This window comes from Arthrobacter sp. HS15c, assembly GCF_040812005.1.
GTDB lineage: Bacteria > Actinomycetota > Actinomycetes > Actinomycetales > Micrococcaceae > Arthrobacter.
This window is the reverse complement of record NZ_JBFOHM010000004.1, coordinates 114046-229388: the sequence shown is the minus strand read 5'-3', so window position 1 is coordinate 229388 and position 115343 is coordinate 114046. Positions and strand designations below refer to the sequence as shown.

At 67.1% G+C, this 115343-nt stretch carries 83 protein-coding genes and 1 tRNA gene (2 of these 84 only partly in view); 58 read left to right on the top strand and 26 right to left on the bottom strand.

Annotation, left to right across the window (positions count from 1 at the left end):
• From ABV518_RS07975 to ABV518_RS07965, 3 genes are all read right to left on the bottom strand, one after another.
• Window positions 1–905, bottom strand: the 5' portion of a protein-coding gene (locus tag ABV518_RS07975; RefSeq protein WP_367766347.1) for an alpha/beta hydrolase family protein. 220 nt of this gene lie to the left of the window's left edge; only the first 905 of its 1125 coding nucleotides appear in the window; it begins with the start codon at window positions 903–905; its stop codon lies off the left edge, out of view.
• A gap of 41 nt (window positions 906–946) precedes the next feature.
• Window positions 947–1780, bottom strand: coding sequence for an alpha/beta fold hydrolase (locus tag ABV518_RS07970; RefSeq protein ID WP_367766346.1), 834 nt, complete (start codon window positions 1778–1780; stop codon window positions 947–949).
• An 88-nt stretch (window positions 1781–1868) separates the two neighbouring features.
• Complete coding sequence (locus tag ABV518_RS07965; RefSeq protein WP_367766345.1) at window positions 1869–2537, bottom strand: TetR/AcrR family transcriptional regulator; 669 nt, start codon at window positions 2535–2537, stop codon at window positions 1869–1871.
• 223 nt (window positions 2538–2760) lie between these two features.
• Between ABV518_RS07965 and ABV518_RS07960 the strand changes: the two genes are divergently transcribed.
• From ABV518_RS07960 to atzF, 5 genes are all read left to right on the top strand, one after another.
• A complete protein-coding gene (locus ABV518_RS07960) occupies window positions 2761–4263 on the top strand; it encodes an amino acid permease (protein ID WP_367766344.1) in 1503 nt (500 codons plus the stop codon).
• Window positions 4264–4338: 75 nt separating this feature from the next.
• A complete protein-coding gene (locus ABV518_RS07955; protein WP_367766343.1) occupies window positions 4339–5223 on the top strand; it encodes an urea amidolyase associated protein UAAP1 in 885 nt (294 codons plus the stop codon).
• On the top strand, window positions 5220–5897 hold the full coding sequence (locus ABV518_RS07950; RefSeq protein ID WP_367766342.1) for an urea amidolyase associated protein UAAP2: 678 nt from the start codon (window positions 5220–5222) through the stop codon (window positions 5895–5897). Before ABV518_RS07955 ends, ABV518_RS07950 begins: the two co-directional genes overlap by 4 nt.
• On the top strand, window positions 5894–9640 hold the full coding sequence (uca, locus tag ABV518_RS07945) for an urea carboxylase (protein ID WP_367766341.1): 3747 nt from the start codon (window positions 5894–5896) through the stop codon (window positions 9638–9640). The genes ABV518_RS07950 and uca overlap by 4 nt, the downstream gene beginning before the upstream one ends.
• The gene (gene atzF, locus ABV518_RS07940; RefSeq protein ID WP_367766339.1) at window positions 9637–11481 is read left to right on the top strand and encodes an allophanate hydrolase; all 1845 of its coding nucleotides are present in this window, start codon (window positions 9637–9639) and stop codon (window positions 11479–11481) included. Before uca ends, atzF begins: the two co-directional genes overlap by 4 nt.
• Here the strand turns inward: atzF and ABV518_RS07935 are convergent.
• The gene (locus ABV518_RS07935) at window positions 11478–12332 is read right to left on the bottom strand and encodes an alpha/beta fold hydrolase (RefSeq protein WP_367766338.1); all 855 of its coding nucleotides are present in this window, start codon (window positions 12330–12332) and stop codon (window positions 11478–11480) included. The two genes, atzF and ABV518_RS07935, sit on opposite strands and share 4 nt — an antisense overlap.
• Before the next feature lie 98 nt (window positions 12333–12430).
• Between ABV518_RS07935 and lysS the strand changes: the two genes are divergently transcribed.
• From lysS to ABV518_RS07880, 11 genes are all read left to right on the top strand, one after another.
• A complete protein-coding gene (gene lysS, locus ABV518_RS07930) occupies window positions 12431–13963 on the top strand; it encodes a lysine--tRNA ligase (RefSeq protein WP_367766337.1) in 1533 nt (510 codons plus the stop codon).
• A gap of 2 nt (window positions 13964–13965) precedes the next feature.
• Window positions 13966–14145, top strand: coding sequence for a hypothetical protein (locus ABV518_RS07925; RefSeq protein WP_367766336.1), 180 nt, complete (start codon window positions 13966–13968; stop codon window positions 14143–14145).
• Between the two features lie 132 nt (window positions 14146–14277).
• Window positions 14278–14607 (top strand): Lsr2 family protein, encoded by a 330-nt coding sequence (locus ABV518_RS07920; RefSeq protein ID WP_131132354.1) that lies wholly within the window; start codon window positions 14278–14280, stop codon window positions 14605–14607.
• A 405-nt stretch (window positions 14608–15012) separates the two neighbouring features.
• Window positions 15013–17505, top strand: a complete 2493-nt coding sequence (locus ABV518_RS07915; protein ID WP_367766335.1) for an ATP-dependent Clp protease ATP-binding subunit — start codon at window positions 15013–15015, stop codon at window positions 17503–17505.
• Window positions 17506–17900: 395 nt separating this feature from the next.
• Window positions 17901–20030 carry a prolyl oligopeptidase family serine peptidase gene (locus ABV518_RS07910; protein ID WP_367766333.1) on the top strand — a complete coding sequence of 710 codons (2130 nt, stop codon included), beginning with the start codon at window positions 17901–17903 and terminating at the stop codon, window positions 20028–20030.
• 502 nt (window positions 20031–20532) lie between these two features.
• Complete coding sequence (locus tag ABV518_RS07905) at window positions 20533–21042, top strand: amino-acid N-acetyltransferase (RefSeq protein ID WP_367766332.1); 510 nt, start codon at window positions 20533–20535, stop codon at window positions 21040–21042.
• Window positions 21043–21354: 312 nt separating this feature from the next.
• The gene (gene dhaK, locus ABV518_RS07900) at window positions 21355–22356 is read left to right on the top strand and encodes a dihydroxyacetone kinase subunit DhaK (RefSeq protein WP_367766331.1); all 1002 of its coding nucleotides are present in this window, start codon (window positions 21355–21357) and stop codon (window positions 22354–22356) included.
• Between the two features lie 2 nt (window positions 22357–22358).
• On the top strand, window positions 22359–22991 hold the full coding sequence (gene dhaL, locus ABV518_RS07895; RefSeq protein WP_131132359.1) for a dihydroxyacetone kinase subunit DhaL: 633 nt from the start codon (window positions 22359–22361) through the stop codon (window positions 22989–22991).
• On the top strand, window positions 22988–23686 hold the full coding sequence (gene dhaM / locus ABV518_RS07890) for a dihydroxyacetone kinase phosphoryl donor subunit DhaM (protein ID WP_367766330.1): 699 nt from the start codon (window positions 22988–22990) through the stop codon (window positions 23684–23686). The genes dhaL and dhaM overlap by 4 nt, the downstream gene beginning before the upstream one ends.
• A 79-nt stretch (window positions 23687–23765) precedes the next feature.
• The gene (locus tag ABV518_RS07885) at window positions 23766–23942 is read left to right on the top strand and encodes a hypothetical protein (protein ID WP_367766329.1); all 177 of its coding nucleotides are present in this window, start codon (window positions 23766–23768) and stop codon (window positions 23940–23942) included.
• 106 nt (window positions 23943–24048) lie between these two features.
• A complete protein-coding gene (locus ABV518_RS07880) occupies window positions 24049–24330 on the top strand; it encodes a hypothetical protein (RefSeq protein WP_367766328.1) in 282 nt (93 codons plus the stop codon).
• Window positions 24331–24337: 7 nt separating this feature from the next.
• Here ABV518_RS07880 and ABV518_RS07875 read toward each other — a convergent pair whose 3' ends face one another.
• From ABV518_RS07875 to ABV518_RS07860, 4 genes are all read right to left on the bottom strand, one after another.
• Complete coding sequence (locus tag ABV518_RS07875) at window positions 24338–24829, bottom strand: hypothetical protein (RefSeq protein ID WP_367766327.1); 492 nt, start codon at window positions 24827–24829, stop codon at window positions 24338–24340.
• Between the two features lie 37 nt (window positions 24830–24866).
• Window positions 24867–25298, bottom strand: a complete 432-nt coding sequence (locus ABV518_RS07870; protein WP_367766326.1) for a DUF3592 domain-containing protein — start codon at window positions 25296–25298, stop codon at window positions 24867–24869.
• Window positions 25299–25301: 3 nt separating this feature from the next.
• Entirely contained in the window at window positions 25302–25733 is a 432-nt protein-coding gene (locus ABV518_RS07865; protein ID WP_367766325.1) for a DUF3592 domain-containing protein, read from the bottom strand.
• A gap of 66 nt (window positions 25734–25799) precedes the next feature.
• Entirely contained in the window at window positions 25800–26897 is a 1098-nt protein-coding gene (locus tag ABV518_RS07860) for an A/G-specific adenine glycosylase (protein ID WP_367766324.1), read from the bottom strand.
• 64 nt (window positions 26898–26961) lie between these two features.
• Here ABV518_RS07860 and ABV518_RS07855 point away from each other — a divergent pair, with 64 nt between their 5' ends.
• Window positions 26962–27636, top strand: a complete 675-nt coding sequence (locus tag ABV518_RS07855; RefSeq protein ID WP_367766323.1) for a hypothetical protein — start codon at window positions 26962–26964, stop codon at window positions 27634–27636.
• Between the two features lie 129 nt (window positions 27637–27765).
• On the opposite strand, the gene disA is transcribed toward ABV518_RS07855, so the two are convergent.
• Window positions 27766–28842: a DNA integrity scanning diadenylate cyclase DisA gene (gene disA, locus ABV518_RS07850; RefSeq protein WP_131132367.1), complete on the bottom strand. Its 1077-nt coding sequence runs from the start codon at window positions 28840–28842 to the stop codon at window positions 27766–27768.
• A 253-nt stretch (window positions 28843–29095) separates the two neighbouring features.
• Window positions 29096–29638, bottom strand: a complete 543-nt coding sequence (locus tag ABV518_RS07845) for a TOPRIM nucleotidyl transferase/hydrolase domain-containing protein (RefSeq protein ID WP_367766321.1) — start codon at window positions 29636–29638, stop codon at window positions 29096–29098.
• Window positions 29639–29784: 146 nt separating this feature from the next.
• On the opposite strand from ABV518_RS07845, the gene ABV518_RS07840 reads away from it, so the two are divergent.
• Window positions 29785–30141 carry a hypothetical protein gene (locus tag ABV518_RS07840; RefSeq protein WP_367766320.1) on the top strand — a complete coding sequence of 119 codons (357 nt, stop codon included), beginning with the start codon at window positions 29785–29787 and terminating at the stop codon, window positions 30139–30141.
• A gap of 40 nt (window positions 30142–30181) precedes the next feature.
• Here ABV518_RS07840 and ABV518_RS07835 read toward each other — a convergent pair whose 3' ends face one another.
• Entirely contained in the window at window positions 30182–30409 is a 228-nt protein-coding gene (locus ABV518_RS07835; protein ID WP_367766319.1) for a hypothetical protein, read from the bottom strand.
• Between the two features lie 188 nt (window positions 30410–30597).
• Between ABV518_RS07835 and ABV518_RS07830 the strand changes: the two genes are divergently transcribed.
• Window positions 30598–32211, top strand: coding sequence for a peptide chain release factor 3 (locus ABV518_RS07830; protein WP_367766318.1), 1614 nt, complete (start codon window positions 30598–30600; stop codon window positions 32209–32211).
• A gap of 6 nt (window positions 32212–32217) precedes the next feature.
• Window positions 32218–33447: a beta-ketoacyl synthase gene (locus tag ABV518_RS07825; protein WP_367766317.1), complete on the top strand. Its 1230-nt coding sequence runs from the start codon at window positions 32218–32220 to the stop codon at window positions 33445–33447.
• Between the two features lie 36 nt (window positions 33448–33483).
• On the opposite strand, the gene ABV518_RS07820 is transcribed toward ABV518_RS07825, so the two are convergent.
• Together ABV518_RS07820 and radA are read right to left on the bottom strand one after the other, a co-directional pair.
• Window positions 33484–35157, bottom strand: a complete 1674-nt coding sequence (locus ABV518_RS07820; RefSeq protein WP_367766316.1) for a sensor histidine kinase — start codon at window positions 35155–35157, stop codon at window positions 33484–33486.
• Between the two features lie 104 nt (window positions 35158–35261).
• Window positions 35262–36635 carry a DNA repair protein RadA gene (radA, locus tag ABV518_RS07815; RefSeq protein ID WP_131134860.1) on the bottom strand — a complete coding sequence of 458 codons (1374 nt, stop codon included), beginning with the start codon at window positions 36633–36635 and terminating at the stop codon, window positions 35262–35264.
• Between the two features lie 186 nt (window positions 36636–36821).
• Here radA and ABV518_RS07810 point away from each other — a divergent pair, with 186 nt between their 5' ends.
• Genes ABV518_RS07810 through ABV518_RS07785 form a run of 6 tightly spaced genes read left to right on the top strand, consistent with a single transcriptional unit; the run spans window position 36822 to window position 43637 of the window.
• Window positions 36822–38138, top strand: coding sequence for an ABC transporter substrate-binding protein (locus ABV518_RS07810; RefSeq protein ID WP_367766315.1), 1317 nt, complete (start codon window positions 36822–36824; stop codon window positions 38136–38138).
• A 58-nt stretch (window positions 38139–38196) separates the two neighbouring features.
• The gene (locus ABV518_RS07805) at window positions 38197–39210 is read left to right on the top strand and encodes a carbohydrate ABC transporter permease (RefSeq protein ID WP_367766314.1); all 1014 of its coding nucleotides are present in this window, start codon (window positions 38197–38199) and stop codon (window positions 39208–39210) included.
• The gene (locus ABV518_RS07800; protein ID WP_367766313.1) at window positions 39207–40139 is read left to right on the top strand and encodes a carbohydrate ABC transporter permease; all 933 of its coding nucleotides are present in this window, start codon (window positions 39207–39209) and stop codon (window positions 40137–40139) included. Before ABV518_RS07805 ends, ABV518_RS07800 begins: the two co-directional genes overlap by 4 nt.
• A complete protein-coding gene (locus ABV518_RS07795) occupies window positions 40139–41581 on the top strand; it encodes a GH1 family beta-glucosidase (RefSeq protein WP_367766312.1) in 1443 nt (480 codons plus the stop codon). The genes ABV518_RS07800 and ABV518_RS07795 overlap by 1 nt, the downstream gene beginning before the upstream one ends.
• Window positions 41582–41629: 48 nt before the next feature.
• Window positions 41630–42649 carry a LacI family DNA-binding transcriptional regulator gene (locus ABV518_RS07790; RefSeq protein ID WP_367766311.1) on the top strand — a complete coding sequence of 340 codons (1020 nt, stop codon included), beginning with the start codon at window positions 41630–41632 and terminating at the stop codon, window positions 42647–42649.
• Complete coding sequence (locus ABV518_RS07785) at window positions 42633–43637, top strand: Gfo/Idh/MocA family protein (protein WP_367766309.1); 1005 nt, start codon at window positions 42633–42635, stop codon at window positions 43635–43637. Before ABV518_RS07790 ends, ABV518_RS07785 begins: the two co-directional genes overlap by 17 nt.
• A gap of 28 nt (window positions 43638–43665) precedes the next feature.
• Here ABV518_RS07785 and ABV518_RS07780 read toward each other — a convergent pair whose 3' ends face one another.
• Window positions 43666–44793, bottom strand: coding sequence for an aromatic acid exporter family protein (locus ABV518_RS07780; protein WP_367766307.1), 1128 nt, complete (start codon window positions 44791–44793; stop codon window positions 43666–43668).
• Window positions 44794–45026: 233 nt separating this feature from the next.
• On the opposite strand from ABV518_RS07780, the gene pstS reads away from it, so the two are divergent.
• The 4 genes from pstS to pstB all read left to right on the top strand — a co-directional run bounded on the left by pstS (window position 45027) and on the right by pstB (window position 49127).
• Window positions 45027–46148, top strand: coding sequence for a phosphate ABC transporter substrate-binding protein PstS (gene pstS, locus ABV518_RS07775; RefSeq protein ID WP_367766306.1), 1122 nt, complete (start codon window positions 45027–45029; stop codon window positions 46146–46148).
• A 111-nt stretch (window positions 46149–46259) separates the two neighbouring features.
• A complete protein-coding gene (gene pstC, locus ABV518_RS07770; RefSeq protein WP_131134853.1) occupies window positions 46260–47192 on the top strand; it encodes a phosphate ABC transporter permease subunit PstC in 933 nt (310 codons plus the stop codon).
• Complete coding sequence (gene pstA, locus ABV518_RS07765; RefSeq protein ID WP_367766305.1) at window positions 47193–48302, top strand: phosphate ABC transporter permease PstA; 1110 nt, start codon at window positions 47193–47195, stop codon at window positions 48300–48302. It abuts the gene before it with no gap.
• Window positions 48303–48347: 45 nt separating this feature from the next.
• Complete coding sequence (gene pstB, locus ABV518_RS07760; RefSeq protein WP_131134851.1) at window positions 48348–49127, top strand: phosphate ABC transporter ATP-binding protein PstB; 780 nt, start codon at window positions 48348–48350, stop codon at window positions 49125–49127.
• Window positions 49128–49279: 152 nt separating this feature from the next.
• Here pstB and ABV518_RS07755 read toward each other — a convergent pair whose 3' ends face one another.
• The 3 genes from ABV518_RS07755 to ABV518_RS07745 all read right to left on the bottom strand — a co-directional run bounded on the left by ABV518_RS07755 (window position 49280) and on the right by ABV518_RS07745 (window position 51842).
• Window positions 49280–50296, bottom strand: a complete 1017-nt coding sequence (locus ABV518_RS07755; RefSeq protein WP_367766304.1) for an anion permease — start codon at window positions 50294–50296, stop codon at window positions 49280–49282.
• 1 nt (window position 50297) lies between these two features.
• On the bottom strand, window positions 50298–50915 hold the full coding sequence (locus tag ABV518_RS07750) for a DUF47 domain-containing protein (RefSeq protein ID WP_131134849.1): 618 nt from the start codon (window positions 50913–50915) through the stop codon (window positions 50298–50300).
• Window positions 50916–51182: 267 nt separating this feature from the next.
• Entirely contained in the window at window positions 51183–51842 is a 660-nt protein-coding gene (locus ABV518_RS07745; RefSeq protein WP_131134848.1) for a hypothetical protein, read from the bottom strand.
• Window positions 51843–52051: 209 nt separating this feature from the next.
• Here ABV518_RS07745 and ABV518_RS07740 point away from each other — a divergent pair.
• A tRNA-Lys gene (locus ABV518_RS07740) sits at window positions 52052–52124 on the top strand.
• A 78-nt stretch (window positions 52125–52202) separates the two neighbouring features.
• Here the strand turns inward: ABV518_RS07740 and ABV518_RS07735 are convergent.
• On the bottom strand, window positions 52203–52412 hold the full coding sequence (locus ABV518_RS07735; protein WP_367766303.1) for a DUF4287 domain-containing protein: 210 nt from the start codon (window positions 52410–52412) through the stop codon (window positions 52203–52205).
• 52 nt (window positions 52413–52464) lie between these two features.
• On the opposite strand from ABV518_RS07735, the gene ABV518_RS07730 reads away from it, so the two are divergent.
• The 5 genes from ABV518_RS07730 (at window position 52465) to ABV518_RS07710 (ending at window position 86958) form a co-directional block, all read left to right on the top strand.
• On the top strand, window positions 52465–53487 hold the full coding sequence (locus ABV518_RS07730) for a LacI family DNA-binding transcriptional regulator (protein ID WP_367766302.1): 1023 nt from the start codon (window positions 52465–52467) through the stop codon (window positions 53485–53487).
• A gap of 115 nt (window positions 53488–53602) precedes the next feature.
• Window positions 53603–55357, top strand: coding sequence for a ribulokinase (gene araB, locus ABV518_RS07725; RefSeq protein ID WP_367766300.1), 1755 nt, complete (start codon window positions 53603–53605; stop codon window positions 55355–55357).
• Window positions 55354–56058, top strand: a complete 705-nt coding sequence (locus ABV518_RS07720) for an L-ribulose-5-phosphate 4-epimerase (protein WP_367766299.1) — start codon at window positions 55354–55356, stop codon at window positions 56056–56058. The genes araB and ABV518_RS07720 overlap by 4 nt, the downstream gene beginning before the upstream one ends.
• A 72-nt stretch (window positions 56059–56130) precedes the next feature.
• On the top strand, window positions 56131–57651 hold the full coding sequence (araA, locus tag ABV518_RS07715; protein WP_367766298.1) for an L-arabinose isomerase: 1521 nt from the start codon (window positions 56131–56133) through the stop codon (window positions 57649–57651).
• Window positions 57652–58023: 372 nt separating this feature from the next.
• Complete coding sequence (locus ABV518_RS07710) at window positions 58024–86958, top strand: carbohydrate-binding protein (protein WP_367766297.1); 28935 nt, start codon at window positions 58024–58026, stop codon at window positions 86956–86958.
• 10 nt (window positions 86959–86968) lie between these two features.
• On the opposite strand, the gene ABV518_RS07705 is transcribed toward ABV518_RS07710, so the two are convergent.
• Window positions 86969–87766: a GAF and ANTAR domain-containing protein gene (locus tag ABV518_RS07705; RefSeq protein WP_367766296.1), complete on the bottom strand. Its 798-nt coding sequence runs from the start codon at window positions 87764–87766 to the stop codon at window positions 86969–86971.
• A gap of 591 nt (window positions 87767–88357) precedes the next feature.
• On the opposite strand from ABV518_RS07705, the gene ABV518_RS07700 reads away from it, so the two are divergent.
• The 9 genes from ABV518_RS07700 to ABV518_RS07660 all read left to right on the top strand — a co-directional run bounded on the left by ABV518_RS07700 (window position 88358) and on the right by ABV518_RS07660 (window position 98066).
• Window positions 88358–89884 carry an alpha-N-arabinofuranosidase gene (locus tag ABV518_RS07700; RefSeq protein WP_367766295.1) on the top strand — a complete coding sequence of 509 codons (1527 nt, stop codon included), beginning with the start codon at window positions 88358–88360 and terminating at the stop codon, window positions 89882–89884.
• A gap of 73 nt (window positions 89885–89957) precedes the next feature.
• Window positions 89958–90533: an HhH-GPD-type base excision DNA repair protein gene (locus ABV518_RS07695; RefSeq protein WP_367766294.1), complete on the top strand. Its 576-nt coding sequence runs from the start codon at window positions 89958–89960 to the stop codon at window positions 90531–90533.
• A 105-nt stretch (window positions 90534–90638) separates the two neighbouring features.
• Window positions 90639–91643, top strand: a complete 1005-nt coding sequence (locus ABV518_RS07690; RefSeq protein ID WP_367766293.1) for a LacI family DNA-binding transcriptional regulator — start codon at window positions 90639–90641, stop codon at window positions 91641–91643.
• A 155-nt stretch (window positions 91644–91798) separates the two neighbouring features.
• Window positions 91799–92674: a carbon-nitrogen hydrolase family protein gene (locus ABV518_RS07685; RefSeq protein ID WP_367766292.1), complete on the top strand. Its 876-nt coding sequence runs from the start codon at window positions 91799–91801 to the stop codon at window positions 92672–92674.
• Between the two features lie 129 nt (window positions 92675–92803).
• A complete protein-coding gene (hisD, locus tag ABV518_RS07680) occupies window positions 92804–94081 on the top strand; it encodes a histidinol dehydrogenase (RefSeq protein WP_367766291.1) in 1278 nt (425 codons plus the stop codon).
• Window positions 94082–94159: 78 nt separating this feature from the next.
• Complete coding sequence (locus tag ABV518_RS07675) at window positions 94160–95476, top strand: ABC transporter substrate-binding protein (protein ID WP_367766290.1); 1317 nt, start codon at window positions 94160–94162, stop codon at window positions 95474–95476.
• 93 nt (window positions 95477–95569) lie between these two features.
• Window positions 95570–96442 (top strand): carbohydrate ABC transporter permease, encoded by an 873-nt coding sequence (locus ABV518_RS07670; RefSeq protein ID WP_367766288.1) that lies wholly within the window; start codon window positions 95570–95572, stop codon window positions 96440–96442.
• Window positions 96439–97326, top strand: a complete 888-nt coding sequence (locus tag ABV518_RS07665; protein ID WP_367766287.1) for a carbohydrate ABC transporter permease — start codon at window positions 96439–96441, stop codon at window positions 97324–97326. Before ABV518_RS07670 ends, ABV518_RS07665 begins: the two co-directional genes overlap by 4 nt.
• Before the next feature lie 17 nt (window positions 97327–97343).
• Complete coding sequence (locus ABV518_RS07660) at window positions 97344–98066, top strand: alpha/beta fold hydrolase (protein ID WP_367766286.1); 723 nt, start codon at window positions 97344–97346, stop codon at window positions 98064–98066.
• 75 nt (window positions 98067–98141) lie between these two features.
• Here ABV518_RS07660 and ABV518_RS07655 read toward each other — a convergent pair whose 3' ends face one another.
• Genes ABV518_RS07655 through hisD (ABV518_RS07645) form a run of 3 tightly spaced genes read right to left on the bottom strand, consistent with a single transcriptional unit; the run spans window position 98142 to window position 100995 of the window.
• Complete coding sequence (locus tag ABV518_RS07655; protein WP_367766285.1) at window positions 98142–98906, bottom strand: HpcH/HpaI aldolase/citrate lyase family protein; 765 nt, start codon at window positions 98904–98906, stop codon at window positions 98142–98144.
• On the bottom strand, window positions 98903–99661 hold the full coding sequence (locus ABV518_RS07650; protein ID WP_367766284.1) for an SDR family NAD(P)-dependent oxidoreductase: 759 nt from the start codon (window positions 99659–99661) through the stop codon (window positions 98903–98905). Before ABV518_RS07650 ends, ABV518_RS07655 begins: the two co-directional genes overlap by 4 nt.
• Window positions 99658–100995, bottom strand: a complete 1338-nt coding sequence (gene hisD, locus ABV518_RS07645) for a histidinol dehydrogenase (protein WP_367766283.1) — start codon at window positions 100993–100995, stop codon at window positions 99658–99660. Before hisD (ABV518_RS07645) ends, ABV518_RS07650 begins: the two co-directional genes overlap by 4 nt.
• A gap of 121 nt (window positions 100996–101116) precedes the next feature.
• Between hisD (ABV518_RS07645) and ABV518_RS07640 the strand changes: the two genes are divergently transcribed.
• The 4 genes from ABV518_RS07640 (at window position 101117) to ABV518_RS07625 (ending at window position 104807) form a co-directional block, all read left to right on the top strand.
• Window positions 101117–102112: a LacI family DNA-binding transcriptional regulator gene (locus tag ABV518_RS07640; protein WP_367766282.1), complete on the top strand. Its 996-nt coding sequence runs from the start codon at window positions 101117–101119 to the stop codon at window positions 102110–102112.
• 110 nt (window positions 102113–102222) lie between these two features.
• The gene (locus ABV518_RS07635) at window positions 102223–103203 is read left to right on the top strand and encodes an ester cyclase (protein ID WP_367766281.1); all 981 of its coding nucleotides are present in this window, start codon (window positions 102223–102225) and stop codon (window positions 103201–103203) included.
• Between the two features lie 41 nt (window positions 103204–103244).
• Complete coding sequence (locus ABV518_RS07630) at window positions 103245–104420, top strand: cupin domain-containing protein (protein ID WP_367766280.1); 1176 nt, start codon at window positions 103245–103247, stop codon at window positions 104418–104420.
• 141 nt (window positions 104421–104561) lie between these two features.
• Window positions 104562–104807: a hypothetical protein gene (locus ABV518_RS07625; RefSeq protein ID WP_367766279.1), complete on the top strand. Its 246-nt coding sequence runs from the start codon at window positions 104562–104564 to the stop codon at window positions 104805–104807.
• Here ABV518_RS07625 and ABV518_RS07620 read toward each other — a convergent pair.
• The 4 genes from ABV518_RS07620 to ABV518_RS07605 all read right to left on the bottom strand — a co-directional run bounded on the left by ABV518_RS07620 (window position 104801) and on the right by ABV518_RS07605 (window position 108223).
• On the bottom strand, window positions 104801–105085 hold the full coding sequence (locus ABV518_RS07620; protein WP_367766278.1) for a hypothetical protein: 285 nt from the start codon (window positions 105083–105085) through the stop codon (window positions 104801–104803). The two genes, ABV518_RS07625 and ABV518_RS07620, sit on opposite strands and share 7 nt — an antisense overlap.
• Window positions 105086–105231: 146 nt before the next feature.
• Window positions 105232–106323: a Gfo/Idh/MocA family protein gene (locus tag ABV518_RS07615; RefSeq protein ID WP_367766277.1), complete on the bottom strand. Its 1092-nt coding sequence runs from the start codon at window positions 106321–106323 to the stop codon at window positions 105232–105234.
• A complete protein-coding gene (locus ABV518_RS07610) occupies window positions 106308–107006 on the bottom strand; it encodes a ThuA domain-containing protein (RefSeq protein WP_367766276.1) in 699 nt (232 codons plus the stop codon). The genes ABV518_RS07615 and ABV518_RS07610 overlap by 16 nt, the downstream gene beginning before the upstream one ends.
• Window positions 107003–108223 carry a Gfo/Idh/MocA family protein gene (locus ABV518_RS07605; protein ID WP_367766275.1) on the bottom strand — a complete coding sequence of 407 codons (1221 nt, stop codon included), beginning with the start codon at window positions 108221–108223 and terminating at the stop codon, window positions 107003–107005. The genes ABV518_RS07610 and ABV518_RS07605 overlap by 4 nt, the downstream gene beginning before the upstream one ends.
• A gap of 175 nt (window positions 108224–108398) precedes the next feature.
• Here ABV518_RS07605 and ABV518_RS07600 point away from each other — a divergent pair, with 175 nt between their 5' ends.
• The 9 genes from ABV518_RS07600 to ABV518_RS07560 form a co-directional block, all read left to right on the top strand.
• Window positions 108399–109439, top strand: coding sequence for a LacI family DNA-binding transcriptional regulator (locus ABV518_RS07600; RefSeq protein ID WP_367766274.1), 1041 nt, complete (start codon window positions 108399–108401; stop codon window positions 109437–109439).
• Between the two features lie 126 nt (window positions 109440–109565).
• Entirely contained in the window at window positions 109566–110081 is a 516-nt protein-coding gene (locus tag ABV518_RS07595; protein WP_367766272.1) for a sulfurtransferase, read from the top strand.
• A 190-nt stretch (window positions 110082–110271) separates the two neighbouring features.
• Window positions 110272–110574 carry an urease subunit gamma gene (locus ABV518_RS07590; protein ID WP_367766271.1) on the top strand — a complete coding sequence of 101 codons (303 nt, stop codon included), beginning with the start codon at window positions 110272–110274 and terminating at the stop codon, window positions 110572–110574.
• Window positions 110575–110583: 9 nt separating this feature from the next.
• Window positions 110584–110940, top strand: a complete 357-nt coding sequence (locus tag ABV518_RS07585; RefSeq protein ID WP_367766270.1) for an urease subunit beta — start codon at window positions 110584–110586, stop codon at window positions 110938–110940.
• Window positions 110937–112667 carry an urease subunit alpha gene (gene ureC, locus ABV518_RS07580; protein ID WP_367766269.1) on the top strand — a complete coding sequence of 577 codons (1731 nt, stop codon included), beginning with the start codon at window positions 110937–110939 and terminating at the stop codon, window positions 112665–112667. Before ABV518_RS07585 ends, ureC begins: the two co-directional genes overlap by 4 nt.
• Window positions 112668–112686: 19 nt before the next feature.
• On the top strand, window positions 112687–113172 hold the full coding sequence (gene ureE, locus ABV518_RS07575) for an urease accessory protein UreE (RefSeq protein WP_367766268.1): 486 nt from the start codon (window positions 112687–112689) through the stop codon (window positions 113170–113172).
• Between the two features lie 204 nt (window positions 113173–113376).
• On the top strand, window positions 113377–114045 hold the full coding sequence (locus ABV518_RS07570; protein WP_367766267.1) for an urease accessory protein UreF: 669 nt from the start codon (window positions 113377–113379) through the stop codon (window positions 114043–114045).
• A gap of 12 nt (window positions 114046–114057) precedes the next feature.
• Complete coding sequence (gene ureG / locus ABV518_RS07565) at window positions 114058–114675, top strand: urease accessory protein UreG (RefSeq protein ID WP_367766266.1); 618 nt, start codon at window positions 114058–114060, stop codon at window positions 114673–114675.
• 149 nt (window positions 114676–114824) lie between these two features.
• On the top strand, window positions 114825–115343 hold the 5' portion of the coding sequence (locus ABV518_RS07560) for an urease accessory protein UreD (RefSeq protein ID WP_367766575.1). Its footprint extends 315 nt past the window's final position; the window shows 519 of its 834 coding nt (coding positions 1–519); its start codon is at window positions 114825–114827; its stop codon lies beyond the right edge, outside the window.

Below are 115343 nucleotides of genomic sequence, written 5' to 3'. Positions count from 1 at the left end.
TCCAAAGCCCGGAGGTCCAATGGCTGATGCAGGCCGACCAGCCGGTGCAGGGGACCGCCAAGCACCCGCGACGCTCCGATTGCCAAGGCGGCGGGCAGTCGCGCAGCTGCTGAGTTGGCCAACAGCGTCCGGTGCCAGTCCAGGACGGGCGCGGTCAGCACGAGGCCAGAGATCAGATCCCGGTGTTCGGATGTGTGCGCTGCGGCCAGCGCCATGGTGGCACCCAGAGACCAGCCCGACAGGATGACCGACGTAGCACCCCGCCCTGCAACGAAGGCCAGGGCTGCCTCAACATCGGCCTGCTCGCTGGCCCCGAGGTGGTGTTTGCCGTCCGGCGTCGGGGGAGCGTCACCGTCTCCGCGAAAGGAGATGAGCAGTTGGCTGAGCCCCCGCCGATGGAAGAACGGTGCTGTGCGAAGACCGGTGGTCCGCCGGCCGCCGAGGCCGTGGATATGGATAACCCACGAACCCTGATCGGTGCCGGGGATCAGCCATGCCGGTGCCGGTCCCGGGAGGGTGACGTCCTCGAAAGGAAGGCCGGCCGCTTCAGGGTCCGGGTAGACATAACCTGACCAGTAGCCCCTGGTGCCCGGCGTGAGCCGGCCGCTGTCGACGGCCTCCACGCGCCGGGTGACCGTGCCGGCCTTCCGGTCCCTGGATACCACGGGACCGATCCGGGCATGACCGGTGCGTTTGCCCCAGTAGAGGCTGAAGACGCCTGGAGACGCCGTGTCCCGATCAGCCACGAGGGTCACGGTGCCGTCACCGGCAGCCGTAACCCTGATCCGTTCAGGACGTTGCTCCACCGGGGTGACCAGGGTCCTGGCAATGTGAAAGGGAACCCAGCCCGCGAGGGCGGCTGCCGCAACTGCCGCTGCCGCGCTGAAGAGCGTCCGGTTGTCCACACCGACACTCTAGTGGCCCGCCGCGCGGCGGAGGCCGGGGGTCAGCCGGCGAAGAAGTCGCTGAGTTCGGTAATGAGCTTGTCCGGGGCGCGGAGCACGCCGTCGTGGCCGGAGCCCTGCAGGATGGTGTAGCTGGAGCCGGACAGGACATCGTGGATCTGGCCGCACGCCACCCCGAAGTACGCCGGGCTCTTTTCGCCCACCACGATCAGGGTTTCCAGGGGCAGTTCCAGGAACGGTTCGGCCGGCATGTCCGCGGCGATGATCGCCTTGATTTCCCGGACGCCGGTGCGCATCAGTTCGCGCATCTGCTTGCCCACATGCGTGCCGGCGGTTAGCTTGTTGGCGATGGTGAGCATGGACAGCGGCATCCGCGAGAATGCGCCGCCGGTTTCCAGGCCCTTGGTCAGCACGGCCAGGGCGCGGTCGTCGTCTCCGGCGGCGGTGGCACGTTCGTATTCGGCCGTCCAGTCGGCCTTGACACTGTGGTTGACGGAGACGGCGGGGTCATAGACTGCCAGCCGTTCCACGGGAAGCGTGCGGGCCGCGTGCAGGGCCACGGCGCCACCGAAGCTGTGGCCGAAGACGTCGGTGCTGGACGTGTGCTTCATCACCGCGTCGAGGTCCCGGATGTCCGCGTCAAGGGTGTAATCCTCGGCCTGGGGCGAGGAAGAACCGCGGCCGCGGCGGTTGAACGTGTGCACCGGGCGGCCCAGGGCTGCGCTGAGTTTCTGCGCAAACTTGGTGTAGTCGGCCGCAGTCACCATGGAGGCCGGCACCACCACCACGCCGGAGCCTGCGGACGCGAGTTCCGCGCCCGTGGAGAAGAGCTCGAGTGTGCCGCCGTCGGGGGTCTTGATGTTCTCGCGCGTCATGTTCCGAGCCTAGCCGAGCAACCTGCATGCAGGCACCATGGACGTTGCCCTCCATGGAGACAGAAGCCGCAGCGGGCGCACGGATTGTTCAGCCCAGGCGTGCGATGAGCGCAGTGCTCTGGCCCCGGATGGCTGGCAGTTCATTGCCCAGCCCGCACAGGATGAGCCCGGCATCGGCCGCCTGAAGCGGAGAATCGGATGTTGCCATTCCGTCAGCCCGCAGGTTGACCAGGGATTCGACGAGGCGGAACGCAAGATCGCCCGGGTTCCCCGAAGCTGCGGCAGGGCCGGCAGGGGCCAGGAGGGCGCCCAGTTCCCCGTACAGGTTGCGCAGTTCCTGCCGGTCCGCCAGGAACCGTGCGAACCTGCCGCCGCGGGCTTCGGGCAGGTGGTACAGGACTCCGAGGTTCCAGCGGGAGCTGCACAGTTGCGTGCCGTCATAAAGGGCGACGGCGTGAAGCCGGCTTCCCGGAGTTCCCTCACTGTGGGGCAGTGCAGCAACCACGCGGGCAAACGCCAGCCCGGCCAGCACGGTGCCCTCAAGCAGGTCCTCCAGGATGTCGTTCTTGGTCTTGAAGTGGTGGTAAAGCGAGGACTGCCTGATCCCCACGGCGTCGGCAATGGACCGGGTGGAGGTGTTGGCGAAGCCGTGCGTCGTGAAAAGCTCGGCCGCCGCATCCAGGATTTCGTCCCGGGCAGTTGCTCCTGGCCTGGAGGGCTGTTGGCTGCGGGGGCGTCCCGGTCCGGCTGAAGTCACGGCATCATTCTTGCACCCAGACGGGCAAGCCTTCGCCGCCCGGTCCGTAGGTGAGGATCCGGAAATACAGCAGAAACAAGATGTCTATGCGCCTTTTACAGAGGCGAAACTCGTTGGGGACATCGCACTGGAAAACTATCAATTGACCGGTATTCCGCAGCAGCTTTCGGCCGAGTGCTGCAGAACCGGCGGCCCCCCGCCATTCCAGCCCCTGGAGAATCCGATGACCTCAACCATTGCTCCCGCCGTCCACGCGGACGACGCGGATCTGACGTCCCTTGGCTACGAACCCACCCTCCACCGGAAACTCGGCCGCTACGCTTCCTTTGCTGCCGGCTTTTCGTTCGTCTCGATCCTGACCACCATCTTCCAGCTGTTCGCCTTCGGCTACTCCTTCGCGGGTCCGGCCTTCTTCTGGACCTGGCCGGTGGTCCTGGTGGGCCAGCTCCTCGTGGCCCTGAACTTTGCCGAACTGGCAGCCCGCTACCCGTTGTCCGGAGCCGTGTACCAGTGGGCCCGCCGCGTCGGGGGAGAGGGCGTGGGCTGGTTCGCCGGCTGGTTCATGGCCATTGCCCAGGTGGTGACCGCCGCAGCCGCCGCAATCGCCCTGCAGGTGGTGCTGCCCCAGCTCTGGGACGGCTTCCAGATTGTTGGCGGCGACCCCGCGCTCAACACCGTCAGCGGTGCCGCCAACGCCGTCATCCTCGGAGCAGTGCTCCTGGTGGCCACCACCATCATCAACTCACTCGGCGTGAAGCTCATGGCCCACGTAAACTCAGTGGGCGTCACCTGCGAGATCGTGGGCGTCGCGGCCGTTATCCTCGCCCTCATCAGCGCGGCCCAGCGCGGACCTGAGGTCGTCGCGGATACCACGGTGCTTCAGGGCTCGGACCTCGGCGCCGTGGGAGCCTTCCTTGTCTCCGGCCTGATGGCTGCCTACGTCATGGTGGGCTTCAACTCCGCCGGCGAGCTCTCGGAAGAAACCAAGGACCCGCGCCGCACGGCTCCGCGCACCATCCTCTCAGCCCTGCTCATTTCCGGCATCGGCGGGGCCCTGATGATCATCACCGCCCTGATGGCCGCACCCAGCCTCGACGACGGTCGCCTCGCCACGGAGGGCCTGCCCTACGTCCTCACCGCCGTCCTGGGCACGTTCTGGGGCAAGGTCCTCCTGGTGGACGTAGCCATCGCTATCTTCGTCTGCACCCTGGCCATCCAGACCGCCGGTTCCCGGCTGGTGTTTTCCATGGCACGCGACGGCAAGCTGCCCGCATCCGCCCTGCTCTCCTCGGTCCACCCCACCCGCGGCACCCCCATGTGGCCGTCGATCGCCATCGGTGCCCTGGCCGTCGGCGTCCTTGCCATCAACGTTGGCAACGCGGCCCTGTTCACCACCCTCTGCAGCGTCTGCATCGTCATGGTCTACATCGCCTACCTCCTGGTCACCGTGCCGCAGCTCCTCAACAGGCTCCGCGGAGACTGGAACCGGGTGGGGCAGGCGCTGCCGGAAGGACTGTTCTCCCTGGGACGCTGGGGGCTCCCGGTAAATATCCTCGCCGTTCTCTATGGGGCCCTGATGGTGGTCAACCTCGCTTGGCCCAGGCCCGAGGTTTACGACCCATCCGGCGAAAACGGAATCCTCCTTTATTCAGCGCCTCTGATGGTCGCCGTGGTCCTGCTCCTAGGAGTGTGGGTCCGACGGCGGAACCTGGCTTCGGAGGCCTGAAGCGCCGGCGCTTCACACAGGCTTCCGGAACAACCACGCGCAACAAACCACGCTTCAGAACAACACGGGATTGACATGACACAAGTAACCGAAAGCCCGGCAGCAGCCGGCACCGCCACCACGGCAGGCGCCCGCGCCCACGCCAGGGAGCAGCACGGCAGGACCGTTGACACCATGCGGCACGTGCCCGCGACCGCCGCCCCCGAACGCCTGACTGCCGGCCTCACCGAGGACGCCGCCGCCGCGCTCACTTGGGCCGAATCCCTGGCCTTCGGCCGCTACACCACCATGACACTGGCCCGCGGCACCAGGATCAGGCTCACGGACACCTCCGGCGACGCCTGCGTGCACGCCCTCCTCTACCGCGCGGGGGCACTGCACGAACGGCTCAACATCGCGGACACTGTCAAGGTCCCTTGGCAGGCCTATCCCTCCACGGGCCACCCGCTGCTTTCCGACGCCGGCCGCCTGATGGCCACGATCGTCACCGATACATCCTCCTGCCACGACGCTCTGACGGGTGCCACCACCCTGGAGGGAAACACGGCACGGTACGGTGCGGGAACTGCCCACAGTGCGTCCCCTGCCGCCCGGGAACTGCTCACCCTCGGAGCACTGAAGAGCGGGCTGGGAACCCGCGACGTGGCACCGTCGTTGACCCTCTTCAAGGGCATCAACGTGGACCCCGCCGGCAGCATCACCTTCACCGGCAGTGCGGGGGCGGACGCCGCCGTCGAACTTCTCCTCCAGCTGGACACCGTGCTGGTCCTTGCCAATACCGCCCATCCGCTGGACCCGCGCCCGGACTTCACCGGCACCGCCGTGGACATCGTGGCCTGGCAGGCGCCGCAGGATCTGGCAGCACTGGAATCCGGTGCACTCACCGGACCCTTGGCTCCCGAACACCTGCAGGCACTGCACAACACCGAACACGATCTGACCGCAAGGAACGCCCGATGAACACCGCAACCTATACCCCGTCCGCAGCAGGCGCCCGCGACGTTGCCCTGGCACCCGGCGAGGTGGTCCTCGACGAGCTCGTTGAGGCGCGCGGCCGCTGGTCCGCCGTCGTTTCCGCCGGCGACGTGCTGACCATCGTGGACCTCAACGGCAACCAGGCCGTGGACTGCCTGCTGTATGCCGCAGCCGACACCGCCGTGCGGTACTCCGCCGCCGTCACCATCGCCCGGCAGCAGTCGATCGTCCTCACCACAGGCTCGGTCCTGCGGGCGGATACTGGAACGCCCCTGATGACGGTTGTTGCTGACGAGGTGGGCGTGCACGACACCATCGGCGGCGCCTGCTCGCAGGAGTCCAATACGCTCCGCTACGGGCAGCACACGCGTGAACAGCATGCCTGCGTGGAGAACTTCCTGATCGAGGGCTCGCGCTGGGGGCTCGGGAAGAGGGACCTGGTGTCCAACATCAACTGGTTCATGAACGTGCCCGTGGACCCGGATGGTGCCCTGGGAATCGTGGACGGGCTGTCCGCCGCCGGAAAGCGGGTGGCGCTGCAGGCCGAGGTGGACACCCTGGTGCTCGTATCCAACTGTCCTCAGGTCAACAACCCGTGCAACGGCTTTGACCCCACCCCCGTCCGCATGATCGTCACCCGGCCGGAGGCTGCACTGTGAACTCTTTCGACACCCTCCTGGTTGCAAACCGCGGCGAAATTGCCTGCCGCATCATCGAATCCGCGAAGAAGCTGGGACTCCGGACCGTTGCCGTGTTCTCCGAGGCGGACCGGGGCGCCAAGCATGTCCGGCTGGCAGACGAAGCACTGCTCCTGGGGGCGGCGCCTGCCAAGGAGTCCTACCTCCGCGTGGACGCGCTGATCAACGCCGCCAAGTCCACCGGAGCCGGCGCCATCCACCCCGGCTACGGCTTCCTGTCCGAGGACGCAGCGTTCGCCGAAGCCGTGGAAGCGGCCGGGCTCGTCTTTGTGGGCCCGACCCCCGAGCAGCTGCGCATCTTCGGCACCAAGCACACCGCGCGCGACGCCGCCCGGGCCGCCGGGGTGCCGATGATCGCCGGTTCCGGGCTGCTGGAGGATGTGTACGACGCCGTCGCGGCCAGCACCGCCATTGGCTTCCCCCTGATGCTCAAGGCCACCGGCGGTGGCGGCGGCATCGGCATGACGGTCTGCCGCACCGCGGACGAACTCGTGGAAAGCTTCCCCCGAGTGGCCCGCCTCGCGGGCGCCAGTTTTGGCACGGCCGGCGTCTTCGCCGAACGGTATGTCGAAAACGCCCGGCACATCGAGGTCCAGGTCTTCGGCGATGGCGAGGGGCGGGTTGTCAGCCTGGGCGACAGGGACTGCTCGCTGCAGCGCCGCCACCAGAAAGTCCTCGAAGAGGCACCCGCCCCGGACCTGCCGGAAGGGCTGCGGGAAGAACTCCACCGCAGCTCCCGCGCCCTCTGCGCTTCCCTCAATTACCGCTCCGCCGGCACAGTTGAATTCGTCTACGACTCCACCCGCAAAGAGGCGTCCTTCCTCGAAGTCAACGCCCGCCTGCAGGTGGAGCACCCCGTCACCGAGGCCGTCACCGGCGTGGACCTGGTGGAATGGATGCTCCGCCTGGCCCAGGGCGGCAGCGAAGCCCAAACGGTCCTTGGCGGAGTGCCGGACAGCCTGCCTGTGACTGGCCACGCCGTGGAAGCCCGCGTCTACGCCGAGGACCCTGCCCGCGGCTTCCAGCCCAGCGCCGGCACCGTCACGAACGCCGTTTACCCTGGGGCAGAAGAAGCGAGGGTGGATGCCTGGGCGGAAACAGGCACGGAAGTTTCCACCAACTACGATCCGCTCCTGGGCAAGATCATCACCTCCGGCGCGGGCCGCACCGAAGCCTTTGACCGGCTCGCCGCAGCCCTGGAAAACACACGGATCGACGGCATCGAAACGAACCTGGGAATGCTCCGCGCCGCCACCGCCCTGGACGTGGTCCGCCGGGTCCAACATTCCACCAGCACCCTGGACAATGTGGGCGACCCCGAACCGCGAATCTCCGTGGACCGTCCCGGCCTGCAGACCAGCGTCCAGGACTGGCCCGGCCGGACCGGACTGTGGCAGATCGGCGTTCCACCCAGCGGTCCCATGGACGATCTGTCCTTCCGGCTTGGAAACACCGCGCTGGGCAACGCCGAAGGCGCTCCCGGCCTGGAATTCACCATGACCGGTCCAAGCCTGACCTTCACCCACCCCACCACCGTCTGCGTCACCGGCGCGGAGGCAACGGTGACTGTCGACGGGGCGGAGGTGCCCTCCTGGGCGCCGGTGACGGTTCCGGCGGGAGGAACGCTCGACGTCGGCACCGCGGCGGGGCACGGGCTCCGCGGGTACATCCTTTTCCAGGGCGGCCTGGACATTCCGGAGTACCTCGGCAGCGCCTCCACGTTCACGCTGGGCCAGTTCGGCGGGCACGCCGGACGGGTCCTGCGCGCCGGCGACGTACTCCGCGCTGTAGAGCCCGCCGCCGGTGCAGTCACAGCAGAGGTCCCGCTGGACAGCCGGCCAGCGCTGGTCTCCACCTGGGAGCTGGCCGTGATGGAAGGTCCGCACGGTGCTCCGGAGTTCTTCCAGCGCGAAGACATCGAAGAGCTGTATGCCTCAGAATATGAGGTCCACTTCAATTCCGCCCGCACCGGCGTCCGGCTGACCGGCCCCAAGCCGCGCTGGGCCCGGACCGACGGCGGCGAGGCCGGCCTGCACCCGTCCAACATCCACGACACCGCGTACTCGGTTGGTGCCCTGGACTTCACCGGCGATACCCCGATCCTGCTCGGCCCCGATGGCCCCAGCCTGGGCGGGTTCGTCTGCCCGGTCACCGTGGTAACTGCCGACCGCTGGAAGCTCGGCCAGCTTCGGCCGGGGGACAAGGTCCGGTTCGTTCCCGTCCGGGCCGGCCAGGCGCCGTCGGCCAAGGATTTAGGACCCGGCCGGCAGCTGATCCTGCCCGGCGACGCCGGTTGGTCCGGGGACATGGCGAAGGTAACCGCCGCCGGAATCACCGCAGCGGCCTCCGCCCCCGCCGTCAGCATCTCGCGCGGGGATGGCGACGACGGCGTGCTGGGCCGGGTGCCGGAAGGTACCGGCCGGCCGGCGGTCACTTACCGCCGCTCGGGTGACGACAACCTGCTCGTGGAGTACGGCGAAATGGTCCTGGACCTTGGGCTCCGCGCACGGGTACACGCCCTGCACCAGCACCTCGAACAGCTCCGCGTGCCGGGCATCGTGGACCTCACCCCGGGCATCCGCTCCCTGCAGGTCAAGGTTGATCCCTCGGTCCTGTCCACCAAGCGCTTGTTGGACCTTGTCCAGGAAATTGAGGCGGCACTGCCGGCGAGTTCCGAGCTGGTGGTCCCCAGCCGCACCGTCCGGCTGCCACTGTCCTGGGACGACCCCGCCACCCGCGAGGCAATCGAACGCTACATGGCCGGTGTCCGCGACGACGCCCCCTGGTGCCCATGGAACATCGAATTCATCCGGCGCATCAACGGGCTGGACTCTGTCAACGACGTGTTTGACACCGTCTTCAACGCCGAATACCTGGTCCTGGGACTGGGCGACGTCTACCTCGGCGCCCCGGTCGCCACCCCGCTGGATCCGCGCCACCGCCTGGTCACCACCAAATACAACCCCGCCCGCACCTGGACACCCGAGAACGCGGTGGGCATCGGCGGCGCGTACATGTGCATTTACGGCATGGAAGGCCCGGGCGGCTACCAGTTCGTTGGCCGCACCACCCAGGTCTGGTCGCGCTACGCGGACTCCGCCCCGTTCGAACCGGGTTCGCCGTGGCTGCTGCGCTTCTTCGACCGGATCTCCTGGTACCCGGTCAGCCCGGAGGAACTCCTGGACCTGCGGGCGGACATGGCCGCCGGCCGCGGCCGCGGCGTGGAGATCGACGACGGCACGTTCTCGCTGGCCGGGCACGAGGTGTTCCTCGAAGAGAACCGGGAGTCCATCGCGGCATTCCGAGAGAAGCAGGGTGCGGCGTTCGCCGTGGAGCGGCAGGCGTGGGCCGACGCCGGCGAGTTCGACCGTGCCGACGCGCTCGCCGCCGTCATCTCACCGGTGGCCGACGAGGTGACCGTTCCGGACGGCGGTTCCCTCGTGGCCGCCCCGTTCGCAGCGAGCGTCTGGAAGGTGGACGTGAAGCCAGGCGACCGGGTGGTGCAGGGCCAGCCGCTGGTCTCGCTGGAGGCGATGAAGATGGAGACCGTCCTGGAAGCACCCTGCGACGGCGTGGTGCTGCAGGTCCTGCCGGCCGCCGGTTCGCAGGTGGTAGCGGGAGAAGCAGTGGTGGTCCTCGGAAGCGCCGATGCCGGCCTCCGGTCCGCCACCGAACCACACGAACTGGAAGAGGCAGCAGTATGAACACCGTAATCACCGGCGCGGCGGGCACCCGGGTCCGGCTGGCGCTGGCCGCCCTGGAAACAGTGGACCGTCCGGAAATCTGGATCACCCTCCGCGGTGCTGATGACCTGCTGGCCGAAGCAGCCGCCATTGACGCAGCAGTGGTCGGCGGCGCCGAGCTGCCGCTGGCCGGGCTCCTGCTGGCCGTCAAGAACAACGTTGACGTCGCAGGAATCCCCACGACCGCGGCGTGCCCCGGTTTTGCCTACCTGCCCGAGAAGGATGCAGAACCGGTGGCCCGCCTCCGCGCCGCCGGCGCCCTGGTGCTGGGCGCCACCAACCTGGACCAGTTCGCCACCGGCCTGGTGGGTACGCGAAGCCCGTACGGCGCGGTCCGGGATTCCCGCCGCCCGGACTACATCTCCGGCGGCTCCAGTTCCGGTTCCGCGGTAGCTGTGGCACTCGGCCTGGCGGACATCGCCATCGGGACGGATACGGCAGGATCGGGACGGGTGCCAGCCGGATTGCAAGGCATCGTGGGCATCAAACCTACCCTGGACGTTGTGTCCACCGCCGGTGTGGTGCCAGCCTGCCGATCTTGGGACGCCGTCACCATCTTCGCCCGCCACCTGTCAACGGCTGAACTTGCCATAGGCGCGATGGCGGGAGGGGCCCGGGCCTGGCCGGCGGACATCCGGCTGGCGGCGCCGGAGAAACCGCGGGTTGCGTACCCGGCACGCCTGCCGGCTCTGCCTGAACCCTGGGCTGCAGAGTTCCACCGGAGTATCGGCCGCCTGCGGGAGCTGGGCGTGGAGGCGGAAGCCATCGACTTCGATGCCTTCCTTGACGCTGCCCGGCTGCTGTATGACGGTGGTCTGGTGGCCGAGCGCTACGCTGCCGTCGGCGAATTCATTGAAGCAGCCGACGGCGGCGCTGGCGCCCGGGCGGGCATCGACCCCACGGTGGAGGGCATCATCCGGGCGGCGGGCAAGGTGCCTGCCCACCAGTACGTCTCGGACACCGCGAAGCTGGAAGCACTGAAGCAGAAGGCGATGGCGCAGTTCGAAGGGTTTGACGCCCTCCTGGTCCCCACCGCCCCGTTCCATCCCACCCTTGCTGAGGTGGCCGCAGACCCGGTGGGAGTGAACTCGATGATGGGTACCTACACGAACTTCTGCAACCTGTTCGACCTGTGCGCCGTTGCCGTTCCTTCCGGCGAGGTGGACGGCGCCCAGTTCGGTCTGACCGTAGTGGGGCGGACGTTCGACGACGCCGTCGCCGCGGACATCGCCCGGCTCGTGGAGGCAACCCCGGACTTGCCGGTACTCTTCGCCGGGGGCGCGGCACCGGCAGCCGCGAACGAAACAGTCCACCCGCCGTCGTCCGTTCCCTGGCCAGTGGCTGCAGGCGCAGCCGCTGTGCCGCTGGTGGTGGTCGGCGCCCACCGCAAGGGACAGCCGCTGGCTCCGCAACTCGAGGCGCTCGGTGCCGCCTGGGCCGGCCCCGTGCGCACCGCGGCCCGCTACCGGATGGTGTCCCTGGGCACCGTGCCGCCGAAGCCCGGGGTGTACCGTGCGGAGGACGGCGGAGCCGAGCTTGTGGGTGAACGGTGGCTCGTCTCCGAAGCCGGGCTGGGGGCGTTCCTGGCTGCCCTGCCCGAACCCATGCTGCTCGGCTCGATGGAACTGGCTGACGGTTCCAGGGCTGTGGGGTTCGCCTGCGATGCAGTGGCGGCCGCGCAGGGGGAGGACATTACGCGCTACGGCGACTGGCTGGCAGCCCAGGACCACGTGACTCGACCCAAGAGCCTGTGGCATGCCCTGGGAGATGCCGCGTTGGCAGGGTTCAGCCGCGGAGCTTAGCCCTTGAAGTACTCAGAGATATCCGTCACAAGCTCCTTGACGGCCGCAGGTATGGAGCCGTGGAAACCCTTGGGGGACAGCTCGAACGTGCTTCCGGGCACTGAGGCGTGCAGCCGCTCGGCCGTAGCTTTGTAGTAGCTCGGGCTCTTCCCGCCAGCCATGAAATGGGTGTTCGGGGGCAGCACGCTGAAGTCCCTGGCATGGTCCGGCTCGTTGTACGCGGCCCGCAGCTCACCCACACCGCTGGGCATCACCTGCCGGAACATCCGGTTCACCTTGGTCCGGGACATCAGGGCCATCAACCCTGCAAGTACCGGCTCGGGAATCCTGGCCATCGCACTGCCGGGGTTCGTGGCCTTCTTCATGTGCGCCAGCGCGTGGCCCACCCTGCCGTTGTTTACGGCGTCTTCGAATCCGTCCAGCCATTCGGTGTCGATGCTGCCGTCGATGTTCACGGCGGCGTCGTACACGCACAGCTTGTCCGGAACGTAGCCGGTCCCGGTGAACTCCTGCACGGCGTTCAACGCGACGGAGCCGCCCAGGCTGTGGCCCAGGATGTTGCGGGCCCCGGTCGTGTCCAGGACCGTGCGGAGGTCGGAGATTTCGGTGGCCATGGAGTAGTCCGCCGGCTGTTCGCTGGACTTGCCGCGGCCCCGGCGGTCGTACACGTCCACCGCCCAGCCGTCGCCCAGGCCCTTCGCCAGCGCCTGGGAAAACGGGCGGTAGATCAGGGCGGTGAGGAAGGCGCCGCCGATCAGCACCACGCGGCGCTCTCCCGGCGCATCCTCGGTGCCGTAGCTGGACAAAGCCAGCCGGCCGCCGTCGTGCGTTGGCACTACCTGTTCTTTCACCCTCCCCATCCTAGGGCGGGGGCACCGGCGCCCGGGCGGCAAAGCCGGCAGGACGGCCGCGAAGCCGGTACGCCGAACTCCCGGTAAACTTGGGGATTGTGACTTCCCAAAACACCCCCGCCCCCAAGAATGCCCCAGAGCCCCTCGACGCCAGCGAACAGATGCGCATCCGCATGGAAAAGCGCGCCAAGCTGATCGAGCGCGGCAGCCAGGCATACCCGGTGGGTGTTGAGCGCACGCACTCCCTCACCGAGATCCGCGAAAAGTACGCGCACCTCGAAGCCGACGACACCACCGGCGACGTTGTGGGCGTCACCGGCCGCGTGGTTTTTGTGCGCAACACCGGCAAGCTTTGCTTCGCCACGCTGCAGGAAGGCGGCGTTGACGGCAAGGGCACCCGGCTCCAGGCCATGCTCAGCCTCGCCAACGTGGGCGAAGAAGCGCTCGCCGACTGGAAGGCCCTGGTGGACCTGGGCGACCACGTGTTCATCAAGGGCGAGGTGATTTCCTCCCGCCGCGGCGAGCTGTCCGTGATGGCCGACTCCTGGTCCATGGCCTCCAAGGCGCTCCGCCCGCTGCCCGTCCTGCACGCGGAACTGAACGAGGAAACCCGCGTCCGCCAGCGGTACGTTGACCTGATGGTGCGCGACGAAGCCCGCGAAATGGTCTACACCCGCGCCGCGATCACCCGGTCCATCCGCGAGAGCCTGCACCGTCACAGCTACGTTGAGGTGGAAACGCCCATTCTGCAGCTGGTGCACGGCGGTGCCCTGGCCCGACCGTTCGAGACGCACATGAACGCGTTCGACCAGAAGATGACGCTGCGGATCGCCACCGAGCTTTATCTCAAGCGCGCCGTGGTGGGCGGCATCGACCGCGTCTACGACATGGGCCGGGTCTTCCGCAACGAAGGCGTGGACTCCACCCACAGCCCGGAATTCACCACGCTCGAGTGCTACGAGGCCTGGGCGGACCAGTTCGTCATGGCGCAGCGCATCAAGGAAATCATCCTCGACGCCGCCGATGCGGTGGGTGCCGGCCGCACCCTCCAGACCGAGGCCGGCGAGATCAATCTCGACGGCGAATGGGCCTGGGTCTCTGTCTACCCCGGACTGTCCGACGCCGTTGGCCAGGACGTCACGCCCGACACTTCGCTGGAGGTGCTGCGCGAAATCGCCGAAAAGCACGAGGTCAAGGTGGACCCGAAATGGGACGCCGAGAAACTGGCCGTGGAGCTGTTCGGAGAAATTGTGGAGCCCACGCTCCTGAACCCCACGTTTGTGTACGACTACCCGCCGTCCGCGCAGCCGCTGGCCCGTCCGCACCGCGAAGACGGCCGCCTGATCGAGGCCTGGGATCTCATCATCGGAGGCATGGAGCGCGGTACGGCCTTCTCCGAACTGATCGACCCCGTCATCCAGCGCGAGCGGCTCACCGAGCAGTCCCGGCACGCGGCCGCCGGCGACGTCGAGGCCATGCAGCTGGACGAGGACTTCCTCCGGGCCCTCGAATACGGTGCGCCGCCCATGGGCGGCATTGGCCTGGGCATCGACCGGCTGGTCATGCTGTTCACCGGTGCCGGCATCCGCGAAACCATCCTTTTTCCGCTCCTGAAGCCCGAAGGCCACTGAACATGGAATACGTAGCCGTACTCCTGCCGTCGCTTGTAGTGGGCCTGCTTTTCTGGTTCGCCATGAAATCGATCTTTAATGCTGATAAGTCCGAACGCCAGGCCGAAGCGCGCGCCCAAGCTGAGGCAGAAGCGCGTTCCGCTGCACCTTTGAACGGACCGGACCCGGAAACTAATAAATAAAACGAAAGTATTTTATGTGGATATCCACATGGAACCATTTGCCGCTTTGACGCGTTGCCATTAAGAGGGCCATACTTTTTACAGGAACATCCTGCTTTTCTGACAACCCGAACCTTCCCAAGAGGACTATTAATGGCACAGAAAGTAAACATCATCCTCGTAGATGATCTGGATGGGGGATCCGCGGACGAGAATGTCCGTTTTGGCCTCGATGGGGTCAGCTACGAAATTGATCTGTCCTCGGCCAACGCGGCCGAGCTCCGTTCGTCCCTGGAGCGGTTTATTGCCGCAGGGCGCAAGACATCCGCCGGCCGGGCCACCCGCGCCAAAGCGGTCGTAGGTGCCCGCAGCAATGACTCTGCCCAAATCCGCCAGTGGGCGCGGGACAACGGCTACACGGTAAACAGCCGGGGTCGAATTCAGGCTGAAATCCAGGAAGCCTACCAAAAGGCAAATTCCTGATATCGGCCCCTCGACGGCGTAATAGGCCCTGTCTTCACCCTCGGGTGGAGGCAGGGTTTTTTGCTGCCAATAGAAGAATGTGCAAGGGTCGCGCGCGTAGCCCCAGAAAAGCCGTTGCTGCCAGTCCGGGACCCCCGCTCGAATTAGCCCTCCCGAATCGACGCGTGGCGGAAGGCTTGAATGTCTGGAAAAGCGCGTCCCGGCGGTTTACGGCAATCCTTGGAGCTTTGTTCCTTGCCTTAGCCGCACCACTTGGTGCAACCGATGCCTGGGCATCCTGGCCTGAAGGGAAGCCGGCAGAGGATATTCCCGCACCGGTCCCGGTTTCCCCTGTGGCGAACACGCTCCACAAGACTGGGTCGGCCACGTAGCATCAAAGTACGTCGTAGCTAGGAGTGTGGCGAAATGTTTGAGCGATTTACGGACCGTGCCCGTCGCGTAGTTGTGCTTGCCCAAGAAGAGGCACGCATGCTGAACCACAATTACATTGGTACCGAACACATCCTCTTGGGTCTGATCCATGAAGGTGAGGGCGTTGCCGCCAAGGCTCTTGAGTCCTTGAGCATTTCGCTCGACGGCGTGCGCGAGCAGGTGCAGGAGATTATCGGCCAGGGCCAGCAGGCCCCGTCCGGCCACATCCCCTTCACCCCCCGCGCCAAGAAGGTGCTGGAGCTCTCCCTGAGGGAAGCCCTGCAGCTGGGCCATAACTACATCGGCACGGAGCACATCCTGCTGGGACTCATCCGCGAGGGTGAGGGTGTTGCTGCCCAGGTGCTGGTGAAGCTCGGCGCAGACCTCAACCGCGTCCGCCAGCAGGTCATCCAGCTTCTCTCCGGCTACCAGGGCAAGGAAACCACCGGCTCTGGCGTCGGTGCCGGCCAGCCCGAAGGCACGCCTGCCGGTTCCGTGGTCCTGGACCAGTTCGGCCGCAACCTGACCCAGGCTGCCCGCGAGAACAAGCTGGACCCGGTCATTGGACGCGAATCCGAAATGGAACGCGTCATGCAGGTTCTGTCGCGCCGCACCAAGAACAACCCTGTCCTGATCGGCGAGCCCGGCGTCGGCAAGACCGCCGTCGTCGAAGGCCTCGCCCAGGCGATCGTCCGCGGCGACGTCCCGGAAACCATCAAGGACAAGCAGCTGTACACCCTGGACCTCGGGTCCCTGGTGGCAGGCTCGCGGTACCGCGGTGACTTCGAAGAGCGCCTCAAGAAGGTCCTCAAGGAGATCCGCACCCGCGGCGACATCATCCTCTTCATTGACGAGATCCACACCCTCGTCGGTGCCGGCGCCGCCGAAGGTGCCATCGATGCCGCGTCCATCCTGAAGCCCATGCTGGCCCGCGGTGAACTGCAGACCATCGGTGCCACCACGCTGGACGAGTACCGCAAGCACATCGAGAAGGACGCCGCCCTGGAGCGCCGCTTCCAGCCGATCCAGGTCAAGGAGCCCTCCGTTGCGCACGCAATCGAGATCCTCAAGGGCCTGCGTGACCGCTACGAGGCGCACCACCGCGTCACCATCACCGACGGCGCCCTCGCCTCGGCCGCCAGCCTCTCCGAGCGCTACATCTCGGACCGCTTCCTGCCGGACAAGGCCATCGACCTGATCGACGAGGCCGGCGCCCGGCTGCGCATCCGCCGGATGACCGCCCCGCCGGAGCTGAAGGCCATGGACGAGCGGATCGCCAAGCTCAAGATGGAGAAGGAGTCCGCGATTGACGCGCAGGACTTCGAAGGTGCTGCCGCGCTCCGCGACAAGGAGCAGAAGCTCATTACCGAGCGCTCCGAGAAGGAACGCCACTGGAAGACCGGCGGCATGGACGACATCTCCGAGGTGGATGAGGATCTCATCGCCGAGGTGCTGGCCAACTCCACGGGCATCCCGGTCTTCAAGCTGACCGAGGAAGAGTCCTCACGCCTGCTGAAGATGGAAGACGAACTGCACAAGCGCGTGGTGGGCCAAAACGAGGCCATCAAGGCCCTGTCCCAGGCAATCCGCCGCACCCGAGCAGGGCTCAAGGACCCCAAGCGGCCCGGCGGCTCGTTCATCTTCGCCGGCCCCACCGGCGTCGGCAAGACCGAGCTGGCCAAGGCGCTGGCGGAGTTCCTGTTCGGTGAAGAGGACGCCCTCATCACGCTGGACATGTCCGAGTACTCCGAGAAGCACACGGTGTCGCGCCTCTTCGGTGCTCCTCCGGGCTACGTCGGCTACGAGGAAGGCGGACAGCTGACCGAGAAGGTCCGCCGCCGTCCGTTCTCCGTGGTCCTGTTCGACGAAGTTGAAAAGGCCCACGCGGACCTCTTCAACTCGCTGCTGCAGATCCTGGAAGACGGCCGCCTGACCGACTCCCAGGGCCGTGTGGTGGACTTCAAGAACACCGTGATCATCATGACCACCAACCTCGGCACCCGGGACATCTCCAAGAGCGTTGCCACCGGTTTCCAGTCCGGCACCGACACCCAGACCGGCTACAACCGGATGCGTGCCCGCGTGACGGAGGAGCTCAAGCAGCACTTCCGCCCGGAGTTCCTGAACCGTGTGGATGACGTTGTGGTGTTCCCGCAGCTGACGCAGGACGAGATCATCGAGATCGTGGACCTGTTCGTTGGCCGGCTGGAGAAGCGCCTCAAGGACAAGGACATGGGCATCGAGCTCACGCCCAAGGCCAAGGTGCTCCTGGCCACCCGCGGCTACGATCCCGCCATGGGTGCCCGGCCGCTGCGCCGCACCATCCAGCGCGAGATCGAGGACCAGCTCTCCGAGAAGATCCTCTTCGGCGAAATCCACGCCGGCGACATCGTTGTGGTGGATGTGGACGGCGACGGAGACGAAGCCAAGTTCACCTTCGCCGGCAACGCCAAGCCGCGCATCCCGGAAATCGCTCCGAGCGCCTAAGCACCAAAGCAAAGGCCCCGCCGGCTCCCGAAACGGAGCAGGCGGGGCCTTTCGCTTTGCCCTTCTGTCTAGCCAGGGTGCTGTACGACCTTGGCTGGGGCGCTCCGGTACCGGCGCCATTTGCCGCTTGCTGCTCCTTCGTCGCTCTGACGCAAGCTACACAAATGCCCCCGGCACCCTCGCTTCGCTGAAGGTGCGCCGGCCCCAGGCGGCGGCGGTCAGGCATTTGTGTAGGCGCCGTCAAAGCGAGGAACGAGCAGGCGCCGGCAAATGTCTCGGCCGACGGCGCCCAGCCAACCACGGGCGCTGGCTTGGGGGAGCGACATGGGTGCTGCGCCGGTCGTCGTCGGGCGTGGAGGTTTGTGGTGCGGGGCACAGTCGGGTTGAATCGGGGCATGGCAACTGAGAACCCGGCGATCCCGGGCGAGCAACCTGAAACCCCTTTCCACGACCTTGACCATTACCTGTCCATCCCGCGCGTCAGCGGCCTGTCCCTGAGTCCGGACGGCCGCAGGCTGGTCACCACCGTGTCCACCCTCAACGGCAAAGGCACCGAATTCGCCACCGCCCTCTGGGAGCTTGATCCGTCCGGGGAACGGCACGCCCGGCGCATCACCCGCAGCGCCAAGGGCGAGGCCGGAGCCGCCTTCGCGGCCAACGCCGACGTCTACTTCACGTCGGCACGCCCGGATCCGGACAGCCCGGAGGGTGATCCGGTCAGCGCACTCTGGCTCCTGCCGGCCGACGGCGGTGAGGCCCGTGTTGTCCTCTCGCGTCCCGGCGGCGTTGGCGCCGTCATGGCCGCCCGGAACGCGGATGCCACCTTCGTCACGGCCGAACTCCTGACCGGCTCAACCGACGAGGAAAACGACGCCGAGCGCCGCAAATCCCGCAAGGACAATAAAGTTTCCGCCATCCTGCACAGCGAATACCCGGTCCGCTACTGGGACGCCGACCTGGGGCCGGGGCAGCCGCGGATCTTCGCCGTCGAAGCCGGCGAGGAGAAGGAACCCGGCAAACCGGCCACCGTTGATGCGGCACCGCCGCTACGGCTCCGCAACCTCACCCCCGACGCAGGCCCGCGGCTCCGCGAGGCCGAAACGGTGGTCAGCCCGGACGGCCGGACCATCTACACGAGCTACACCAAGCCCCTGGCCAAGGCTGACAGCCGCTCAGTGCTGGTGGCCGTGGATGTGGCCACCGCGAGCCAGAAGGTGCTCCTGGACGAGGTGGGCATGAGCTACTTCCCGGGGCCGGTCAGCCCGGACGGGAACACCATCGTGGTGCTCAGCGAGAGCGACACCACCCCGCACGAGGCGCCGCAGGTCAAACTGCACCTGCTGGACGTTTCGGGTAAGGCGGACGGTCCCGCCGGCAACAACGGCCTCACCCCGCTGGTGCCTGACTGGGACCGCTGGGCCAAACCGGCGGCATGGCTGCCGGACGGTTCGGGCCTCCTCGTCACCGCGGACGACGACGGCGCGTCGCCCGTTTTCCGGATCAGCGTTCCGGCGTCTGCGGCTGAAGTGAGCGTCACCCGGGTGACGCAGGACGCCTCGGCGTACACCGACGTCGTGGTTTCCCCTGAAGGCCGCAGCGCCTACGCTCTGCGCAGTTCCTACGAATTCCCGCCCGAGGCCGTCCGGATCGACCTGGAAACAGGCGAGACAACCAGGCTGCCCGCTCCGGCGGAGCGGCCAAGCTACCCCGGCAGGCTGGAACGGCTGGCAGCAACTGCGCCGGACGGCACCCGCGTGCCCGCCTACCTGGCACTGCCCGACGGCGCGTCGGCTGAATCGCCCGCGCCCATGCTGCTGTGGATCCACGGCGGCCCGCTGGGATCATGGAATGCCTGGACCTGGCGCTGGAATCCCTGGCTTCTCACGGCGAAGGGGTACGCGGTGCTGCTGCCCGATCCGGCGCTGTCCACCGGCTACGGCCAAGCACACATCCAGCGGGGCTGGGGCGAATGGGGCAAGGCCCCGTTCACGGACCTGATGGCCGTCACCGATACTGCCGTGGCGCGTCCGGACATCGAAGAGACCCGGACAGCCGCCATGGGCGGGTCCTTTGGCGGCTACATGGCCAACTGGGTGGCAGGCCAGACGGACCGCTTCAAGGCTATCGTTACGCACGCCAGCCTCTGGGCCCTGGACCAGTTCGGCCCCACCACGGACGCCTCCCAGTACTGGCTCAAGGAAATGACCGAGGAGATGGCCCTCGACAACTCGCCGCACCTCCATGTCGAAAAGATCAGCACGCCCATGCTGGTGATCCATGGCGACAAGGACTACCGCGTGCCCGTCGGCGAAGGCCTGCGGCTCTGGTACGAACTCCTCTCCAAGTCGCAGCTGGCCGCGGACGGGGACGGCCAGACCCCGCACCGCTTCCTCTACTTCCCGGACGAGAACCACTGGATCCTGCAGCCGCAGCACGCCAAGGTCTGGTACGGCGTGGTGGAAAGCTTCCTCGCGAAGAACGTGCTGGACGAGGACTTGTCTTTGCCGCCCGAGCTCGGTCTGTAAGCTCCGGCTCGAAGGCAGGAGCGTGGCTGGGACGCTCCGGTACCGGCGCCATTTGCCGCTTGCTGCTCCTTCGTCGCTTTGACGCAAGCTACACAAATGCCCCCGGCACCCTCGCTCGGCGCCGAGGGTCACCGGATGTGGCTATGTCCCAGCCTCCTTCGCCTTGTGCCGGGCGTCACCTGGGATGCACGCAATGTACATGCCCCCTTCTTCGCCCGGCGGCGTCACGCAGGGCACGGTTTTGGGTTGTAGGTCGGGCGCAAACCCCGACATTGCTAGGCGGAGGTGGCGCTGGGGTGCCAAAACCGTGTCGGGCGTGACGCTTGATGCGACTGACGCACGAGGCGCGGACCGCCAGGCATTTGTGTAGGCGCCGTCAAAGCGACGAAGGAGCAGGCGCCGGCAAATGTCTGGGGGTTGGCGCCGTACTTGGCACCGGTACCGGAACGCCCCAACAGGCGCAGTCCCGCGGACAGTACTCGCGCCTCGTAGGATTGACCCTGTGACTGACTCCTTCCAAATCCGCCCTGCCCGCACCGGCGATGTGGCCGCCATTAAGAGACTGGTGGCACCGCTGGCGGACCAGCGGATCCTGATGGCCAAGGAGACGGTGGCCTATTACGAGAGCCTGCAGGAGTTCCGGATCGCAGAATCGGCCGACGGCGAAGTCATCGGCTGCGGCGCCCTGCACGTGATGTGGGAGGACCTGGCCGAAGTCCGAACCCTTGCCGCGTCGGACGCGTGGCGGGGCAAGGGCGTGGGCCACGTGCTGGTGGAGAGCCTGCTCGAGGAAGCCCGCGCGCTCGGCGTAGCCCGCGTCTTCTGCCTCACCTTCGAGGTGGACTTCTTCAGGCGGCACGGCTTCGACGTGATGGAGGACCAGTCCGCCGTGGATCCGGTGGTCTACTCCGAGCTGCTCCGCTCCCATGACGAAGGTGTGGCCGAATTCCTTGACCTCGCGCGGGTTAAGCCCAACACTCTGGGCAATACCCGCATGATCAAGTTCCTCTAACCTCCACCGCCGCACCCAAAGCAGCCGCCCCGTTCAACAGCAGCCCCGCCGTCCCCGGACGGCGGGGCTGCGTCATGTCAGGACATCCCCTTGCTTTAGTCGATTTGATGGATAAACTATGGAAGGCCTGTGTTTGGGGGCACGTGCGCAAGGGACAGTCATTGGGGGCTGTCCCTTCGTCGTTCCCGGGCTGGGCTGGCGTCAGGGCGAAATGACTTGGGCTCGCGGCAAGCGGCCGGAACTACCGCAGGTTCGGCGGCGGTAGTAGGGTCAAAGTGACACCCGCCAGACGGACCGCCCGGGAGCGCCGCCATGAAAAAACTCATCAATGATCCCCGTGCTGTGGTGGACGAGTCGGTGGACGGCTTTGGCTTGGCCCACGCGGATCTGGTCGCTGTCAATGTGGAGCCCCGGTTCATCACCCGCAGGGACGCGCCGGTGGCCGGGAAGGTGGGGCTGGTTTCCGGCGGGGGAAGCGGCCACGAGCCGCTGCATGCAGGTTTCGTTGGCATGGGAATGCTCGACGCCGCCGTGCCGGGGGCGGTGTTCACCTCACCGACGCCGGACCAGATCCTCCCGGCGACGCAGGCAGTTGACTCCGGCGCCGGCGTCGTCCATATCGTCAAGAATTACACCGGCGATGTGCTGAATTTCGAAACCGCCGCCGAGTTGGCCGAAGCGGAAGGCGTGCGGGTCCGCACCGTCCTGGTGAACGACGACGTCGCCGTGGAGGACTCGCTGTACACGGCCGGGCGGCGGGGCGTGGGCGGCACCGTGCTGGTGGAGAAGATTGCCGGGGCCGCTGCTGAGCGGGGCGATAACCTGGACACGGTCGCTGCCATCGGGGAACGGGTGAACAGCAACGTCCGGACCATGGGCGTCGCGCTGTCGGCATGTACCGTGCCGCATGCCGGCTCGCCCAGTTTCGACCTGGAAGACAACGAGATCGAGATCGGCATAGGGATCCACGGCGAACCCGGCCGGCACAAGATCCCGCTGGAAGACGCGGACACCATCACGGACATGCTGCTGGAACCCGTGCTCAGCGACCTGGGCATCGCCGCGGGTGACAAGGTGCTCCTGTTCGTCAACGGAATGGGCGGGACGCCGCTGAGCGAGCTCTACATTGTGTACCGCCGTGCCGCCCGGGTGATCGCGGACAAGGGCGCCACCGTGGAGCGCTCGCTGGTGGGGAACTACATCACTGCCTTGGAGATGCAGGGCTGCTCCATTTCCGTCCTTCGGCTGGACGATGAGCTGACCGGGCTCTGGGACGCCCCGGTGCACACGGCCGCCCTGCGTTGGGGAGTGTAGCCATGGTGCTCGACGCGAACTGGGCCGTGAAGTGGCTGACGCTCTGCGCGCAGGCCATGGCGGAAAACCGGGTGTGGCTCATCGAGCTGGACCGCGCCATCGGGGACTCGGACCACGGCGAAAACATGGACCGCGGCTTCCAGGCAGTGCTGGACAAACTTGCCGAGGTGCCGCCTGAGACGCCAGGGGCCGCACTCAAGCTGACGGCCATGACGCTGATATCCAAGGTGGGCGGCGCTGCCGGTCCTCTGTACGGAACTGCTTTCCTCCGGGCCGCAGCCTCGCTGGGCGACACTGTGGAAGTGGAACCGGCAGCTTTTGCCGGGGCCCTGCTCGCAGCCAGGGACGGCATTGTGGCCCGAGGAAAGGCGGAGCCGGGTGACAAGACCATGGTGGACGCGTGGACGCCGGCCGCCGAAGCTGCCGTTGCGGCCGCCGCGGACGGGGCAGGCAGCGTCCTTGAGGTCCTGGTGGCCGCCGCCGAAGCCGCCGAGGCAGGCGCGGCCGCCACGGATCCAATGGTGGCCCGTAAGGGACGCGCCAGCTACTTGGGGGAGCGGAGCGCCGGCCACCGCGATCCGGGAGCGGCCTCCAGCGCCCTGATCCTCCGCGCGGCAGTCGGGGCCGCGGCGTGACCGTTGCCCTGGTTGTGGTTTCCCATAGTGAAAAGATTGCCGACGGCGCCGCGGAACTTGCCGCGCAGATGGCACCTGATGTTTCCATTGCGACCGCCGGGGGCACCACGGACGGGCGGATCGGCACCAGCCTGGAAAAGGTCATGGCTGCCCTCGAACAGGCTGCCGGCGCGGACGGCGTGGTGATCCTGACCGATCTGGGATCCGCCGTGATGACTGCGGAATCCGCTTTGGAGTTTGCGGGGGAGCCCGACGGCGTGCTGCTGGCTCACGCTCCCTTGGTTGAGGGGCTGGTGGCTGCCGCGGTGGCGGCGCAGGGCGGCGCGGACGTGCACGCCGTCAAGCGTGCGGCGGAAGCGGTGTACGGCTCCGCGACGGGAGTGCCGCCGTCGTCCTCCCTCAGTGCCGTCGAGGAGGGCTCGGTGACAGGGGCAGGACCGGAGTTCACCGGCGACTTCGAACTCATCAACCAGGCGGGCATGCATGCACGCCCGGCCGCCAAAATCGCCGGCGGACTCTCATCGCTGGACGCGCGCGTGACCGTCAACGGCTTGGACGGGACCTCAATGACGGCGCTGATGACCCTGGCAGCGGGAAAGGGCTCGGTGCTGCACGTGGAAGCCTGGGGCCTCGATGCCGAGCGGGCAGTGAACTATGTTGGCGGGCTGGTCCAGGCCGGATTCGGCGAGCCGTAGGATCTGGCCGGTGCCATCTTTGGTCCCTCCACGGTGTGTTCACCCTGTCCTGTCAGGGCCTGCGAATATCATCGATGCCATGGAACGGCTCGACATCGACGACAACTGCCCGCCGCTGGTGGTTCTGGACGGACAGACATCCATCGAGGAACTCTTCGCCGAACTTGGATTCGAGTGGCGGGCCGACCAGGGCATCGTAGGATTCGGTGTTGGTGCCCCCGCAGGCGGAATGACGGGGCAGGCCACCCTGTTCTGACTGGCCTGTTCTGACGGGCGCGAACTCATCACCCGGGGTTCATCCGCCGTTAAGGGTGGTGCACTAGATTGTCCCTTCAGGCACTCTCTGCTCGAAGGGATCCATCATGGCCAACATTGCTGAAATTCTGGGCAGGCTAACCCCTGAAGAACTCGACGGACTGCGGGACCTAGGCCCGCAGGGCCATCTGACAAAGCCACTCGTGGAAGCCCTTGACCGGGCCGCCGGAGGAGCTGGAGCAGGCCGCGGCTACTACGTGCCCACCGGAAGCGTGAGTGAGACCGGCGGCCCCCATCTCGTCCTGCGCAGCGACGTCTCCGCGTGGCTTTTCGGGACAGCCCCGCAGGTACCCCACACGGGGGCGTCCGACCCGGCAGCCCAGCAGTAGCCGGGGGTCAGGGAGCCTGGCGCAACCCGCCGGCGTCGAGCACCACGGAAGCGGTAACAAACCTTCCGCACTGCTCGCCGTAGGGGAAGTCGCCGCGGGGACGGAAGTCCAGCGACCGCACCGGCAACGCTGACCCGTTGGGGGAGGTTCCGGTGGCCGTCACTGCCATCGGCGACTCGGTCAGGGAATCCAGGAACAGCATGCCGATCATGGTTCCGTCAGGCGACACCGTGGCCGAACAGGAACCGTCCGGCCTGCAGCCCTGATCGATGGACACACTGCCCTGGCGCAGCTCCAGGGCATCCTCCGTGCACACGCCGTCCTGGCAGGCTCTCAGGCGCAGGGTGCCCACCTGGGGCACGTAGGGGGCCTCCACGGTGACTGATACCACCGACGCCTGTGCGATCGCCGGGCACGGCGTCTCGTAAGGGAAGTAGTAGCAGCCAGAGGTGAGCGCCGTCGTCGATATCAGTGCCAGAACTACCCCGGACTTGCGCATACTTCAGCGTAGGACGGGCGGGCCGGAGCCCGCACTTCTACCAGGAAACTGACGCAAACATCGTTATTGCCAGCACGCCGAAGGTCACCAGAATGAGACCTGTGGCCAGCCTGCCCCTGGCAACAACGAAGATCGGCAGCGTGGATTCCGCCGGGTTGGCCGGGTTGTAAGCCACCGGAATGGTGCTGCCGATGATCGCCTGGTCCCGGCTGTAGATGTCGGACTGCCCCAGCCACCGCTGGCCGTTGGCGTCGGCGAATTCATACGAGGGCGCGAAGCGGTCGCGTCCGTTGCTGGCGGGCCCGTCTTCGCCGTGGAGGTTTCCCGTGACGGTGGCGGATGCGTGTGGCCAGCCGGCAATCGAGCGTTGCCTGCGGAAAGATGCGGACAGCGACAAACCCGCCAGGATCAGGCCTAGCACCAGGAAAAGTCCAGGCAGGACAATAAAGAGCAGTTTCAGGGCATCCATGGATCAGCCCACCGGGAAGATGCCGACGAACCAGAACGAGACCAGGGCGAACACCGCAAAGAACGGAACCAGGCAGCCCAGGACCATCTTGGACTCCGCCGCCACCTGGAACGACTGGTTGGGATTCGCCGGGTTGTAGGCCACCTCGAGGAGCGATCCGGGTACCTGCTGGTTTGCGTATGAAACCTCGGATTCGCCGGCATACAGAGTTCCGTTGGGGTCAGCGAACTGGTAGGTGGGGTAGAAGCGCCTGCTCCGCGTTGAGCCGCCTCCGCCATGTGTCCAGCCCGCGATGTTGCCGGTCACTGTTGCCTGCGCCTTGGGCCAGTTTGCGATCAGTTTCTCGTGGCGCCTGGTCTTGCGCAGTGTGTGGATAAAGGCAAAAATGACGCCCGCCACAAACAGCGCCCAGATAATGTAAAGCACGATTTTCATGGAATTCCCCCGGTTCCGGTCACCAAGAAGTATGCCATCCGGCCGGGGAGGGGTGTTGTCACAGGCTCACGCCGGCAGTCGGTAGCCGCCCTGGTGCAGCTCGGCCAGGCCGTCGCTGAGGAGCCCTGCCAGCGCCCGTTCCAGCTGTTCCGGCGCGCAGTTCAGCCGGTGCAGGGCGGCCAGCGGCACTCCGATCCCCTCCGGCGCGAAACCGAGGTCCGCCGGTTCCTGCGTGAACATCTCCGGCGGCACCGGCGTGTCAGCGACCCGCAGCACGGCCATCACGGCTCCGCGGACCTGGCGGTCGGTGCCGTGCCACGCCTGCCCCTTCGGTACGTACGACGGCGGCGGCTCGCCTGCCGCCAGCCAGGCACAGGAGTCCCGCACGGGGCACACGGCGCATTTCGGCGCCCGCGCAGTGCACACCAGCGCCCCCAACTCCATCACCGCAGCGTTCCAGCGCACGGAGGTGCCGTCGTCGTCCGGCAACAGTTCCGCGGCGAGCCGCATCTCTGCTGCCGTCAGGGAAGGGGAGGGAAGCACGACGCCGGAAATGAGCCGGGCGTGGACGCGGCGGATGTTGGTGTCCACCACGGTTTCCCGGCGGCCGAACGCGAACGCCGCCACCGCTGCGGCCGTGTAGCTGCCCACGCCGGGAAGGTCCAGGAGTTCGGTGTAGGTGCCTGGGACCTGGCCGCCGTGGTCGCGTCCGATGGCCACGGCCGCCGCGTGGAGCCGGAGCGCCCGGCGGGGATAGCCCAGCCTGCCCCAGTGGCGGACCGCTTCCCCAGCCGGTTCGGCCGCGAGGTCTGCGGGGGAAGGCCAGCGTTCCAGCCATTCCCGCCACACCGGCAGGACCCGCACCACGGGCGTCTGCTGGAGCATGATTTCGCTGACCAGCACGCCCCACGGCGAGCAGCCCGGTTCACGCCACGGGAGGTCGCGGGCCGTCTCGGCGAACCAGCTGTTGATCCCGCTGTGCAGGTGGACGGGCCCGGAGCCGTCCGCGGACGTCTGTTGCAGTTTTGTTGGCGGGGTTGCGGGGGAAAGTACTGGGGCAAGGGTTGTAGCGTCGATCCCAACACTGTAGTTGATCCGCCGTTTGGGAGGCCAAGGGGAAGCGGCCGGAGGGACCTGAGCGCCCGGAAACCAATCCGTGACCATAGCGTTGGCCGCGTGCGCGGCGTGGTGGGACAGCGGAGCCCGGCCGGTTCTCTAGCCTAGAAGGATGGGCAGGCAAGACACGTCATCAGCACGCGGCAAGGCATCCGCATCCGGTTCGCGCAGCGGACGGACGCCGAGCCCCGCCGTGTACCGGCGGCGCCGGCTGTTCGTGGGCGCGGCCCTGCTCATGGTGGCTGCCATGGTCTTCGGCGGCTTTGCTGTGGCCGGGGCGTTCAGCAGCAGCTCCGACCAGGTTTCCTCCACGGGCACCCCGACGGGCGGCCCCACTGCGGCGGCGCCGGACGCTACGCCGTCGGCATCCCCCAGCAGCACACCCACACCCACGCCAACCTGCAACCAGAACCTGGTGACCGTTTCGGCGTCCACCGACAAGGCCGCTTACGGCCCCGGTGAGAACCCGGTGCTCAGCCTCAAGGTGACCAACGGCGGGACGATGCCGTGCGAAGTGAACATCGGCACGTCGCAGATGGAGTTCCTGGTGACCAGCGGTGCGGACAGGATCTTTTCGTCCAGGGACTGCCAGGCCAAGAGCGAGGACCTGGTGAAGGTCATCGCGCCCGGCGCCAGCGAGACGGCGAACTTCCCGTGGGCGCGGAACCGCACCCTGGAAGGCTGCCAGCCCATTGAGGCTAAGCCGGGGGCCGGCGGGGCTTACTACATCTTCACGGCGAAGCTTGGCTCGAGGGCCAGCCCGAAGGCAGTGTTCCAGCTAAGCTGACCCCCCACCTTTCATCGAGTGCTCCACACAGGCCCTTTTGAGCGCCCAAAAGGGCCCCTAAGGAGCAGTCGATGGGGATTCCTGGCCGAGCTTGCGAGTCGAGGGGCCTGTGGGGCCAGTCGATGGGATCTAGAGGAAGCGGTCCAGCAGGCTGGCTTCGGCCATCCGGCTCAGGCCTTCGCGGACAGTGCGGGCGCGCTGGTCGCCGATTCCGTCCACGGTCATGAGGTCGTCAATGGTGGCCGCCATCAGGAACTGCAGGCCGCCGAAGTGGTCCACGAGGCGGTCGGCAACGGCCTTGGGGACTGCCTTGAGGCCGGACAGCAGCCGGTAGCCGCGCGGCTGCACGACGGCGTCGAGGTTGGCCTCGCCGCCGGCGAAACCGACGATCCCGGAGATCTTGCCGAGGTCGATCAGTTCCGTGGGGCCGAGGTTCACCAGGGCGCTGACGGCCTTTTCGATGTCGTCGGCGGACGCGTCCGGGCCGGCGTAGTCGCGGATGATGACGTCGCTGCCGGGGCCGCGGCCCACGGTGAGCTCATCCAGCTGGAGGGACAGCAGCCGGCCGTCCTCGCCGAGCTCCAGGACGTACTGCGATATTTCTTCCGAGATCCGGCGGACCATCTCTTGCCGCTGCAGGGTGACGGCCACGTCACGCACGGTCACCATGGCCTCGATCTCCAGGGCGGACAGCGAGCTGGTCACCTGGTCCAGACGCGAACGGTACCGCTCCAGTGTGGCCAGGGCCTGGTTGGCGCGGGCCAGGACCTTCTCGGACCCCTCCAGCACGTGGCGGAGCCCGTTCACGTACAGGGCGATGATCTGCATGGACTGGCTGACGGAAATCACGGGCACGCCGGTCTGGATGGCCACGCGTTCCGCGGTGCGGTGCCGGGTGCCGGATTCCTGTGTTTCGATGCTGGAGTCCGGAACCAGCTGGACGGCGGCGCGCAGGATGTTTCCGGCGTCCTTGTCGCAGATGATGGCGCCGTCCATTTTGGCCAGTTCGCGCAGCCGGGTGGGGGAGAAGTCGATGCCGATGTCGAAGCCGCCGGAGCAGATCGAATCAATGGTCCGGTCCGAGCCCAGCACGATCAGCGCGCCGGTGCGCCCGCGGAGGATCCGTTCCAGCCCATCACGCAACGGAGTGCCTGGAGCCACTCTGCCCAGAGTCGCCTTGAGCGATTCTTCGGGGCTCCGAGCCATAGTGTTCCCTTCAAAGGTGCGGGCTGCCGCCCGCAGGTACGCCGGTTTTACACTTCGCCGGCGGGATCAAAAGTATGCAGTTTCCTGCAAGCTCAATGATAGAGGTAAGAAATGGCAACAACCGCACGGACAAGCCCTAAAGTGCCCCATTAGGGGGCCGGCCGAAAGGGCTTGGGAACGCGTCCGACGGCGGCTGGCCGGGTGGGTGTTTTGGCCTGTTTGGGTGCCTGGCGGGCTGGGGTCCACGACCACATCAGAATGATGCAACGAGGCGGGCGAGCGGCGGAGGTGCCTGCCCTGCCGGCAGGGCATCGACAAGCAGTTGCGCGTATCGGAGCTTGTTGCCGCTGCGTCCGCCGAAGAACCGGCGCAACTGCGCGGTTACCGGCCGTTCGCGCTGCGCCGGCTGGCGTTGGAGGATCCGGAACGACGCGAGTTCGCCCTGGGCTGCGATGACGCTGAGTACGGCATCCACCCCAAGGCAACGGATGAGTTCGTCCTCCAGGTCGGCGTAACAGACCTGGAACCCAAGCTCGGCCAGTGAACCGGACCCGATACCTGCCCGGGCGAGCGCACGGGCAATGACACGGGACTCCCCTGCGTCACAGAGGCCGAGCAGCCGGTGGCCTGCGCCGGCCGGGCCGTAGCGGTCGAGGAAATGGATGATGCTTGTCGCGCCTCCCATCGGCACCACTGTCACCCGCTCGGCTGTCAGGTCATGGCCAGCGCGAAAGGCCAGCATCTCGACCGCCATCCGGTCGCTCTCACCCTCGACCAACACTGTCGTAGCCTGCATGGAACCAGTATGGCGAACGCCGGCGGGGGCGGGTGATCTCCGCGTTCCGGTACGTCTCGGTAGAGTGATTGTGTGCAGCTCACTGGAACTGGGTCCTGTTGTGAGAACTTCGACGACATTGATCCTCGTAGATCCCAAGTAATCAGATGACTCCCCACGAGCCAGCGGTGCAGAGGGCCCCGAGGAAGCGCCTGTCGCAGCAAAGGAAAAACATCGTTCGGCGCTTACCGATCATGATCTCGATCCTCGTTTTGCTGGGTTTCGCAGTGATCGGTGTTTTCCTTGAGCTTGACCGGCCGCGCCAGCAGGCGGAGATCGTATCCACCGTGGAATCCGCCGGCGGTGAGGTCGTCAAACTAAGGTGGGGCCAAGGGTTGCGCGTCACAGGCCCGTCGGGAGGCTACGTCGATGTCCTGATCGACGGTGTGTTGAGCCGCTGCTCGCTGACCGATCTGCAGGATAACCCGCCTGCCTTCAAGTGCGATCCCGAGGTCAAGCGCTAAAAGTTGCACTAGCGCATCCAGAGCGCCGCCCCCTACGGGTTCAGCTCGGCCGCTCCCGCAGGAGGCGCTCAAGGTCCCGGCTGACTTTGCGCAGCGACGCCGCCCGGAGTGCCTGCTCGTCAGTGACCGGCCCGGTCCGGCGCCGGGATGGCTCGTCAGTGGCGGCCGCGCGCCGCTGCACACCTGTCTGTATGGCTGCGCTGCCGCGCATCGCCGCCGGCACCGAAGGCGGACTCGCAAGGGGATCGAAGAAAAGGCTGCCCATCATGCGCCCCAAGTTAGCGGGGCCGGGTTTCGCGGTCTTGAACTGCCGGTTTCGTCGGCGTTAAGCGGCCACCTCGGCCCCGGTCCGCCGCTGCGATAAACTTGGTCATTGGCGCTCAGCCAGCCCTTTCCACGTCCAGCGATGTCCCGTCCAGCGCCAAGGGTTATCCCCACCGCAGCGAAAGTAGCACCGTGTCCCAAGATGTCCTTAGCCCCGCCCGGGTCCACGAGATTCACAAACAGGCGGCCCGGCGTCGGACGTTTGCCGTCATTTCGCACCCTGACGCCGGAAAGTCCACACTGACCGAAGCGCTGGCGCTGCACGCGAAGGTGATCGGCACCGCCGGTGCCTCAAGCGGCAAGGCCAACCGCAAGGAAACGGTCTCGGACTGGATGCAGATGGAAAAGGACCGCGGTATCTCCATCAGCTCGGCGGCGCTCCAGTTCTCCTACCGGGACACCGTCATCAACCTGCTGGACACCCCCGGCCACGCCGACTTCTCCGAGGACACCTACCGCGTCCTGGCCGCCGTCGACTGCGCAGTGATGCTGGTGGACGCCGCCAAGGGCCTGGAAACCCAGACCATGAAGCTGTTCGAGGTCTGCAAGGCACGCAACCTGCCCATTATCACCGTGATCAATAAGTGGGACCGCCCCGGCCTGGACGCCCTGGCGCTGATGGACGAACTGACGGAGCGGACCGGCCTGCAGCCCATGCCGCTGACCTGGGCCGTGGGCATCTCCGGCGATTTCCGCGGTGTCTGGGACCTCCGCCAGGACCGGTTCGCCCGCTTCCAGCGCAACAACTCCGGCGCCAACATCGCCCTGACCGAATATTTCACGCCGGAACAGGCCGCCGAAACCCAGGGGAGCAACTGGACCGACGCCGTGGACGAAGCCGGCCTGGTGATCGACTCCAACCTCGAGTTCGACGTCGACGCCTTCCACGCAGGCACCGCCACCCCCATCCTGTTCAGCTCCGCCGCCCTGAACTTCGGCGTCAAGGAACTGCTGGACGCGCTGGTGGACTTCGCCCCGCCCGCGGCGCCCCGCCCTGACGTGGACGGCAGCCCTCGCGCCGTCGAGTCGCCGTTCTCCGGCTTCGTCTTCAAGGTCCAGGCCGGCATGAACAAGGCCCACCGTGACCACGTGGCCTTCATCCGCGTGTGCTCCGGCGTGTTCGAGCGCGGCATGGTGGTCACCCAAACCCGGACCGGCAAGTCCTTCGCCACCAAGTATGCCCAGCAGGTGTTCGGCCGCGAACGCGAGGTCATCGACGAGGCCTACCCCGGCGACGTTGTCGGCCTGGTCAACGCCTCCTCGCTCCGCGTCGGCGACAGCCTCTTCCTCGAGGATGCGGTGGAGTACCCGGCCATCCCGCTGTTCGCCCCGGAACACTTCCAGGTGGCCCGGTCCAAGGACCCCAGCAAGTTCAAGCAGTTCCGCCGCGGCATCGAGCAGCTCGAGCACGAGGGCGTCATCCAGGTGCTCCGCTCCGACGTCCGCGGCGACCAGGCGCCGGTGCTTGCCGCCGTCGGCCCCATGCAGTTCGAAGTGGTGGAGGACCGCATGGCGCACGACTTCAACGCCCCCATGCGGCTGGAACGCCTGCCCTACTCCATGGCCAGGATTTCGACGGCGGACGCCATGCCCGCGCTGGCCAACGTGCCGGGCGCCGAGGTGCTTCTGCGGTCCGACGGCGAATACCTTGCCCTGTTCAACGACGTCTGGGCGCTGCGCCGGATCGAGAAGAACCACCCCGATCTGACCCTTGTGCCCATCGGCACGCACAACCCCGCAAAGTAGCGTCCCATGTCTGCACATCAACCACGGGCGCTCATCACGGGCGCCGGCACCATCAACCCCCTCGGATCCAACGTGGGGCAGACCTGGGAAGCGTTGCTTGCCGGCCGCTCCGGGATCGCCCCGCTGGAGGACGACTGGGCCGGGCAGTTGCCCGTGCGGATCGCCGGGCAGGTCACGGCTGACCTCTCTGAGCACCTCACCACCCGCGAGCTGAAGCGGATGGACCGGTGCGGACAGCTTGCCCTGGTGGCTGCCCGTGAAGCCTGGCAGCAGGCGGGGGCGCCCGACGTCGACCCCGAGCGGTTTGCCGTGGTGATCGGCTCCGCCTACGGCGGCCTCGGTTCCACGATTGAGCAGGACAGGGCCTTGGCCAGCGGCGGCCCGCGCCGGGTGTCGCCGCACACGCTCACCCGGCTGATGGTCAACGGGCCCGCGGCCTGGGTGTCGATCGACCTGGGTGCCCGCGGCGGTGCACGCACACCTGTCAGCGCCTGCGCGTCCGGCGCCGAAGCCATTGTCCAGGGTGCCGAAATGATCCTGTCCGGAGCGGCCGACGTCGTGATTGCCGGGGGTGTGGACGCGTCGGTGAACGACCTGGTGATCACCGGGTTCTCCCAGATCCGTGCCCTTTCCACACGCAACGGTGAACCCCAGCGCGCATCGCGCCCGTTCGACGGCGGCCGCGACGGTTTTGTGCTCGCCGAGGGCGCCGGCATCGTGGTGCTGGAGAGCGAGGCGCATGCCCGGGCGCGCGGCGCCGCCGTCCTGGCCGCCGTCGCCGGCGGCGCGGTGACCTCTGACGCGAACGACATCGTGGCGGCCGACCCTGCCATGCAGCGGCGGGTCATGCAGAAGGCCCTGGCCTCGGCGGGGATGGACGCCGCGGACATCGGCTTCGTCCATGCCCACGCCACCTCCACCCCGGTGGGGGACCGGCTGGAGGCGCAGGCCATCACTGCCATTCTTGGTTCCGACATACCCGTGACGTCCACCAAGGGCCACACCGGCCACCTTTTGGGCGGAGCCGGGGCCCTGGCCGCCGTCGTTGTGGTGCAGGCCCTGCTGACCGGTCAGCTCCCGGGGACGCTGAATGTTGAGGCGCTGGATCCGGAAGTGGACCTGAACGTCATCACGGACACCGCCCACACCCTCGTACCGGGCACCGCCCCGGCCGGCCTGGTGAACGCCTTCGGCTTCGGCGGACACAGCGTTGCGCTGGTAATTACCGGGAGCTGACGGATCCTGGGGGCTGCGGAAGCAGCTAAGGGGCAGTCAGGCTGCCGGCAGGATGAACGTCGCCGTGGTGCCCGCGCCCGGGGCGCTCGTAAGGCTCAGGGAACCGCCGTGGCCTTCGATGATGGTCTTGCTGACAGGCAGCCCCAGCCCTGCCCCGGGGATGGCCGTTTCGCGTGACCGCGCGGAACGGAAGAACTTGGTGAAAGCCTGCTCCTGGTCCTCCGCGCTCATGCCGACGCCCGGATCCGTGATTGAGCAGACGAGCTCCGCTCCGGTTCTGTGCGCCCGCGCGGTGATGCGGCCGCCGTCGGGAGAGTATTTGATCGCGTTCGAGAGCAGGTTCCCCACGACCTGCCGGATCCGGGCGCTGTCCATCCGGGCAGTTAGCGGCTGCTCGGCGTCGAGCACCAGCTCCAGGCCCTTGTTGGCGGCCTGCGGGAGGGTGGACTTGACGACGTCGGCGAGGAGGCAGGCGAGGTCCGCCTCCTGCAGTGACAGGTCCACCCGTTCAGACGCCACCGCAATCAGGTCGTTCACGAGGCCCAGGAGGTGGGTGGCATTGCGGTGCACCACGCGCAGCTCAGCTTCGATCGTCTCGTGCCCCGGTTCATCCAAGACCAGTTCCAGGTAGCCGAGGATGGAGGTGAGCGGTGTCCGGAGTTCGTGCGAAACGGTGCCGACGAAGTTGTCCTTGGCGGCCAGTGCCGTGATCAGGGCCGTCACGTCCACGAAGGTAATGACGCCCCCGCTGCGGACGCCGTCCGTGGAGCGGATGACGTGTGCGCTCACCGAATAGGCACGTTGTTCCCTCTCGTCGCCCGCCCACAGAAGCTCGTCCGTGAACATGTCGCCCCGTGTCACGCGGGCAACCGGAAGCATACGGGGCGCCACCGGAGTTGCCTGGTCGCCCATCAGCACCCGGGTTCCGGTGTCCCCGTCCGCGAGCCGGGCAAGGACGGGATCGGCGCGGATGGCCCGGTTGGTCAGGACGTTGTTCCCCTCTTGGTCAACCACCCAGACGCCCACGCCCACGGCGCCGAGTACGGCGTCCAGGAGCCGCTGGCGTTCCACGCTTTCGGTGAGTGTTTCCGCCAGCGCCTCGTCCTTCCTGACCATGGCGGTGCGCTGGCGGTGAAGCGTCCCGGAGACGACATGCGCTGTCACTGCGATTGCTGCCATAACAAGTGGGAGGAAGATAGTCCGGATCATCGAGCCTTGCGCAGGGGGAGAGCCTAAAACCACCGCGGGGACGGTCGTGCTGAGTACAGTGGCCACCACGGCCATCACCACCCTGATGCGCTGGCGGCCGATGGCGAGCCACACCACAGGGAACACGAGCATCAGACTCAGTACCGCGAAATTGGGGCCGCCGGCCTGGCGTGTGAAGCCGATGGCGAGGCAGTCAAGGAAAGGTATCACCGTGAATGCGGCGGACGGCAGTCTGTCCCACGGAAGAACCACGCAGGCGGCGAAGATGGCCGAATGCGCCAGCAACGCCATCCGGAAGGCATCGTCCGCCAGGGTGTCCGGGCTGAACAGTCCGGCGGCCACCACGATGAGCACCACCGTGACGGTGAGCGGAAGCTGGCTCATCACCACCCGGCCCCGGGCGCCAAGGCCCCCGAAGAACGCGTCGATCCTTCCGGCGAGTCGGCTGCGTTCCGCCGGTTCGTCGAGGATGGATCCGCCTGCTTGTATTCGATGAGTCACTCCGGCCCCCCAAGGCGCAGCGATGAAAACCTCCGGCTGCCTGAAGGTCGTTTTCGCCAGCCTAGCGCTTAGCTCCCGCCGGAGCGCAGTAAGACGTGACCGGACTATCCGATCAGCAGGCTCAGCGCCTCCGTCAGGTGCTCCACCTCGCGCACGGAGAAGCCCGCGGGAACAGGGCCCGGGCCGTTGTGGCTGGCCGGTACGACGGCGTGTGTGAAGCCCAGGCGGTGGGCCTCCTGGATGCGCTGGTTGATGCCGGGAACGGGCCGGACCTCGCCGGCCAGGCCCACCTCACCGAAGGCGATCAGGCGGATGGGCAGCGGTTTCCGGGCCTTGGCCGAGGCCACTGCCAGCGCAACCGCGAGGTCCGTGGCGGGTTCGCTCAGCTTCACGCCGCCCACCGTTGCCACGTAGGAGTCGTCCTTGTGGAGAAGGCATCCGGCGCGCTGCTGCAGCACGGCGAGCAGCATGGACACACGGGAGCTGTCCAGGCCGCTGGTGGCACGCCGCGGCTGCGAGTTGGGGCTTTCGGCGAGCAGCGACTGCACCTCGGCCAACAGCGGCCGCCTGCCCTCCATGGTCACCGTGATGCAGGTGCCGGACACCGGCTCCTTGGTGCGGCTCACAAAGAGTCCGCTCGGATCAGCGAGGCCCTCGATGCCGTCCTCGTTCAGGTCGAAGCAGCCAACATCGTCCGTGGGACCGTACCGGTTCTTCACGGCCCGCAGCAGCCGGAGCCTGGAGTGGCGCTCCCCTTCGAACTGGCACACCACGTCCACCAGGTGCTCCAGCAGCCGCGGCCCGGCGATGGAACCGTCTTTGGTCACGTGGCCCACCAGCAGAGTGGTCATGTTGCGGCGCTTGGCCGCGGCGATGATGGAGGCTGCGACCTCGCGCACCTGGGAGACTCCGCCGGCGCTGCCGTCAACATCCGCGCTGCTGAGCGTCTGCACTGAGTCCACGATCAACAGGCGGGGCTCCACCTTCTCGACCTGCCCGAGTGCCTGCCCCAGGTCCGTCTCGGCGGACAGGTACAGGGAATCCGCGACGGCGTCGATCCGCTCCGCGCGCAGCTTCACCTGCGCGGCCGATTCCTCGCCCGTGATGTACAGGACGTCCTGCGCTGTGCGGGCGAACTTGGCGGCAACGTCCAGCAGCAGCGTGGACTTGCCCACGCCGGGCTCGCCCGCCAGAAGGATCACGGCGCCGGGGACCAGTCCGCCGCCCAGCACACGGTCCAGTTCGTCCACGCCGGTGGGCAGGAACGCGGCAGTGGTGGCGTCCACCTCGGCAATCCGGCGCGCAGGCTCCAGAACTGTTGTTGCCGCCGTCGTACGCGCTACGGCGGCGCCGGTTTCCTCAACGGTGCCCCAGGCCTGGCACTCGCCGCAGCGGCCCACCCATTTGACCGTGGTCCAGCCGCATTCGGCGCACTTGTAAGCGGGCGCCTTGGATGCGCGGGAAGTCTTTGTTGCCATGGGTTCCACCCTAACTGCGGGGGCGGACATAGCCTCGCAGCACCCCCCGGGGTATCGTCGCAGGTAGCGGATTAAGGACCTTGAGAGAGCGCTCTCTTGACAGTGATCCGCGCCACCTTTAGAGTTGGGGGACTTCTAAGAGAGCGCTCTCTCACCCTCAGTAATTTCCCCCACGAAGGAGTGACCGTGAAATTTTCACGACGAAATACCGCTGCCGCAATAGCGGGAGCAGCAGCCTTGGCCATGCTGGCCACAGGCTGCGCCGGCAGTTCAGACAAGCCAGCCAGCGCGGACAACCCTGTTGAACTGACGGTCACCACTTTCGGGACTTTCGGCTACAACGACCTCTACGGCGAGTATGAGCAGGCCAACCCAGGGGTCAAGATCAAGGCCACCAACATCGACCGCGGATCAAATGCCCGGACGGATGCTTTCACCAAACTGGCCGCCGGTTCCGGCCTCAGTGACGTTGTTGCCATCGAGGAGGGCTGGCTCGGCTCCATCATGGAGGTCTCCGACCAGTTCGTTGACCTGAACGAACACGGCGCGGAGGACATCAAAGCCAACTGGGTGGACTGGAAGTTCAAGCAGGGCACCGATCCGGACGGCCGCGTGATCGGCTACGGAACCGACATCGGGCCACAGGGGCTCTGCTACAACGGCAAACTCTTCGAGGCGGCCGGACTTCCCAGCGACCGGGAATCCGTGGCGAAGCTCTTCGGTGGACAGGACGCCACCTGGGACAAGTATTTCGAACTGGGAAAGCAGTACAAAGCAGCCACCGGAAAGGCCTGGTATGACCAGTCCGGCTTCGTCTGGAACTCCATGGTGAACCAGATGGAAGAGGGCTACTACACCAAGGACGGCGACCTCAACATCGACGGCAACTCGGAAATGCAGGACAAATTCGAGATGCTGGCTGCCGGAACGGCAGCAGGGCTTTCCGCCAACCAGACCCAGTGGGACTGGGGCAACGGCAAGGCGTTCGTTGACGGCTCCTTCGCTACGTTCGTGTGCCCCGGCTGGATGCTCGGCACCATCAAGGGCCAGCTGGAATCTGCAGGCGGCGGCGCGGACAGCGGCTGGGACTTCGCCGACGTCTTCCCCGGCGGCGCCTCAAACTGGGGCGGGGCTTTCCTTTCCGTACCTAAGACCTCCGAGCACCCGGCCGAGGCTGCCAAGCTTGCCGCCTGGCTGACGGCACCGGAGCAGCAGGTCAAGCAGTCAGCTGCCGCGAACAACTTCCCCAGCACGCTCAAAGCCCAGGAAAAGCTGGTCCAGGACGCCACTCCCAACGTGCTGTTCAACAACGCCCCCACGGGCGCCATCCTGGCCAACCGCGCCAAGGGAGTAGTTGCCCAGTTCAAGGGACCGGACGACTCCGTGATCCAGGAAAACGTCTTCGGCCCCGCCCTGAAAACCCTCGACGCCGGCACTGCCGACGCAGACAAGGCATGGACTGAAGCGCTGCGCCTCCTCAACGACCTGGTCGTAAACAACTAGCCAGACCCGCTGTGGGGCCTCCCGGAAGGGAGGCCCCCCGATGGAGTGCGAGAGCCCCATGACAACCACACTGAACCGGTCCGCCAAACCTGCGGCCACCAAACCCAAAGCCACTTTCAAGCAACGGCTGAGCATCTTCGACGTCAAGGCGTCCCCTTACCTCTACATTGCCCCGTTCTTCATCCTTTTCGCCCTGGTGGGACTGTTCCCGCTGGTCTACACGTTCTTCGTCAGCCTCTTCGACTGGCACCTGCTCAAAGGGCAGGGCGAGTTCGTGGGGCTGGAAAACTTCGCGGAAGTCCTGCAGGACCGCTTTTTCTGGAACTCCCTCTTCAACACTGTGAGCATCTTCCTGCTCTCCGCCGTCCCACAGTTGGCCGTGGCGCTGTTCCTGGCCGCCGTGCTGGACCAGAACCTGAGGGCCAAAACGTTCTGGCGGATGAGCATCCTGCTGCCGTACATCGTCACCCCGGTGGCTGTGGCCATGATCTTTACCAACATGTTCGGCGAGCAGTACGGTCTGATCAACAACATTCTGGGCAACTTCGGCCTCGATCCGGTGATGTGGAAGAACGAGACATTCCCCAGCCACATCGCGATCGCCACCATGGTCAACTGGCGCTGGACCGGCTACAACGCGTTGATCCTGCTGGCTGCCATGCAGGCAGTACCCCGGGACCTTTACGAATCGGCTGCCCTCGACGGCGCCGGGGCGGTCCGCCGGTTCTTCAGCATCACGATTCCCAGCATCCGGCCCACCATGGTCTTCGTCGTCATCACGGCCACCATCGGAGGCCTCCAGATCTTCACCGAACCCAGGCTGTTTGATCCGGCCACTGCAGGAGGATCGCAGCGCCAGTTCCAGACAACCGTCCTGTACCTCTGGGAGATGGCCTTCCAGCGGCAGAACTTTGGCAAGGCATCAACCATCGCGTGGCTGCTGTTCCTGATCATCGTGCTGTTCGGAGTTGTCAACTACCTGATCTCCCGGCGGATCGCGACCGCGGATGCGGCCAGGCCCTCCAGGGCTGCCCGGAGAAGTGCCGCCCGTGCTGAAAGGACCACCCGATGACCCTCATCGACCGCAAGCCCGGCCCGGCCAAGCCGCCGTCCGGCAGGACCCCTTCGGCGGAAGCACGGCGCAGCTCCGGCCCGGCCACGCTGCGCAACCGCTTCTTCGGCACCGGCGTACGCCCCGGATTCCTCAGCTACGGGCTGCTGCTGGCCTTCCTGCTCTCCTCCGCCTACCCGCTGTGGTGGTCCGTGGTGATCGGCAGCCGGTCAAACGAAGCCCTGGGCGAAACCTGGCCGCCGCTGCTGCCGGGCGGCAACTTCTGGAAGAACGTCGGAGAAGTCTTCGACACCGTGCCGTTCTGGTTGGCCCTCGGCAACAGCGTCCTGATCTCCGGAATCATCACCATCTCGGTGGTGGGCTTCTCCACCCTCGCCGGCTACGCCTTCGCCAAGCTGCGGTTCCGCGGACGCAATGGGCTCATGCTCATGGTGGTGGCCACCATGGCCATTCCCACCCAGCTGGGCATCATCCCGCTGTTCATGGTGATGCGGACCCTGGGCTGGACAGGCGAGATCGGCGCAGTCGTGGTTCCCACCCTGGTCACCGCCTTCGGCGTCTTCTTCATGCGGCAGTACCTGGTGGACGTCATCCCCGATGAGCTCATCGAATCAGCCCGCATGGACGGCGCCAACATGATTTCAACGTTCTGGCACGTGGCCATCCCTGCCGCCCGGCCGGCCATGGCCATCCTGGGACTGTTCACGTTCATGACGGCCTGGACGGACTTCCTGTGGCCGCTCCTGGTGCTCGACGCCGGGAACCCCACGCTGCAGACCGCACTCAGCCAGCTGCAGTCCGCCCGCTACGTGGACTACTCCGTGGTCCTGGCCGGCGCGGTGCTGGCCACCCTGCCGCTTCTGGTGCTCTTCGTCCTGGCAGGCAAACAACTTATTTCAGGAATCATGCAAGGAGCAGTGAAAGGCTAATGCCACATTCGACGTACTCACGCCAATGGCCGGAAGGATTCATCTGGGGATCCGCCACGGCGGCGGCCCAGATTGAGGGTGCCGGACATGAAGGCGGCAAGGAAGACTCCGTGTGGGACCACTTTGCGCGGATACCCGGTGCCATCGCCAAAGGCGAGAACCTGGAGCACGCGGTAGACCATTACCACCGTATGCCCCAGGATGTCCGGCTGATGAAGGAACTGGGGCTGGACTCCTACCGCTTCTCCACCAGCTGGGCGCGTGTGCGGCCGGGGGACCGGGCGGCCAATCCGGAGGGACTGGACTTCTACTCGCGCCTGGTGGATGAACTGCTCGAAGCAGGAATCCTGCCCTGGCTGACCCTCTACCACTGGGACCTGCCGCAGGCCCTGGAAGACAAAGGCGGCTGGGCCAACAGGGACACCGCCTACAGGTTCGTGGACTACGCCCATGACGTGTACTCAGTACTCGGCGACCGCGTCCAGCACTGGACCACTTTCAACGAACCGTTCTGTTCCTCGCTGCTCGGGTACGGTTCCGGCGTCCACGCCCCCGGCCGGCAGGAACCCCGCGCCGCCATCGCGGCGGTCCACCACCAGCACCTTGCCCACGGCCTGGCCGTCAACGCACTTCGGGAACGCGGTGCCCGGAACCTCGGAATCACCCTGAACCTGAGCAACTCCATTCCGCGCGACCCGCAGGACCCGGTTGACCTCGATGCGGCACGGCGCTTCGACTCCCTGCAGAACCGGATCTTCCTCGATCCCATCCTGCGGGGAAGCTACCCGGAGGATACGCTGCGCGACCTCGCACCGTTCGGCCTGCCGGAGCTCATCCTTCCCGGGGACCTGGAAGCCATCAGCGCGCCGCTGGAATTCCTGGGTGTCAACCACTACCACGACGACCTCATCAGCGGACACGCCGACGACGCCGGAAGCGACGGCCATTCAGGCGGCGCCGAACGCGTCGCTGCCTCGCCGTGGATAGGCTCCGAGGACATTGCCTTCCCCAGCCGCGGGCTGCCCCGCACTGCGATGAACTGGGAGGTGAACCCCGACGGCCTGCGCACACTCCTGGTCCGCCTCGGAGAGGAACACCCCAACCTTCCACCCCTGTACATCACCGAAAACGGGGCGGCCTACGACGACACCGTGGAACCGGACGGTGCCGTCCACGACCAGGAGCGCACGGGCTTCATCCTTGACCACATCGCGGCCGTGGGCGAAGCGATCGACCAGGGCGCGGACGTCCGCGGCTACTTCGTCTGGTCGCTGCTGGACAACTTCGAATGGTCTTGGGGGTACGGGAAGCGCTTCGGGATAGTCCGGGTGGACTACGGCTCGTTCGAGCGCACCATCAAGGACAGCGGCCACGCCTTCGCCCGGCTGATAGCCGTCGCAAAGCGGAACACATCCCGGCTCCCAGCCTCCCTGCCAGCCTAAACTGGAGTCCCGGGCGAAAGCCCGCTCAACATCACGGAGCGAAGAACAGTGAAGCAAGACACCAGCGGAACCCGGCCGGCGCCCACCCTTGAAATGGTGGCCGCGCTGGCCGGCGTGTCACGCGCTACCGTCTCGCGCGTGGTCAACGACGTGCCCAGCGTGGACGAGGACATCGCCGCGAAGGTTCGCCAGGCCATCCTCGCCGTGAATTACACCCCCAACCGGGCGGCCCGTTCCCTGGCCAGCCGGAAGCCGAACTCGATCACGCTGATCGTGCCGGAGTCCACCTCCAAGGTCTTCGCCGACCCTTTCTTCGCCTCCGTGGTCCAGGGCGTGGCCCTCTACCTGGCGGAAACGGATTACACCCTGAACATGGTGATTGCGTCCGAGGCCAAGCCGGAGAAAACCAGGGCCTTCCTCCTCGGCGGCAACGTGGCAGGTGCCCTGGTGGTCTCACACCACGCCGGCGACCGTTCCTGGGCGCACGTCAGCGACCACATCCCCATGGTCTTCGCAGGCAGGCCCCTGGCCGAAGGCGGCAGCTACTACGTGGACGTCAACAACGAAGCCGCCGCCGAAGGAGCCACCCGGCTGCTGGTGAAAGGCGGACGTACCCACATCGCCACCATCGCCGGCCCGCAGGACATGCCGCCCGGCGTCGACCGCATCACCGGCTGGCGGAACGCCCTGGAAGCGTCCGGGCTGGACGACTCCCTGGTGGAGTACGGCGACTTCACGCTCTCCTCCGGGGCCAAGGCCATGCGGCGGCTCCTGGAACGCGGGAAACCCATCGACGGGCTGTTCGTGGCCAACGACCAGATGGCCGCCGGGGCCTACACCGTCCTGCAGGAGCGCGGGATCCGGATCCCTGACGACGTTGCAGTAGTGGGCTTCGACGACGATTCCTTTGCCACCTCCGTGAACCCCCAACTGACCACCGTGCACCACCCCATCATCGAGATGGGCAAGAAGATGGCCGAGATCCTGGTGGACCTGATTGAGGGCAAGCCCACGGACCGCGTCACCCGCATCCCCACCTCGCTGGTCATCCGTGACTCCGCCTCTTAGATGGGGAGTGGTGGCCACCGGCCGGATCGCCCACAAAGTCACCCGGGACCTTGCCTGCCTTGAAGATTCGGTCCTGCAGGCGGTCAGCTCGCGAGGCCAGTCAGCTGCGCAGCAGTTCGCGGCGCAGTACGGCTTCGCCTCCAGCTACCACGATGTACCGGAAACTACGGGCTACGGGCAGCTCCTCGATGACCCGCTGGTGGACGTGGTGTACATCGCCACGCCCCATGCCCAGCACTTCGAGGTTGCGAAGGCGGCCTTCGACGCCGGCAAGCACGTGGTGTGCGAAAAGCCACTGACCATCAACGCCAGGGAAGCGAAGGAACTCGCCTCCCTGGCCGGTGAGCGGAAGCTGTTCCTGATGGAGGCCGTCTGGACCCGCTTCCTGCCGGCCACCCGGCGTGCCCTGGAACTGGTCCGGGGTGGCGGGATCGGCGAGGTGCGGTGGCTGCAGGCTGATCTTGGCTTCGCAGCAGCCTATGACCCCGGCGACCGGCTGTGGGATCCGGCGGCCGGCGGGGGAGCGCTGCTGGACCTCACCGTTTACCCGCTGACCTGGGCCGTTTCCATCCTGGGCTTTCCGGGCGCGGTCACCGCCGCGGGCCGCCTGAACGACGACGGCGTGGACGTCCAGAACACTCTGACCCTGCACTATCCGCACGGTGCGGTGGCCCAGATGGTCTCCTCGCTGCAGTCCAACAGCCCCGGCACAGTGACCGTCAGTGGAACGCAGGGATGGCTTCGTACCGGTTCGCCCCTGTACCGCCCGCGGAGGCTCGAATACCAGGGCGCTGACGGACAGGTCCAGGTAGAGGAGTTCGACGAAGAGACCGAGGGGTTCATCCATGAGCTCCGGGAGGCTGCGCGGTGTATCCGGGCAGGCCTGCTGGAAAGCCCCCTGATGCCGTGGGATGAGAGCGTGCGGATCATGCAGCTCCTTGACCAGGCCAGGGAGCAGCTGGGCGTGCGCTACCCGAACGACTGGTAACGCCGGATCCCGGCGGACAATGCCGCGGCTACAGGCCGGGCAGGACGTCCCTGGCCTCGCGGGAGTCCATCCCTGTGGCTTCCAGCAGGTCGACCATCAGCGGCCTGAACAGCATCACCACTGTCTCGCCCTCAAGCCGCTGCACCTCCAGCAGCTTGGGGTGCAGCCGCAGCGCGATCTCGCTCAGGTCCTGCCGTGCGGTGCGCAGGTGGGCGCGCCGGGCGCCGTCGTTAGTTTCCGCCAGGCCGAGGGAGAGTTCCTCAATGGCGGCAGCGGTGTCCTGCAGCACCTCCGCGATGTTGTCGTTGGCCTCATCGGACAGGGCGGCATGGTTGATGGCGCTGGTCAGCCGGCGGGCGAAGACCCGGCTGTTACGCAGGGCAAGATCGATGAAGTCCAGCGACTGCTTGAGCCGGTCCAGCTCGTCGCGGTGCCTGCGGTAGGCCGGCGCAAGCGTGGCCACCTCCCCGGACGCACGCAGGGAATGGCGCATCGCGTCCACCAGCGGCTGGCAGTTCCGGCCGCGGATCAGCGCGTGCCACGCCTGCGTGGAGTCGCTGTTGCTCAGGGCCGTGGCGCACTCCCGCAGCACTTCGGCCAGCTCGTGGAGCAGCTTCTGGACATCCTTGCGGGGCTCCCGGCGCGGATCCTTGGGCACCAGGATGGTCACCAGCAGCGCAAACAGCCCGCCCACTATGGCGTCGAGGCTGCGCGTGAAGGGCCCGCCGGCAGGTGCCGGCAGCAGCACCACCAGCAGGGACTGCAGCCCCAGCTGGGTGGTGAAGATGTTGCCGCCGTCCAGGAAGCGGGCAAGGAGGATTGAGATCAGGAGGACGACGGCGGCAACCCAGATATCGCCGCCCAGCCAGTGGAGGAGCAAATCACCCACAACAATGCCGATGGTGCAGCCCAGCCCCACTTCCACCACCCTGCGAAGGCGTGGCTCCCGGGAGAAGCCCAGGGCAATCAGCGAAGAAGTCGCCGCGAACAGCGGACCTGAATGGCCCAGCACATACTCGGCGAACGCGTACGCCCCCACTGCGCAGCCGGTCATCTGGATGGCCGGGAACAGCGAATTGCGGCTGCGGATCAGGCCGGTGCGGATGCGGCCACGCAGGAAACGCCGGCTTGCTGAGAGTCCTGCTGCGATGGCCATGGGTTCAAGTCTATTCACTGGCAGTGCACTACGACCGAAGATGTGACCGGCGCAATGGTGACGCTGCAGATGTAAGCGAATATCCCGCCGTCGTTAATTTCCCGTTCACTTTGGACAGCCCATCCCGTTACCTGCGGCCCATAACTTCAATGAAGGTACAGAACGTACGCATCGCGCTGCAGGGCGTCTCCGGTCCTGCCCGCAACTGAATAACCCTGGAAGGGGTACATCTAGTGAAGGCTCTCCGCTTCGGCCGCCACGCGGCTATCGCTGTTATCGCAGCCGGCGCTCTCGCGCTGACCGCCTGCGGTTCAGACAACGTCACGGGCGCCACGCCTGCTGGCAACCAGACTTCCGCTGGCCCCAAGGTCACCGGTACCCTCACAGGCATCGGCGCCTCCTCCACCGGCGCAGCCATGGACGCCTGGAAGGCCGGCTTCGCGGCCGCCAACTCCGGCGCCACGGTCCAGTACTCCCCGGACGGCTCCGGCGCAGGCCGCAAGGCCATCATCGACGGCTCGGCCCAGTTCGCCGGTTCGGATGCGTACCTCAAGGATGACGAGCTGGCCAGCTCCAAGGCCGTATGTGGCCCCGAGGGCGCCATCAACATCCCGGTCTACATCTCCCCGATCGCTGTGGCGTTCAATGTCCCGGGCGTCACCGACCTGAAGCTTGACGCCGCTACCGTGGCCAAGATCTTCCGCGGCCAGATCGCCAACTGGAACGACCCCGCCATCGCTGCCCTGAACGCTGGCGTCAGCCTGCCGGACCTGAAGGTCACCCCGGTGAACCGCTCTGACGACTCCGGCACCACCACGAACTTCACGGACTACCTGGCCTCTGCAGCCCCCGAGGTCTGGACGGACAAGTCCGCCGGCATCTGGCCGGCCACCCTGCAGGGTGAAAACGCCAAGGGCACCTCCGGTGTGGTCAAGACCGTCACCGACACCCCGGGCGCCGTAACCTACGCCGATGACTCCGCCGTGGGCGGCAAGCTGGGCACCGCCTCCATCAAGGTGGGCGAGGAGTTCGTCAAGATCTCCGCCGACGCCGCGGCCAAGGCTGTAGAAGCCGGCAAGCCCGTCGAGGGCCGCTCCGCCACCGACGTCGCCATCAAGCTGGACCGCAAGACCACCGCTTCCGGCGCGTACCCGGTCGTCCTCGTTTCCTACCACGTCGTCTGCACCACCTACGACAAGCAGGAAACCGTTGACCTCGTCAAGGCCTTCGAAAACTACGTAGTTTCCGACGCCGGCCAGCAGGTAGCAGCAGACTCGGCCAAGTCCGCGCCCCTCTCCCCGGCCCTCGCCGAGAAGGCCGTCAAGGCCATCGAATCCATCAAGGTCAAGTCCTAGTACCTGCCCTGAACGAGTTCCCCGCCACGCCGAGAGGCGGGGCGGGGAACTTGGCTTTTGTAACCCTTGCTTCACGCTTCCCCAAGCACCACCTCAACCGAAGGGTCGGGAATGACCGTCACCTCCCTGAAAAGCTCCCAAGGCGCAGGCCGCGCCGGGGACAAAATCTTTTCCGGAGCAACCCTGGCAGCAGGGTGCCTGATCCTTGCCGTCCTGTTCGGCGTTGCCCTTTTCCTTGTCGTCCAGGCGATTCCTGCGCTCACAGCCCCCGCTGCTGAGATCCAGGGCGGCGAGGGCTTCTTCGCCTACATCTGGCCGATCGTGGTGGGCACCCTGATCGCCGCCGCCATCGCCCTGGTGATCGCCACGCCCATCGCCATCGGCGTGGCCCTGTTCATTTCGCACTTCGCACCGCGCCAGCTCGCTTCCGGGCTGGGCTACGTGATCGACCTGCTGGCAGCCATCCCGTCCGTGGTTTACGGCGCCTGGGGTGCCGCGTTCCTCGCCAAGGAAATATCGCCGGCCTACAACTGGCTCGCGGACAATATGGGCTGGCTGCCCATCTTCCAGGGACCGGCCTCCGCCACCGGCAAGACCATCCTCACCGCAGGCATCGTGCTGTCCGTGATGGTCCTGCCCATCATCACGTCCCTGAGCCGCGAAATCTTCCTGCAGACCCCCAAGCTCCATGAGGAAGCGGCGCTCGCCCTGGGCGCCACGCGCTGGGAAATGATCAAGATGGCCGTGCTGCCCTTCGCCCGCCCCGGCATCATCAGCGCCATCATGCTGGGCCTCGGCCGCGCCCTCGGCGAAACCATGGCCGTAGCCCTGGTCCTGTCCTCCGGCGCACTGACCGCCAGCCTGATCCAGTCCGGCAACCAGACCATCGCCGCCGAAATCGCGCTGAACTTCCCCGAAGCCAGCGGGCTCAAGGTCAGCACCCTCATCGCCGCAGGCCTGGTCCTGTTCGTGATCACCCTGGGCGTGAACATGATCGCCCGCTGGATCATCACCCGGCACAAAGAATTCTCGGGAGCCAACTAAATGACCTCCACCCTGACCCCGGTCCGCAAGCGCTCGGCCCTCACCAAAGGCCAGCTGCCCAAGTACGCGCCGTACGTGGTGCTGGCGCTTGCCCTGATCGCCGGTGCCGCCATCCTCGCACTGATCGGCTTCAACGCCTTCGGCTGGGGCATCGTCTCCGCCATCCTGTTCGCCGCCGGCCTGGTGGGCTGGAGCGCCGCCGTCGAAGGTTCCCGGAAGGCGAAGGACAAACTGGCCACCTGCCTTGTGGTGGGCTCGTTCCTGATCGCACTTCTTCCCCTGATCTCGGTCATCTGGACCGTATTGGCCAACGGCCTTCCCGGCATCATTGCCCCCGGATTCCTGGGCAGCTCCATGAACGGCGTCACCGGCGTCTACGACAACCGGGCCGTGGAGGAGGGCGCCCCCGTCCTGGGCGGCATCTATCACGCGCTGCTCGGCACGGTGCAGATCACCATCCTGGCCACCATCATTTCGGTGCCGGTGGGCCTCCTCACGGCCATTTACCTGGTGGAGTACGGCCACGACGGCCGGCTGGCACGGGCCATCACGTTCTTCGTGGACGTGATGACCGGCATCCCGTCCATCGTGGCCGGCCTGTTCGCCGCAGCCTTCTTCTTCGCCATAGTGGGACCGGGTACCAAGACCGGTGCCGTGGCCGCCGTCGCGCTTTCAGTCCTGATGATTCCCGTAGTGGTGCGATCCAGCGAGGAAATGCTGAAGATCGTGCCCAACGAGCTGCGCGAGGCGGCCTACGCCTTGGGCGTGCGCAAGTGGCGCACCATCCTCAAGGTGGTCATCCCGACGGCGATCTCCGGCATTGCGTCCGGCGTCACCCTCGCGATTGCCCGGGTCATCGGCGAAACCGCGCCGATTCTTGTCACCGCCGGGTTTGCCACGAGCATCAACGGCAACGTGTTCGGCGGCTGGATGGCGTCCCTGCCGACGTTCATTTACACGCAGATCCTGAATCCGACGTCGCCGGCGAACCCGGACCCGTCCTCGCAGCGGGCCTGGGGCGCCGCCCTGGTGCTGATCATCCTGGTGATGCTCCTGAACCTCGGCGCCCGGCTCATCGCCAGGCTGTTCGCCCCCAAAACAGGCCGCTAGGCCACCACAAACTTCAATCCGTACCCCAGCAAGTGAAGGAACATCATGTCCAAGCGCATCGACGTCAAAGACCTGAACGTCTACTACGGCAATTTCCTTGCCGTTGAAGACGTCAGCATCAACATCGAAGCCAAGTCCGTCACGGCGTTCATCGGCCCCTCCGGCTGCGGAAAGTCCACGTTCCTGCGGACCCTGAACCGCATGCACGAGGTCCTCCCGGGCGCCCGGGTGGAGGGCGAAGTCCTGCTCGACGGGGACAACCTCTACGGCCCCGGCGTTGACCCCGTGACTGTCCGTTCGCAGATCGGCATGGTGTTCCAGCGGCCCAACCCGTTCCCCACCATGTCCATCCGCGACAACGTGCTGGCCGGCGTGAAGCTGAACAACCAGAAGATCTCCAAGGGCGAGGCCGATGCACTGGTGGAGCGCTCGCTGCAGGGCGCCAACCTCTGGAACGAGGTCAAGGACCGGCTGGAGAAGCCAGGATCCGGGCTTTCCGGCGGGCAGCAGCAGCGTCTTTGCATCGCACGCGCCATCGCCGTGGAACCGCAGGTGATCCTGATGGACGAGCCGTGCTCCGCCCTGGACCCCATCTCCACACTCGCCGTGGAGGACCTCATCAATGAGCTCAAGGACCAGTACACCGTGGTGATCGTCACCCACAACATGCAGCAGGCGGCCCGGGTCTCGGACCGGACGGCGTTCTTCAACATCGCCGGCACCGGCAAGCCCGGCAAGCTGATCGAATTCGCGGACACCACCACCATCTTCAACAACCCCGGCCAGAAGGCTACCGAGGACTACGTCTCCGGCCGCTTCGGATAGTCCCCACCGCCGCCCTAACCTCGCAAGCTCGGCCAGGGAACCCTGGCGGCGTGGGCCCACCCAGCCGCTCCCCATGGATCGATTGCTCCGGTAACGCCCTTTTGAGCTCCCAAAAAGGCGCCCTTGGAGCAATCGATGAGGTTTAAGAGTCCCTAGGACCCGGCCAGCGGTGACAGCGCCAGCGCGAGGACAAATGCACCGGCGGCCGTCGCGGCCGGTGTCAGGACCCAGAGGCCCAGGATCCGGATGACCAGCTTCCGGTTGGTGACGGAGAAGTGCTGGTTCTCGCCCGCGCCGAGCACGCCGGCGGTCACAGTGTGCGTGGTGGACACCGGCCAGTGCAGTCCGATGGCGCCGACAAACAGCATCAGCGCGCTGAAGATCTGCGCCACGGACCCGCGCAGGGGGTCAATCCGGGTGATTTTGTAGCCGATGGTGTGCGAGATCCTCCACCCGCCGAAAAGCGTTCCGGCGGTGAGCATCACCGCGGAAAGGAGCGCGACCCAAACGGGTATGGTGCCGCCGTCGGAATAGCCACTGGCCAGCAGGGCGAGCAGCAGCACCGCGCTGACCCGCTGGCCGTCCTGCAGGCCGTGGCCGAACGCAACGGCGCCGGCGGCGATGGACTGGCTGCGGCGGAAGCGTGTGTTGATGACGTTGGGCTGGGCATAACGTGCCGCCCACGTGGCCGGGTAGACCAGGAGGAAGGCGCCGCTGTAGGCAACCAGCGGCGAGAGCAGCAGCGGCAGGACCACCTGGAAAAGGAGCGACTGGTCCACTCCGCCCACCCCGCCGCCGCCCACTGCGAGGCTTGCCAGCCCGGCGCCGGCCAGGCCGCCAACGAGCGCGTGTGTGGAGGAGGACGGGATCCCGCGCCACCACATCAGGATGCCCCAGACGCAGGCGCTTGCGAGTCCTGCCACCAGGATGCCGAGCCCGTTGGCGCCGCCGGGCAGGGTGATCCAGTGCTGGCTCACCGCCACCGCCAGGCTGGCGCTGAGCAGGGCGCCGAGGAAGTTGAAGAAAGCGGCCAGCAGGACGGCGACACTGGGCGTGAGCGCGCGCGTCCGGACCGCCAGGGCAACCGAGGTGGAGACGTCACGGAAACCGTTGAGGAAGGCAAACGCCGCCGTCAGCAGGACCACCGAGGCGAAGATGGCTGCCGTCACCTCAGGATTCCTTGACGATGATGCTGCCCACCTGGGTGGCGATACGCCGCATGTCCTTGGTGACTTCCACGAGCTGGTTGGCGATGTCCCGGTTGCGGGAGTACTGCGCCCACTTCATGTCGGAGATCATGTCCGCCACCCAGACCCTGTGCGTGCGCTCGGCCCGCTTGGCCAGCCGCAGGATCTCGATCCAGTAGTCCTCAAGGTCATCAAGGTTGTTCAGCCGGCGCATCGCGTCCACCGTCAGCTCGGCCTGCCGGCTGATGATCTCCAGCTGGTCCGCCGCGCGCTTTGGCAGGCGCTCCAGCTTGTACAGGGCCACGAGTTCCGCGGCAGCGTCGAGCTTCTCGATGGCCTCGTTGAGGTAGCGGGACAGCGCATACATGTCCTCGCGGGGGAGCGGGTTCACAAAGCTGGTGCGCATGTGGGTGAGCAGGGCGAAGTGCAGTTCGGCGGACTTGGCCTCGTGGTTGTGCATGTCCTCCACGAGCTTGCCGTGCTCGGCGGCGGGGACGCCCAGGATCTCCGCAAGCGTGGCGCTGGCCAGGACAATCTGGCGTGCCATCTCCGAAAGGAGGTTCAGCCCGGCGGGCTCCTGGGGAAAAAGGCGCAGCTTCACGTGGTTACCGGTCTCCGGAAAAATGTACTGGGATGGGGCAGCCGGCTTTGTGACTTGACCGCAGCCCGCAACTGACCATTACTCTACCGGGCGGGCGCGGGCGCCTGAAAAAGGGCATAAAAATGGTGCCGAACCGGATACGCCTCTCGGCGGTAGGCCGCTCTAGGCGGCTAAATGTTGAAGCCCGGGGGTTTCGCGGTTCGACACCAGTTTCAGTGTTCTACGTTGGCTGGCCCAAGTCAACATTGACAGATCGGGCCTGCTGGGTCAGTCCAGCTCGCCCAGGCGCCACGCGTTGGCCGCATGCTCGAGGTCCTCGGCGGTCTTGACCAGCTGGTGGGAGTTGCGCGTGAGCTTGCTTGCGTGGGCCTCGTTGCCGAGCTCGGCACCGTCGGCGATGGTCGCCTGGCCAAGCGCCACCACGCGGCAGAAAGCGGCGGAACGTTCCAGCGCGACGTCGAACTCGCCGTCGAACGCCCCCGAAAGGATGGCATCCGCCATGGTCCGCATCTCGTCGGCTCCCGGCGGTTCTGCGGCGCCGGCCACCACGTTGGAAACCTGCGCGGTGTCCTTCCCGGCGCGGAAGTAGACGGAAATCCTCTCGGGGTCCTGGACGGTGGCGGCGCGCAGCGCGTACAGCCGCCACAGGGCGCCGGGCAGCGAGCGTGCCGGGCTTTCCGCCCACATCTCCGCGATGGCTTCCAGGCCCTGTTCGTCCGCCAGCTTGACCAGCCGTTCGGTGATGACGGGGTCGTCGCTGTCGCGCCCGTGCCGCACCAGCGCCTGGGCGGCGAGGTGCGCGGCCTCGGAGACGCGCGCGGGATCCGCGCCACCTGCAAACGGCTCAAAGTCGATGGGGGCGAAAGGCTTGGGCTTGTGATGCCGGTTGGCTCCGCCGTAGTGACTGGGTCCTGTTTGCTCGCTCATGCCCCCACGCTACTCCTGTGCCCAAAGGGAATCGAGTGCGTTGCGAATGGCCTCCGGGCCCACCGGGGAACCGGCAAGCGGGGCCGGAAGCAGCGCCGTCGGCGTACGACGGCGGCGCGCGGCCGTGTGCCGGAGCAGCCCCGGGTCTGGGGTACAGTATTAACGTTCAGAAATGGACTGGGCTGATCGGCTCTTTTGACGGTCAGCTGGGGCCTTTAGCTCAGTTGGTAGAGCATCGGACTTTTAATCCGTGGGTCGTGGGTTCGATCCCCACAGGGCCCACTCTTCCACCGAAGAGTGGCAGTCCCCGGCATCCTGGAAACAGGGTGCCGGGGACTTTTCTTTTGTACCGCCCCGGCGTCAGGCTTCGTTTTCCGCCCGGAACACGGCCACCAGGGCGTTGGCGTGGCCATGGCCCAGCCCGTGCTCGTTCTTGAGCCAGTTCACCTGCTCCAGATGCTTCAGGCCCCTGACCTCGCCCAGGGCCGACATCCAGTGCTCGATCGGCCGCCCGTACTTGGCTTCGATGGACGGGAAGTAGGATTTCGGGCCTTTTACCGGTTCGCTCATATGGACATTCCAGCATCGAGGCCTTGGGGCTGGCAACGGGCACAATGGGTACATGTCAAAAAGCAGCAACGGGCGGCTGCCGCGCCTTGAGGATGTGGCCGAGCTCGCCGGCGTCTCGCACCAGACGGTCTCCCGCGTCATCAACAACCACCCGAACGTCAGCAAGGCCACCCGGGAAAAGGTGGAGGCTGCCATCGCAGAGCTCGGCTACCGCCGGAACACGGCCGCGCGCAGCCTGGTGACCCGGCGCTCGCAGACTATCGGCGTGCTCGGCAGCGAACTCGCGCAGTACGGCCCGGCCAACACGCTGCTGGGTGTGGAGCAGGCCGCGCGGGATGCCGGCTACTTCGTCAGTATCGCCGCCCTCCGTTCCGTCAGCCGCGACGCCATCTTCGACGCGCTCCGGCACTTCACGGACCAGTCGGTGGACGGCATCGCCGTGCTGGTGCCGCACTCCGAGACCCTGCGGATCCTCGAGGAATTCAACCCCGGCGTCCCCGTTGTTGCCGTCGGATCCCTGGGCGACGACGCCGTGAGCGGCGCCATGGTGGACCAGAAGCGCGGCGCCGAGCTCGCCGTCGGGCATCTCATCGAACTGGGACACCGCCGGATCGCACATGTGGCGGGCCCCTCCGACTGGATCGACGGCTCCCTCCGCGCCGAAGGATGGCGCGCGGCGCTCGACGAAGCCGGACTGCCGCATGACCTGCTCCTCGAAGGCGACTGGAGCGCCGGCAGCGGCTACGAGTTCGGCCGCCGGCTCGCAGCCGAACGGACCGCCACAGCACTCTTTGTGGGCAACGACCAGATGGCATTGGGCATCCTGCGGGCCTTCAACGAGGCAGGAGTCCGCGTTCCCGACGACGTCTCCGTGGTGGGATTCGACGACCAGCCGGAATCGGGGTACTTCACCCCGCCGCTCACCACCGTGCGCCAGGACTTCGAAGAGCTCGGCCGGCGATGCATGGACATCATGCTCAAGGAGATCGAGGCCGGCGCGGCGGTCAGCTCGACCATTGTTACGCCGGAGCTGGTGCGCCGGGCAAGCACGGCAAGTCCCGTCACAGAGCACTAAACCCAACACGCCAACCGGCTGCCTGCCTTTCCTGCCACTCTTGACATGTATGTTGTTAGCGCTCACAATTGTCAGCAGGCCGCGAAGTGGCGGCAGCTAACCGGAGGAAGTTTTTATGGACGTCACAGTGGACGGCAGCGAGCAATACGTCATCGGCGTTGATTACGGGACGCTATCCGGCCGGGCCGTGGTGGTCCGCGTACGGGACGGCAAGGAACTTGGCAGCGGGGTTTTCGACTACCCGCACGCCGTCGTCACCGATGCGCTGCCGGCAGACACAGCGGGCGACGGCGCCGCCCGGCTTCCCGGCGAATGGGCCCTTCAGGTGCCCAACGACTACCGCGACGTCCTGCGCAACGCGGTCCCCGCAGCCATCGCGGACGCCAGCATCGACCCGGCCGCTGTCGTCGGCATTGCCACCGACTTCACCGCCTGCACGATGGTTCCGGTCAAGGCGGACGGGACCCCGCTGAACGAGCTGGATGGCTTCGCCAACCGGCCGCACGCTTATGTGAAGCTGTGGCGCCACCACGCCGCGCAGCAGCAGGCGGACCGGATCAATGAACTCGCTGCCGAACGCGGCGAATCCTGGCTGCCGCGCTACGGCGGACTGATCTCCTCCGAATGGGAGTTCGCCAAGGGCCTTCAGCTGCTCGAAGAGGACCCGGAAGCCTACGCCGCCATGGACCACTGGGTCGAAGCCGCGGACTGGATCGTCTGGCAGCTCTGCGGCCAGTACGTCCGCAACGCCTGCACCGCCGGCTACAAGGGCATCTACCAGGACGGCCACTACCCCGCCGAGGACTTCCTGGCCGCACTGAACCCCGGGTTCAAGGACTTCGTCAGCACCAAACTCGAGCACACCATCGGCCGCCTCGGCGACGCCGCCGGCTACCTCACAGCAGAGGCCGCCGCATGGACCGGCCTGCCGGAAGGCATCGCCGTCGCCGTGGGGAACGTGGACGCACACGTCACCGCCCCGGCCGCCAAAGCCGTCGAACCGGGCCAGCTCGTGGCCATCATGGGCACCTCCACCTGCCACGTCATGAACGGCGACGAACTGCACGAAGTCCCCGGCATGTGCGGCGTGGTGGACGGCGGCATCGTCGACGGGCTCTGGGGCTACGAGGCCGGACAGTCCGGCGTGGGCGACATCTTCGGCTGGTTCACCAAGAACGGCGTCCCGCCGGAATACCACCAGGCAGCTGCCGAAAAGGGCCTGGGCATCCACGAATACCTCACCGAACTCGCCTCCCGCCAGGGAATCGGCGAGCACGGGCTCATCGCCCTGGACTGGCACTCCGGCAACCGCTCGGTGCTGGTGGACCACGAACTCTCCGGCGTGGTGGTGGGCCAGACCCTCGCCACCAAGCCCGAAGACACCTACCGGGCACTTCTCGAAGCCACGGCCTTCGGCACCCGCACCATCGTGGACGCCTTCCGTGATTCCGGCGTGCCCGTGAAGGAGTTCATCGTGGCCGGCGGGCTCCTGAAGAACAAGCTCCTGATGCAGATCTACGCCGACATCACCGGCCTCCAGCTCTCCACCATCGGCTCAACCCAGGGCCCCGCCCTAGGGTCCGCCATCCACGCCGCTGTTGCGGCCGGAAAGTACGCCGACATCCGCGAGGCTGCGGCCGCCATGGGCTCCGAACCCGGCGACGTCTACACGCCGATCCCGGAAAACGTTGCCGCCTACGAGGAACTGTTCCAGGAATACCGCACCCTTCACGACTACTTCGGCCGCGGCGCCAACGACGTGATGCACCGGCTCAAGGCCATCGCGCGCCGCGCCAATGCGTTGAACCCCGCAGCGTCCAGCGCCGCAGCAGCGCCCGCCGCCCCCGCAACCGTTGGAGCCTCCGCATGAGCACCACCACCGTCAGCACCCTGGAAACCATCGCCCGGATCCGGCAGGAAGTCTGCACCCTCCACGCCGAACTCACCCGCTACGGACTGGTGGTGTGGACCGCCGGCAACGTCTCCGCCCGCGTGCCCGGCCGCGACCTGCTGGTCATCAAACCCTCCGGCATTTCCTACGACGACCTGACGCCCGAGCAGATGGTGGTCACCGACCTCTACGGGGTGCCCGTGGACGGCGATGCGGACGGCGAGTGGGGCAACCCGCCGCTGTCGCCGTCGTCGGACACCGCAGCGCATGCATACGTCTACCGGCATATGCCGGACGTGGGTGGCGTGGTGCACACACACTCCACCTACGCCACGGCCTGGGCCGCCCGGGGCGAGTCCATCCCGTGCGTGCTGACCATGATGGGCGACGAATTCGGCGGCTCCATCCCGGTGGGCCCGTTCGCGCTGATCGGCGACGATTCGATCGGGCAGGGGATCGTGGAGACGCTGACGAACTCCAACTCGCCCGCGGTCCTGATGCAGAACCATGGCCCGTTCACCATCGGCAAGGACGCCCGGTCCGCCGTGAAGGCCGCCGTGATGTGCGAGGAAGTGGCCCGCACCGTCCACATTTCCCGGCAGCTGGGCGAACCGATCGCCATCGACCAGGCCCACATCGACTCCCTCTACGCCCGCTACCAGAACGTCTACGGCCAATAAAATCCGGTCCAGCCATCCGGCCGAGCCCTTCGCCGTCAGCCCGCCCGAACATTTACTTTTGCAGGAGAACCCATGAGCACAGCAGCAAACACTTCCCTCGACGGCTACGAGGTCTGGTTCCTGACCGGCAGCCAGCACCTTTACGGCGAGGACGTCCTGAAGCAGGTGGCGGCCCAGTCCCAGGAGATCGCCAACCAGCTCAACGCCTCCTCGGCCGTTCCGGTCAAGATCGTCTGGAAGCCGGTCCTGACCGACTCCGACGCCATCCGCCGCACCGCCCTTGAAGCCAACTCGGACGACTCCGTCATCGGCGTCACCGCCTGGATGCACACGTTCTCGCCGGCCAAGATGTGGATCCAGGGCCTGGACCTGCTGCGCAAGCCGCTCCTGCACCTGCACACCCAGGCCAACCGCGATCTGCCCTGGGCAGACATCGACTTCGACTTCATGAACCTCAACCAGGCCGCCCACGGCGACCGCGAGTTCGGCTACATCCAGTCCCGCCTGGGCATCGCCCGCAAGACCGTCGTGGGCCACGTCTCCAACCCCGAGGTGGCCCGCCAGGTCGGCGTCTGGCAGCGCGCCGCCGCCGGCTGGGCCGCCGTCCGCACCCTGAAACTGACCCGCTTCGGCGACAACATGCGCAACGTCGCCGTCACCGAAGGCGACAAGACCGAAGCCGAGCTGCGCTTCGGCGTCTCCGTCAACACCTGGTCCGTGAACGAGCTCGCCGACGCCGTGCACGGCGCCGCAGAGGCCGACGTCGACACCCTGGTGGCGGAGTACGAGGACCTTTACGACGTGGTTCCGGAACTCCGCGCAGGCGCGGCCCGGCACGACTCCCTCCGCTACGGCGCCCGCATCGAACTGGGCCTGCGCAGCTTCCTCGAAGCCAACGGCTCCGCCGCCTTCACCACCTCCTTCGAAGACCTCGGCGCGCTCCGCCAGCTCCCCGGCCTGGCGGTCCAGCGGCTCATGGCCGCCGGCTACGGCTTCGGCGCCGAAGGTGACTGGAAGACCGCCATCCTGGTCCGCGCAGCCAAGGTCATGGGCGCAGGACTGCCCGGCGGCGCCTCCCTGATGGAGGACTATACCTACCACCTGGAGCCCGGCTCCGAGAAGATCCTGGGCGCCCACATGCTGGAAGTCTGCCCGTCCCTGACCGCCGGCAAGCCCAGCCTGGAGATCCACCCGCTGGGGATCGGCGGCCGGGAAGATCCTGTCCGCCTGGTGTTCGACGCCGACGCCTCCGCAGGCGTCGTGGTGGCCCTTTCGGACATGCGGGACCGCTTCCGCCTGGTCGCCAACGCCGTAGACGTGGTGCCGCTGGACCAGCCGCTGCCCAACCTCCCCGTGGCCCGCGCCCTGTGGCAGCCGAAGCCCGACTTCGCCACCTCGGCCGCCGCGTGGCTCACCGCCGGCGCCGCGCACCACACCGTGCTCAGCACCGCAGTCGGCATGGACGTCTTCGAGGACTTTGCGGAAATCGCCAAGACCGAACTGCTCACCATCGACGAGGACACCACCATCCGCCAGTTCAAGAAGGACCTGAACTGGAACGCCGCCTACTACAAGCTCGCCGGCGGGCTCTAGGAAGCCGGATTCCGGCCCGTGGACCCGGGCGGCGACGCGGAGCACCAAGCGCCCGCGACGCCGCCCGGATTTTTGTTTCCTCCCCTGATGAAACGACTCAATACGGCGTGTCGCAAGGGACTGTCAGCTCTGAATTAGTCGAAGGTATTGACTTAAAAAATCCAGCGGGCGTAATGTGCCGCTTGGGACCGAAAGCTGGTCCCACGAAACTGTGGCCAGGCTCCCTGCGACGGGAAGCCGGCAGAACGGATTGCGCGTAGTTGCCGTTTCAAATGCGGCGGCTAGCGTCACCACACAACGCACGGGGGCGCGCGTTCGTGACGCATCTGGGGATTTACGAGTCCATGGGGTCTCAGCGCCATGCAACTAGCCATGCTTCAGCTTGTGCTGCACCGGATGGTATCCGCTGCACTCGCTCTGTGCATGGTGGTCGCCTTTAATCTCCCCACCGCAAATCCGGCAGTGGCCTTCGATCTTTCCGGGCAGGCTCCGGCCGCCTCCATCCAGCAGCAGGGACTCCGGTCCGTGCTGTTCGCCGGCGAACACCAGGACGCCGCCTACACCGCCGGTACCCAGGCCGGGATCACCATCACCGCCGCGGAACTGGCCCAGGTGGCCGGTTTTGCCGCAGCGCAGTGGCCCGGCTGGTCCGTAGCCGGAGCCGCTGTTTTTGTGCAGGACCTCCCGGGTGACGCACTCGCCATCACCTCCGGCAACAGCGTCGCAGTGGACCCCACGGCCGCCGGCTGGGGCTGGTCCGCCACGATGGGTGCACCGGCGCCCGGCACCATGGATCTGTTCACGGTGCTGGCCCACGAGTACGGACACATCGCCGGGTACGCGGACATCGAGGGTGGCTCTGACCTGATGACCCGGACACTCAGCCCGGGGGAGCGGCGATTCAACAGCGAGGACCGGCTGTACCCGGCGGCCGCGGCTGAAACCGTTGTGCCTGAGCCTGCCGTGACCGAAGCTCCCGCCCCTGACGCAGTGCCCGCCGCCGAACCCGCCACCGGGCTTGCCGACCCGGAAGATTCCACAGCAGAACCCGCTCCGGCGACGGCGACGGCACCGGAGCCGGTTCCCGCGACGGCAGACCCGGCAGCTGAAGTCCCGGCCGCCGAAGTCCCGGTCGCCGCGGTTCCCGCAACGGAAGATGCGCCCGCAACGGAAGCTCCCGCCGTCGGCTTTCCGGCAACGGACGCCCCCGCAGCGGACGTCCCGGCAGCCGCTGAAGCAGCCGCCGCAGTTCCGGGCCCCTGGAATGTTGCCATGACGGCCACGTCGGCAACCCTCGCGTTCAACGCGGACGGCACCGTGACGTTCGGCGGCGAAACCAGGGACCTGGCCACCGTCACCGCCATCACCGTCACCGGCACAGGCGGCGACGACACCTTCACCGTTGACCGCGGCATCTCGGATCCGGCCCTCACCGTCACCTTCGACGGCGCCGCCGGCTTCGACACCCTCGTCACGGCGGGCAACACCGCCAGCAGCAGCTCGGTGGCCACGGATCCGCACTCGGGAACCATCTGGCTCGACGCCACCGTGATCCAGTACCTGAACATCGAACCGATCGTCTCGGGCGACGCCACCAACGCCGTCTACGAGCTGACCAGCGGCGATGACGTGGCCACCCTGACCCTCAACGGCGGCGGCCTCCTGGAACTCAGCGGCGCCACCTTCGAAACGGTCGCTTTCGCGGCTCCGAGTGTTTCCCTGACCATCAAGGGCGGCACGGGCAAGGACAAGATCACCCTCTCCGGAACCATCGCCCTGATGGCCGCCTGGCTGCTGATCCAGATGGAACTCATCGACGTGGCCGACGACGCCGTCATCACCACCACCGGCGACATCACCCTGGAAGCAGCGGACTCGGTGACCGGAGGGCCTGCATTGGGTTGCCTCCTGGCCCTCGCCACGCACTGCACCGACGTCGCCGTCACCATCAACGGCGGCAACATCAGCGCCAACAACCTCAACCTCACCGCCACCTCCACAGTGGTCCCGGACGCCGGCCACTTCTCGGCCTACGCCGTCAACGTCGACTCCAGCGCCGCCGTCGAGGTCACCGGCAACGCGCTGCTGGCAGCGGCCGGCGCCGTGGTCATGAGCGCCACGTCCACGGTGGGCCCTGTGACCCTCAACAAGGACTACGGCGACCTCGCCATCATCTCCTCCGACGCCACAGTCACAGTGTCCGGCAGCGCCGTGGTCACCGCAGGCTCCAACGTCACCATGACATCCACATCAACCGTCGACGCCGGTGCGACGCCGGGTGCCGCCGGCAAGGACGAGGGCGAAGCCGACTCCTCCGGCAACAGCAGCTTCGATGCCGCCGTTGCCATCCTCACGGTGACGGCCAAGTCCATCACCAAGGTCACCGGCACCGCCCACCTGCAGGTGCTCGGGGACCTCGCCCTGGCAGCCGTCAACCACGCCACCCTCACCGCCACCGGCGACGCCAGCGACGCGAACTCCGGTGCCGGCATCGCGGTCGCGAACCTCAACCAGACCACCACGGCCTTCATCGACTCCAGCAGCGCGGCCCCCACGACGGCAGCCAAGCTGGACATCACTGCCGACTCGGAAGCCACCAACACCTCGGCCTCCAAGGCCGGCGTTGAGGGTTCCAGCCAGAACGACAAGGACCCCAACGACGCCGGGCGCGGCAACGGCCAGGCCAACACGGCCGACGGCAACATCGGCATCGCCGGCGCCCTGTCCGTCAACGTGCTGGACAGCACCACCGGCGCCTACATCAGCGGCGCCCGGGTCAACACCACAGGCGCCCAGAAGATCCACGCAGGTTCAAAGAACAACGCCACCGCAAACGCCGACGGCAGCACCACCTCCGGCAGCGGCCTGGGCGTGGGCGTGGCGGTCGGCATCAACGTGGTCACCCTGCTCACCGAGGCCTACCTGGCCGGCGGCGCCATCCTCAACGCCGGCGGAGTGGTCCTGGAAGCCTTCGGACCGGCCACCGGCAAGAACGCCTTCACCGCCAACGCCAAATCCGGCGCCGGCGGAGACGCCACCGTGGGCGTGGCCGGTTCACTGGCCCTGAACCTGATCACCGCCACCACCCTGGCGAACGTCCGCGGAACAGGCGCCAACCTCAACGGCTCGGACCTCACCCAGACCGCCAAGGTGAACCACGAGAACAAGGCCAAGGCCGAGGCCAAGCAGGACGGCGGCGGGTCCGTGGGTATCGGCGCCTCCGTGGCCATCAGCGTCATCAACAACATCGTGGAAGCGGGCCTGGCCGTCAACGGCATCCTCACCGCGGCCAAGAAGCTGGCCATGAACGCCACCACCACGGACGCCACCACCACCGAGGCGAGCGGCGGCGCGGCCGGCGGCAGCACGGCAGTCCTCACCGGCGTCGTCGGCATCACCATCTCCAACATCAAGTCCAGCGCCACCGTCAACCGCGGCGCCGCCCTCACCACCACCGGCGACATCACCGGCAAGGCGGACCAGACGGCCACGGTCGAAACCAAGGCCCTGGGTTCCACCACCGCCGGAGCCGGGGCCACCCTCGGCGCCGCCATCTCCTTCGCCCTCACCTCCGCCGAGCACCTGGTGGACTCCTCGCTCTACCGGAACACCACCTCCGGCGGGCTGGTCAGTATGGAAGCGGACGGCACCTCCACCACCGCCACCACGGCCACGGCCAGCGCCGCCGGAGCCAAGGGCGCGGACAGCGCCGGCGGCAAGGACTCCTCCAACAAGGACAGCAAGGAAAAATCCGACGCCCAGCTCGGCTTCGCCGATTCCAAGTCCACGTCCACCAACTCCAACGGCACCAGCACCCCGGCCGCCAAGAACGAGGACGGCACCACCGTCACCGTCGCCGCCGCGATTGCGCTCAACCTGGTCACCTCGACGACGACGGCGCTCGCCATTGCGGCGCCCGGCCAACCGGCCATTGCGGTCACCGCAGCCGGACCCGTGTCGTTCAAGGCGCTCAACAACACGGACGCCAAGGCCGTGGCCGACGGTTCGGCCAGCAACGGCAGCTCGGTGACCATCGGCGCAGGCCTGGCCATCAACAAGGTGATCCTACGGAACGAGGCAAGCATCGGCGTCGGGACCGCAGTCACGGCGGCCGGACTCAGCCTCACCGCCAACATGCGGCCCATCGGAGCAGGCGGCACCGACACCGTCCACGCCTTCGAAGCCGACGCCAAGGCGGGCGCCTCCGGCAGCAGCGGCAACCTTGGAGTGGCCGGTGCCTTCGCCCTGAACATCGTTGACCAGACCACCCTCGCTACGATCCACGGCGACCCCACCCCGGCCCCGCAGGCCCCGGCCGCCCCGGGTGTGGCGATCCTCGCAGGAGGCGCCGTCGGCATGACCGCCAACTCGAACTCCACCTCCAACGCCAAGGCGAAGGCCAGCCAGTCCGGCGACGGCACGGTGGGCATCGGCGCAGCGTTCGCCCTGAACCTCGTCAACGACACCGTGTACTCGGGAATCGACCAGGTAGGGGACCCGACGCGCGGACCCCCACTCACGGGAGCCGGCACAGTCACCATCGCAGCAACCACCGCGCACACCCTGGCCACCACAGCCGAAAGCGGATCAGCGGGCGGAACCGTTAGCATCACCCCGGCAATCGCGATCACCATCGCCAACATTCTCACCAGCGCCTCGCTCGGCGCCAGCGCCACGGCCCTCACCGCCATCGGCGCCGTGGACGCCCAGGCCACCCAGGCCGTCAAGGCCACCACCACCGCCAAGGGCGACACCAAGGTAGGCAGCACCGCCGGCATCGGCGTCTCCCTCGCACTGGCCATCATCGACAACGACGTCGACTCCGGCAGCGCACGCAGCATCACCGCCGGGGGCGCCACGAGCTTCAAGGCCACCGGCACCTCCGATACCACCACCACCGCGGAAGCCTCCGCGAAGGGCGCCTCGCCCAGCGAAGGCAGTGACGGAGGCGGCAAGGACGTCAACCAGAAGGCCGACGCCAACCTGGGCCAGGCCAAGGGCACCCAGTCCGCCGAAACCGGCAAGACCTCCAGCACCAGCTCCACCCCCAAGGCCGCCAGCAACGAGGACGGCGGAAGCTCGGTCTCGATCGCCGGCGCCATCGCCATCAACGTGGTGGATACCAGCTCCCGGGCCTGGTTCGGCAATGGCGTGGTCATCAGCTCCGGCGGCATCGTCACCCTCAAGAGCCTCGCCAACACCGACGTCCTGGCCAACGCCAAGGGCGACAGCGCAGCGGATGCCAGCGTGGGCATCGGCGCCGGTGTTGCCGTGAACAAGGTGGACATCCACAACCGGGCGGTCACCGGCACAGCCACCATCACCGGCACCGGGCTGGTCCTCACCGCGGCCCTCACCGGCGGCGACACCAACGACGTGGTGCGGCGCTGGACCGGCACGGAGTGGAAGACCATCGAAAGCGGGGCGGAACTGCCCGGCCCGTCCAAGGACGATCTGGCCTACGTCAAGACCAATGACGGCACCGGCGGCAACGACGGCATCTACAAGTTCGGCGGCAGCGACTGGACCCTGGACGAGGACGTCACCATCACCAGCGGTGCAGCGCTCCCGGGATCGCCGGCCAGCGGCGACTACTTCCTCCTCACCACCGCCCACGACGGCCACCCGCGCAACAGCGTCTATAAGTACAACGGCACCACCTGGGACTTCATCACTGCCGACACCTACGGGCAGAAGTCGGAACTCCCCAAGAACGACATCGAGGAGAATGACTGGTTCCAGCTCACGGCACAGGACGGCAGTAATGCCCCCGGCTTTTACAAGCGCAACGGTTCGCAGCAGTGGGTGGTCCAGTCGGTGACCCTGACGGACGGCGACCACTTCCCGGCCAGCCCGTCCGTGGACCAGCTCTTCCGGCTCTGGGAGCACGAGGTTTCCGCCACTGCACGCGCCGGCGCCAGTGAGGCCTCGAGCGTCGGAATCGCCGGCGCCCTGGCGCTGAACATCCTCAGCTCCACGACGGAAGCAGTCCTGCAAACCGGCGCCTCGGCCACGCTCAGCAGCGCCGCCGTCGTGATCTCCGCACTGGCCAACGAATACGACCAGGCTACGGCCAGCGGCAAGGCCGAGGTAGGCAGCGCCACCGGCGTGGGCGCCTCCGTGGCCCTGCAGGTCATCCACAACAATGTGGTCCGGGCCGAGGCCGCCAACGGCGCCGCGCTGACCGGCGGCACCTCGGTCACCGTGGACGCCCTGGGCTTCCGCGAGGTGGCCACCAAGGCCGAGGGCGGCACCACCGGCGGCACCGCAGTCACCCCCGTGGTGGCACTGCTGGTCAGCGTCAACGACGACGTCACGGCGCGGCTCGGCACCTCGGGCACCACCCTCACCGCCACGGGCGCCATCAAGGTCACCGCCACCCACGTGAACGTGATCTACACCGAAGGCAACGCCGAAGCGGCCGGCAAGGACACCGCCGTCGGGATCGATATTGCCGTCAACGCCGTGGTGGACTGGGACACGCTCGCCGAAATCGCCAGAGACGCGAGCGGGGCATCGGTGGAAGTCATCGCCGTCTCCGTCATCCGCAGCGAGTCGAAGTCCGTGGCCAGCGCCTCGGGAGCCGAGGACAGCGGAGCCAGCGGAGACTCCAAGGCCAACGGCCAGGCCAACGGCGACAACCCCAACACGCAGGGCACCAAATCGTCCACGTCCGGCATGCCAAGCTCCAGCGGCGGCACGAATGGCAGCAACGGTGCCAACGGCGCCAACGGACAGCAGGGCAGCCAGTCGGGATCCTCCGGCAGCAGCACCGGAGTCGCGGCCGCCATCGCCGTCAACTGGGTGGTTGCCACCTCCACGGCCCGGATCGCTGGCAACCGCACCGTCACCGCCGTCACGGGCGCCGTCACCGTCCGCACCACGTTCCTGCTGCGGGCCAACGCCTTCGGAATGGGCTCGGCGATCGACCTCGACACCGACGGGACCCGCGTGGGCGCCACGATCGGCCTGAACGTCCAGGACGTCACCAACGAGGCATCCATCGGTGCCGGGGCCCACGTGACCGGCCAGGCCGGCATCACCGTGGAAGCCACCGTCCCCGTGCCGGATGCGGACGACGACCCCTTTAACGCCGGCACGCCCAGCTACAACGACTTCATCGTGTGGTCCTTCGCGGCTGCCGGCGGCAAGAGCACCTCGGTGGCAGGCAGCGCCGCCGTCCAGATCCTCCTCCTCACCTCCCACTCCTGGGTGGGTGCCGGCGCCGAGCTCGACGCACCGGCCGGCGACATCACCATCGGCGCCTACCTGCCCATCCGCTTCCAAAACCTCGCCATCGCCGGTGCCCTGTCCACCAGCAGCGGCACCGCCGTCGGCGCCTCGTTCTCCGTGAACTGGATCGAACTGGAGACCAAGGCCTGGATCGACTCCACCGCCGTGACCCGCACCAAAGTGGACGCAGGCGGGGCCACGTCCGTGACGGCACGCACCAGCCTCAACCCGCTCATCCCGGACCTGCCCGAGCCGCTTAAGGGCAAGGTGGACTGGCTGAAACTCAACAGCGTGGCCATCGCCGGCGGCGCGAGTTCCGGCGGCGCGGCCGTCACCGGCGGCTTCGTGGTGGAGATCATCAGCCTGGACACCCAGGCGTGGATCGCCAACGGCGCCCTCGTCAACCAGGAAGGCACCGTTGGCAGCGCGGGACAAAGCATCACCGTGCGGGCCACGGACCACATCAGGATCGTGGACGTCGGCGGCGCTCTCGCCCTGAGCCAGGATTCGGCAGGTGTGGGCCTCACCGTGGTGGTCATCATCGTCAACTCCAACGTCCGCGCCTGGATTGGGGACTCGGCCCAGCTTCGTGCCGGCGGCAGCGTGACGGTGGAGGCCAACGCCAGCGAGGACTGGTTCGTCCTGGCCGTGGCCGGTGCGGTCTCCGCCAACTCAGCGGGCGTCTCCGGGTCCGTGCTGGTGTTCGTCTTCAATCAGGGCGGCAGCAGCCCGATGGTCCTGGCCAGCATCGGAAACAGCGACGTCCACGCCCTCGGAGCCGTCCAGGTCAAGGCCTCCCGGAGCATCAGCGGGGCGTTCTCCTCCGGCAACCTCTCGATCGGCGGCGGCTCCGCCGGCGTCGGCGCATCGGCCGTGGTGATCGTCCGCGGCTCGAACGTCGAAGCCCGGGTACTCGCCGGCGCCGATGTCCAGTCCGGCGGTACGGGCCTCCTGGTCTCCGCCGTCCAGTCGGGCGATTTCACTCTCATCGCCGTAGCCGGCGCCGGCGGCAACTCGGCAGGCGTGGCCGGCGCCGTCGTCGTCAATGTCCTGAGCAACAGCACCAAGGCGCACCTCGACGGCGCCACCAGCGCACCCACCACCCACACCGCGGTCCTCGCCCAGGACACGACGACCATCCTTTCCCTGGCAGGCCAGCTCACCGTCGGCGGCACGGCAGGCATCGGCGCCGGCGTGGACGTGGAGGTCATCACCAAGGACACCCAGGCCTGGCTCGCGAAGACCGCCCACGTGGTGGGTACCGGAAACCTGACCGTGGACGCGGTCTCCAGCGAGGACATCACCTCGATCTCGCTGGGCGGCGGCTTCGCCGGAACCGCCGCGGTGAACATCAACGCGGCCGTGGCCGCCGTCAGCGTGACCACCAAGGCGTTCATCGCGGACGGCACCAGCGCCGTGGACGCTGCCAGCGTGGCGGTGGACGGCAGCGTCCGCATCGCAGCCACCGAAACCCTGGACCTCAACGTGATCGGCGGCAACATCTCCGGCGGCGGAACCGCCGCCGTGGGCGCATCCGTGGCGGTCCCCGTGACCACCAAGGAGACGCACGCCTGGATCGGCAACTGGGCCTCCGTGGCAGCCAAGGGCGGCACGCCGCTGGCCGCCAGCTCGGGCACCTACACGGTGACCACCAAGGACATGCGCTTCACACCCGCGGACATCAACACCGGCACCGACACTGTGACGCTGGCGAACCACGGCTTCCAGAACGGCGACGTGGTCTACTACGACGCTGGCTGCGCCACCCTCCCCGCCTGCGGCGCCGCCGGGCTCACCCACCGCGAGCAGGCCTACTTCATCGTCGGTGCCACCGCCAACACCTTCCAGGTCTCCCTGAGCAAGGGCGGCGCCGCCGTGAACATCACGGGCCAGGGCAGCAGCGGGAACCAGCGCTTCTACAAGGCCGACGAAGCGAACGTCACCGCCGACTCCACCCCCCGCTTCAACCCGATCACCACCGTCAACTCCGCCACGGACCAGATCACCTTCGACCTGGGCGGCGTGGCCAACGACGACGCCGTGGTCTACAGCTCGGGCGGCGGTGCGGCGATCGGCGGACTGGTGGACGGCGGCACGTACTTCATCTCGGACGTGGCCGGCAACACCTTCAAGCTCCGCAACAAGAAGAGCACCGAGGCCGGTTCCGCGGTCATCGACATCAGCATCGTCGGCATGACCGCCCTGCAGCTCGGCCGGGCACACAGCCTCGCGAAGTCGGGCACCGCGCCGTCGGGCGATCCGAGTTCCTTCGGCCCGCGCGCCATCCTCGCCGGCACGGATGCGGGCTTCCGGGGCGTCGCCGTCACGGCCAACAACTCCGACAACATCGGCGCCTTCGGCATCGGCTTCGCGATCGGCGGCACGGCCGGCGTGGCCGTGACAGGCTCCGTCACCGTCAACACCGTCCGCACCTCCGCCCACATCGGTGCGAACGCCAGGATCAACTGCGGCGTCACCTGCGCCACCACCGTCACCGGCGCCAACGGCGGCCAGTCCGTGCGGGTGGCCGCTGCGAACCAGTACTACTCGCTGGGCATCGCGGCCGCGCTCGCCATTGGGGGCACCGCCGGCGTGGCCGTGCCGGTCGCGGTGCGGGTGGCCAACATCGATACCTTCGCGTACATCGGCACCGGCAGCACGGTCCGCGCGCTGAACAACATCGAGGTCACCGCCCAGGGCAAGGGCACCGTGGTTTCCGTGGCGGCCGGCGCGGGCGGCGGCACGGTGGGCGTGGCCGGCACCGTCGGCGTCACCGTGCTGAACGTCAACACCTTCGCCTGCACCGGCACCCCGGGCGGCACCGACGCCTTCGAATGCACCGGCAACGGCGCCACCCTCCGGGCCGGCAACAACGTGCTTGTCTCCGCGCAGGACGACACCAAGGCCGTGCTCCTCACCATCGCCATGGCCGGCGGCCTGGTAGGTGTGGGCGCGGCGGTGGGCGTCGCCGTCATGAACAAGGAGGTCCAGGCGTACCTGGGCGGCAACGGCGCCGTCACGGCCCTCGCCACGGGCGCTGCGATCGGCGGAGTCTCCGACGGCACCGTCAGCGGCAGCGGATTCGGCCGCCAGGGCTTCTCCGGAGTCATCGTCCGCGCCGACTCCTCCGAGGACATCTTCGGCCTCGCCCCTGCGATCGGCGGCGGCTTCGTAGGAGTGGCCGGCGGCGTCCAGGTGACCCTGCTGACCGTGCTGGTGAAGGCCTTCATCAAGGACGGCGGCACGGTGGACAGCAGCGCCGGCGTGAACGTCTCCGCCACCGACAGGTTCAAGTCCCTCACCATCGCCGGTGGCATTGCCGGAGGCTTCGTGGGCGTGGCCGGCGGCGTGGACATCGGCGTGGCGAACAACTCGGTGGTGGCCGAACTCGGAGCCGGACTGACCGTCACGGCCGGCGGAAACGTGGAGGTCTACGCGGTCTCCAAGAAGGACGTCAGCACCTTCGCCGTCAGTGCCGCCGGCGGTTTCGTGGGCGTGGCCGCCGCGGTGTCTGTCTGGACCATCGGCACCACCGCCACGGGCGGTTACCACGCGGCCGATGGCGGCGACGACCGCGGTGCGTGGGACTCCGGCACCAGCTACCGCCAGGGCGATGTGGTCAGTTACAACGGCAAGCGCTACTCCGCCAAGGTGGACAACACCCTGACCGGCGCCGGCAACAACCCCGAAGCCAACCCCACCCAGTGGCTGGGTGCCCAGAGCGCGCTGGGCCGCGGCGACTACAGCGCTTCCGCCGTGTACAACAAGGGCGACGAAGTCCACCTGGCCGGCCGCTACTACACGGCAACGGAAGACGGCGTCCAGGGCATCGACCCGTTCGCGGACACCTCGAGCTACACCACCGACGGCAGCTACTGGAAGCGCGGCGGTTCACTCGGATCGGCCACCCAGGGCGGCGAGGCAGCCCAGGGCGGCAGCGGCGGCTACAAGGACAACACGCTCACCGGCAGCACGGCCTCCGCGGCCGCACCGGACCCGTGGACCAACGCCACCTCCTACGACGAAGGCGAACGCGTCAGCTTCGGCGGCCGCACCTTCGCGGCACGGCACAACGTGGCGTCCGGCGGTTCGGACCCTACCGTGGCCTCCACTGACTGGCGCCAGATCTCCGGCGCCGAGACCAAGACCAACGAACGCCTCACCGGGCACCTCGGCGGCGTCAGCGGAACCATCTCCGGAGCCGCCCCGGCACAGAACCCCACTACCCAGGCACTCGCGGCCCCGGCAACGGGCGGCACCACCGCCCGGGTGGGCGCCACCATCGTCGCCGGCGGACACATCCACGTGAAGGCCACCGACCGGCTCCTGGTCCTGGGTGTTGCCGGAGCCGCCGCTGTGGGTGCTGTGGGCATCGGCATATCCGTCCTGGTCCTGAACATCAAGAGCAAGACCGAAGCCGCGGTCCTCTCCACGGCCAGGCTGTCCGCAGGCAACGAAATCGTCGTTTCGGCCTCCATGGACGAAGACTCGGTGGCCATCGGCTTCGCCGGTGGCGGCGGACTGGTGGGCATTTCCGGCCAGGTAGTGGTGGTGAACGATTCCGGCGTCCAGAACGCACACGTCGACGGCGGCGCCCAGGTCCGCAAGGCAGGCTCTGGTGTCACCGTGGCCTCCACCGCAGACCGCACTCTCGAGACGTACACGATCGCCGCAGCCATCGGCGCGATCGGTGCCGGCATCTCCGTCTCCGTGATCAACATTTCCGGCGACAACACAGCCACCACCGGCTCCGTGGCCGTCGCCGCCGATGGCCCCGTATCCGCCTTCAACTCCACCGTCACGGACAACATCACCGCCAATGCCCTCGCGGTCAGTGTGGCCGGCGGCATCGGCGCCATTGGCGGCGTGGTGGCCTTCGTGAGCCTGGCAGGCACCGCCACGGCCAGTGCCTCCCCGGTGGGCACGATCGGTGCCGGCGGCGTGCACGTCACGGCCACCGGAACCCGCACCATCACGTCGAGGGTGCTCAACGTGACCTTCGGCGCCGTGGCGATCGGGCTCACCGTGGCCCGCGTCAACTCCGGCCGCCACCTCGAAGCCCTCGTGGGCGGCAACATCACCACGGCAGGCGCCGTCGAATCCCGGGCCACCGCGAACAATTCGGCGGTCCTGCGGGCCCCGGGTGTCGCCGTCGGGCTCGCCACCATCGGCATCACCGTGGTGTTCGCGGAACTTTCCGGGCACACCTTCGCGAAGGCCACCGGCACCGTCAGCGGGGCCTCGGCCATCGACGTCATCGCCACGGCCGCGAACACCTCCGACGCCAAGGTGGAGCTCTACAGCGGTTCGCTCCTGGGCCTCTCCGGAGCGTGGGCGAGCGCCAAGATCACCTCCGGCGCCTACATCCTGGCCATTGCCGAAGCCGGCTCAAGCCTCGGCTCCCTGGGCGCGATCACCATCAAGGCAAGCACGCAGGGCCAAGGAAACCTGGCCACCAGCACCATCGACTCCGCCTCAGTGGCGGGCCTGGCGGACCTCAAGGCCTTCGTGGCCATCGCCGCCGTGCGGAACGAGACAAGGGCGACGCTCGACGGCGCCGTCACCGGAGCCGGCAGCCTCACCATTCTGGCGGACTCGCACAACACCGCCTTCGCGGACATCCTGACCGGATCGGTGGCGCTGGCATCCCTCGCCATCGGCCTCGCGGACGCGTCCGTCACCGGTGGCACGGTGGCCAGCGGTGAAGGGTCCATCTCGGCCGGCAGCGCGAACATCAGCTTCACGGCCACCAGCGTCAACCAATCCACCGCCAAGTCCAACGTCATGACCGGCGGCATCCTTCTGGGCGTGGCCGTCGGTGCGCCGAACGCGGATATCTCGGCACCCACCCGGGCCCAGTGGGACGGCACGGTCGCCGCCGGCGCCAACATGACAGTCGAAGCCGACGCCACCAACACTGCCAAGTCCACCCTCAAGGTCCTCTCCACGGGACTCGGCTCCGTCACGGGCGGCGCCGCCAACGCCACCATCTCAGCGGCCACGGTGACATCCGCGATCGTGGGCGGCACGGCGAAGATCTCGGGCCTCACCGCCAAGCTCCTCGTCTACGCACACGCAGTGAACCGGGCCATCGCGGTCGCCGGCGGCAAGGGATTCGGTGGCATCAGCATCGGCGTCATCTACCCGGCAGCCGTGGACCGGGCCGTCACCAAAGCCGAACTGAACGGCGATGTCGGCTCCACCCACGTGGACCCCGCCGTCGGCACGGTGGGCGACGCCGGCGCAGCAGAGGTCGAGGTCAAGGCAGTGGCCGACGACGCCACCAAGTCCAGCGTCGACAGCCTCGCCGTGGGCCTCGTGGCGGTCTCGGCATCGACCGCCGAAGCCCGCACCGAAACCGTGGTGGCCGCGACATTCGGCGGCGGCAAGGTCACGGCGGCGGGCAACGTGACGCTGTTCGCCCAGTCGAAGACGGACGCGGACTCCTTCGCCAGCGCGGTCTCCGGCGGCCTCATCGACATCCAGGCCGGCTTCACCGCTGAATCGCACGACAACCCGGACATCCTTGCCACCGTGACAGGCGGCTTCGTCCAGGCGGGCGGCGTCCTGTCCGTCACGGCCCTGCACGGCATCATCCCCGGCAGCGTGTCCGACGGAACCATCACGGGCATCAACTGCAACGGTGCGGACACCATCTGCTTCTCCGCCGCGCACGGCATCGACACGGGATCGATCGTCACGTACAGCGCCCCGGTCACCGGCAACCCGCTGGTGGACAACGGCACCATCGCCAACCCGTTGGCGATCGGCGGCCTGGGCGACGGCCGCACCTACGGGGTCATCTCGGTGGACGGCACCACGCTCCGCCTCGGCGAGCAGTTCGACGCTGCCAACCCCAACGACCCGGACATCCCCTACGACGGGCAGCTTATCCAGCTCGACACGGGAAGCCTGTACTTCCCCAACGGGCACAACTTCCTCACCGGCGACCGCGTGGTCTACAGCTGCGGATCCGGCGGGACGGCCCTGGGCACGACGCCGGCCGGCGGACTGGTGTGCGGCGCCTCCTACTACATCTTCGTGGTGGACAGCTACCGGATCCGTCTCTCGACGAGCCTGCTCGACGCCGACGGCTTTATTGTCCGCGCCTTCACTCCGGACGGTTCCACTCTCACGGGCGGCAACACCATCAACGTCGGCAGCCAGTCCGGCCTCGTCGAAGGCCAGGGCGTGGTGTACTACGCGCCGGCCGTGGTGGACTTCAAGAGCACGCTGATCGACATCAACACCGACGGATCCGGGCAGCTCGAGGTGGACGGGGACGGCAAGATCGTCCGCGACAGCAACTGGAACACCATCTACGCCCCGTCCCACGGCTGGAGCAACGGCAACGCCGTGGTCTACACGGTGACGGACCCCGCCATGGCGATCGGCGGCCTGGTCAACGGCGCCACCTACTACGTCCTCACCGCGGACCCCGACGGCAGCTGCCTCTTCTTCTGCCCCCTCGGAGCCAGCGGACCCCACATGATCCGGCTCGCCACGTCCCTGTGCCACACGGGCCTGGGCACGAAGGACGTCGACCCGGGCCCGGGCGTGGACCTGCAGCCCTGCGGCGCCGGGGACATCCAGGCGATCCCGATCTCCACCATCACCAACCCCCTGGACACCAACTTCTTCAAGGCCATCATCGCCAACCACACGCTGCGCCGGGTGGGTTATGAAACGATCGGCCTCGTCGAAGGCAACATGTACTACGTCCACCTCATCGACGATGCCGACGACGACAAGATCCAGCTGCGCGACGCCGCCGGCAACACGGTGGGCGGCCTGTCCACGAAACTGGGATCGCATGTCCTGCGGAACCAGGGCATCGCCGTCACTGGCCCGGGCACCGGTATCCAGCAGCTCTACATCGATCTGGCTCCGGGCACCACGATGAGCGGATCGCCGCACCAGATGATGGGCGTGGGCGGACCCGGATCACCAAGCGCCACGGGCGTCAACGGCGTGGTGGAAGCGACGTCCACGGGAATCGGCGGCGGGCTGTTCCGCTTCAGCGACGTGTTCTCCGAGACGAACGTCAGGATCGACCTCACGGTGGACGTCCAGGGCGGCACCCTCCGCGGCGGCGCGGTGGTCATCGACGGGCGCTCGTACCTGCGCACCGCGACCTCCTCGGTGGGCAAGGGCGGCGGCTTCCTGGGCTTCGGGGCCTCCAACGCTTTCATGGATGCCATCAACAACGTCACCACCAAGCTCTCGGACGGCGCTTCGGTGTTCTCCTCCACCGACGTCCAGGTGACCTCCTTCGCCATGACCAGCGCCAACGGCCAAGCGGTCAACCGGACGGGCGGCCTCATCGCCGGTGCGGACACCGACGTGGACGCCGAGATCGGCTACGCGGTCCGCACCGAGATCGGCGGCGACATCGTGGCCAACCGCTCGGTCCTCATCGGAGCCTCCGCCGGCTACAACGGCGTGGCCATCGCCTCCTCCGGATCCGGCGGCCTGGGCACCAACTCGGATGCGAACGACGACAGCAGCCAGGGCGTGGGCATCGGGCGCGAACACGCAGCAACCGTTGACACCGTGCTGCTGGGGACAGCCAGCCTCCGCGGCGCAGCCGTCCAGGTGGCTGCCGGCTCCGGCGTCCGCTGGAACATCGACCTGTCCGACGGCTCCATTGACGCCATCAACGAGACCGTCCGGGCGCTGGCCACCTCCACCGCCGACGCCTACGCCCTGGGCGCCGACTCCGACGCCAGCGCCTACGTGAGCGTCAACGACAACGTCACCGTGACCCTCTCCAACGGCTCCTACGTGGAGGGCGACGCCGTGACCATCCGGGCACAGCACGCCAACCTCAACCTCACCGCGGATGCCAGCGCGAACTGCGGCTGCGGCGGCGGCGACACGGACGCCTACGCCGAGGTCAGGTTCACCGGGGATTCCCAGGTCAACGGCGTGGACGAATCCGTGATCCGCACCGCCGAACTGGTGGTCTCGGCGCTGACGTCCTTTGACCGGCTGTACGTCCGGGCGCACCGCTCCGGCGGCTTCTTCGACGTCGGATCCTCCGACTCGGACATCCAGTACAAGCCCAAGCGGGACATCCTGTGGGAGTCCACCGTGTACCTGCTGGGCGAGCCCAACCCGGTGCTGATCATTGACGCCAGCGGCAAGATCATCGCCAAGACCTACAACGTGACGGTCCGTGCCAGCGAGTTCGGCCCCGCCCTGAACATCGGCGACACCATTGCCGGCGGGACCATCTGGATCGACCCCATCATCTACGACGAGCTCCCCGCTGCCCTCTTCGAGGCCAACGCCGCCGGCAGCGGCTGCGACGACGACTGCAACGGCCTCATCCATGGCAGCCTGGGCATTTTCTACATGCAGCAGACCTGGAACTCCGTGCTGATCCGCAACAGTTCTGAGAAATCGATCGTCCTGAAGGGCACCACGGACCCGCAGAGCGTGTCCATCAACACCCTCAACTCGCACCTCTCCACCACCCCGGAAGCCGTCATCAGCGTCTCCGTGGACAACGGCCCGCACGCGCCCCCGGCTACACAATGGTTCTGGCACGTGCACCACATCTTCCCCGCCACCGGCGTGGTGATCGAAAGCCTCCGGCCAACGGCGACCACCGGCTTCGACCTCACCATCGACGGCGACATCCGCAACACCATCGGCAACACGCACCTGACAAACCAGCGCGGCTCCATCCTGCGCGGTACCGACGGCGGCTCCGAAACGTTCTACAGCAACACCATCACGCTGGACTCGGAACTCGGCTCCCTCGGCACCGTCCCGAACCCGCTGGCCATGGTCCTCTTCCAGATCTTCCACACCGGCGAGGTGGGCGTCCCCGCCGTCCTGAAGCCGGTAGGCCTCAACGTCGAAGCAGGCCAGGACCTCTACCTGGACCTCACAGTCCTCCGCCGCGACTCGCTCACCGCCAACACGGCCGCCATCAGCCCCGTCATCGGCGCCATCAAGGCCGGGCACGACGCCGTCGTGATCCTGCGGGACAGCGCGGAAGGCATCACCGGCCCCGCCGTCGGCGACATCAACGTCGACATCTACGCGCCGAACAACAAGCCGGCCCCCTACGGCTCGGGCAGCACCATCGAGTCAGTTCCCACCACCTGCTACTTCCGCCCGGACGGCCCGGCATGCACCGGCGGCGCGGACGCCCCCGTGATCGTGGGCGGCGCCGTGGTGGCCGTGGCCTTCGGCACCGACCTCACCGCTATCAACGCGAACTACACGTTCAGCGACATCCGGGCCGGCCACAACATCGCCATCTTCCACCCGTCTCCGGACACCGCCATCACCATCAAGGCCTTCACCGACATTGACGGCCAGTGGACGGACGACGAGACCGGCGCGCAGCACGGCGTGACGGACGGCTCCGGGAAGATCGACGTCCTCAACAACGGCAACATCTGGGTCATCGAACAAAGCGGCAAGGGCGACCTGCGGGTGGGCCACATCCACTCCACCGGCCTCTGCACCGGCGCCGCGGCGCTCTGCGCCACCCCGATCGCCGCGGACGTCCGGCTCGATTCGCCGCGCAGGATCCTCGACGCCGAACTGGACAACGGCGTGCTGGACACCGACGACGACGGCATCCTTCTGGACGCCTACGACCTGGACATCTCCGGCGTCCAGAACGGCGTGGATGTCACCGGCCGCAACATCACCCTTACCGCCGGCGACAACGGCCTGGGCGAGGCCGGCAGCGTCTCCGGCACCGGCGGCATCGGCCTCCCGGACAACTTCCTGGAGATCAAGGTGGATGCCGTGGGCGGCTTCCCGGCCGTGGCCAAGGGCCTCCTGAATGCCCACGACCTCGCCGCCGACGAAGACAAGACCCTGGGCATCCACCTCGACCAGGTGGCCGGTGACCTGCGCATCGGCATCGTGGAAACCGCGGGGGACAACAATCTCAGCACCGGCAACGTGTCCCTGCGCAGCCGCGCCGGCTCCATCATCGACGGCGCTGCCAACGGTGTAGGCGACGCCGCGGCGGACGTGCTGGGCCAGACCATCGACATCGACGCGCACGGCGGCTCCATCGGCACCGCCGTCAAGGACCTGGACATCGATTCGCTCCGCGGCTCGCCGTTCGCCTGCACCAACGCCAACTGCGCCAACAACGCCGGGCTGCTGGACAACGGGACCTCCGACGCCGGCCTTGCCGCCACCGCGGACGACGTGGCCCTGGAGGCCGGAACGGGCATCTACCTGACGGAAACCGACGCGTACCTGCGGCTCCTCCTGGCCCACGCCGTCACCGGCAACATCCGCATCACGGTCCGCGAAAGCGCCGAACTGGACGAGGACCTGTTCCTGATCCGCAGCGGCAGCGCCAACTTCGCCGAGGACAACACCACCGTCCCCGGGAACGACGCCGACCACCTCCGCAGCGTCCCGGTGGGCACCGTCTTCGCCGAAACCGGCAGCGTGGAGCTCCGCGTCGGCGACGACCTCAGCTTCCACCAGAACACCCAGGTCCTTGCGAACCTCGGCATCGACATCCGCGGCGACTTCGGCAACGCGGACACCGGCGGCACCCTGGCCGTCCCGGACCCGGAATACGGCAGCAGCATGATCCTGCGCGGCCGCATCATCGCCGACTGCAACGTCACCGCCGGAGACGCCACCGGCGACCCCATGGGCAGCTGCGCCCCCAGCGCCGCCAACCCCGTGGCGGACCGCCAGACGCACATCCGGGGCGGCTCCGACGTCGACCTCATCCAGCTCGGCGATCCCTCCGGACTGGACCTGGCGCAGACCTCCAACCAGGCCCTGAACAAGGAGCAGCTGGGCGACGCCGGCTACATCTTCCTCGGCTCCAAGACCACAGTCCACGGCAACGCCACCGCCGCCTCCAACACCGCCGACGGCGAGGACCGCATCACCGTCTGGTACCTGCAGTCCATGGACGTCGTCACCAGCCCCACCGGCCTCGCTAATCCTGCCCTGACGGGTACCGGCGCCGGGCACACCCTCACCCTGGATGGCCAGGGCGAGTCCGACCACTACTTCGTCTACACCAACGGCAGCCACGGCAACATCCGCAACTACGTCATCAACGTCCTGGACACGGGCGCCCCGGATGCCGGCGTGGACGACCTCGCCATCTACGGCTACAACAACACCGCGGCCGCCTACAACGGCTACCTGCCGGGCACAACCAGCAACGCCGCCACGGACGACATCTTCCTGCTGCGGGCCCTGAAGTGCATAGACAACGAGAGCCCGTTCACGCTCAGCGCCGGCGTCCCCAGCGGCTGCCTCAGCCCGACGGAGACGGCCGACCACCCGGCCTTCGTGGCCCTGCTGGCCGGCAGCCTCGCCGCCGACGGCGGCATCGGCTCCTACCGCGACCGGACCGCCGGCAACGAGCCCAGCGCCCTGGTCCAGCGGATCAACTACGACACCGCGCTCAACGGCCGCATCACGGTGTTCGGCGAGGGCGGCAACGACGCCTTCTACGTGGACGACACTTCCGCCACCATCACCCTGGATGGCGGCGCCGGCAACGACGTCTTCCAGATCGGCCAGATCTTCGGCACCCAGCGCGACGGACAGAATGCGCCCGACGGCGGCGCCCTCCTTCCGGCGGACACCTTCCCGGCGCTGGTGCCCACCACGCGCGGCTGGCTCAGCCCCGGCGCCCACGCGCCGCTGCTGGCCACGGGCGGCACCGGCAACGACCAGTTCACCGTGTACTCGAACCAGGCAGAGATCCAGCTCAACGGCGACGACAACAACGACATCTTCATCGTCCGGGCCTTCGCCATCGCCGCGGTCTGCGACACCGACGCGGACAGCATCGCCGGCTGCGGCCTCAGCGACGTCACGTTCGTCCCCGCAGGCGGCACCTTCCCCACCACGGTGGCCTTCGGATCCTGCGTCATCAGCGGCAGCTACACCCGCTACGACCGCAACGGCGACGGCGTCTGCAATAACGCCGACGCCCACACCACTTTCAACCACCTGCCCGGCTCTAACATCGACCTCGACAACACCATGTGGGAAGACGACATCATCCCGCTGGACGCCAACGGGGTGGCCGTGCCCGTGATCGGCCTGGGCTTCTCCACCTCCCGGCCGCTGGACATCCGGGCCGGCGGCGGCGAGGACGAGGTCCAGTACAACGTCAACGCCCCCGTCAACGTGGACGGCGGTACCGGCTTCGACAAGCTGGTCATCCTGGGCACCGAGTTCGCGGACGACTTCGCCATCACGGACAAGGGCATCTTCGGGGCCGGCCTGAACGTCAAATACACCACCATCGAAGTGGTGGAAGTGGACGGACTGGAAGGCGACGACCAGTTCTTCGTCCAGTCCACCGCCTACGGGGTGGCGTACCGGATCATCGGCGGCCTCGGCTCGGACATGATCAGCGTGACCGGCGACGTCACGGCGGACATCGTCACCCGCGAACTCGAGGGCCTCAGCGGCGCCGTGGACCACATCGTCACCTCGCCCGCCGACCCCGGCTACGACGGCCTCACCGCCGACGGCGTCCCGTACAACCTGGCCACCCAGGACCGCGGCATCGTGGTGATCCGCGAAGGCACCGGTGGCACCCGGATCCGCGAAGGCGCGGCCGGCACGGACGTCATCAAGAGCTATGCGTACTACACCGTGGAGCTCGCGGTGGTCCCGACGTCGACCGTGTACCTCACCGTCTCCGCCGCCTTCCCGCCGTCGCAGGAAGCGGACGGCAGCCTCATCAACCCGGCCCCGCTGCCCAACGGCCTGGGCGACACTGTGTGGCTGTGCGTGGGCACCGGGGACACGCAGTGCGACGAGTTCGCCGAGTTCCGGCGCCACTACGTGGTCAACGGCGCCGTGGTGGACGAGAACGGCCGGGCCGTCACCCTCACGTTTACCAACGGCACCTGGAACGTGCCGCAGCGCGTGTACCTCTGGGCCGTGGACGATCCCCGGGCGGAGGGCGACCGCACCGTGGTCCTCCAGCACAGCGTCATCAGCCAGGACGCGCGCTTCCACCGGGCCGCCGTGCGGCAGGTCAACGCGTTGGTCTACGACAACGACACGCCAGGCGTGTACGTCACCGAGGTGGAACCGGGCGGCACCGCCCTGGACGGCCGCACCCTGGTCATCGAAGGCAGCACCCTGACGCAGCGCACCGACGACCTCCTGCTCACCCTGGCCAAGGCCCCCGCCGCCGGCGACACCATCTGGGTGAAGATCTGGATGGACGCGGACAGCCAGCGCCTCATCCAGCTCGACTTCAGCCTGGTCCCGGCCGGCCGCTGGCTCGCCTTCTCCGACGGCAACGGCGGCAACGGCGGCACCTACTACTCGGTCAGCTTCAACGCCGGCAACTGGAACATCCCGCTGCGGATCGTGGTCAACGCCCGCCCCAACAGCGATCCGGGCGACCCCCTGACTGCAGTCATCAACTACGAACTCGACACCCTGCTCACCGCCCCCGCGGCGTCCGCCGCCTACCCGTTCCCGAACCTGCGCAGCGGGCTGCAGCGCACAGACGTGCTGGTGTACGACGACGAGACCCCCAATGTGGTCAGCATCCCCACCGGCACGGACACCGTGGTGATCCAGTGCGGCAACACCGCCTGCACCATCCCCGGCGGAACCGACGGCTACACGATCAGGCTCACCAAGGCTCCCAATGGCGAGGTGCGGATCGCCCTGATCCCGGACGGCCTGGTGGACGTGGTGTCCGTGGGCGGCACCGCAGTGACCCCGGCCGACTACCAGGTGATCGGCGGCGACATCCCGGCCCGTGCCTTCCTGGGGGCCCTCGCGATCGCCGGTTCCTCGATCAGCCGGGCCAACGGCAGCGACCTTGGCAGCTTCAGTGACGAAGGCTTCGCGGCAGGGCAGCGGATCACCATCTCCGGCTGCGGCGCCATCTTCACCATCCTGTCCGTTGCCCTGGACGGCAAGAGCATGGTCCTGTCCTCCGCACCGGCGTGCGCCGGCGGCGCGGGCATCAGCATCAACCGGCTGACCCGTTCGGGCGTGTGGGACGGAACCGCCACCACGGAGTTCGTGGACGGCGCCTGGCGCCTGGTCAGGCCCGCCAGCGGCAGCTGGCTCGCCGACGGCTTCAGCGAGGGCCAGTGGGTGGAGATCTGCCAGGCCGGCACGTGCATCCGGGCCAAGATCGCCGTCATCCGCGGCGACAACGCCGGGCACGACGAGAAGCTGGAACTCCGCGACTTCCTGCTCAGCGGCGACTCCCTGGCCGGCTTCGGCGCCGGAGCGTTCACCGTGGTGCGGATCGCCGCCGTCGCCACCTTCAACGCCGCCAACTGGTACCAGGAACGGTTCGTCGAACTCGAGGCGGACATCGCCTACGAACAGCCGCTCCAGCGCGTGGGCGTCAAGGCCTTCCCGGTCAGCCAGCACCTGGTTTCCCGGCTACGCGGCCCACTGGCAGTGGAGGGCGGCGTCACCGGCGCCGACCGCTCGCTCCAGCTGGGCCTCAAGCTCCCCGGCGAACAGGACGGCCCGCTCTTCGCGATCGCCACCCAGGCACCGGAGAGCAAGCAGATCGACATCCTGAACATCTACAACGACTCCTCCCAGGCCAACGGCCGCGGCGTCATGAACAGCACCTCCCTCAAGGGCTTCAACATGGCCAAGAACCTGGACTTCGGCGCCGCGTACGGCGGAGCCGAGGGACAGACCTTCGGCGAACCGCAGGTGTTCCCGGGCGGCATCAGCTACGGCACCGTCCAGTTCGTGGACGGCCAGTTCGCCACCAACGGTGCCAAGTCCACCATCGAGATCTTCAACCTCATGCTCGGCTACGGCAACGACCGCCTGGACGTCCAGGGCACGCTGCAGCCGGACGACGCCGTCAAGCTCACCGGCACCGTGGTGCTGGCAGCCTCCGCCGGCCAGTTCGGCTCCACCCACCGGCTCAGCCGCCCCGCACCGTTCGACTGGAAGGCGCAGGGCTTCCTGGCCGGCCAGCCGGTCACCATCAGCGGGCTCATCGGCACCTGGAAGGTGGTGGGCTTCGGCGACGACGATCCCATGGACACCACGGACAACACCGTCATGTACCTGCTGCAGCTCTCCGGACCTGCCGTAGGAGCGTCCACCGCACTGCGGACGGTCATCGCGGCCGACGTGCCGGTCACCTTCACCGGCGCCGTCGCCACTGTGCCCAATGCCCAGAACGACGGCGGCACGCTCACCCGGGCGGGCGGCAGCTGGATCGCCGACGGCTTCGTGGCAGGCCAGCTGGTCATGATCCAGGGCGTCACCGGAGCCTGGCGGCTCACCGAAGTCAGCGCCCTGACGCTGACCCTCCGCCGCGGGGACAAACTGCCTGCCCTCAACGGCAGCTACAACGTCTTCGTCCCCGGACCCCACGGCGGCCTGACCACCGTCCACGGCGGCGGCAACTCGTTCATGCAGAACGTGTTCGACATGGAACGCTCCGCCCCGGGTGGTGGCAACGGTGTTGGTGCCCCGGCGGGCACAGGCCTGGTCCTGACCCGCCTCGACGGCCTGCCTTGGGGACTGACGGCCTACCTGCCGGGCAGCGGCTACTTCGCCCTCGATCCCTACGGACACGGCCCGCAGCACATCCAGCTGGCAGGGGAGTCCTTCACCCGAATGATCCTGGGCTTCGGTAACGCCGCCTGCCCGTTCGATGACCCGTTCCCGCACTGCGGCGAAGGCTCGGTCATGTACCTCTCAGGCCCGGTCTACGGCGGCCCGACGGCGGTACTCCCCACGGACGTGCACGTCGCCAAGCCGATGGCCCTGACCGCGAGCGGGACCATGCAGCTGCACAGCGACTCCCTGCTCCGCACGGACGGCGGCTCCTTCGTGGCCGACGGCTTCAAGGTGGGCATGCAGGTCCGCATCAGCGGCCTGGCCGGCCCGTTCACCATCAAGGCCCTCACAACCACCACCATGACGTTCTGGAACGCGGCACTGCAGCCCACCGTGCACCTCAACGCGGCCGGCGTGGCCGTCTGGGACGCGCCGGTCTTCACGGTCACGGCGTTTGACGCGGCCATTGCCGGTTCGGCACCAGACAGCCTGCTGATCGGCGGCGACGTGATCACGGTCTGTAACCTTGTGAACCCGATCGACGGCGTCCCGTGCGACGTGAACGCCACGGCCGGCCCGGGCTCGCCGCTGGTGGTCTACGGCGACACCAGCCAGGACGGCGCCTGGTACTCCGGCCGCCCCTACGACGTCCTCGGCATGGAGTTCGGCCCCAAGCCCTTCGACCCGTTCGTCCACATCCCCGATGCGGAGAACGAGGACGACGAGTGGATGCTGGGCCTGGCCAACCCGTACGACTACGCCGGCAACGACATCATCGACGCCTCAGGCCTCTTCGCCCACCTCGCCGCAGCCCAGCTGCCCACGGTTGGCTTCACGGCCTTCGGCGGACTCGGCGACGACCTCGTCATCGGCAGCCAGGCCGGCGACCACCTGGCCGGCGGCTCGGGCGACGACGAAATCCGCGGTCTCCGCGGCGTGGACCACATCTACGGTGATTCGGGCGTCAACGTGAACGTCTTCACCCGGGCGTTGGACATCGCCGTCGTCGACCAGAGCCCCCGCCCCTCGGTGACCGGTGCGGGCTTCCTGAACAACGGCACCACCATCCAGCCGTACCCGTCCCCGGTGCGCGACGACCTCCTGGTGGCCGGCCGCGACCTGCTCTTCGGCGACGGCGCGGGCACCGTGGTGGGCGGTCCGGAAACGGCCTATGACGACATCATCTTCGGCGACCATGGCGCCATCCTCCAGAACGTCGCCGACCCGAACCAGCCGGACGCCCGCCTGCAGAAGATCCAGACGACGGCGCTCGCCAGCGTCCTGGCGGTCGAGTCCCGGAACCTGCAGCGCGGCGCCGATGACATCATCTTCGGCAACCTCGGCCGCGACCTCATCATCGGCGGCGCCGGGCACGACATGGCCGACGGCGACGAAGCCGACGACCTCGTCCTGGGCGACAACGCCTACCTGCTGCGGACCGACTTCCTCAGCTACCACTTCCAGACCCTCTGCGGAACGCTCCTGTACAGCCGCTCGGACCAGGCCAACGCCTGCGGCGGTGCGGTCAACCAGGACAACAGCGGACTCCTCCTGGTTGACGGCACACCGCGCGCCTACCGGGACCCGGACGGGGCACCCTGGTGGGCCGAGTACGACGTCACCAACCTCTTCCACGACTTCGCCTCGGACCAGGGCAGCAAGTGGGCAGGCAGCTTCGGAAACGACTACCTCGCCGGCAGCCAGGGCCACGACGTGATCCTGGGCCAGCTCGGCAACGACGTCATCCAGGGCGACGGCGGCATTGAGCAGGCCTTCGCACGCATGGTGGACGACACCACCCCCAGCTACCACGTGGGCGCCTCCCGCACCCCGCTGGGCTGCACCGGGACGCCCGGCAACGTGGTCTGCGACTTCACCGGGGTGCTCACGGTCATCGGCTCCTTCGAAGCAGCCACCGACGGCGAGGACTACCTCGAGGGGAACGCCGGCAACGACGTGGTCTTCGGCGGACTGGGCCAGGACGACATCGTGGGCGGCAGCAGCGACTTCTTCTCCCTCACCACCCCGGAGCTTCGGCCCGACGGCCTGCCGTTCCCGGCACTGGCCTACTTGCCCGGCGACGACCGCGGGGCTGACCTCCTGTTCGGCGGCGCCGGCACGCAGATCGCCATCAACAACCAGGTGAGCGGCATCGCAGGAACACCCGGCCTGGCCGGCGGCATTCTGGCAGACAACACCCTCCCCGCCAACATGCACGCACGCGACGCGGACACCATCGTGGCGGACAACGGCCGGATCATCCGGATCGTGGGCGTCAACCACACGGACATCAACCCTGCAGGGGCCGCCGGCGCAGCGAACTACGCGACCTTCAACTACGACACCTACGGGACCCAGAAGATCGTGGTCCGCGGCGTCCACCTGCTCGATTACACGCCGGGCGGACCGGACTTCGTCCCGGCCAACTTCGGCCAAGGTGCGGGCTCGGACTGCAACGGTTCGCCCACGCAGCCCACCTGCTCGCTGATCCTGGAGACCGCCACCGGCACCTGGAAGTACACGCAGATCGGCGGCCGCGACGAGGTCCACGGCGAATCCGGCGACGACACTGTCTACACCGGGGCCGACCACGACGCCATCTACGGCGACGCCCAGGACGATGACCTGATCGGCGGCTGGGGCAACGACTGGATCTCCGCCGGCACCGGCACGGACGGCATACTGGGCGACGACGGCAGGATCTTCACCAGCCGCAATACCGGCTGCTCCACGGCCTCCAGCGCCGTGTGCACGCAGCTGAGCGAGCCCCTCTACGGCGTCTACAAGTTCCGCACCGTGGACCCGGACACCCGCACCAGCGAAGGGGATGTGCTCAACGAGTTCATCTACACGCCGGGCCAGGTGCAGACGGCCACGATCAACGTTGCCGGCCAGCTGGCCAAGGCCGTGGACCTCACCCCGTACAACCTGGGCGACAACGTCAACGCCAGCCAGCACCACGTGGCGGACCAGCCCCTGTTCGACGCAAACAACTCGGACGACATCATCTTCGGCGGCTGGGGCGGCGACTTCATCCACGGCGGCGCCGGCGACGACGCCATCTCCGGAGCGGAATCGCTCGGCACCTCCTACGCCCAGCACTTCGACACCAACGGCAACCCGATGGGCCTGGAACTGATCGACTTCCTGCACCCCTACAACCCGGGCGACGTGCTGCACTTCGGCGCCGACACGAACGCCTGGCACAGCAACAACCACAACGAACTCCGGCTGGGCGAGTTCCTCCTCTACGACGAATACGATCCCCGCCGGGTGATCCTGTTCAACGCGGACGGCAGCGTCTGGAAGGGTGCCGTCCCGCCGTGGGCCCGCCAGTTCTTCCTGAACAACGATGCCGCCTCGGGCAACTGGGTGACGGCCTGCATCGCCGTCGACAACCAGGGCAACTGCACCGGAACCATCACCAACCAGCCTTCCGACGGCGACGACGCGATCTTCGGGGACCTCGGCAACGACTGGTCCGTGGGCGGCACCGGCAAGGACACCATCTGGGCCGGCTGGGGCAACGACCTCTCCAACGCGGACGACCTGCTCACGAGCAACAACGGCCTCAACGACGTCCCGGACGGCGTGAACTCCAGCTACCAGGACCGCGTTTACGGCGGCGCCGGACTGGACATCCTGATCGGCAACACCGGCGGCGACCGGCTGATCGACTGGGTGGGCGAGTTCAACAGCTACCTGGTGCCGTTCGCGCCGTTCGGCATCGCCACCGTCAGCCGCCAGGTGGAACCGCAGCTGCCCATGTTCCTGTACGCGCTGTCCCGCAGCCAGGGCGCAGACCCCACCCGCGCCGCGGACACCGGCAACGATGCCGTCCGCAACGGCGAACCCGACGGCGAACTGGGCCTCATCACCCAGCACGACCACGGACAGTGGCAAACCCAGACCGGCGGCCCCACGGATCCGCAGGCCGGCAACATCCCCGGCGGACGCCGCGACACCCTGCGCGGGGCCGACTTCAACGACGGCACGCTCCAAGGCTTCGCCACCGACTCGGGCGCGTTCACCGTCCAGAACAGCCTGCTTAAGGTGACGGCCACGGGCTGGGGACAGGACGCCGTCGCGGTCTGGTACTCCGACGCCTACAAGTCCGTGTACTACGAGCTCGCTGCGAAGATCTCGATGGACAAGGCCGTGGGCGGCTGGAAGGCCAACGCGTTCATCATCTTCGACTACTTCGCCCCGGACGATTTCAAGTTCGCGGGCGTGGACGACTCGATCAACAAAATGGTGATCGGACACCGCAACGCGTCCGGCTGGTGGTACGACGCCCAGGCCGCCGTCCCCGGCTCGGTGAGCGCCGGCAAGTTCTACAACCTGAACGTGGTGGTCAACGGTCTGGTGGTCACGGTGACCATCGACGGCAAGAACGCCTTCAGCCACCAGTTCCCGGTGCGCTACGTGGACGGCGACGCCGTGGCCCTGAACAAGGGCCTGGTGGGCTTTGGCTCGCAGCAGGCCCGCGGCTGGTTCGACAACATCGCACTCACGGTCATCTCGCCGGAAATCTCCCTGGACCGCACCGAATACTTCGACGACGGCGTGGCCGAGGCGTTCACACCTGTGGCAGGTTCGTGGAACACCGACACCGGCCGCTACGTGGGCACCGCCACCGGCGGAACACCCGCGTTGTCGGCCGCCCAATTCGGCAGCGTTGGCATCGACAGCCTCTCCTACGTGGAGGTGGAAGCCACGTTCCGGGCCCTCGGCGTCAGCGGCATCATCTTCGACTACTACGCGGCCAACGACTACAAGTTCGTGGTCCTCGACGTTCCGGGACAGCGGATCCTGATCGGCCATGCCACCCCGCGCAACGGCTGGGTGGTGGACCTGGCGATCGCCCGGACCATCGCCGCCGGCAGCGAGCAGACACTCAACCTGGTCCTCAAGGCCACCGTGGTCACACTGACACTGAACGGCCAGGTGGTAACCAGCCGGGTCTTCAATTCCTCCGTGGCGGACGGCCGCACCGGCGTCCTGGGCAAGGACGTTGCCGCCTCCTTCGACCGCTTCCGGTTCCGCACCGACGACCGCCAGTTCACCCCGCCCGCAGTCATCCAGCGCGAAGTCCGGATCGGCGACGCCACCGTGGTGGAAGGCAACAGCGGCAGCAGGACGGTCACGCTTACCGTGAGCCTTAACCAGTCCCAGAGCACCCCGCTCACGCTCAGCTGGAAGACGGTTGCCGGCCCCGCCGGCACGGCCAGTGCGACGGCGGGAACGGACTACCTGGCGGTCGCTTCCGGCACCGTGACCTTCGCGGCCAACACCACCACGGCCACCATCACGCTGACCATCTACGGCGACACGCTCTACGAACCCAACGAGCAGTTCATGGTCCAGCTGCTGGCGGGCCCGGACTTCAACCTCGCCGACGGCTACGGCCTCGTGACCATCACCAACGGCGGGGCAGAGCCGTCCGTGGTGGCAGCGCCGGGGGCTGCCACCACGGAATCCCCGCAGGAATCCTCCCGGGCACGGAAGCAGACCAGTGCCTGAGACCCCTGCTTCAGTGGTCGAAGTGGGTGCGGGGCGCGCCGTCCGGGAGGTTGTCCAGGATGTCTTCGGCCACTTTGCGGAGCTTGATGTTCCGGTGGCTGGAGGCCTTGGAGATGATGCCAAACGCCTCCCGGTAGGAGCACCTGTTCTCCGCCATGATCACCCCGCAGGCGATGTCGATGGAGGTCCGGCTCTCCAGTGCCGAGCGGAGATCGGCCGCGGAAGTCCGGGCTTCCCGGAGCTCCAGGGCCAGCCTGAGGCTACGCGATGCGAGGTCCGCAAAGCCGAGGGCCGCGGCGACCACGGCCTGCGGAAATGCCGCCGTCCTGGCGGCAAAAAACGCCAAGGCCGACTGCGCGCCGTCGTCCAGCTGCAGCTGTACGGCCAGGACGCTCCTATAGCCGGCGGGCCTCACGTGGCGCCTGTATTCGGGCCAGCGGAAATCCGTGGCAAGGTGGTTTGCCGCTACCGGGAGTCCTGTGGCCAGGGCATCAGTCAGGGGGCCCTCGCCCAGTTCGAGTTCCCGCGAGGCCAGCGCGCATGGGTGGCCGGCCGTCCCCGCCACGGTGGTGTGCTTGCCGGCGTGCAGCACCACGGCGCACTCGGCGACGCCGCCCACGGACTTGGTGAGTGTTGCCCCGGCCATCCGGGCCAGCGTGTCCAGTGACTCGGCAAGACTTTGGGCGCCCGTCACGAGATCGAGCAAAAGCCCGTCGCGCAGTCCGTCCAATTCCGGGAGGTCGACGGCGCCGCGGGGTGTTTCCGCCCCATCGATCGGGGCCGGGGATGGCGAGCACGGACTGTTCATGGCTCGGTCAGCAACTGCCGGGCGGGATGGCGCACGGAGGACCGGGCGGCGCGAGTGAAGGGCCGGCGACGGCTGGGGGAGAGGCCTTGGTCTCAAAGACCTCCTCGTCGCCGGCCCCGCTTATTGCCCCGGTCCTGGGGGCCGGGAAGCCGCAATATCCGGGTCCTGCTCGCATTCCCTTTCCTCACACCCCCAAGTGAGCAATTTGAGTTCGTTCTCTCAGTCGAAAGTAGTTCCCGCGGGCACCAGAGAGAACGGGTAATCGGTACTCGTTTTTCAGATTAGGTAGTACTTGGTTTTGGTGACGAGTACTCACATTCGGCCCGTGCCGCACGTGACAGCAGGCCGGCGGACCGTATGCTCGGGAGCGTTCGACCGCACAGTCCTGACGCGTTGAAAGGCACCCCCAGTCCTAGGTGGCCCAGCTCGCCAACCTGAAGTCGGAGCTGGAAGCCGGCTAAGCCCCGCGTAGCCGCGGCCTTCACGTCAGCGGCCGGAACCACCTCCCGAACAGTCCTTGACTCGCCGTGCTGTCAACGCTAACAATTGCTTTCTATAACGTTGTACAAAACTAGAAACGAGGAAGTTTTCGTGGGCACATCAGAGTCAGCCGCAGCCAAGGTCACCATCGACCCGTCCTTCACCGTGGGACCGGTCCGCCGCCGCACCTTCGGCGCGTTCGTGGAGCACCTGGGCCGCTGCGTCTACACCGGGATCTTTGAGCCGGAGCACCTCAAAGCGGACGAGGACGGTTTCCGGAAGGACGTCTTGGAGCTGACCCGCGAGCTGGGCGTCTCCACCGTCCGGTATCCGGGCGGCAACTTCGTCTCCGGCTACCGGTGGGAAGACGGCGTGGGCCCGGTGGAGCAGCGCCCCGCGCGCCTGGACCTCGCGTGGCACTCCACTGACCCCAACCTCGTGGGTGTGGACGAGTTCGCCAAGTGGTCCGCCAAGGCCGGCGTCGAAACCATGATGGCCGTCAACCTGGGCACCCGCGGCACGCAGGAAGCGCTGGACCTGCTGGAATACTGCAATATCGACGGCGGCACCGCCTTCTCGGACCAGCGCAAGGCCAACGGCGCCGAGACTGGATATGGGATCAGGATGTGGTGCCTGGGCAACGAGATGGACGGCCCGTGGCAGATTGGCCACAAGAACGCCCTCGAATACGGCCGGCTTGCCGCTGACACTGCCCGCGGCATGCGGATGATCGATCCGGACCTTGAACTGGTGGCCTGCGGCAGCTCCGGACCTACCATGCCCACGTTCGGCGAGTGGGAGCGCGTGGTCCTGACCGAGACCTACGACGTGGTGGACCTGGTCTCGGCGCACCAGTACTTCGAGGACTTCGGTGACCTGCAGGAACACCTCGCCGCCGGACACAAAATGGACTCCTTCATCCGCGACATCGTCGCCCACATCGACCACGTGAAGTCGGTGAAGAAATCCGACAAGCAGGTCAACATCTCTTTCGACGAGTGGAACGTCTGGCACATGAGCCGCGGCGAGTCCAAGTCACCGACTGGCCAGGACTGGCCAGTGGCCCCCGTCCTGCTCGAGGACATCTACACGGTGGCGGACGCCGTCGTCGTCGGGGACCTGCTGATCACGCTGCTGCGCAACACAGACCGTGTGCACTCCGCGAGCCTCGCGCAGCTGGTCAACGTCATCGCACCCATCATGACCGAACCGGGCGGCCGCGCCTGGAAGCAGACCACGTTCCACCCGTTCGCGCTGACGTCCCGCCACGCTGCCGGCACGGTGCTGCAGCTCGCCGTCGAATCCCCGCTGGTCAGCGGCGGCAAGACGCCTGGCTTTACGGCACTGTCCGCGGTGGCAACGCTCGACGCCGACAAGGGCGAGGCCGTGGTCTTCGCCGTGAACCGCTCGGCGACTGACGCGCTGACGCTGGACGCCGCCGTCGCCGGGCTGGGCAACGTCAAGGTCATCGAAGCGGTCACCTACGCCAACAAGGATCCGTACTGGCAGGCAACCGCTGATGACTCGACGTCCGTCCTGCCGGCGCAGAACGTCAGCGTCAAGGCCGACGGCGGCCGGCTCACCGCGGAACTGCCTGCGGTGTCCTGGTCCATGATCCGCCTGGCACTGGAGTCTTAGGCCGGACGCAAACTCCGGGCCATCACACTCCGGGCCATGACTCAGGCGGCCGGTTGGTGGAAAGATAAGGGCCATGGAACTGCACATCACCGGTGACCCGGCTGCCGACAAACTCCTCAGCGATGACGCGTTCGCGCTCCTGACCGGCATGCTGCTGGACCAGCAGGTGACCATGGAATCCGCCTTTGCGGGCCCGGAAAAAATCCGGGCCCGCATCGGGTCGATCGCGCCGTCCGCCGTTGCCGCCTACGAACCGCAGGCCTTCGTGGAGGTGTTCAAGGAACGGCCGGCAGTGCACCGGTTCCCTGGCTCCATGGCAGGGCGTGTCCAGGCACTGGCTGAGACGGTCCAGCACGACTGGGACGGCGACGCGACGCTGATCTGGACCAAGGGGGACCCCGACGGCAAGGAAGTGCTGCGCCGCCTGCAGGAGCTGCCGGGCTTCGGGGAACAGAAGGCAAAAATCTTCCTGGCACTCCTCGGCAAGCAGCGCGGACTGGAGGCGCCGGGCTGGCGTGAGGCCGCCGGCCATTACGGCGAGCAGGATTCGTTCCTTTCCGTTGCGGACATCGTGAGCCCGGAGTCCCTCGTCAAGGTCCGTGCCTCGAAGCAGGCGGCCAAGGCTGCCGCCAAGGCCGCGAAAGGCTGAGCCGGAGGGTCCGGCCACGGGCCTTTTACGACGGCGGGTTGTTCCGGTTGCGGCATTATCTGCAACGATGTACGGAAACAGATTCGCAAGGAGAATGAAGCACCGATGGCAGTCACCATGAACGACGTTGCGCGCGCCGCGGGTGTATCCCTGAAAACGGTCTCGAATGTGCTCAACGATTATGAGTTCATCCGGCCCGCCACCAAGCAGCGCGTCCACGATGCCATCGCGGAACTGGGCTATGAAGCGAACCTGACCGCGCGGAGCCTGCGCTCCGGGAAAACGCGCATGCTGGGCCTGGTCCTGTCCGATCTGTCCGCGCCGTACTACGCGGAACTGGCGTCCCGGCTGATGACCGTCGCCTCCCGGCGCGGTTACCGCGTGCTGGTGGAGCAGTCCGGCGCCGTCGCCGACACAGAGCTCACCGCCCTCCAGGGCCCGTTCCGGCAGCTGACCGACGGCCTGCTGTTCACGCCCATCGCCATGGAGGCCGACGCCGTCGCCTCCCGCCGCGGAACCAAGCCTGTGGTCCTGCTCGGGGAGCACATTGTGGATCCCCGGTTCGACCTGGTCACCATGAAAAACGAGGAAGCCGCCACCGCGGTCACCGCCCACCTGCTGGCGGGAGGCCGCCGCCGGATCGCCGTGGTGGGTGCCTATCCGGAGGAGTCTGCGGGCACAGCCGGGTTGCGGCTCAATGGCTACCGGAAAGCCCTCGACGACGCCGGAATCGCCTTCGACCCTGCCCTTGTGGCGCCCGGTGAATGGCGGCGCGACTCCGGGGCCGCCGCCGTCGCGGGCCTGCTGGACAGCGGCGTTCCGTTCGATGCCGTGTTCGGGCTGAACGATGCCCTGGCCCTGGGTGCGATGCATGAACTGCTGGTCCGTGGCGTGAAGGTCCCCCATGATGTAGCCGTCGCGGGCTTTGACGACATCGACGAGGCACGGTTCGCGTCCCCGTCACTGACCACCGTGTCGCCGGGCATGGACGAGATTGCCGAGCGGTCCATCGGGCTGCTGATCGACCGGATCGAAGGGCTGGAGGCGGCGGAAGACGGTGTGCATGTCGAAGCCGGCTTTGTGCTGAAGATACGGGAATCGGCTCCCTGACCTCGACCGCTAAGGGGCGCGCGTCCCCTTAGACTTTCGACTGGGCCTGCGGTTGACCCAGCCGTTCTTTCGGAGTGTGCGCTTGCCGCACCGTGCCCCTCAGCGGATCAACGATGATTCGCCGAGCCCATGCAGCATCTGAATCGAGGTTCCCCGTGCAACGCAACCTTCCCGTCGTCGCCGTACAGGCTCCGCCGCAGCTCATCGGAGCGCCCCTTGAAGCTTTCGCCGATGAGGCCGCCAGGGCGCTGGAAAGCCACCCCGGTGCGAAGCTGCTCGTGTTTCCCGAGCTTCACCTTTTCGGTGACGGCTCTCCCGACCGCCACCGGACCGAGGCCCTGCGCGCCGCCGCAGAGCCACTCGACGGACCCCGTGTGGAGGCGCTCGCGGACCTCGCACGCAGCCTGGGCGTCTGGCTCGTCCCGGGAAGCCTGTGTGAAACCGGTCCGCGCGGTGAACTGTTCAACACCCAGGTCGTCCTGTCGCCTGCGGGCGAACTCGCCGGAAGCTACCGGAAGATCTTTCCCTGGCGCCCGCACGAGCCGTACGAACCCGGTGACCGGTTCGTCGTCGTCGACCTCGGCGGGGCGGGGCGGGTGGGACTCAACATCTGCTACGACGCCTGGTTCCCGGAAGCCACCCGCCAGCTCGCCTGGATGGGCGCCGACGTCATCCTCAACGTCGTCAAAACGACGACGCCGGACCGCCCCCTCGAGTTGGTGCTTGCCCGGGCAAACGCCATCGTCAACCAGGTCTTCGTCGTGAGCGTGAACTGCGGCGGGCCAACCGGGGAGGGCCGCAGCATCATCGTGGACCCTGAGGGCGCCGTCATCGCCGAGGCGCCCGATGCGTCCCCGACCCTCCTGGCTGCAGACCTGGACCTCGGTGCGGTCGACCGGGTCCGGGCCGAGGGTACAGCCGGAGTGACGCGGATGTGGTCGCAGTTCCAACCCGGCGAGCCGGATATCCAGTTGCCTGTCTACGGCGGACGCATCAGCCCAGCTACCTGGCAGCCGGCCCCGCGTCCCTGAAATCGCATTGGTGTGCCTCTTGTCACAGGTGCCTCGAATCATTACTGTATACGTATGCACCTCACTTATGCAGATAAATCGCGCCTCTCCGGCGCCGTGACCGTTGTCCGAGAACCGAACCGTCCAGATGTGGCTGCGCAGTCCGACCCAAAGGTCATCTCCACCGTCTCCGCCATGCTCTCCACCATCGAGGCCAAGGGCATCGAAGCCGTGCGCGACTATGCCGAGCGGCTCGATGGCTGGAAGGGCGGCACGGCGTTTGAGATTACGCCCGCCGACGCCGACAGGCTCACCGCGGACCTCCCCGCCGACCTGCGCGAAGCGCTGGACGCCGGCGCCGAACGCACCCAGCGCTTCGCCCATATGCAGCGTGCGCGCCTGACAGACTTCGAGGACGAAGTTATCCCCGGCGTCGTCTGCGGCCAGAAATACGTCCCGGTGGGCACCGTGGGCGCCTACCTGCCGGCTGGCAGGTTCCCCCTGCTCGCCAGTGCCTTCATGACTGTTGGCGTTGCACGGGCCGCAGGCGTGCCGAACATCGTCTCCTGCACTCCGCCCTCCAACAACGGCCAGGTCCACCCGGCCGTCCTCTACTCGGCGCGCGTCTCCGGGGCTGAACGCATCTTTGCCCTGGGCGGTGTGCAGGCCCTGGCGGCGATGGCCTTCGGCCTCCTCGACGCCAGCCCGGCGGATATGATCGTCGGCGCCGGCAACGCCTACGTGGCCGAGGCCAAGCGCCAGCTGTATGGGACGGTAGGGATTGACGTCCTTGCCGGCCCCTCGGAAGTCGCCGTTATCGCTGATGACACCGCCAGCGCGGCCATGGTTGCCGCGGACCTGCTGGCACAGGCTGAGCATGGGCCCACGTCTCCAGCGTGCCTGGTAACGACGTCGCACCGCCTCGCGGCCGAGGTTGAGGTCGAGATCGAGCGCCAGCTCCGGGGGCTCGCCACCGGCGAGATCGCGGGCGCCGCCTGGCGCGACTGGGGCTCGATTTATGTCGCAGACTCCGCGCGGACCGCCGTCGAAATCATGGACACCCTGGCCCCCGAGCACCTTGAGATCTTGACGGAGGACCCTGACTACTACCTCGACAACCTCCGGAACTACGGGTCGCTGTTCCTTGGCGAGTGGTCCACCGTTGCCTACGCCGACAAGGGCATGTCGGGCACCAACCACGTCTTGCCCACGGGCCGTGGCGCCCGGTACACCGAGGGCCTTTCGGTGGCCCGGTTCCTCAAGCAGCTCACCTACCAGCGGGCCACGCGGGAGGCCACCATGGCGCAGGCCGGGCCGGTGGTAACCATCGCCGACTTCGAGCAGATGCCGGCCCACCGTGACAGCGCACAGCTTCGCCTCGACCTTATCCGCGCCCAGGACGCGAGCGGCCTCGTGGCAGCACCGTAGCCGTACATACGTATAAATAACCGGGTGGGTCAAGGTTGCCCCACTCCCGCCAGCACAGCACCAAGGAGAGGAAACATCATGCGATTCCACAAACACCTCCGGACGGGCGCCGCGGCGCTCGCCGTCGTGGCCAGCCTCGCCAGCGTCACGGCCTGCGGTGCCGGTTCGCGGACCGGCGAGCAGGCCGCAACAGCCGTTGAGTGCGACTACACAATGCCCGCCGCCGACACCACCGTGAACGTCCTTGCCTACAATTCGTCGGCGATCGATCCGTTCACCAACACGATGGTCAAGAGCTGCACACGCGAAAAAGTCACGCTCAAGCACGACCCCATCGACTTCGGCGGCCAGGTCACCAAAACGACCGCGACCCTCGCGGGCGATAGCGGGAGCTACGACATCATTGAGACCTACGGCTTCGTCGTCCCCGGATTCGCTTCCAAGGGCGACATTGAACCGCTTGACGACTATGTGGCCAAGTACGCCGACAAGTACAAGCTCAACGCCCTGAGCAAAGAGATGCGCTCGTCGATGTCCTACGACGGCAAGCTGTACGGGCTCCCCATGCAGGCGCAGATGTACGTGATGGCCTACCGGAAGGACGTCTTCGACGCTGCAGGGCTCAAGCCGCCCACCACGTTCGCGGAGATGATTGACGCCGCGAAGGCCATCCAGGCCAAGGGGGAGATCAAGTTTCCGATCGCCCTGCCCTGGAACGCGACCGCAGACATCTCAACGAACTACCAGGCCGCGATGAACTCCAACGGGAAGGACTTCCTGGATTCGTCCGGCAAGCCGCAGTTCACGTCCGGCGAATCGCGGAAGGCACTCGAGGCGATGAAGTCACTCCTGCCCTACATGGATCCCCAGGTGACCACGTTTGACCAGCCGAAGGTCCAGCAGCAGATGTTCAACGGCACCGCGGCAATGGCCATCATGTTCTCGGGGCGCATGAACGACCTCACGCTCCCGGCCAACACGAAGCTGGCTGACAAGTTCGCCTTCGCGGCCCCGCCCGCCCTGGAAAAGAGCTCCCCGCACCTCTACAGCCGCCTCTCCGTGGATGGCTGGTCCATCCCGAAGAACACCAAGCTGGACAAGGACCTGCTCTTCCAGATGATGGCTGCCTCGGTCAGTGAGGACGCCTCGAAGGCGTCCGTGCCGGCTGCCTACCCCGCCCGTGAAGGCATGGTCAGCGAGGACAGTTCCAAGTACGCGGCGGCTGCCAACGCAACCATCGTCAAAACCATGCCGGCACCGGGCAGCCCGTCCGGGGCTCCGGTCACCAACGCCATCCGGCCTGTCCTGGTCCAGGTCATCACCGGCCAGCTGGACATCGACGCGGGCATGCAGCAAATGCAGAGCCTCGCGGAAAAAGCAATAGCGGGCAGTTGACGGCGTGCCATGGCCGGCGGGGTGGTGAAAGCAGCCCGCCGGCCATGGCCGACCACCGCTGACATACTCGACACAATCGAGAGGAAATGAGCGATGCGAAAACGCGAGTTCTCGCTACTGATAGGCCCCAGCCTGCTCGTAATGCTGGGCCTCCTGGTAATCCCGTTGGTCCGCACCATTCAATGGAGCTTCCAAAAAGTCGAATACGGCTCTCCGGGTGACTTCATCGGACTGTCCAACTACACCCAGGCCCTGACCGACGCACGCTTCGGGCGTGCGGTGCTCTTCACCATGCTGCTGACGGTCATCGTGACCGCAACCATCCTCGTCCTGGGATACCTGATCGCCACCGGGATGAACGGCCTGGGAAAGCTCCGCCCCTACATCCTGGGTGCCATGCTGGTGGCCTACGTCCTGCCGAACATCGTGGGCGCTGTCTCGTTCTCGTGGCTCTTCGACCAGAACTTCGGTGGTGCCGTGAACTACGTTATCCAGGCGATCACCGGCCAGAACATCCTGTGGTTCACGGAAACGTGGCCGAACCGGATCATGGTCATGGCACACACCGTCTGGCACCTGCTGCCGTTCTCCATGCTGATGATTCTTGCCGGCCTGCAGGGCGTGCCGAAGGAGTTGCGCGAGGCAGCCACCATCGACGGCGCATCACCGGGCAAGACGCACATTTACGTCATCATCCCCACTATCCGGGGCATCCTGGGCTTCGTCTGCCTGATCACGATCATGGATGTGCTTAGGACCTTCGATAACCTGATTCCGCTCTCCCCGCAGGCGGATGCCATCGGCAACGAGTCAATCATGCTCTACGTCTTTGACACGGCGTTCCGCGACGGGTCGGCGCAACTTGGCCTCGGCAGCGCGATCAATGTGCTCTCCATCCTCCTCATCCTGATTTGCCTGTTCCCGTTCATCCGGGGACTCCTCAAGGAAGCGAAAGCCAAAGCATGATCGCTGAAACCGTCAAGGCCCCTATCGGTAAGGTCATCAACGCGGCTCCTACGGCACGACGGCGGCGGCCCGTTGCGGGCCGCATCTCCGCCATCCTGCTCATCCTGACAGCCGTGGTCATGTTGGCGCCGTTCATTTGGACCGCACTGTCGGTCACCAAGCCGACGGACGTCGCCTTCGCCAACCCTCCCGTCCTCACCGGCTACACGCCAACGCTGCAGGCCTTCGCGGACCTGTGGGAAACGACGTATTTCGCGCAGTACCTCATCAACACGATCGTGGTGGCAGTGCTGTCAACCATCGTGGCACTCGTCCTGGGCATTCCGGCGGCCTATGCCCTCTCCCGTTTCCCGGGGTACGTTTCGGCGATCCTGCTGCTGCTGGCCCTGGTCTTCCGGTCGCTTCCGCGTTTCTCCGTGGTCCTGCCTATGTATGAGATCAGCAAGTCCCTCGGAATCTATGACACAACCTTCGCCTTGGCGGCCGCGCTCGTCGCCATCAACCAGCCATTCAGTATCTGGCTCCTCCGCAACTTCTTCGCGGAGATTCCGAAGGAACTGGATGAGGCGGCCATGATCGATGGCTGCACCCGCCTGGGCACGCTGCGCCGGGTCATGATCCCGCTGATGAAGCCGGGCATCCTCACCGCCGGCATCTTCGTTTTCCTCTTCGCGTTCCAGGAGTACCTGACGGCTCTTGTCCTCACTGATACGTCGTCCAAGACCGTGCCCGTCTTCATCACCACCCAGCTGGGGCAGACCCTGCCCATGCTCCAACAGGCCGGGGCGGCGGCGATGCTGCTCACGCTGCCGGTCATCGCCATCTCCTTCGTCGCCCAGAAATACCTGGTGGCCGGCTTGAGTGACGGTTCGGTCAAGGGCTGAGCGGTCCCCTGGAAAACATGCGTTCACCCACCGGAAGTGCGCCGGCACCCCCGGCGGGCTTCCGCGTTCCCCTCGTCCTGCTCGCCGGCATGAACTGCACCGCAGATTTGTGGTCCGGCTGCGGGCTCGAGGATTCCATCACGCCGACCCTGGATGAACCCACCGTGGACGGCCAGGTCACGGCCCTCCTCGACACCCTGCCGGGGAGTTTCGCCCTCGCCGGCCTGTCCCTTGGCGCGATCGTGGCCATGGCACTGTGCCGCCAGGCGCCGGAACGGGTAACTAGCCTGTGCCTGATGTCGACCAACGCCAAGGCACCTACTGACGCGCAGCGGCAGGGCTGGCTGGACTGGCGTGACCGCCTGGCTGCCGGGGAGACGGCCAGGGACCTCCAGAACGACATCCTTGGCGCGCTCCTGTCCGGTCCGGCACTTGACCGGGACCCGCGACTCGGGGAGCGCGTCCTCCGCATGGGCGACGAAACCGGCTCCGCCCGGTTGGATGCCCAGCTGCGAATGCAGGCCACCAGGGGCGACGAATTGGCTGCGCTCCCGAAGCTGCGGATGCCCGTGCTCGTCGTTTCGGGCACGGCCGACGCGATCTGCCCGCCGCAATTCCACGAGGACATCGCCGCGGCGGCACCAGGGGCGCGGCTGGCCTCCGTCAACGCCGGCCATCTTTCACCCATGGAACGCCCGGAAGAGGTGGGCCGGCTTCTTAGGTCCTGGCTGAACGCCTAGCACCGGCACAAAAAACCGGCCACCCCGCCTCGCTGTTCAGTCGAGGCGCGGTGGCCGGTTCTTTTGCCGGCCTGGTCAGGCTGGTGGGAACGGGCGGGGCTTCAAAAGAGCGGCAAACTGTGCCATGAGCGCCTGCGTGAGGTTGTACGCCACCAGTTGGGCGCAATCGGCATAAGCGGCCGCAGCAGCCTCCGCGTCGCCCACAAGATCCAGCCTCAGCGACCCGGCCGAGGCGATCGCTGCGTTGACCCTCGACCGCGATTCCGGTACCGACAGGTCTCCGGGGCCGCTGGACGCGGCCAGGTCGGCCGCTCCGAGCATCAGCCCGTCGAGTCCGTCGACGGCCACGATCTTGTCCACCTCCGCTACGGCCAGGGGCGACTCGATCATGCCGATGACCAGGGTCTCGTTGGCCAGCCGGGCCTTGTGGTCCGGGCCGCTGACGGCTCCGTAGGACCCCGCGCGGCCGTAGGTCGCGAAGCCCCGTCGCCCGCGCGGAGGATAGTGCGCAGCCGCGACGACCTCCTGCGCCTGCTCGAGGCTGTCAAGGTGCGGCACCACCACTCCCGCGGCGCCGCTGTCCAGCGCACGCAGGATCAGGGCGTCCTCGCCCTCCCCGACGCGCACCAGGACATCGGCGCCGTGCATTGCCGCCGCAGCGATGTGCTGGCGAAGGGCCGCGACGTCTGCCGGTCCGTGCTCACAGTCGATCAGGATGAAGTCGAACCCGGCCACGGCGAGCATCTCCACCAGTTCCTCCGACGGCATCCTTAGCAGGACGCCGCAGACCCGCTCGCCGGCGAGGATCCGCGTCCGCAGGGCAATCCGCTGTGTCCTCATGCGACCATCCCCGCAGAGAGATCAACGTCGGCGCCGCAGAGGCCGGGCATGCCGAGCATCGCGACCACCGCCGCTCCAACCTCCGCTTCGGTCACCATCCGGCCCAGGGCGGCGCGGGAGACGAAAACGTCCTGGGCCTGCTCGTAGGTCTTGCCGGTCCGTTCAGCCTCGAGGCGGAAGTTGCGGTCCATCCGTGGGCCGTCCACCGGCCCCGGCGAGAGGGTGTTGACGTTGACGCCGGCCGGCCCCACTTCGAAGGCCAGGGTCGAGCTGAGCCCGATCACAGCCATCTTGGAGGCACAGTAGGGTGTCCGGCGAATGAGGGGCCGCTTCCCGGACACCGAGGCGAGATTAATGATGTCCCCGCTGCCGCGGCTGACCATGGCAGGCAGGAAGGCCCGGCACATCAGGAAGGTGCCGCGGACGTTAACGTTGAATACCTCGTCCCATTCATCAGGCGTGATGTCTGTCAGCGGGGCTACCGGTCCGGCGATCCCGGCATTGTTGACGAGGATCGAAACATCCGTCCCGCGCAGGCTCTTTTCGAGCTGGTCAACCGATGAGGGATCGGCCACATCCACAACGCGCCAGCTTGCGCCGTCCCCGAGAGCTGCCGCGACTTCCTTGAGGGGCTCCGGACGGCGGCCTGCGACCACAACGTCGGCACCGACGTCGTGAAGGGCCCGCGCGATGGCCGCACCGAGCCCGGTGCCGCCGCCCGTAACGAGCGCCGTGCGGCCGGTGAGGGCTGTCATCGGGTTGCGCCTGCGGAGGTGGTGCCCGCCAGGGCACGGTCGATCCATTCGAACCGCTCGCCGCCATGGCGCCAGGCACGCACGTCTCCTGAACGGGCGTGCCCCTCGAAGAGTTCAACGCGTGCCGCCCGGCCCAACACCCGGCCCAGCTCGGCCGAGGATTCGGCGTTCTCAATGGTCTGGTACGTCACGGTCTTGAGGTACTTCCCCACCCACAGGCCGCCCGTGTACCGCGCCGCTCCAAGCGTGGGGAGGACGTGGTTGGTCCCGATGACCTTGTCGCCGTAGGAAACACACGTGTTCTCACCGAGGAAGAGCGCACCGAAATTGTGCATCCTGGTCAGCGCCAGGGACGGGTCGGCGGTGAACACCTGAACGTGCTCGGCCGCGAACTGGTCGGCTACGCTGAACGCCTCGTCAAGGTCGTCGACAACAATGACCTGGCCCCAGTTACGCCAGGCCGGCTCGGCGAAGTCCTTCGTCGGCATGTCGGGCAGGATGCGTTCGATGTGCTCGAGCGCCTCACGGGCTACCTTTTCGGAGGTGGTCACAAGGATCGCGGGGGAGTCCGGTCCGTGTTCGGCCTGGGAGAGGAGGTCGACGGCGACAACGAACGGGTCGGCGTCGGCGTCCGCGACGATGAGGATCTCGGTAGGCCCGGCGAAGAGGTCGATGCCGATCTCACCGAACAGCTGCCGTTTGGCCTCGGCGACGTAGGCGTTGCCGGGTCCGGCGATCATGTCCACCCTGTTGATGGTTTCAGTGCCGAGCGCCATGGCCGCGACAGCCTGCACGCCGCCCAGCAGGTAGATCTCGTCGGCGCCGGCGAGCTTCATGGCGGCGATGGTCGCGGCGGGAACCTCGCCGCGGATCGGCGGGGTACAGGCCACAACACGGGGGACGCCGGCAACCTTGGCGGTGATGATCGTCATGTGTGCCGACGCCGTGAGGGGGTATTTGCCGCCGGGGATGTACGCGCCGGCTGCCTGCACCGGAATATGCCGGTGGCCGAGGAAAACGCCCGGCAGGGTTTCGATCTCGACGTCCTGCATCGAGTCCCGCTGCGCCTGCGCAAACGTGCGGACCTGGCTCTGGACGAAGACGATGTCGTCGATGACCTGCTGGTCCAGGGTTCCCATGATCTCTTCGATTTGGCTGTCCGAGAGCCGGAATGACTCCAGTGTCTGCTTGTCAAAGAGTTCGGCGTACTTGCGGACGGCTGCGTCGCCGTCGGCCCGGATTTCGGCGATGATCTGGCCGACGCGCTCGGCGACGTCTGCCTGGCTTGTGTCAGCGAAGGACTTGGACGGTGCTTGCTTCAGGTACTTGACCACAATTACTCCTCGTTGTTGCATACGTATGTCTATAATAGGAACGGGCCAACACAGAGGTCAATAGTCTGATTCGATAGAACCTTGCGGCGTCCGTGACGCCGAGGACCGTAGGGAGAACTAGATGACTGTCACCAGCCGTGATGTCGCGCAGCTCGCCGGCGTATCGCAGCCGACCGTGTCCCGCGCACTGCGGGACGATCCGCGTGTCTCCGAAGCCACGAAGGAACGTGTCCGCAAGGCTGCCGAGCGGCTGGGCTACGTCCCCAGCGACGCAGGCCGGGCCCTGTCCAGCGGGCGGACCCGGCGCATCGGCCTCCTCCTCACTGACCTTGAAAACCAGTTCTATCCGCACATCATCGCGCCTGCGTTCCACCAGCTGGAGTCGCGTGGCTATCAGCTCATGCTGCACACCGAGGCGGCGGATAACGACGTCGTCGCCGAGCGGCTGATCTCCAACGGGCTCGACGGCGTGCTCCTGGCGACCTCCACGATCGACTCCGTGGTGCCGCTCAGGCTCCGGGACCGCGGACTTCCCTTCGTCTACTTCAACCGGACATCCACAGCCGTCCAGGCCGATTCGGCAGTGGTGGATCCCGCGCAGGGCATGGGCGAGGCAGCCCAGGTCCTCTTCGACCGGGGCCACCGCCGGGTGGCTGCGATCCTCGGTCCGGCCAACACAAGTACCGCCATCAACCGCGAAATTGCACTGCGCGACGCGCTCGCCCACCATGGCATCTCGATCCCCGCGCATTATGTCCACCGGGGTCCCTTCGACACGGCCACTGGCCACGCAGGCACGGAACGTTTCCTGAAGATGCCCGAGCCGCCCACCGCCATCGTCTGCGGCAATGATGTTGTGGCGTTCGGTGCCCTCAATGCCGCACGCAGCGCGGGCGCTGACGTTCCAGGTGATGTGTCGATCGTAGGATTTGACGACCTTCCCTCCGCCTCGTGGCCCATCATCCGGCTGACCACCATCGCCTACGATCTGGATGCCATGGTCCGGCGGGCCGCTGACCTGCTCATCGAGCGGATCGAGAGCCCCGGCCGGCCCGTCGAGGAGTCCGCATTCCAGTCCCGGCTGGTCATGCGCGACACCCTGGGGCGCACGCGCTGACCCGTCGCTGACGGAAAAGTTCAGCGAAAAGGGGTTGCCAGCACATTGTGCATACGCATACACTCGCTGTTGTCCCCACATAATCTCAGTTCCTGAAAGCGAGTGAAAGCGTGTCTCTCGACCCCGCTGCCTACAAGCCCTACAACGATCCTGACGACTTCATCCGGGAGGTCACCGACTACATCTGGGTTGAGCGCCAGATCGGCTTCATCCGCGACAACTACGAACCCGACTCCATCGTTCACGGCTCCTACGGCACGTCCACAACACGCCAGGAAGTCATCGAAGGATGCCTGATGCGCATCTCGAAGGCGCCGGAGCACATCGGCCAGGCCGGCGACGTGATCTGGGAGGCCCGCGGCAACGACGCCTTCCTCAGCTCCCACCTCGTGCTCTCCGGTGAGGAAGGCTTCAAAGTGGTTGCCAGCACCATCGCGAACTGCCTCTACCGCCGCGGCCGGATGGTCGAGGAATGGGTGGTCCGGGATGAGCTCGCCCATGCGCTGTACAAGGGCCTGGACCCAGACGAGGTTGCCCGGACCAAGGCGTTCCGGGGTTACACCGGCTCGTTTACTGAAGCCGCGCCGGCAGACGTCATCGCCGTTGGCGACTCGGGCCCCCGGCCGGACGATCACCGCGGTGAGGTCGAGAATGTCCTGGCCATGATCCAGCAGGTATGGAACGACCGCGACCTCAAGAAGGTCGATGAGTTCTTCGTCCGCGACCTGTCATTGCACACGGTCGGCCACGAGCACATCATCCGCCCCGAAGGCTACCGCCGGCAGATGCTCCGTTTCCTAGACGCATTCCCCGGAGGCCAGTTCGAAGTCCGCGACATCCAGACGCACGACGATGCGCGGTACGGCGGCCTTCGGATCGCCGTGACCTGGAAGTTCACGGGCGACTACAACGGCCAGGCCCGCTACGGCGCGACTACCGGCAAGCCTGTGGACGTCCTGGGCATCTCGCAGTTCCTCGTCCAGAACGGCCGGATTGTCAACGAGGTCAAGCTGTGGGACGACATCGCCATCCGGGCCCAGATCAACGCCACCCGCGGCGACGGTCCTGAACCTGGCGCCAACATCTACTGACCCCCGATCTACCGATCCACATCCCTGAAGGAGGGATCATCATGACCAGCACCATCGCTTCCGAGCAGACCGTTGACAGCAGCGAGATCCAGCGCCGGACCATCCGCCGCACAGACTGGGTCCCCTGCAACTCGGCCTTTATCGACTGCCGCACGCCGGGCTCGGACAAGAAACAGAACTACGCCTTTATCGGCCCGGGCGTGTCCCAGAACCCCAACCAGTACGTCAACCTGACCGAACGGCACGGCTTCAACACCGGAGCAGCCGGGATGCCCCATGGCATCAGCAACAACCTGCACCTGCACTTCACTGCCGAAGTGTTCATCAACCTCGGCGGGGAATTCCGCCTCCGTTGGGGCGTGGACGGCAAGCAGGGGGAGTACGTCGCGAAAGACGGCGACATCATCTCCGTCCCGACCTGGATCTTCCGTGGCTTCACCAACGAAGGGCCGGACGAAGGGCTGCTGTACACGGTCCTCGGCAGGGACGACACAGGCGGCATCATCTGGGGACCGTCAGTGCTCCGCGAAGCCGAGTCCTACGGCCTGCACCTCACCGCAGACAACCGCCTGATCGACACTGTCGCTGGCGACGAACTGCCGGAGGGTGTCCCGCTCATCAAACCGATGCAGCAGCACTTCATTGATGAGCTGACCAGCTACACGCCGGAGCAGATGCGCTCCCGCGTCGTCCAGCCCGGTGACCGCACGTACAGCCGCCATGCACTCCTGTGCAACGCGCTGCCTGGCGGCGGCGCGGAACTAAGCCTGGTCATCGGCTACGGCATGTCCGAGGACCGCCGCCAGGTCCCGCCGATCCACGAGCCGCACAGCTTCAACCTCGCGTGGCTGCGGGCGCAGCCGAACGAAGGCGTGCTTCGGCACCGCCACGACCGGCCGCAGGTGGTGCTCGTGAAGTCTGGACGCTGGACCCTCACCCTCAACGGGGACCCGGGCACCACGCTGGAGCTTGGCCCGTCTGATTCGTTCTCGGTTCCAGCCAACAGCTGGCGGGAGCTCCGCTGCCTTGAGGGCTCGGACGCGGCCGCTACCCCTGGCACCGGCGAGCTGCTGGTGATCAACCCGGGCGATGACCGGGTACGCCTTGAATGGGCCCCCGAGGTGGCGGCATCGGCCCACGATGCCGGCTGGGTGATTGACCCCAACGGTTACCTCGCGCCCACGGCCGTGATGGAAGGCGCAGCCGAGGACGACTGACGCCGGAACCGACTGACGCAGGAACCGGCTGACACCGGAACCGTCAAAAGGGAGGCCGCCGCGGTCTGCGGCGGCCTCCCGCATTTGGCCGCTGTGCCCTGCTGCGGCCGGCTCCTACCCCAGACCCATGCAAGGAAAGCCATGCAACTTCCACTTACCATCCGCCGGGCAAGCAGCGCCGGACTGCTCCTTCGCACCGGCGAGCACTGCACCGAAACCGGCTGGTGGACGCCGCAGGAGGGCGGTGGCCCGCGCTACGTTACCCAGGGCAGCCTGATGCCCTCCGTCGAGGGCCAGGCCGTTCTCTGGGGAAGCGGCGAGCAGGCGGACTGTGCCGCCACCTGTACCGCGCGTGGGCGGTGCCGGCGGGCGGCCCCGGCTCACTGAGGAAACGCCGGGGACTGCCCCTCCGCGGACAGTTGCTGGGCGCGCTCCTTCTTTTTGCGGAGCCACTGGGCGCGGCGGTTTGCCAGGTGGAAGCACCACCACGTCATATACCCGCCCAGCACCACCAGGATGATGAGCGGGACGATGACCTCGCCCATTGGGTAACCGGTGGAATAAGCCATCCAACCCAAAACCACGGCCGAAATGAAAAGCAGAAAAGACAACAAACCCGCCAAGCGCAGGCCGAGGGGGCTCTGAATGTTGTTGGTGGCAGTCATCGGGGGAGTGTAGTCCGGGGGCGTGCCCCACGGGCCATACTTCTCATCCCAGTCCTTTGGTCGGAACACTAGTCATCTCCAGGTCGGTCCGGCGCAGCTGCTCAGCTCCCATTGTGCCGCTGGACCAGCACGCACCAGAAACCCCGCTAGTCGCCGAGGTCCGTCAGTGGCACAGCATCCGGCCGCCCGCACCGGCTGGCCACCTTCACCGACTGCCCCAGCGCTGCTGACTCCAGCACGGATTCCATCACTTCCAGCACATGGAAGGCCAACTGCCCGCCCGCTCGCGGCTCGGTGCCGGAGGGCGTGACGGCGATGTCATGCAGCCCGAAGCCCCGGGCGGAATCCACGTAACCGGCCGAGACGGGAAGCACCTCCCAGCCCTCGCCGCCGAGCGTGCGGAGCTTCACATCGCCGTCGAAACGGTTGGGATCGGGAACGATCAGCGACCCGTGGTCACCGTGAATTTCGAGGTTGGCAGCCTGCGTGGCCACGGCATCGAAGCTCATCACCAGCGTGGAGAGCGCGCCGGACTCGTGCACCAGCACCCCGGTGACATGCGTGTCGGTGGAGACGGGAACGGTTTCCCCGGCGCGCGGACCCTTGCCGATGGTCCTGTCGGAGCGCGTGTGGCTGGCCGCGCCGATCACGGAAACCACCGGTCCCAGCAGCGTGACAAGGGCGGAGACGTAGTACGGCCCCATGTCCAGCAGCGGACCGCCGCCCGGCTGGTAGTAGAAGTCCGGATTGGGGTGCCAGCGTTCGTGGCCCGGGGTCATCATCGTGGCGGTGGCCGAGATGGGCGTGCCGATCAGGCCGTCGTCTATCGCCTTCCGGGCGGTCTGGATGCCGGTCCCCAGGACCGTGTCCGGAGCGCAGCCGACGACGGCGCCCGCGGCCGCTGCTGCCTCCAGCACCTCGCGTGCCTCTTCAGTGGTGGCGGCGAGCGGCTTCTCGCCGTAGACCGCCTTGCCGGCGGCGATGGCCCTCAGCGCGATGTCCGCATGCGCCGCCGGGATGGTCAGGTTCAGGACCAGGTCCACCTCGGGATCCGCCAGCAGGTCGTCGACGCTCAGGGCCCGCACGCCTGGCTGGCCAGCAGCGACGGCTTCGGCCCGGGTGAAATCGAGGTCCGCCACGGCCACCAGCCGGACTGATGCCAGCCGCGGGAAGGTGGCCAGGTACTGGGTGATGATGTTGCCGCAGCCGACCACGCCAATTTTCAACGGCTTGCCCACAGCATGCCCCTTTCGATGATGGTGCGGACGTTGTTGTCCTTGAGGATCTCCACGCTGTGGCCCGGGGTGGCCACAAAGATCCGGCCCTCACCCCACGACCGCGTCCAGATCGCCGGCGAAACGACGTCCCGGTGCCACGCGTCCTTCTCCCGCGCAGGCAGGGTAGTGGTGGCCAGGACGTCGATGTAGTCGTCCGACAGCACCCAGTACTGCTCCGTGAAAAGCTCGAAATCGCCGATGCCCGCGGTGATGGGATGCTCCGCGGCGGCCGGCAGCATGTTCACCGTATAGGTCCGGAAATTGTCCGAGGCGTCCCCGTGCGGCTCGCCGTGGTCCTTGGACGGATGGCAGGCGAACTGGCCCCCGATCAGGTGCAGGTAGTCGGAGCTGTTCCGGTAGGAATCGGCGATGCCGCCGTGCCAGCCGGCCATGCCCGTCCCGGCCGCGACGGCGGCGCGGAGCCCTTCGAACTCGGCCCTCTCGATGGTGTTCATCGTGTTGCACTGCACGATCAGGTCCACCCCGGCGAGGTAGCCGGCGTCGGCGTACACCGCCGCCGACTCCTCCACCCGCACAGTGAAGCCCTGCTCGCGCAGGAACGGGATGAACAGGTCCGTGGCCTCGACCGGCTGGTGGCCGTCCCAGCCGCCGCGGACCACGAGTGCGTTTTTTGTGGTTGTCATGCTGTGTGTCCTTCTCGTCCGTCCACCGGGGTCCAGCGGGAATCCTGGCCTGCGCTCTGTTCCACGGCGGCCAGCACCCGTTGCACCTGGAGGGCGTCGGAGAACGACGGCGTGGGCTGGGTTCCGGCGCCGATGGCGGTCACGAGGTCCACCACCTGGTGCGTGAAGCCGTGTTCGTACCCCAGCCCATGGCCCACGGGCCACCAGTTACCGGTGTACGGGTGGTGCGCTTCCGTGACGTTGATCCGCCGGAAGCCGAGCGAATCCGGGTCGGCGCCGCTGCCGCCGTCGTAATAGTTCAGGTAGTTCATGTCCTCGAAGTCGAACGCGATGGACCCTTCGGAACCGTTCACTTCCAGCCGCATGGCGTTCTTCCGGCCCAGCGCCACCCGGCTGGCCTCAAAGACACCGATCGGGCCGCCGTCGAACCGGGCACTGAAGACCACAGCATCGTCCACGGTCACCGGTCCGCGTTCGACGCCGGCACCCACCGCGCCGCTGCCGCCGAGGCCCACGAAGTCCCCGCCCACCGGGCGTTCCTTCGTGAAGGTCTCCATGATGGCCGATACGCCGGTGATGCTCTGCCCGGTGACGAACTGGGCGGCGTCGATGCTGTGGGCGCCAATGTCGCCGAGGGCGCCGGAGCCGGACTTCGACTTGTCCATCCGCCACGTCAGGGGCGCGTTCTGGTCCGAAAGCCAGTCTTGCAGGTACTGCGCGCGGACCTGTCGGATGGTTCCCAGCTTGCCGTCCCGGACCATGTTCCGCGCGAGCGTCAGGGCAGGAGTGCGCCGGTAGGAGTAGCCGCACATGGCGTACACCCCGCGGGCGGCCGCCTCCGCAGCAACGGCCGCCATTTCCTCCGCTTCAGCCACGCTGTTGGCCAGCGGCTTTTCGCACAGCACGTGCTTCCCGGCTTTCAGGGCGGCGATGGCAATCTCCGCGTGCGTGTCGCCGGGCGTGCAGATGTCCACGAGGTCGACGTCGTCCCGCTCCACGAGTGCCCGCCAGTCGGTTTCGGTGCTGGCCCAGCCGAGGCGGCGGGCAGCATCGGTGACGCGGCCGCGGTCCCTGCCTGCGAGGACGCTGAGCTCGGGGGTCAATGGGAGGTCGAAGAAACGCGGTGCGGTGCGCCAGGCGTGTGAGTGGGCGGCGCCCATAAAGGCGTGGCCCACCATTCCCACACGCAGCGGAGGGGCGGTGTCAGGCGTGGTCATAGCTGTGGTGTTCTCCATCGGTTTTCGAAATATTTCGCAAGTAATTCGTGAGCTGTGATAAAAAGTAGTTGCACGGCATGGCCAGCGTCAAGGATTGTCCACGGATTGTTTTGACTGCGGAGCTGGTTGCTGTGCACGCTGGTTCGTCCGAAATTTTTCGAGAAAGTCTGCACCGATGCCTGCCAAGAGCGCCGCCAAAGTGAACCTCGCGGACGTTGCCGCGCTCGCCGGCGTCTCAGCGCCCACGGTCTCCAAGGTGATCAACGGCCGCGATGACGTGGCGGATGCCACCCGTGCCCGCGTCCAGGAGGCGCTCGGCAAACTCGGCTACGAATCACCGGCGCAGCGCCGTTCCAGGTCGTCCGGGCCGGCCCTCGTGGACCTGGTCTTCCACGGCCTGCACAGCTCCTACTCCCTGGAAGTGATGGCCGGGATTGTGGAATGCGCCGCGGAGGAGGGTGTGGAGATTGTGCTCAGCGGCGTCAAGCCCGCCAAGCTCCGCAGCGTCGACCATGAGCAGTGGTCTCAGCGGCTTGCCGAATCGGGCCGCAAAGGACTGATCTTCGTGACGTCCGTGGTCACTGCCGGCCAGCTCGAATCGTTCCGGCGCCGCAACATCCCGGTGGTGGTCATTGACCCGCTGAGCCCTCCCGGGTCCGGGTACGTGAGCATCGGGGCCACCAACTGGGCGGGAGGCAAGGCCGCCGGGGAGCACCTGATCGGACTGGGCCACCGGAAAATCGCTTTCCTGGGCGGACCGGAGGCCGTCGAGTGCAGCGTGGCCCGGCTGCACGGTTACCTGGCTGCCCTTCGGGCGAACAGCCTCCCGGCAAACCCTGACTACGTCCTGCCCGGCCGGTTCAACCGCGAAAGCGGTGTTGCCGGCGCACGTCAGCTGCTGGCCCTGGCGGATCCGCCCACTGCAATCTTCGCCGCGAACGACGTCATCGCACTCGGCGTCCTGGACGAGGCCCGGCGGCACGGGATCCGCGTCCCCGAACAACTGAGCGTGGTGGGCTTCGACGGGACGGACCTTACCGAGCAGTCCGTCCCCCGCCTGACCTCGGTGGCCCAGCCCCTCCAGGAAATGGGCTGGGCGGCCCTCCGGACGGTGCTGCGGCTGGCGAAGGGCGAAACCCTGGAATCAAACCACGTGGAACTGGCCACCCGGCTGGTGATCCGGGATTCAACGGCCCCGCCGGCTGTGGCCAAATGAGCGTTGCCCAAACGTCGCAACGGAGTCTGCCTTAGGAGCCTGTAACACCATTCCCCAAGCCAAGGTTCCATATGTTGAGATCGAAATCTCAACATGTGGTTGCTAGATCTAGACTGCCTTGTCTGGATGCTCCGATCGACGGGCCACAGCGCCGCAATCCTGGACGGCGGCATCGCCAGCTACCCGGGCGAACTCGCTACGGAGGCCCCGCAACGACCGGAAGGCGACTTCTCGGCCCAAGCCTGGCCCCGGAACCTGCTCGCGGATGTCGTGGAGGCGTCTTCTGACAAATACACGGTTGTGGACGCGAGGAATCGTGACCGCTTCGACGGGCACCAGGACCCCATCGATCCCCGCCCGGGGCACATCCCCGGTGCGGTGAATGTTCCTTGCCGTGAGAACCTCGACTCCTCGGGACGCCTGGTGCCGGAGGCTCAGCTCCGCGGGAACTTCGAGCGAGCGGGCATTGTCTCCGCCGAGAACACTATTACTTATTGCGGATCGGGAGTGACTGCCTGCCACAACCTGCTGGTCCTGGAGCACCTGGGTGCAGGGCGAGGCAGGCTGTTCGTCGGCGGCTGGTCGCAGTACGGGCACGCGACGGACAGGCCCGTCGAAACGGCCTCGATGCGCACCCCATAAGGGCGTAGTCGCCGGTGGGGCCCGACTGGGGCGAGGACGGGCCCAGGACGGACGCCGGAAATCTGACGGAAACCTGGCCCGCCTACTGTGATGACGAAAGACCACCGTGGAGGCGATGCACCGGAAATGCCGGCTATGCATGACCCTTCGGTCTATAAACGTAGGACCGCCCAGCCCCGAAGGGAACCTGATGCATCTGATGCCCCGTGAGCAGGAAAAGCTCATGATTGTGGTGGCCGCCGACCTCGCCCGGCGGCGGCAGGCCCGGGGCCTCAAACTCAACTTCCCCGAAGCCGTGGCCATCATCAGTTATGAACTGATCGAGGGGGCCCGCGACGGCCGCACCGTGGCGGACCTGATGAGCTACGGCACCACCGTCCTCACCCGTGAGGACGTGATGGAAGGCGTCCCCGAAATGGTCCACGACGTCCAGATCGAGGCCACGTTCCCTGACGGCACCAAGCTCGTCACCGTCCACGATCCCATCCGATAGGGGCAGGCCATGATCCCAGGCGAGTACATCCTCAGGCCCGAACCGGTGACGGTGAACGCCGGACGGAAGGCGGCCGACGTCGTCGTCACCAACACCGGTGACCGTCCCGTCCAGGTGGGGTCGCACTTCCACTTCGCCGAGGCGAACGCTGCCCTCACGTTTGACCGGCATGCTGCCTACGGCCGCAGGCTGGACATCCCCGCCGGTACCGCGGCCCGGTTTGAGCCGGGCGACAGCAAGACGGTCCGGCTGATCGAACTGGCCGGCAGCCGCGAGGTCTACGGGCTCAGCAACGCCGTCAACGGCCCGCTCGACGGCGGCAATTCAGACGGCGGTCCCGGCGCCGGCAAGGAGGACGCCAAGTGAGCTTCGATCTTCCCCGCAGGCAGTACGCGGACCTGTATGGCCCGACGACGGGAGACGCCATCCGCCTCGCAGACACCGAGCTGTTCCTCGAAATCGAAAAGGACCTCACCGTCTACGGTGAGGAAGTGGTGTTCGGCGGCGGCAAAGTGATCCGCGATGGCATGGGCCAGAACGGCCAGGCCATCAGGGATGAGGACGTCCCGGACACCGTGATCACCAACGTCGTCATCCTCGACTACACCGGCATCTACAAAGCCGACGTCGCCCTTCGGGACGGCCACATCTTCAAGATCGGCAAAGCCGGCAACCCGCAGATCACCGACGGCGTGGACATCGTCATCGGCGCCAGCACCGAAATCATCGCCGGTGAGCGGAAAATCCTCACCGCCGGCGGAGTGGACACCCACATCCACTTCATCTCCCCGGACCAGGTGCCCACCGCCCTCACCAGCGGCGTGACCACCATGGTGGGCGGCGGCACCGGGCCCGCCGAAGGCACCAAGGCCACCACCGTCACTCCCGGCAAATGGCACATCCAGCGGATGCTGCAGGCCGCCGAAGGGCTGCCCATCAACATCGGCCTGTTCGGCAAAGGCCACGCCTCCGCCGTCGAACCACTCGCCGAGCAGATCCGCGCCGGCGCCATCGGACTCAAGGTCCACGAGGACTGGGGCTCCACCACCTCCTCCATCGACACCTCACTGAAAGTGGCCGACGAATACGACATCCAGGTGGCCATCCACACCGACACCCTCAACGAGTGCGGCTTTGTGGAGGACACCATCCGCGCCATCGACGGGCGCGTCATCCACACCTTCCACACCGAAGGTGCCGGCGGCGGGCACGCCCCGGACATCATCAGGATCGCCGGGCTGCCCAACGTCCTGCCGGCGTCCACCAACCCCACCCTGCCGTACACCCGCAACACCATCGAAGAGCACCTGGACATGCTGATGGTCTGCCACCACCTCAACCCGGACATCCCCGAGGACGTGGCCTTCGCCGATTCCCGCATCCGGGCCGAGACCATCGCCGCAGAAGACGTCCTGCAGGACCTGGGCATCTTTTCCATCACCTCCTCCGACTCCCAGGCCATGGGCCGCGTGGGCGAGGTGATCACCCGCACCTGGCAGGTGGCGGACAAGATGAAAAAGCAGCGTGGCGTGCTGGAAGATCCCGACGGCGGTGTCCACGGCACGGCGGGCAGCGACAACTTCCGGCTCAAGCGCTACGTGGCGAAGTACACCATCAACGCCGCCATCGCCCAGGGCATGGCCGACTCCATCGGATCGGTCGAGGAGGGCAAGTTCGCGGACCTGGTGCTCTGGGACCCGGCCTTCTTCGGCGTCAAGCCGGAGCTGGTGCTCAAGGGCGGCCAGATCGCCTACGCACTGATGGGCGACGCGAACGCCTCCATCCCCACCCCGCAGCCGCGCACCATGCGCCCCATGTTCGCCACGTTCGGCAAGGCCGTGCAGCAGTCCTCCATCACGTTCCTGTCCCAGGCGGCGATCGACGCCGGTGTCCCCGAAGAGCTGGGCCTGCAGAAGGTCATCCGGCCCGTCTCCGGCATCCGCACCCTGACCAAGGCTGATCTCAAATACAACGGTGCCACCCCCGACATCCAGGTGGACCCCGAAACGTACAAGGTGACGGTCGACGGCGAGGACGTCACCTGCGAGCCGTCCGACGTCCTGCCCATGGCGCAGCGCTACTTCCTCTTCTAACCACCACCCGGAGCCTGACGTGATCATCGAAAAAGTCCTCGGCAACCTGCACGAGCTGCCTGCCACCGACCTGGCCGCCTACACCGGGCTGCACCGCGAGAAAGTGGTGCTGCCCAGCGCCCAGCTGGTCAAACGCATCCAGCGGGTCACCACTGACCACGGCAAGGAAATCGGCATCCGGCTGCCCTCCGGCTCCGGAGACCTCCGCGACGGCGACATCCTGCACGTGGCCGAAACCAACATGATCGTGGTGTCCGTGCTGCCCACCGACGTCCTGGTGGTGGCGCCCCGGAGCATCCACGAAATGGGCGTCGTGGCACACTCCCTCGGCAACCGGCACCTCCAGGCCCAGTTCTTCGACTCCTCCTCCGAGTACGGCGCCGAAGTCATGGTGTGCGCCTACGACCACACCGTCGAGGACTACCTTCGCCACGTCGCCGTGCCCTATACCCGCCAGGAGCGCGTCATGCCTGTGCCTTTCCGCCATGCTGAGCACTCGCACTAGTTTCTGCGTCGCGCTGCGCGCTCCAATACCGGTGGGGGCTTGGGACGCCGCGAGGGATATGGGGCCGTGCCCGTCCCCTGGCGCTCCCAATCCTCGCAAGCTCGGATCGGGGCCCTCGCGCCAGTGGGCCCCCCACGAGGCCCGCCACGCCGCGGCCCCATATCCCTCGCGTCGCTTGCTTTTCTCACCCTTGGCGGCGGTTCAGTGATCGGTTATCAGCTTGCGCTGCAGCAGCTTACTGATTCTGCGCTTCCTACGGGGGCTTTTGCGCACTCTTTGGGGTTTGAGACGTACATTGACCGCGGACTTGTGGTTGATGAGGCTTCTTTTGGGGTTTGGCTTTCTGCTTTTGTGGGGCAGTCGCTTTCTTACTCTGATGGGTTGGCCATCCGCTTTCTTTATGAGGGTGCCGATGTGGGGGAGTTGGATGTGCACTTGTCTGCCTCGCTTCTGCCTCGGCAGGTTCGGGAGGCCAGTGTGAAGATGGGTGGCCGGCTGTTGGAGATCGGGACTGAAGTCTTTCCTTCCGCTTCGCTCGCACTGTACCGGGACCTGGTGGCCAGCGGGCGGGCTGCCGGGCACCAGCCTTTGGCGTTCGCCGTCGTCGCGCATTCCCTGGGCGTGCCGCTCCCCGAAGCGCTGGCCGCCTACCTTTTCGCGACGGTCACCTCGCTGACGCAGAACGCCGTCCGGGCCATTCCGCTCGGGCAGAACGCTGGCCAGCGGCTCCTGCGGAAAGCGGCCGACGACGTCGCTGCCGCCGTCGAGCGGATCGCCCACCTGACGCCGGACGACTTCGGCGCTGTCAGCCCCGGACTGGAAATTTCGCAGATGCGGCACGAGCGTCAACGTGCCCGGATGTTCATGAGCTAGCAGGAGGACAACATGACTGAACCCATCAAAATCGGCATCGGCGGCCCGGTCGGCGCCGGCAAGACCCAGCTCGTGGAGCGGCTCACCCGCCACATGAGCCGCGAGATCTCCATGGCCGCCATCACCAACGACATCTACACCATCGAGGACGCCAAGATCCTCGCCGCCAACGGCATTCTGCCCGAGGACCGGATCATCGGCGTCGAAACCGGCGGCTGCCCGCACACCGCCATCCGCGAAGACACCTCCATGAACACCGCCGCCATCGAGGAGCTCAAAGCCCGGCACCCCGACCTCCAGGTCATCTTCGTCGAATCCGGCGGCGACAACCTCTCCGCCACCTTCAGCCCCGAGCTCGTCGACTTCTCCATCTACATCATCGACGTCGCCCAGGGCGAAAAGATCCCCCGCAAGGCCGGACAGGGCATGATCAAGTCCGACCTCTTCATCATCAACAAAACCGACCTCGCCCCCCACGTCGGCGCGGACCTGTCCGTCATGGAACGCGACTCAAAAGAGTTCCGGGGCAACAAACCGTTCTGCTTCACCAACCTCAAGACCGACGAAGGCCTCGACGCCGTCATCGCATGGGTTCGGCGCGACGTCCTGATGCTCGACCTCGCAACGTGAACGCCGTCCCGGTGGTCGAGCTTGTCGAGACCAACGCTGCCGGGCTGGGTTCGGCGGCTTCGCCGGATTTGGGGCCGTGCCCGCTTCGCGGTGCCCACCACGCCGCGGCCCCCAAATCCGGCCTCGCCGCCTCCGCGGTTAGGGAACCGATGGGGGAGCTCGCCTTGCGCATTGGAGTGAGGAGCGGGCGATCCGTTGCGTCGCACCAGTTCCATCAAGGCGCCTTGAGAGTCTTGCGGCCGCATTACCTTGATGATTCCGGGCAGGTTTGCTACGTCGTGGTGAACCCGGGCGGGGCTTATCTTGGGGCAGATCTTTTTTTGCTTGATGTTGAAGTCGAAGCGGGGGCTTCGTTGTTGTTGACGACGCAGTCTGCCACCAAGATTTATCGGACTCCGGGGTCTTTTGCTGAGCAGCGGATGACTTTGCGGCTGGGGGAGGGGGCGCGGCTGGAGCTGATGCCTGACCAGCTGATCGCCTACCGGGAGGCCAGCTACCGGCAGAACACACACATCACCGTGCGGCCGACGTCGAGCCTGGTCATGGCTGAGGTGATCACGCCCGGCTGGTCGCCGGACGGGGCGTCGTTTCGGTATGAGGAACTGCGGCTACGGAACGAAATCCGGGTGGAATCCAAGGACGGCGGCATCGACCTCCTCGCCCTCGAC

Bases quoted from the DNA above. Each gene is read 5' to 3' on its own strand.
- ABV518_RS07970 (WP_367766346.1), bottom strand. From the start codon at position 1,780: ATGACGCGCGAGAACATCAAGACCCCCGACGGCGGCACACTCGAGCTC.
- ABV518_RS07960 (WP_367766344.1), top strand. From the start codon at position 2,761: ATGACCTCAACCATTGCTCCCGCCGTCCACGCGGACGACGCGGATCTG.
- ABV518_RS07955 (WP_367766343.1), top strand. From the start codon at position 4,339: ATGACACAAGTAACCGAAAGCCCGGCAGCAGCCGGCACCGCCACCACG.
- ABV518_RS07950 (WP_367766342.1), top strand. From the start codon at position 5,220: ATGAACACCGCAACCTATACCCCGTCCGCAGCAGGCGCCCGCGACGTT.
- atzF (WP_367766339.1), top strand. From the start codon at position 9,637: ATGAACACCGTAATCACCGGCGCGGCGGGCACCCGGGTCCGGCTGGCG.
- ABV518_RS07925 (WP_367766336.1), top strand. From the start codon at position 13,966: ATGGAATACGTAGCCGTACTCCTGCCGTCGCTTGTAGTGGGCCTGCTT.
- ABV518_RS07920 (WP_131132354.1), top strand. From the start codon at position 14,278: ATGGCACAGAAAGTAAACATCATCCTCGTAGATGATCTGGATGGGGGA.
- ABV518_RS07915 (WP_367766335.1), top strand. From the start codon at position 15,013: ATGTTTGAGCGATTTACGGACCGTGCCCGTCGCGTAGTTGTGCTTGCC.
- ABV518_RS07910 (WP_367766333.1), top strand. From the start codon at position 17,901: ATGGCAACTGAGAACCCGGCGATCCCGGGCGAGCAACCTGAAACCCCT.
- dhaK (WP_367766331.1), top strand. From the start codon at position 21,355: ATGAAAAAACTCATCAATGATCCCCGTGCTGTGGTGGACGAGTCGGTG.
- dhaL (WP_131132359.1), top strand. From the start codon at position 22,359: ATGGTGCTCGACGCGAACTGGGCCGTGAAGTGGCTGACGCTCTGCGCG.
- ABV518_RS07885 (WP_367766329.1), top strand. From the start codon at position 23,766: ATGGAACGGCTCGACATCGACGACAACTGCCCGCCGCTGGTGGTTCTG.
- ABV518_RS07880 (WP_367766328.1), top strand. From the start codon at position 24,049: ATGGCCAACATTGCTGAAATTCTGGGCAGGCTAACCCCTGAAGAACTC.
- ABV518_RS07875 (WP_367766327.1), bottom strand. From the start codon at position 24,829: ATGCGCAAGTCCGGGGTAGTTCTGGCACTGATATCGACGACGGCGCTC.
- ABV518_RS07870 (WP_367766326.1), bottom strand. From the start codon at position 25,298: ATGGATGCCCTGAAACTGCTCTTTATTGTCCTGCCTGGACTTTTCCTG.
- ABV518_RS07865 (WP_367766325.1), bottom strand. From the start codon at position 25,733: ATGAAAATCGTGCTTTACATTATCTGGGCGCTGTTTGTGGCGGGCGTC.
- ABV518_RS07860 (WP_367766324.1), bottom strand. From the start codon at position 26,897: ATGGTCACGGATTGGTTTCCGGGCGCTCAGGTCCCTCCGGCCGCTTCC.
- ABV518_RS07855 (WP_367766323.1), top strand. From the start codon at position 26,962: ATGGGCAGGCAAGACACGTCATCAGCACGCGGCAAGGCATCCGCATCC.
- disA (WP_131132367.1), bottom strand. From the start codon at position 28,842: ATGGCTCGGAGCCCCGAAGAATCGCTCAAGGCGACTCTGGGCAGAGTG.
- ABV518_RS07845 (WP_367766321.1), bottom strand. From the start codon at position 29,638: ATGCAGGCTACGACAGTGTTGGTCGAGGGTGAGAGCGACCGGATGGCG.
- ABV518_RS07840 (WP_367766320.1), top strand. From the start codon at position 29,785: ATGACTCCCCACGAGCCAGCGGTGCAGAGGGCCCCGAGGAAGCGCCTG.
- ABV518_RS07835 (WP_367766319.1), bottom strand. From the start codon at position 30,409: ATGATGGGCAGCCTTTTCTTCGATCCCCTTGCGAGTCCGCCTTCGGTG.
- ABV518_RS07825 (WP_367766317.1), top strand. From the start codon at position 32,218: ATGTCTGCACATCAACCACGGGCGCTCATCACGGGCGCCGGCACCATC.
- radA (WP_131134860.1), bottom strand. From the start codon at position 36,635: ATGGCAACAAAGACTTCCCGCGCATCCAAGGCGCCCGCTTACAAGTGC.
- ABV518_RS07805 (WP_367766314.1), top strand. From the start codon at position 38,197: ATGACAACCACACTGAACCGGTCCGCCAAACCTGCGGCCACCAAACCC.
- ABV518_RS07800 (WP_367766313.1), top strand. From the start codon at position 39,207: ATGACCCTCATCGACCGCAAGCCCGGCCCGGCCAAGCCGCCGTCCGGC.
- ABV518_RS07795 (WP_367766312.1), top strand. From the start codon at position 40,139: ATGCCACATTCGACGTACTCACGCCAATGGCCGGAAGGATTCATCTGG.
- ABV518_RS07780 (WP_367766307.1), bottom strand. From the start codon at position 44,793: ATGGCCATCGCAGCAGGACTCTCAGCAAGCCGGCGTTTCCTGCGTGGC.
- pstC (WP_131134853.1), top strand. From the start codon at position 46,260: ATGACCGTCACCTCCCTGAAAAGCTCCCAAGGCGCAGGCCGCGCCGGG.
- pstA (WP_367766305.1), top strand. From the start codon at position 47,193: ATGACCTCCACCCTGACCCCGGTCCGCAAGCGCTCGGCCCTCACCAAA.
- pstB (WP_131134851.1), top strand. From the start codon at position 48,348: ATGTCCAAGCGCATCGACGTCAAAGACCTGAACGTCTACTACGGCAAT.
- ABV518_RS07745 (WP_131134848.1), bottom strand. From the start codon at position 51,842: ATGAGCGAGCAAACAGGACCCAGTCACTACGGCGGAGCCAACCGGCAT.
- ABV518_RS07735 (WP_367766303.1), bottom strand. From the start codon at position 52,412: ATGAGCGAACCGGTAAAAGGCCCGAAATCCTACTTCCCGTCCATCGAA.
- ABV518_RS07730 (WP_367766302.1), top strand. From the start codon at position 52,465: ATGTCAAAAAGCAGCAACGGGCGGCTGCCGCGCCTTGAGGATGTGGCC.
- araB (WP_367766300.1), top strand. From the start codon at position 53,603: ATGGACGTCACAGTGGACGGCAGCGAGCAATACGTCATCGGCGTTGAT.
- ABV518_RS07720 (WP_367766299.1), top strand. From the start codon at position 55,354: ATGAGCACCACCACCGTCAGCACCCTGGAAACCATCGCCCGGATCCGG.
- araA (WP_367766298.1), top strand. From the start codon at position 56,131: ATGAGCACAGCAGCAAACACTTCCCTCGACGGCTACGAGGTCTGGTTC.
- ABV518_RS07710 (WP_367766297.1), top strand. From the start codon at position 58,024: ATGCTTCAGCTTGTGCTGCACCGGATGGTATCCGCTGCACTCGCTCTG.
- ABV518_RS07705 (WP_367766296.1), bottom strand. From the start codon at position 87,766: ATGAACAGTCCGTGCTCGCCATCCCCGGCCCCGATCGATGGGGCGGAA.
- ABV518_RS07695 (WP_367766294.1), top strand. From the start codon at position 89,958: ATGGAACTGCACATCACCGGTGACCCGGCTGCCGACAAACTCCTCAGC.
- ABV518_RS07690 (WP_367766293.1), top strand. From the start codon at position 90,639: ATGGCAGTCACCATGAACGACGTTGCGCGCGCCGCGGGTGTATCCCTG.
- ABV518_RS07675 (WP_367766290.1), top strand. From the start codon at position 94,160: ATGCGATTCCACAAACACCTCCGGACGGGCGCCGCGGCGCTCGCCGTC.
- ABV518_RS07670 (WP_367766288.1), top strand. From the start codon at position 95,570: ATGCGAAAACGCGAGTTCTCGCTACTGATAGGCCCCAGCCTGCTCGTA.
- ABV518_RS07665 (WP_367766287.1), top strand. From the start codon at position 96,439: ATGATCGCTGAAACCGTCAAGGCCCCTATCGGTAAGGTCATCAACGCG.
- ABV518_RS07660 (WP_367766286.1), top strand. From the start codon at position 97,344: ATGCGTTCACCCACCGGAAGTGCGCCGGCACCCCCGGCGGGCTTCCGC.
- ABV518_RS07655 (WP_367766285.1), bottom strand. From the start codon at position 98,906: ATGAGGACACAGCGGATTGCCCTGCGGACGCGGATCCTCGCCGGCGAG.
- ABV518_RS07650 (WP_367766284.1), bottom strand. From the start codon at position 99,661: ATGACAGCCCTCACCGGCCGCACGGCGCTCGTTACGGGCGGCGGCACC.
- ABV518_RS07640 (WP_367766282.1), top strand. From the start codon at position 101,117: ATGACTGTCACCAGCCGTGATGTCGCGCAGCTCGCCGGCGTATCGCAG.
- ABV518_RS07630 (WP_367766280.1), top strand. From the start codon at position 103,245: ATGACCAGCACCATCGCTTCCGAGCAGACCGTTGACAGCAGCGAGATC.
- ABV518_RS07625 (WP_367766279.1), top strand. From the start codon at position 104,562: ATGCAACTTCCACTTACCATCCGCCGGGCAAGCAGCGCCGGACTGCTC.
- ABV518_RS07620 (WP_367766278.1), bottom strand. From the start codon at position 105,085: ATGACTGCCACCAACAACATTCAGAGCCCCCTCGGCCTGCGCTTGGCG.
- ABV518_RS07610 (WP_367766276.1), bottom strand. From the start codon at position 107,006: ATGACAACCACAAAAAACGCACTCGTGGTCCGCGGCGGCTGGGACGGC.
- ABV518_RS07605 (WP_367766275.1), bottom strand. From the start codon at position 108,223: ATGACCACGCCTGACACCGCCCCTCCGCTGCGTGTGGGAATGGTGGGC.
- ABV518_RS07600 (WP_367766274.1), top strand. From the start codon at position 108,399: ATGCCTGCCAAGAGCGCCGCCAAAGTGAACCTCGCGGACGTTGCCGCG.
- ABV518_RS07595 (WP_367766272.1), top strand. From the start codon at position 109,566: ATGCTCCGATCGACGGGCCACAGCGCCGCAATCCTGGACGGCGGCATC.
- ABV518_RS07590 (WP_367766271.1), top strand. From the start codon at position 110,272: ATGCATCTGATGCCCCGTGAGCAGGAAAAGCTCATGATTGTGGTGGCC.
- ABV518_RS07585 (WP_367766270.1), top strand. From the start codon at position 110,584: ATGATCCCAGGCGAGTACATCCTCAGGCCCGAACCGGTGACGGTGAAC.
- ureG (WP_367766266.1), top strand. From the start codon at position 114,058: ATGACTGAACCCATCAAAATCGGCATCGGCGGCCCGGTCGGCGCCGGC.